The organism is Ferribacterium limneticum (assembly GCF_020510625.1).
In the GTDB taxonomy this organism is placed as follows: domain Bacteria; phylum Pseudomonadota; class Gammaproteobacteria; order Burkholderiales; family Rhodocyclaceae; genus Azonexus; species Azonexus limneticus_A.
Map to the genome: position 1 here is coordinate 3618187 of NZ_CP075191.1, position 113653 is coordinate 3731839.

Sequence of the window (113653 nt, forward strand, 5' to 3'; positions counted from 1 at the left end):
GGCTACCGACTAACTACTTCAGTTTGCCCCGTACAACCCGGACCCGTGCCGGGTTTTTCACGTTCATCTTGCCGCCACCGCCTTCGAGGTTGCCGCAAGCGCAGGCAGCCTTGATATGCGGTACGGAATTGACGATGACCTGACAATCCAAGCATTCGTAGTAGAGATCGCCGCCGGTCGGCAAGACTGCAGGATCGGGAGCCGGCTCGACAGGGTAGAAATTATAGATTTTCCGTAGATCGATACTCAGCATTATTTTCTCCCCCAATCCGATCGATATTCAGGCGCTAGTGTGCGTCAAGTAACGCACTGGCCCGGTAGTGTTTGTTGGCATCCTGTTCGCGGCCCAACTGGTCGAGCAGGCGCGCCAGTTCAAGATGCGCTTCCTGGGTGGGCGCGACCGACAGCGAGGCTTCTAGATAGCTCTGCGCCTTGCCCCAAAGGCGCTGACGCTGGCACATCCGGCCCAGTGCCATGAGCAGCAGCGCGTCATCCGGATGCTGCCGCAGCCAGGCTTCGGCCTTGGCAATGCGGGCAGTCTGCTCACCATCGGCCAGGCGACCATAAATCGCCAGCAACTCGGGTTGCCAGGCATCGCTCCCGGCCGCATCGAGGGCTGATTCAATCAACTTTTGCGCGTCGTTATCGGCGCCAATCGCACCCAAAGCGCGAGCGGCGGCCAAAACCACGCGCTGACTGCGCTCTCCACTCGGCAGGCTGCGCAGATAGGCAATCAGCTGCCGCTCGTCCACCCTGCGCTTGGCAATGCAGGCCAGGTGGGCCTGGGTCAGGATTTCACGAACCACCTCATCAGGCAGCGCATCGCGCTTGGCGAGTTGGCGCACCAGCTTGATCACGCCATCCCAGTCCCCAGCCCCCTGACGGGCCCGCAGTTCGAGTCGCAGCGCGGCGATATGGCGTCCCTGCTTGCCCTGCAGTTTCTCCAGGGCAGCCAGTGCCACATCGAAACGCCGCTCTTCATTGGCCATTTCGGCATCGAGCATCAAGGTCGCCGCCTCGGTGCGCGGATCGTCGGTCTTGGCATGCTCCAGCCAGTATTGCTGCTTCGCCGGTTCGCGCATGCGCTGGGCGGCGCGGGCCGCGATCAGCGCTGACAAGCCCGGTGCCGTGCCGGCAGCATGGGCTTCAGCCGCTTTTTTCATGGCCTGACCAAAACGCCCTTCGAAAAGCAGACGCACGGCATCCTGAAAGACCAGCCCTGCCTTGTCGCGCTGCTGCCGTGCGCGGTATTCGCGAACCCGTTTTGACAGCCCAAAAGTAGCCGACAAGAGTCGCATGGCCGCGTAGAAGGCCATAAACAGGCCAAGCAGGACGAGAATCAGCAGATTCAGCGAAACTTCAGCCCGCCACGGCGGGAAGACCAGCAGCACATAGCCATCGTTCAGACGCGCGCCAAGGGCAACCGCAACCGCCAGCCCGAACAGGGCGAGAATCCAGAACAGGCCCTTCACCGCTTTTCCTTACTCGGGCGCAGCGCGCGCAAGGCGGCCTGTGTCTCGTTCAGATTAGGCAGTTCGACATTGATTTCGGTCGCCGTCATCTGGCGCAGCGTCGATTGGGCCGCCAGCACCGATTTGTCGTTGGCGTCGAAATGGCGGGCCAGCCAGTCCTGCGAGACCTTCAATTCGTTACGGAAAGTCCATTGATCGCGCGAGAACAGCGCGAGACGGGCATTCAAGAGGCGCAGCTTGAGATTTTCGCGCAGGAAATAGCCCTGGCCGGGTGCCAGCAGCGCCGTTTCCTCGCGATCAAAGCGCTGGATGCGGACCAGTCCCTTGAGTTCCTGCCAGATGTCGCCACCGGTGCGTTGCCACCAGGGCATTACGTCAGCGACTTTCTGGCTTTCGCTTTTGTCGACCGGGCGACCATAAGAAGCGAGCGGCAGTTTGTCGATGCCCAGAATGACCTGCTCAAGGCGCAGGCTGATACCCGGCATATCGACAAAAGGCAGGGCGTTGAGCTTTTGCAGATCCTTGGCCACGGCTTTGCGCAAAGGCAGGTATTGCGGCCGGTCAAGGCGGGCCAGGCGGGAATCGGCAGTCTGCAGGGCCAGCACGGCAACCGGCACGTTGCCGGCCAGTTGTAATTGCTGACCAGCCAGCGTGATCGCTTGCTCGACCTCGAGCAGCGTTGCCTCTTCGCGGCCGCGAGCGATATCCTGATTCAAGGCCTTGAGCGCTTCGGTTTGCGCCTGAAATTCGCTGAAGCGCCCTTCGACCGCACCCAATTTGGCCTGCAAAGCCTCAATCTGCTCGCGTGTCTGCTTCTGGGCGCCGTGCTCTTCCTTGTTGGCCGTGTCGAATTCGGCCAGCCTGCGGCTGACTTCCTGCTGGGTATCGACCAGCTTCTGCCGGGTTTCGAACCATTGCCAGCCGGCCAGTGCCAGCGCAGCAATGGCCACGAACAGCCACGGCCCTTGCCGCTTGGCACGAGGCGCCGGGAGATCGGTCATGGTCGTCGGGGAGGGATTGTCGTGTTCAGGCATCATGCCGGCCAATTATATGCAACTAAGCCGGCGAGGATGCCGGCGTCGGCTGCTTCGGTGAGGAGAATGTTGCTTAAACCCAAAGCCCGGGCGTTCTCCGCAATCCGGGCATGGGGAACGAAAAGCGGCGTTTGCTTGAGAAAAGCCAGGCCATCGGCATCGAGCAGATCAACCAGGTAGCGCAGGCCTTCGCTGCTCGATACGCTCAGCGCGTCGAGTTGCCCTGCCCGCCACGCCGACATCAGCGGCGCCACGCCGTCGGACGGCCCGGAACGGCGGTAGCAGGTGACGCAATCAACCGTCGCCCCGCGTTCGCGCAGCGTGTCAGCCAGCAGTTCGCGGCCACCATCGCCGCGGAAGATGGCAATACGTTGGCCCTTCACGCGCTCGGCAGCCAGTGCCGGCAATTCCAGCAAGGCTTCAGAGTCGAAACGCTCGGTCGGCGCAACACAGCCGTTGATGCCGTGCGTTGCCAGCACTTTTACGGTGCCCTGGCCGACGGCAGCAGGGATCAGTGTTTCAGGCCACGGCCCACGGGCCAGAATGGCCGGCAAGGCGTAATCGACGGCATTGGGGCTGATGAAGATAGCCAGCGCATAGTCGGCCAGCCGTGCCACCGCCTCGATCAGTGGCTGAGGATCAGTCGCTGGTGAGATTTCCAGCAAAGGAAAGATCAGCGGTTTGCCGCCAGCTGCGGCAATCGCCTCGGCCAGCGGCGCTGCCTGCGCCTGCGGCCGGGTCACAACGATGGTTCGGCCGGCGAGCGGGCCGGTGGCGGTCATTTGCAGTGCGCGAGTTTCTCGAGGATGGCGTCGGCACCCTTGGCGCGCAGTTCGGCGGCCAGTTGCAGGCCGAGCGCTTCGTCATCGGCCGGATTGCCGCGCAGTTCGGCGCTGACCACTTCCTTGCCGTCAGCCGTCGCGACGAAGCCGCGCAACCAGAGTTGGCCGTTTTCGATGATCGCATAGCCGCCCAGCGGCACCTGGCAGCTACCACCGAGGGCGCGCGAGAAGGCGCGTTCGGCCTTGACGCAATGGGCGGTTTCCGGATCGTTCAGAGGTGCGACGACGTCGGCCATGTCGGCCGCGCCATCGATCAGCTCGATACCCAGCGCGCCTTGGCCGGGGGCCGGCAGCGACTGTTCAGCGGTCAACACCGATTTGATGCGATTTTCCATGCCGAGACGGATCAGGCCGGCGGCAGCCAGGATGATCGCGTCGTATTCGCCGGCATCGAGTTTCTTCAGGCGGGTGTCGAGATTGCCGCGCAGGCTCTTGATGACTAGCTGCGGATATTTGGCGCGCAGGATGGATTCGCGGCGCAGGCTGGAGGTACCGACGATGGCGCCGGCCGGCAGGTCATCCAGCCCGTTGTACTTGTTCGAGACGAAGGCATCGCGCGGATTTTCGCGGGCCGAGATGGCGGCCAGCACGAAGCCTTCCGGCATCACCATCGGCACGTCCTTCATCGAATGCACGGCGAGGTGGGCCTTGCCTTCCTGCATGGCGACTTCGAGTTCCTTGATGAACAGGCCCTTGCCGCCGATTTCGGCCAGCGGGCGGTCGAGGATCTGATCGCCCTTGGTGGTCATGCCGAGAATGACAACTTCAGTCCCCGGATTTAAACTCGATAAGCGTTCTCTGACATGCACCGCCTGCCACATGGCCAGACGGGATTCGCGGGAGGCAATGACAATCTTCGAAGGACGGGACATGATCAGGCAATGGACAGGGCTTTTGGGAGGGCTGATTCTAGCATGGCTGGCCGCCCCCGCCTTGGGCGCAACCGACCTGCCGGCCGCCGTCGATTTGCGCGCCGAAGCAGCGCAGGCAGCCAAGGTCGGCGGCCCGCTGATCGTCATCTATAGCCGCCAGGACTGCAAATATTGCGAAGCCGTCAAGCGTGACTACCTCACGCCGCTCGCCGCCAACCCGCGCTACCGCGACCGCGTGCTTATCCGCCAGATCAATCAGGATGGCGAGGTGCAGGCGCTGAGCGACTTCAAGGGCGCGCCCTCGACCCACGCCAAGGTCGCGCTGGCCGAGAAGGTCAAGCTGGTGCCGGTCGTTGCTTTCTATGGCCCCGACGGGCGCAGGCTGGCCGAACCGATAGTCGGCGCCCGGCTGCCCGATTTTTACCAAACCTACCTGGAAGACGCGGTGGAGCAATCCAGCCGTGCCTTGAAAAAACCATGAACGAAACGATCAAGCCGCCCGAGCAGCGCCCGGAACACCCCGACTTCTGGTGCAAGCGCTTCGGCGAGGGAACGACGCCCTGGGATGCCGGCAAGGTACCGGCAGCTTTTGCTGATTTCGTTGGCGCCCAAACGATGCCGCTCAACACGCTGATTCCGGGCTGCGGCAGCGCCTGGGAGGCGGCTCATCTGGCCGAGCTTGGCTGGCCAGTGACGGCACTGGATTTTTCTCCCCTTGCCATCGAGAAAGCCCGTGAAGTCCTGGGCAATTCTCCGGTCAACCTCGTTTGCACCGATTTCTTCACTTTCGCACCGCAGCAGCGGCTCGACCTGATCTACGAACGCGCCTTCCTCTGCGCCCTGCCGCGCAAACTATGGGCTGACTGGGGGAAATACGTCGCCGAATTGCTGCCGAGCGGCGCCCGGCTGGCCGGCTTCTTTTTCGTCTGCGATCAGCCGAAAGGCCCACCCTTCGGCGTTTTACCCGAGCAACTCGACGAATTGCTGCAGCCAAATTTCGAGCTGATCGAAGACAAGCCAGTCGATGATTCGATCCCGGTCTTCGCCGGACGGGAGCGCTGGCAAGTCTGGCGGCGGCGTTAGCGGTATCATCGTGGGCTAACCCCAACGCGACGCCCACACCATGAAAACAGATACCCCCCAGACCGTCTATCTCAAGGACTACACCGTCCCCGCCTACCTGGTCGACACCGTCGATCTCGATTTCAACATCGAAACCGGCGGCACGACGGTGACCGCGACCTTGGCCATGCGCCGCAACCCGGCCGCCGCCAGCCAGCCGCTGATCCTCGATGGCGATGAACTGGAAACGCTGAGTGTCACAGTCGACGGCCACCAGGTGCCCTTTGCGGCCACCGCCAGCACCCTGACCATCAGCGATCTGCCGGAAAGCTTCACGCTGCAGACCGTCGTCCGCATCGACCCGGACAAGAACACCCGGCTGTCCGGCCTGTACCGCTCGGCCGACGGCTATTTCACCCAATGCGAAGCGCAGGGTTTCCGCCGCATCACCTGGTTCCTCGACCGGCCGGACGTGATGTCGACCTACACCGTCACGCTGCATGCCGATCAAGCGACCTACCCGGTGCTGCTCGCCAACGGCAACCCGGTCGATGCTGGCCAGGAAGCCAATGGCCGTCACTGGGCCAAATGGGCCGACCCGTTCAAGAAGCCAGCCTATCTGTTCGCCGTTGTCGCCGGCAAGCTCGATGTACTGAAGGACACGTTCAAGACGGCCTCCGGCCGCAGCGTGCAACTCGCCATCTACGTCGAGCCGGGCAAGCTCGACCAGTGCCCGCACGCCATGGCCGCGCTGCAGAAATCCATGAAATGGGACGAAGAACGCTTCGGTCTCGAATGCGATCTCGACCATTACATGATCGTCGCCGTCGGCGACTTCAACATGGGCGCCATGGAGAACAAGGGCCTGAACATCTTCAACACCAAGTATGTGCTGGCGCGCAGCGACGTCGCCACCGACGTCGATTTCGAGAACATCGACCGCGTCGTCGCCCACGAATATTTCCACAACTGGACCGGCAACCGCGTCACTTGCCGCGACTGGTTCCAGCTCTCGCTGAAGGAGGGCCTGACCGTTTTCCGCGACCAGGAATTCGGCGCCGACCTGCACAACCGGCAGACCGCCCGTATCCGCGAAGTACGCGGCCTGCGCGCCGCCCAGTTCCCCGAAGACGCCGGCCCGATGGCGCATCCAATCCGCCCGGCCAGCTTCGTCGAGATCAACAATTTCTACACCTCGACGGTCTACGAAAAGGGTGCCGAAGTCATCCGCATGATCCAGACCCTGATCGGCCGCGACGGCTTCCGCAAGGGCATGGACGAATACTTCCGCCGCCACGACGGCCAGGCCGTCACCTGCGAGGATTTCGTCGCCGCGATGGCCGCCGCCTCCGGTTTCGACTTCACCCAATTCATGCGCTGGTACAACCAGTCCGGCACGCCGCACGTCGCGGCGGACGGCTATTTCGATGCCGAGAGCAAGACCTACACACTGACCTGCACGCAATCGAACACCCGCGCCAGCGACGAGCAGCCCTACCTGATCCCGATCCGCGTCGCCCTGTTCGCCGAAGACGGCACGCTGCTTCCGGGCAGCGAACGCCTGCTGCAGATGACGGCGACGACGCAATCCTTCGTCTTCAACGAGGTAAGCGAAGAACCCGTGCCCTCGCTGCTGCGCGACTTCTCGGCCCCGGTCACACTCGATTTCGACTACACACCGGAACAGCTGACCCTGCTGCTGGCCCACGAAAGCGACCTGTTCAACGCCTGGGAAGCAGGGCAGCGCCTGGCTTCGACCCTGATCCTCGACGCCACGGCCGCCATCGCCGCCGGTCAGGCTCCGGTCTGGCCAGGCAGCTTCGTCGACGCCGCCCGCCGCCTGCTACAGACACAGGCCCAGCGCGGCGCCGCCTTTGTCGCCGAAGCCCTGACCCTGCCTGGTGAATCGACGCTGGCCGAAGCGCTGGACGTCGTCAATCCCGACGCCCTGCACGCCGCCCGCAACGCTCTGCGCCGGCACCTGGCCGAGCAACTCGAAGGTGAATTCTCCGGTCTTTACGCCGGGCTCGCCCCCAACACCGCCTACGCGCCGAGCAGCGAACAGGCCGGCCGTCGCGCGCTGCGCAATGTCTGCCTCGGCTACCTGCTCGAACTCGATACGCCGGCGGTCCGGCAACTGGCCTTGCAGCAATTCCGCGGTGCCGACAACATGACCGACCAGTTCGCCGCGCTGTCGGTGCTGGCCAACGTCAATGCCGATACCTGCCCGGAGCGCGACACGGCGCTGGCCGATTTTTATGCCCGCTGGCAACACGAAGCGCTGGTCGTCGACAAGTGGCTGGCCGTGCAATCGACCAGCCGCCGCCCGGATACACTGGCCACGGTCAAAACACTCACCGCCCACCCGGCCTTCGACATCGGCAATCCGAACAAGGTCTATTCACTGATCCGCGCCTTCGGGGCCAATCTGGCGCGCTTCAATGCCGCCGATGGCAGCGCTTACGCCTTCATCGCCGAGCGGGTGATCGAACTGCACGACCGCAACCCACAGGTCGCCTCACGCCTCGCCCGTTGCTTCGATCGCTGGAAGAAGTTCGATGCCAGCCGCCAAGCTCACGCCCGTGCCGCCCTGGAAAGCATTCGCGACCACGCCGGCTTGTCGCGTGACGTGCTGGAAGTCGTGACACGTTCGCTCGGGGGTTGAGCGAGCCTGACACACATAGCGATACGCACTGTTGCAAACGGTTACTTGAAACAGGGAAGGTCAGGCCTTATCTTGGACACATGCGCTGACCAGACATCAGCCTTGACGGCCACCCCCTCCCCCAAACCTCCTGGCCGTCCAGAAAGCCCCGTACCTCCCCCAGTACGGGGCTTTCGCCTTTCTGCAGCGGGCATTTCGGATTATTCTTGCCGCCATGGCCAAGCGCAGAAAAAAGAAGATCGAACGTGTCATTCATCTCTCTGCCGGGCCATTGCCTGCGCGTCTGGCTGAGCGCTTCATCGGCCAGCCGCTGATCTTCTGCGACGCTAGCCAGTTACGCCACGGCGGGCTGGCTGCCGTCCTGTTTGCGCATGCCGGAGCCGACCCAGTGATGGCAACCCGCACCGTGCCCGTCATTGGCAGCAACGAACTCGAACTGCAGGCTGCCGTTTTTGCGCTGGAACAAGCCGGCCTGCACTTCCCGGAGCGGCCGCTGACCTTATTTTCAGACAATCAGGATGCCGTCACCAGACTGAATCTGGCGAAGACGGCAGGCCTGGCCCAGGACCCTGAGCTGACCGGCACGTTTCCTGCACTGGATCTTGGTGCGCTGCTGGCCAATGCCAGCATTTGCTGGATCAAGGGGCATTCGGCCTGCCGCGGCAATGCGCTGGCCGACCAGCATGCCCGGTCGGCTGCTGCTTGATCAGACCTAGCCGGGTTTCACGCCCAAGTTACTGGCTTAATCCCGAATCCACGGCCGCAATAACTGACGCAGCGCCGCCTCGTTATAGCCACTGATCACCTCGTCCCCAACCTTGATCAGGGGCACGCCGTTGCCACCCAGTTTCTTGTGCTCGCTGAGGGCTATCGAGCTTTTCTCGATGTCGTGTTCGGTATAGCGAATGCCATTGGCGGCAAAGAACTCGCGGCTCATCTTGCAGTAGCCGCACCAGTCCGTGGCGTAAAGCAGCACTTCCGGTTGACTGGCTGTCATCGCAGCCTCGGCTTGTGCGCTTCGTTGCTGCAACAATGGCCGGCCAAACCAGAAGGCCACACCAAAGGCCAGCAGCACCAGCAGCCATTTGCCCGCACCGCCACGGCGCTCTGGGCCCATCGTGATCGCGTACTGGCGCAGGCTATCCGGTGGCAGTGAATTGCCCGCCTTGGCGTAGGCGCGTTCGCACGATGGGCACTGCCAGTCCGGGCTCTGGTCGCCAGGCCGGCGGGCATAGTTGCAATGGGGGCAGATTTGGCTCATCGATATTTCTCGTCAGGATTTCAGGCGTGCTTGACCAAGGCCTTGGCCGGGGCCCATTGCCGACGACTGACCGGCAGCTTTTCCGGAACACCGCGCAGCAGCGCCCAACCGTAGGCCTCGGCGTCGTCCACGGCAGTCTTTTCAAAGCCGGCCAGTGCCGTCTTGGCAACCAGCACGGCCCGATGCAGGCGCAGGAAGCGGTCGGCAAACTCGGTTTCAAGGTGGGTCAATGCCTCATCAAGCAGGTATTCACGTTCGACAGTACGGGCGGTAACATATTTGAGATCGGCCTTGAAGTAGAGCACCTCGGCGATCGGCACCAGCAACAGCCGGCCACGTTCGTGACAGGAAAGATGGGTGCGCCCGCCACCGCGCACCTCCTGGCCAATGCCGGCAAGCAGCGCGGCATCCGGGCGCGGCCCCGGCACCTTTTGCAGGGCAGCAAGCAGACGCTGGGCCCGGACCGGTTTCAACAGGTAATCGACGGCGTTGAGATCAAAAGCCTGGACGGCGTAGTTGTCGTAGGCCGTGGTAAAAATCACCGCCGGCGGCTTTTCAAAACGACCAAGATGGGTCGCCAGTTCGATGCCATCCATGCCCGGCATGCGGATGTCGGCCAGCACCACGTCGACCGTCTGTTCGCGCAGAATTTCCAGTGCCAGCAAGCCGTTGGCTGCTTCGCCCACCACCTCGCTCGGCAGTTGCACGGCAAGATCGGAGAGCAAGGCACGCAGGCGGTCACGCGCCAGCGGCTCGTCATCGACGATCAGGAGTTTCAGTGGGGCAACGGGTGACGTTGACATGGCAGGATGATGCGAACCTCATAACAGTTATCGCCGACCTCGATTTCCAGCCGGGCTTCAAGATCGTAATACAAGGCCAGACGTTCGCGGATATTGGCCACCGCCATCTGGTTGCCAGCGGCATGCTGGGCCTGACCGGCGGTCGGATTGGCAATGGCGATACGCAACTCATCCCCCTTCTGCTCGATGCCAATGCGGACGGTACCGCCCTCCTGAGCAGGCTCGATGCCGTGATAGACGGCATTTTCCAGCAGCGGCTGCAACATCAGCGGAGGGATCGGCAGGGCCAGGGAGACATCCCCGATTTGCCAGTCGACGGAAAGACGCTCCCCCAAGCGGAGGTTTTCCAACTCCAGATACTGCTTGGCCAGCGCGATTTCGTCGGCCAGACTGACCAGTTCGCAAGGATCGCGCATCGCGGCCCGGAACAGATCGGACAATGACTCAAGCGCAGCCTCGGCCTCTTGTGGCCGGGCCCGGATCAAGGACAGCACGGCATTCAGTGAATTGAAAAGGAAGTGCGGCCGAATGCGGGCATTGAGCGCCGCCAGCCTTGCCTCGGCCTGCGCCGGCGAGAAGGCACGCGAACGGAGCTCGAAATAGGTCAGCAACAAAGCAGTCATGGCCACCGCCAGCAGCATGGCCCGCAACACACCACCAGACTCGACCAGCCCCATCGAACGCGCATAGAGGAAAAACGCCGCCGAAACGCCCCCGGCAAGGGCCAGCACGCAGGCCTGACCGACGCGCAGGGGCAGCCGCCAAAGGATGTCCCGGGATAATGACAAGGCCCCGAGGCAGAGCAAAAGCAGCGGCTCGACCACCGCCGCCAATTCGATGTACTGCCCCATCCAGCCGGCGATATCGGCGGATTGCACGAGCGCCGCCAGGGCGGCCAGCGCATTGATGCCGAGCAGCACGCGCAACATCACCCCGAAATTGCGCCAGTCGGGCAAGGGGTAGGTTGCTGGAAAGTGCCGTATACTTGTCATCTTTGTGCGGGTTTGTTCCAAATTCGTCGCCGATTTGCCCCATTCTAGACCAGAGTCATGACTTCCAACGCCAATCAATATACTTGGGCCGGCCGCTTCTCCGAGCCGGTCTCCGATCTCGTCAAACGCTACACCGCCTCGGTCGATTTCGATCAGCGCATGTGGCGTCAGGACATCCGCGGCTCGCTGGCCCACGCCCGCATGCTGGCCAAACAGGGCATCATCGCCGCCGCCGACCTGGCCGATATCGAACGCGGCATGGCCATCGTTACCGAGGAAATAGAGTCGGGTAAATTCGAGTGGTCGCTCGACCTCGAAGACGTGCACCTCAACATCGAGAAGCGCCTGACCGCCCTCGTCGGCGATGCCGGCAAACGCCTGCATACCGGCCGCTCGCGCAACGACCAGGTGGCCACCGACATCCGACTCTACCTGCGCGATTCGATCGACGACATCCTCGTGTTGATCAAGGCTTTCCGTTCGGCGCTGGTCGATCTGGCCGAGAAGGAAGCGGCGACGCCGATGCCCGGCTTCACGCATTTGCAGGTCGCCCAGCCGGTCACCTTCGGCCACCACATGCTGGCCTATTTCGAAATGTTCGGCCGCGATGCCGAGCGTCTCGTCGACTGCCGCAAGCGCGTTGCCCGCCTGCCGCTCGGCGCCGCCGCACTGGCCGGCACGACCTACCCGATCGACCGTGAATTCGTCGCCGAACAACTCGGCTTCGAAGGCGTTTGTGAAAACTCGCTCGATGCCGTGTCGGATCGCGACTTCGCCATCGAATTCACCTCGGCCTGCGCCCTGCTGATGATGCACATCAGCCGCCTGTCGGAAGAACTGGTCATGTGGATGAGTCCGCGCATCGGTTTCATCCAGATCGCCGACCGCTTCTGCACCGGCTCGTCGATCATGCCGCAGAAGAAGAATCCGGACGTCCCGGAACTGGCGCGTGGCAAGACCGGCCGCGTCTATGGCCAGTTGATGAGCCTGCTCACCCTGATGAAATCGCAGCCGCTGGCCTACAACAAGGACAATCAGGAAGATAAAGAACCGCTGTTCGACGCCGTCGACACGGTGACCGACACCCTTCGTATCTTTGCTGACATGGCCGGCGGCATCACCGTCAAGCCGGAAGCGATGAAGGCCGCGCTGACCCAGGGCTTCGCCACCGCGACCGACCTCGCCGACTACCTGGTCAAGAAGGGCCTGCCCTTCCGCGACGCGCACGAAGCCGTCGGCCACGCCGTCAAGGCCGCCGAAGCCAAGGGTGTCGACCTGCCGCAACTGACGCTGGACGAAATCCGCGCCTTCTGCCCGCAAGTCGAAAGCGACGTTTTTGCCGTGTTGACCGTAGAAGGCTCGCTGGCCAGCCGCAATCACATTGGCGGCACCGCCCCCGAACAGGTCAAAGCCGCCATCGCCCGCGCCCGTCAGCGTCTGGGCTGATTCGCCAACTCGCAGCAAAAAGCCGCCAGGTTAAACCCGGCGGCTTTTTTTGCGCCGAACAAGTTAGAGGTTTAATATATAAGCGAACGTTGATATTTAATCCGGGTGATTGATCAACGCCACTAATAATTAACTACCAGGTAGAACAGCATGTACAAAACCGTTGTCGACAACACGCCGCTCATCAAGGTCAGCAGCGCCAAGCACGAAGCCAATTATTCGGTGAATGGCTCCCTGATGAACCCGCTCGAAGCCTTCTACGCCGCGCTCGCCGCCTGTGCTGCGGTTTACGCCAAGAAAGCCTGCAAGGAACTCGGCATCCCGGCCGAAGGCATCGAAATCGCCTGCAAGCCCTTCGCCGGCCCCGGCGGTCCGCTGACGCTGGCCAAATTCAAAAGCGACGTGCACTTCCCCGAGCATTTCACGACTGAACAAAAAGCCAAAATCCTCGACAGCATCGCCCATTGCGCCGTCAAGGAAATCGTCATGGATGGCCCGAGCATCGAGTTTCAGGTCGCTGAAGTTTGAATCGGCCAAACGAGCAATAAAAAACCCGGGGACCAGCCCCGGGTTTTTTGTTTCTGCTGCCTGAACAATCAGGCAGCAATGCCTTCCAGCATCTGCTGCAGCTCGCCGGTCTGGTACATCTCTTTCATGATGTCGCAGCCGCCGACGAATTCGCCCTTGATGTAGAGCTGCGGAATGGTCGGCCAGTTGGCGTATTCCTTGACGCCGTTGCGGACTTCCTCATCGGCCAGCACGTTGACGGTGACGAAATCATTGACGCCGCAGACCTTCAGGATCTGCACGGCGGTGGCGGAAAAACCGCACTGCGGGAAGCGGGCATCGCCCTTCATGTAAAGAACGACCGGGTTTCCGGTCACGGTGGCGTGGATGCGTTGCTGAACGTCGGACATAATTTCTCCTGATTTAAAGATGGGCGCCTGAAACACGGTCTATGCCGGCCAGGTCGGGAAAAGTGGATGCGGCTTTGAACCCTGCCGCGGTCAATAAGTTCCGGCTCGCCTCACCCTGATCGTAGCCGTGCTCGAAAAGCAGCCAGCCACCGGGGTTCAGATGCGCCGCTGCATCAGCGACGATGCGGCGAATGCAGGCCAGACCATCGCCGCCGAGCTCCTGGTCAGTCAAGGCCATCCGCGGCTCATGCGGCAGGCCATTCAGTTCCAGATGCGGATCGCCTTCCGCCACGTAAGGCGGATTGGAAACGATCATGTCAAACTGCCGCCCGGCCAAGGGCGTAAACCAGTCACCTTCGTAAAAATCGATCTTCGCCCCCAGCCGGCCCGCATTGTTGCTAGCCACCGCCAGAGCACCGGGCGACAGATCCAGTGCCGATACTTTGGCTGCCGCGCATTCCAGCGCCAGTGATATGGCAACGATGCCCGACCCGGTACCAAGATCGATAACCGTCGGGGCCACCAATCCGTGCAGCTTCTCCAGCGCCAACTCGATCAGTACTTCGGTTTCCGGCCGCGGGATCAGCACTTCGGGCGACACCTGAAAGACCCGTCCGCGAAACTCCGCTTCGCCGACCAGATAGGCCAGTGGTTCGCCAGCCGCCCGACGCCCCAACAACAATTCGAACTGCTCCTGTTCCGAGGCTTCCAGCCTCTTCTCTGGGTGCATTAGTAAATCGTTATATCGATAACCACCGACATGCTCGAGCATCAGTCGCGTTTCCAAGCGAGCGGACTCTATACCCGCTTCTGCCAAAATTGCTTGCCCTCTACGCCAATTTGCCCCGATGGACGGCACCACTACTCCAAAAGAAATGAAAAGGGCAGCCAAAGAGCCGCCCTTCTGATTATACCGGTTTGGCTTCAGCCCCCGGGCACCTGGAAACAGGCCCCGTCATTCCCCGCGAAAGCGATAGCCGCCACCGCGAACAGTCTCGACCCGACAATGATTACCGGAGTCCCGCAATCCGCTGCGCAATTTTAGAATATGCACATCGACAGTTCGTTCGCTGACATACGCGTGATCACCCCACACTTCATCGAGCAATTGGCGACGGGTGTACATGCGCTCTGGATGCGACATCAGAAAAGTCAGCAGACGGAAATCTGTCGGCCCTAGGCTGATCGGCTTGCTTCCGGCCGAAACCTGGTAGGTTGCCGGATTTATTGTCAGCGTACCAACCTTGATTGCCTCACTGGCGATATGCGGCATCCGCCTTCGCAGGACTGCCCTGATACGTGCCATCAGTTCGCCATGTCCAAAAGGCTTGGTTATGTAATCATCTGCCCCGGCATCCAGTCCCAGGACCTTGTCGCGTTCCGCGCCCCGAGCCGAAAGCATGACAATTGGAATATCACGAGTCCGAACTGCGCCACGTATCTTTCTGATCAAACCCAAACCAGACTGAACCAAAGGCTTGCAGTCGAGGATCAGTAGATCGGGCAAGGCCAGGCGTATTGCCGACTCAGCCACCGCAGCGCTCTCAACAAAATCGACGCTGAATCCACCTTGCAAGAGGTGGCACCCAACCAGACTCCGAGCAGTTTGTTCTTCGTCCACCACGAGAATGTTCCCAAGCGCTTGGCGGCTTATGAAAGCTGGATTGCCGGAAAAGTCTCTCATATGCATGCTTTATAAAGCCATCGGAAATCGGTCAATAAACCATAGGGAGCAATTCCCCCCCGAAATCCCCTGATGATTGCCCAATCCAACTGAAACAATAATGAAACATATTATCGAACGGCAACGCCCCCCGAAAAAGGGGGTGCGACGATATGCCGCGCCTTGTGCCGCCGGGAGAAAGGCCAAAAGACAAAGCCTGTGGTTAGAAGAATAGATTCAGCGCCACATTGAATGATCGCCCGCGTCCGGGCACTGTCATTCCCCAGGGAATGCCGTTGATGGTCATTGAATTGCCCTGGCCAACATAAGCACCGCCAAGCGGCAGATAATAGAAACGGTCAAACAGGTTCTCGATGGCTGCATCGATTCTGGCATGCTTCCACTCGTAACTACTCCGCAGATTGAACAGGGTGTAGCCGGGCGTTTCCGATTCGTTTCGAACCTGCGATGTGTTTGTCTTGCTGGCGACCATGTGCGTTTCAAACGTCGTCGTCAGACCGCCCTGCTTGTGGATCAAGGCCAGTTTCACATTGGGCGGCATGATGTGATAGAGGTTGTCGCCGGTAGTCCGATTTTCGCCACGGACGTAGCTCGCCATGCCGGAAACGCTGAATCCCCCCAACCCTTCGATGCGGCCGAGCAAGCGCCGACCGGACAGGTCAAGACCGTAAAGCCGTGCCGACTGGTTGATATAGCGAAGCTTGACGTATTCATCCCTAGTGGTCTCGTTGGTGACGGTGCATTGTGAATTGAAGCTGTTTTTGCATCGTTCCGCGTCGATAAAATCTTCGACATAGGTCAAATAGGCGGTCGCCTTGAAATTCCAGCGCTCCTGATTCTCGTCATGCCAGTCGCCCGTGGCGCTTACCGTATGAGCCACTTCCTGCTTGAGGTCGGGATTACCGATATAGGCATTACCGTCACCGACAAAGTTGTTCATCAGCGCCGCCATGCTGTTATACGACCACGGGTAACGCTCGTATAGATTGGGGGACCGGGTCTTCCGTGCCACACCAAAGTCATAGGTCTGTTGCAGATTCGGGGTATATCGAAATAGAGCAGAGGCATCGTAGTGCTCGTCCTGGCGCTCATGCTCCCGAGCATTGAAACGCTTGGCATCCCCGGCATAGCTGTTGCTGTATCCCTGCGCCGCTCCGGCATCGGAACGAACGGTATCGTAGCGAACGCCAAGCAAACTCATCCAGGCAGGTGTCCAGCGCGCTTCCCATTCCGAAAAATAGCCGACCCTGTCGCGTTCGCCCTCTCGAATGTTCCAGAAATCATTGCAGCACATCGACACACCGGCGTTGATCGGAGGCCACCAGTCATCCAGACGGTATTTCTGGAAATCGCTCCCGATGCGAAGGGTGTGTATTTCAGACAGGCCAATACTGGCTTTGATCAAACCCCCATCCGTTGTGGCTACGGTATCCATGGGCATCAACATGCCGGCGAAGCGATCCTGAATGTAATCCATATGATGGCGCAGGTTCTGATGGAAATATCGCCCCTCAAGTTCGCCCCATTCATATTGGCCGACATAACTTATGTTCGTCGTCCGGTTTACATTGGATGGCTTACCTTTGTTGATGGTGTAATCCAAGGGATCATCGGCCGATGGCCCGCTCGAAATCATGTCCATGCGCTGATTGGGGAATCCCGAGTAGTCGAGTCGCTGCTCCCCGTAGCCGATTTTGAACAAATGGTTGCGCATGGGCCGCCATGCCAAGCTTATGTCTTCGTTTTCCGAGCCGCGATACTCGCTGGCCGCGACGATATGGTCCGGGATGGACCGCTCGCCCAAGGTCTTCCAGGCCCCGCGTTTCTTGAAGTTATCGGCTGCCCAGTAGTTGTGAGACTCGGTTGCCGATCGCGTGTAGTTCAGGCTCAGGGTCTCGGAGGCCAGCATGAGGCTGAGGTTTGTCCCATTGGCGTAGCCATTGCTCCGGTAAAAAGCGCCAAGCTCTCCGGAGGCGATATAGCCTTCATCGGCTTTGGCGAACTTGGGGGGGGCCGGTTTAACCAGTATGGATCCACCAATACTGTCTCCACCGACGCTGACCGGGGCAATGCCGGCGTATACCTCGATGCTGGCCACTCTCGTCGGATCGATGAAAGACATCGCCGGATTCATGTGATTTGGGCAGGCTGTCATCAAATCCATGCCATCCACCTGAGTACGCAGGCGGTCGTCGGCGAGGCCTTGCACGACAGGCAGGCTGGAAATTCCGCCAGCACCGTAAGAGCTGACGCCAGGAATATTCTCGAGAAGACGTGCCGTGTCGCTGGTATTGGCGCGCCACGCAGGCAAGTTGTGTTTTTCGAGTTGGACCGCCCCAGGTGGCGCATCCTCGATTCGCGTGGCATCAACGGTGACCGTACTCAGGGTCGTTGTTGCCTCATCCCCGTTCGAGGCGGGATTGGGCGTCTGAGATAGCGCAACCAAAGGAAATACAGAAAACAATACCGCCCAGGAACGGGCCGGGAATTGATGAGTCATTTGCGTGATACCGAAAATGAACAATGGCGGAGTTCAGAACTCCGCCATTTGACTGCAAAAGCCAGCGATGTCGCTGGTCCTCAGACTTGCCGACGACGGCGTGCCACGAAGCCCATGAGACCCAAGCCGGCCATGAACATGGCGTAGCTCTCCGGCTCGGGAACGGCTGCGGTTATTATTTGTGAAAGCGGCACCCCGCTCATGGTTCCGATAGCGTCGTAGTATTTTGCAGAGGTAGCTGTCATACAAACAGCCCCCATCATCCCGCCCGGAGCGCAGTCGGCATAGGCGGTGGCAGAAAGGCCTGCACTTCCCGTACCCGCTTTTTCATTCCACGTCAGCGCCAGCGGGTTGCCGGCAGTATTGGCTGCACTAAGACTGTCGGGGATAAAAACGTAAGCGTAAGAATTCTGAATCGATTTCGCGTAGTTTTTCATGCTTGGCCCCCCAGCAAAAACGCCGCCAACGTCGATACCTTCCTGCGGCGTCCAGGTATTGCCCATGAACGTGTTGGTCGTATTCTTGGCAAAGGTGGCAACCAGGGTGCCGCCCAGCGCTGCGTCATGGTAGCTGTAAAGCTGGAAAGTCAGCGGCACCAGCGTCTGATCATAATACGGGGCGGCACCTTGAGCCGGCCATTCTCCTGTCATCGACTCGGTCAGGGTGCCTTGCAGGTTTGTTACCGTATGGGTGACGTCATCAAAAGAGAACGATCCGGTGAAGATGCTGTTCTTCGGTTGAGTATCCGGCTCGTACCATGTGGTGACGATGTTGTAATTGCCAGTTGCGGCCTGTGCTACTGGTACGGCAGCAAATGTTGCAAGCAGTGCGGCTGCGATTACAGCTTTTTTCATTGCAGTATCCTCTAAAAAGAAAGTAAGTCTGTTAAGACGCCTTGCGGCGGAAAGCTATCCAGCCCATCACCCCCAGGCCGGCAAGGAACATGGCGGAGGACTCGGGCTCTGGCACGGCGGCGATGCTCTGCGAGAGCGGATAGCCGCTCATCGTGCCGAGCGCGCCATAGCCGGCGATGCTGGTGCCGGTCATGCAGGTCGCACCCATCATGCCGCCGGGGGCGCAGTCTGCGTAGGCAAGCTTGTCAAGCTGCGCTTGGGTGAGTTGTGCCAGCGGATTGTCCGGGACGAAGATCAGCGCGTAGGCATTGCCAGGGTTGGCAATCGCCGAGGGGAACCCCGCATACAAGACCTCCCCGCCGGGCAACCAGGTATCGCTGCCGAATGAGGTTGTGAAGGTGGTGGTCGTCGGATTCCTGAACGTCGCCGCAAAAGTGCCGCCGAGCGTGCCGTCGTACCAGGAAACCAGTTGGTGGCTCAGCGTCAGCCAAGTCATGGGCGTGCCGCTTTGCAGGCCCCCGCTCATTGACTCGCTGAGACTGCCCTGGAGATTGCTCAATGTCCTGGTGGCGTCGTCGTAGGTAAACGAGCCGATGAAGATCGAATCGTAGGGCCGGGTTTCGGGCTCGTACCAGGTCGTGGTAACGCTGTAGGAACTCGTCGCCGCCTGGGCGACCGAAGCGCCGCCTAGCAACACCAAGGCACTGCAGAGCAAGGAAATGGATTTCATGATCGCCATCCTGTCGCATCAATGAAACCGGCCAGCGCCTCGTACGAAGTGCTAGCCGCTGTGGTCAAACCGACCGGCGACGGCGAACCATTGCACCCATCAGACCCAGACCAGCCAGGAGCATGGCGTAGGATTCCGGCTCCGGTACTGCGGCAATGGTTTGCGAGTTAGGCAGCGTGCCCTGCATGGTGCCGCCCGGGATCAAGGTGCCGCTGGAGTTGTAGCCGTTCCAGCCGGTCATGCACTTGTTGCCGGAGCCGGTGCGCGGCATCAGAGCGGCCGGTGTGCAGTCGCCGTAGGCGATGTAGTTCAACTGAGATTGAGTCAGCGCTGCGGTCGGGTCAGCAAGATTGACGAAGACCGAGACAAAGGCGTTTTCGGTACCTGCGGTATAGACGGCGCCCATCTTGCCGTTGGAGCCAAAGGTGCCGCCGAAGAAAGAACCCAAGGCGTAGCTGGGGTGATTCGGATTGAATACGTTGGTGTCGTTGTTCTTGAACACCGAAACGACCAGGCCGTCGTTGACGCTGTCGCCATTGGTATCAACGGCAACCGAGGACAACTGGTTGGTGAGAGTGACCCAGGCACTGATGCCGGGTCCGCCGTCCATGGCTTGATTGATCTTGCCGGTCAGATTGGAAACGGTTTGCGTCACGTCATCGTAGCTGAACGAGCCGTAAAACCCGGTATCCCAGTCCGGGTGCGAGGTGTTGTACACCACCTGATTAAAGGTTTGCGTCACGCTGTAGTTCGTCACCGATGCATTTGCTGCGCTTGCCGAAACAAGCAGCGACAGCAGACCAGCGGCCTTGAGCAGCAACGGAATGGCAGATTTGCGAATCATTTGAGTTCTCCCTGTGAATAAACCAGTTACCAGCAGAAAATGCCGTCTTTGGCGGGCTCTTTTACCCTGCTGATCATTCAGATGCGGAAGTTACGCCGGGGGTGCAATGCCAGATATGGTTCATTCGACCCTATTTGATGCACTGCGACGATATGCCGCATGATTCTTGATTGCCTGCCTCCAACTCAGTCCGTATATTCGCCGAGGCCGCATGAGCACCCCCCTCTCGATTGTCGGCAACATTCCATCTTCAATTCATCAAGAGGGCTTCAGAGGGGTTACCAGGGATAGAAGACTCATGCACCAACCCGTTGGGTTGCTGGAGATCATCCACAAATCGCTTGCCATCCAGTCTCATCAGGAGCTCTTCCGGTGGATGCATGGCGGCGTTCAGGAACTTGTGCCCCATGACGTGCTGATTGCTGCCTGGGGCGATTTTGTATCCGGCCAAATTCTCCTGGACGTCGTCTCGCCATTGCCCAACCTGAGAACGACCGAGGTATCGACTGAACTTGTCCTGCCGTTTCTGGCTGACACATTTGAGTCGTGGGAAGAAACCGGATGCGTTCCGATCTCATTCGCTGTGCGGGAAGGTGTTTTCAGGTTCGACGGAGCGGGGGCAGCGACCAACCCGGCCGCGAACAGCCTGGCAAGGATGCGCTGGGCGATCGTTCATGGCATCAAGGACAAGCGAGGTGACCTGGAATGCCTGTATGTTTTCCTGAAAGATGCGCCGGTATTGGAACCCTTCGAGGTCAACTGGGTGAAACTCCTGCTGCCATTCGTGGATGTAGCGTTCCGACGCGTGTCACATTTACCGATGCAGCGTTTGGCGAGCATGCCAAGTACGGGAACGATGCCCGAGAACCAGGAAGTCGCGGAAACGCAGGCAACAGGGCGCCTTCAAAAGCTTGAAGACCTGAGTTCCCGCGAACAGGAAATCATGCACTGGGTGAGCCTTGGCAAGACGAACCCGGAAATCGGCCACATCCTCTGCATCAGCCCGATAACGGTACGCAATCACCTGTACCGAATTTTTCGCAAGCTGGATGCAATGAATCGCGCTCAAGCGGTTTTTCAGCTAAGACAGCGTGGATTGGCTGACGAAGGAAACTAAGCGCCTCAAGCCAAAGTGCGAGCTAGGCATCGTCGCCTTGTGCAAGCGTGTTCAATATCGGGTGGCCACGACGGACCGCCGGAATCGGCGGACAGCGACAGGAATCAGCCCTGCTCGGCCAGTTCCGCCAGCAGATCGGCCTGATGCTCGGCCGCCAAGGCGCCAAGCAGTTCATCCATGTCGCCGTCCATGATTGCGGCAATTTTGTACAGCGTCAGGTTGATGCGGTGGTCGGTGATCCGCCCCTGCGGGAAGTTGTAGGTACGAATGCGCTCGGAGCGGTCGCCGGAGCCGATTAGACTCTTGCGGGTGCTGGAGATGTGTGCCTGCTGGGCGCGCACCTGGACGTCCTTGATCCGCGCTGCCAGCACCTTCATGGCCGAGGCCTTGTTGGCGTGCTGAGAACGGCCATCCTGACATTCGGCGACGATGCCGGTCGGCAGGTGGGTAATGCGCACGGCCGAATCGGTCTTGTTGATGTGCTGGCCGCCGGCACCGGAAGCCCGGAAGGTGTCGATGCGCAGATCAGCCGGGTTGAGATTGACGTCCTCGACCTCATCGACCTCGGGCATCACCGCCACGGTGCACGCCGAGGTATGGATGCGGCCCTGGGTCTCGGTTTCCGGCACGCGCTGGACGCGGTGGCCGCCGGACTCGAACTTCAGCCGGGAATAGGCGCCGTTGCCGGCCAGCCGGCAGATGATTTCGCGATAGCCACCCAATTCTGATTCGTTGGCCGACATGACTTCGACCTGCCAGCGCTGGCGTTCGGCATAGCGTGAATACATGCGGAAGAGGTCGCCAGCGAACAGCGCCGACTCGTCGCCACCGGTGCCGGCACGGATTTCCAGCAGCACGCTGCGCTCGTCGTTGGGGTCTTTCGGCAACAGCAACTTCTGCAGTTCGACTTCGAGTTCCGGCAGGCGAGCCTTGGCGCTGGCCATCTCTTCCTCGGCGAACTCGCGCATGTCGGGGTCGCCCAGCATGGCCTCGGCTTCGGCCAGATCATTTTCGGCCTGGCGGAAGGCATTGAACTGGACGACCACCGGCTCGACCTCAGCCCGCTCGCGTGATAGTTTGCGGAACTGATCCATGTCGTTGGCCGTGCTCGGCGCCGACAGCATGCGGTCGATTTCATCGAGACGATCAACCAGCAACTCCAGTTTTTGGCGGATGCTCGATTTCATTTTGGCGGGCCAGACAATAAAGGGATCAAGGGGGCGTTATGGTACCCGAGAACGCCACTCGCCGGCGATGGGAGGAGATTGCCAGCAAGGAATCGAGGCCCGATAATCACGCTCTTGAAAATGCCTATCTCATGCAGACCGTCTCCCATTCCTTCATTGCATTGGCCCAAAGCCTAGAGCTGCGCTGGCAGAGCTATCGCGAAAGCGGTGACTTCGATCAATTCATCGAATTCACCCTGTCGCTGAACGGCCTGACCGAACGCCTCGGGCAGCAGAACCTGCCCGGCCTGGCCAGTGCCTGCGAAGAACTGGAACACCGGGCGCTGGCCCTGTTCAACGACAGTGCCGCCCACCCGGTCACCCACGAGAATGCCGACGCGATCAGCCAGCAGCTCAACACCATTCTCCGCGTCCTGCAGCGCCATGAAACGCCCGCCGTCATCGCCAAAAGGCTCTCCGACAAAGAAGACAACGAGCCCGACCAATGGATTCGTCAACGTAAGGTCCTGATCGTCTCCCGCCCGGAGCATCCGTGGGCTGCGGCGCTGGTCGAGCAGCTTTCGTTTTACGGTTTCAAAGCCCGCACCGCCGGCTGGGACGATGCCCCCGAGATGGACGAGCCGCCACTGGCCGCAATCCTCATCCCCGACCGGGAAAACAGCCTCTATCCGCCAAGCGCTGTCGCCGCCCTCCAGCGCTTGAAAGCCAGTTTCGTCACCACATATTTCTACTGTCTGTCGGTGCCATCCTCGCTGGAAGCCATCGTCGGCTTGCAACGAGCCGGGGCGAATGTCTGCATCCCGGCCGAAATCAAACTCAGCGACATCCTGTCGCGCATTCTCGACCTGGTCGAAAGCCGCGAGCAGGAAACCCACCGCGTGCTGATCGTCGAGGACTCCCGTACCGCCGTCGCCCATATCCAGCGCGCCCTGGACCTGCAAGGCATCGACAGCCGCGCCATCAACACGCCGCTCGCCCTGCTCCAGGCCACCTCGGAATACCGGCCGCACGCCATCCTGATGGACATGTACATGCCCTTCTGCACCGGCGTCGAGGTCACCCGGGCGCTGCGCCAGATTCCCGAATACCAGTCGCTGCCGGTCATCTACCTTTCCGGCGAAACCGACATTGCACAGCAGGTCGAAGCCTTACGCCTGGGCGGCGACCAGTTCCTGACCAAGCCGGCCAATCCGATCATCCTCGGCTCGGTCGTCAAGACGAAGATCGACCGCTACCGCGACATGCTGCGCTCCGGGCGCCACGACGGCCTGACCGGCTTGCTCAACCACTCCGCATCCAAGGAACAACTGGGGCAGATGTTGCGCCGCGCCCTGCCTGCCGGGCATTTGGCGGTGGCGATGATTGACATTGACCGCTTCAAATTGATCAACGACAACTACGGCCACCCGGTCGGCGATCAGGTCATCCGCAGCCTGGCCTGGCTGTTGCGGGGCCGTTTGCGCAACAGCGATCTGATCGGGCGCTACGGCGGCGAAGAATTCATCGTCGCCCTGAACGGCGTCGAACTCAGCCAGGCCATTACCCTACTCGACCGCATTCGCCACGACTTCTCGCAACTACCGCACGCCCATAGCCGGGGTGCCTTGCGGGCCAGTTTCAGTTGCGGCGTCGCCAGCGTGCCCAGCTATCTGACCGGCAGCTCGCTGATCGAGGCAGCCGATGAGGCGCTGCTCCAGGCCAAACGGGAAGGTCGCAACCAGATCATTGCAGCTGGCCGCAAAAAGCAGGAATTAAGCGTCTAAGCGGAAACGCCTAGTCGGCGGCGTGCAGGTGGAATAGCCGCGCCGCGGCGCCCTGCAGGTCGGAACGTTCGCCGCCTTCGGCCGAATTCAGGGTTTGCGTCGGCGCATGCAAAAACTTGTTGGTCAGGCGATGCGACAGGTGTTCAAGCACTTTTTCCGGTGCCTCGCCCTTGGCCAGCAACTTCATTGCATGCTCCATCTCGTGGCGGCGCATGCGCTCGGCCGAATCGCGCAGGGAACGGATAACCGGCACCGTATCGCGCGACTCCAGCCAGCCGAGGAAATCCTTAACCCGGTTGGCGATGATGTCCTCGGCCTCGACCACCGCGGCCTGCCGTGATTCCAGACCGCTCTCCACCACCTGCGCCAGATCGTCGACGGTGTAGAGGAAGACATCGTCAAGTTTGCCGACTTCCTCTTCGATATCGCGTGGGACGGCGAGGTCAACCATGAACATCGGCCGGTGACGGCGTACCTTGATTGCCCGTTCGACCATGCCGAGGCCGATGATCGGCAAGGGGCTGGCGGTACAGGAAACAACGATGTCGTGCTGGGCCAGATGCTCGCCCAGTTCGTCGAGGCGAATGGCCGTGCCGCCATACTGCTCGGCCAGCGCCCGGCCGCGTTCCAAAGTGCGGTTGGCAATGGTGACCTGCTTTGGCTTGCCGGCGCAGAAATGCGCGGCGCACAACTCGATCATTTCGCCGGCGCCGATGAACAGGATGCGCTGCCCGGCAATCGACTCGAAGATGCGCTCGGCCAGATGGACGCCGGCGGCGGCCATCGAAACGATATTGGCGCCGATCGCCGTCGTGCTGCGCACTTCCTTGGCGACCGAGAAGGAACGCTGGAAAAGCTTGTGCAACTGCGTGCCGAGCGTGCCGTTTTCTTCGGCAGCCCGAACCGCATCCTTCATCTGGCCGAGAATCTGCGGTTCGCCAATGACCATCGAATCGAGGCCGCTGGCGACGCGGAAGGCGTGACGAATGGCCTCCGGCTGGTCGTGGGTATAGACGTAGGGGGCCAGTTCCTCGCGCCCGACCTGATGGTAATGAGCCAACCAGTCGATCACCACTTCCGGCGATTCGGCGGCGCAGTAGATCTCGGTGCGGTTGCAGGTAGACAGGATCGCCACCTCGCGCACCGGCCGGTCACGCGTCAGATCGGCCAGCGCATGCCCCAATTTGTCGGCGCCAAAAGCCACGCGCTCACGAATGGCGAGCGGTGCGGAATGATGGTTGATGCCGAGGGTAAAAATCACCGGATTGGGCTGGCGCAAACGAAACGGGGGCTGATTATAACATCCGCCCCCGGCCGCCCAGATTGCTCTGGATCAGAACAAAAACGCCTGCTTTTCCGGCGTCGAGCGCGGCAGGGCGTCGGCACCGAATACTTTCATCTGGCGCGGCCTGAACCACACGGCCTGGCCAACCGCCAGTTGCAGCGACTCGTGCCGTTCGCGCGACAGTTCGACTTCGACGATCTCGCTACCGTGCAGCAGTTCGATACGGACCACCGGGCCAATCGGGTGCACGTGCTGCACGGTCGCCTGCAAGCCCTCTTCGCTCGGCTGGTGGCTGATGTCGATATCGTGCGGTCGGACAAAGGCGGTCGCCTTTTCAGTGGCTTCACCACGTTCGACCTCGGCATACGCGCCCTGCTGCCGGCTGTGAAAGACATTCACATTGCCCAGGAACTGGTAAACGAAAGGCGAAGCCGGGCTGGAGTAGACCTCGTCCGGCGAGCCGATCTGCTCGATCCTGCCGTGGTTCATCACGACGACACGGTCAGCCACTTCCAGCGCCTCCTCTTGGTCGTGCGTCACGAAGACGCTGGAAATGTGCATCTCGTCATGCAGGCGGCGCAGCCAGCGGCGCAGTTCCTTGCGCACCTTGGTGTCGAGGGCGCCAAACGGCTCATCGAGCAGCAGCACTTTCGGTTCGACGGCCAGGGCGCGGGCCAAGGCGATGCGCTGGCGCTGACCGCCGGACAGTTGCGACGGATAGCGATCAGCCAGCCAATCCAGTTGGACCAGACCGAGCAGTTCCATGACCCGGCGCTTGATGTCGGCGTCAGACGGCCGTTCCTTGCGCGGCTTGACGCGCAGGCCGAAGGCGACATTTTCGAACACCGTCATGTGGCGGAACAGCGCGTAGTGCTGGAAGACGAAGCCGACATTGCGATCGCGGGCGTGCAGGTGGGTCGCCTCGGCGCCGGAAAAGAGGATTTCCCCTTGGTCAGCGGTTTCCATGCCGGCAATGATGCGCAGCAAGGTCGTCTTGCCGCAGCCGGAAGGACCGAGCAGGGCGACCAGTTCACCGGTCGGGATATCGAGATTGATGTTGTCGAGCGCGACGAAATTGCCGAAGCGCTTGGAGATGTTGCGGATTTCGATACTCATCAGGTTTTCTCTGGGGCGAGGACGGTGTTCAGCATTTCGGTTTCTTTTTTCATCCGCCATTCGACAATGGTCTTGGCCACCAGCGTGACGAGCGCCAGCAAGGCAAGGATGGAAGCGGCGGCGAAGGCGCCGATGGCGTTGTATTCGTTGTAGAGGATTTCGACGTGCAGCGGCAGCGTGTTGGTTTCGCCGCGGATATGGCCGGAAACCACCGACACCGCGCCGAACTCGCCCATCGCCCGGGCATTCGACAGGATCACGCCGTAGAGCAGGCCCCACTTGATGTTGGGTAGCGTGACGCGCCAGAACATCTGCCAGCCGGAGGCGCCGAGCGACACCGCTGCCTCTTCCTCGTCCTTGCCCTGCGACTGCATCAGCGGGATCAGTTCGCGGGCGATGAAGGGAAAGGTGATGAACATGGTCGCGAGGATCATGCCCGGCACGGCGAAGATGATCTTCAAGTCGTGTTCCGAAAGCCACGGGCCAAATGTCCCTTGGGCGCCGAACAGCAAAATGAAGATCAGGCCGGCAACGACAGGGGATACGGCAAACGGCAGGTCGATCAGCGTAATCAGCAGGCTCTTGCCCCTGAAATCAAACTTGGCAATCGCCCAGGCCGCCGCCACGCCGAAAACGATATTGAACGGCAAGACGGCCAGCGCGATGACCACAGTCAACCAGATCGCCGAGCGGGTTTCCGGCTCCTTCAGCGCCTCGACATAGATCGGTACGCCCTGGGCCAGAGCCTCGACGAAAACCGCCACCAGCGGCAGGCCGAGGAAAAAGAACAGGAAGCCAAGGCCAACGGTCAGCAGCGAGTAGCGAACCCAGCGCGGCTCCTGCGTTGCCCGAGTCGATTTCATTGCGTACCTCCGCTCGCCTTGGCCGCAGTCACTTCAAGCGGCTCGCTGTTCTTGTGGCGATTGGCCGCCCACCATTGCAGCACATTGACCGCCAGCAGCAGGATGAAGGACAGGGCCAGCATGACCACGGCCAGCGCCGTTGCGCCGAGCACGTCGTACTGTTCCAGCTTGGAAATGATCAACAGCGGCGTGATTTCCGAAATCAGCGGCAGGTTGCCGGCGATGAAGATCACCGAGCCGTATTCGCCGACAGCGCGGGCAAAGGCCAGCGCGAAGCCGGTCAGCAGCGCCGGAAAGATGGCCGGAAAAATGACCTTGACGAAGGTTTGCCAGCGCGACGCGCCAAGCGAAGCCGCGGCCTCCTCGACCTCGGTTTCGATATCCTCGATCACCGGCTGCAGGGTGCGAACGACGAAAGGCAGCGTGATGAAAGTCAGCGCCACGACGATACCGAGCGGCGTATAGGCGACCTTGATGCCCAGCGGCTCAAGATACTGGCCGAGCCAGCCGTTGCCGGCATACAAGGTGGCCAGCGTGATACCGGCCACCGCCGTCGGCAGGGCAAAGGGCAGATCGACCAGCGCATCGACAAATCGCTTGCCCGGGAACGGGTAGCGCACGAGTATCCAGGCCACGATCAGACCGAAGAAAGCGTTGATCGCGGCGGCCAGAAACGAAGCGCCGAAGGTGACGCGAAAGGCCGCCAACGAGCGCTCACCAAGGGCGATGTCGATGATCTGCCCGAAGCCGAGTTCGGAAGCCTTGAGGACCATGCCGCCCAAGGGCAGCAGGATCAGGATCGAGAGATAGACCAGTGTGTAGCCCAGCGCCAGACCGAAGCCAGGCAACACACGGTGAGTTTTAGCCGCCATTTACTTGCTTTGGTAAATCTGGTCGAAACTGCCGCCATCCTTGAAGTGGGCAGCGAAAGCCTTGTTGGCGCCTCCGAAAACTTCATCGACGGTAAAGGTCTTCACCGGCGGGAAGAAGGCAGCGTACTTCTTGAGCAGCTCGGCATCACGCGGCCGCAGGTAGTTCTGGGCAGCGTTCTCCTGGCCTTCCTTGGACCACAGGTACTCCAGATAGGCCTGCGCCTGCTTGCGGGTGCCCTTCTTGTCTACCACCTTCTCGACCAGTGCCACCGGGAACTCGGTCTGCATGGTCAGGCTCGGGTACACCACTTCAAATTCGCCCTTGCCGAATTCCTTGGCGATCATCTCGGCTTCGGATTCGAAAGTGATCAGCACATCGCCCATCTTGCGCTGCATGAAAGTCGTCGTCGCGTCGCGGCCACCGGCGGCGAACAGCGGGGCATTCTTCAGCAGTTTGCCGAGGAATTCCTGCGCCTTGGCATCATTGCCGCCCGGCTGCTTGAGCGCCCAGGCCCAGGCCGACAGGTAGGTGTTGCGGCCGTTGCCGGTGTTTTTCGGGTGGGGAATGATCATCTGGACGCCCGGCGCAGCGATATCGTTCCAGTCCTTGATTGCCTTCGGATTGCCCTTGCGGACGATGAAGACCATCGTCGAGGTGTAGGGCGAGGCGTTGTTCGGGAGTTTCTTGGCCCAATCCTTGGCGACCAGGCCCTTTTCAGCCAGGAACTCGATGTCGTTGGCCTGGTTCATGGTCACCACATCGGCTTCCAGACCGTCGGCCACGGCACGCACCTGCTTGGTCGAGCCGGCGTGCGACTGCTTCAGCTCGACGCTCTCACCCGCCTTGGCCTTCCAGTATTTCTGGAACAGCGGATTGAAATCCTTATAGACGTCACGCGCCACATCATAAGAGGCGTTGAGCAGGGTGGAATCAGCCAGAGCGGCGCCAGCCACCAGGCTGAGCAGGACGGCAGCGATTGATTTGCGGAACTGGGTCATGGTTAAACTCCCTATGCGATGGAGGCGAATCTATCCGACCCGTTTATAACCACAAAGACGAATTTTGAATTTGTTTATATCCGTTTCTACACTCTTCGTACCGGAACATCCGGCGAACAGCCGCGGGGCACTATTCGTCAGCCACGCCAGGGGCTATCATTGAACATTCACCACGCAGCCAAAAACTAAACGATGCGCGCCTCCCTGCCTGCCACACTCCTGCTTTCCACCTTGCTCGCCGCCTGCGCCTCGAAAGGCGACATCCCGCCGAGCAAGCACATCTCGCAAAGCGGCCCGCTCAAGGTTCATCCCGGCCTGCTCGGCCAGCCAGTGCCACCGGAGCTGCAACAGGAGGTTCGTACCGCAACAACGACCTCGACCGCGGGTACCGCAGAATCCGCGATCAAGATGGACCCGGTCGGCTTGCGCACCCAGCGCAGCATCTATTTCGACCTGAACAGCGCCGACATCAAGGCCGATCACGATCCGGCCCTGCGTGCCCATGCCCGCTACCTGGCCGAACATCCGAACGCGCGCGTCCGGATCGAAGGCAATGCCGACGAACGGGGCAGTGCAGACTACAACCGTCGCCTGGGCCTGAAGCGCGCCGAAAACGTGCGCTCCACCATGCTCAACAACGGAGCCGCTGAAAAGCAGATCAATATCAAGACACTCGGCGAAGCACGCCCGAAGCTCGCCGGCCACGACGAAACCTCCTGGTCGGAAAACCGTCGTGCCGATGTGGTGTACGAGCGGGAAGACTAAGCAGAAATCCAAGTAAGTGCGCTTTGCCGGGCGCACCCAGCAAAAAGGCCTCGCTACCCAGCGAGGCCTTTTTCGTTTGGCGCAGCGATGGCTGCTACTTCTGATCGCTCAATTCGTGCGAGGGAAGGCTGGCCAGCCACTCGGAAAACGGAATTTCCTGAACCTCCGGCACACGCCTTTCCACCGACTTCCGGCGCTCCCGCCAGCCATTGGGCGGCCCCACTTCGCAGTCACGGCGATCATCGCCCGAGCGTTTCTCGTTTTGCACAACCATCACGCACCTCGTCCTTGAATTCGCCCCGGAATCGACGCATTCCGGCCAACTTCAATTTAAGGGATCATGCAGAATCCGTCAGTGAAGTAACTCACACTGAAATAAAAATGCAATCAGACAAGCAAACCTGTCGGGAACGGATTTCAGCGTTCGGTCCCGCCACCTACTGAACCAGCGAGAATTCCCTGGCATCGATCCGTTTTTTGTCTTGCAAGCTCGTCGTTCTGACAAAGCGGACCTTGCTGGATAGCCCGGTATTCAGGTCTATGCTTGCACTCAGGTGGTCCTGGATGTTCAATCCGCTCAACTGCTTCCGCATGTTCTCTTCGTCAATTTTGCTCATCTTGCCTTGCGCCATTTGGGAAATCAGCTGAGCAACTGATTCGGCTTTAACCGACTGTCGGGTTTCCAGCTGGAAGGCATTTGGACTGCCAGGCAAGCTTGAAATGGTGGTTACACCAGTGGCCTTGAATGGTTCACCGCCAAAGGGGTTGGACATTTCCGAGTCGAACCGGACAGGCGTGCGGGCATTCGGGTCTGCGCCAGCCCCGACGAACAGCAGCGGTACGTCCTTGAGCAACACGCCCACAATGACCTGCCTGGAACTGAACATTCCCTGCAACTGGCTTTTTGCCTGCTCGGGCAGGCCATCCTTGAGGGAATTCGCGAGCTGGTCGATGAGCTTTCTGACTGCCGCCTGAACCTCTTCGAAGTTTTGCAGATCCTGAATCTGCCCCTGCTTATCGATGACGACCCTGAATTTGAGCGACTGGACGATTTCCTGGGCATCGTTCAGGAAGCGCTGAACCTCGGGCCTCTCGGCCGACATCGACAGTTCGCTCTTGCCATATCGCAGCTCCACCAGGAAAGCCTCCTTCGTTGCCTTGAGAACCGTGAGCGATAGCGGCGTAATCGACCTGGAAGCCTGCTTTCCCGTTGATGACTCGCTTGCTCTCTCGTTGACCGAAAGCCACTGGTAGGTGGCCCCCTCCTGAAGTCGCAGGCCAAGGGCAACAGGCTCCGCATCAACATGGGTGGCACAAAACACTGCAAAAACAAGTACAGCCTTGGCCAGGTAGCGCATTTTTGAAGCCCCTCCAATCAAGCCGGTGAGCGCCAAATCTACTGCCAACGACAGTCCAGGTGCAAAGAAAAACGTCGGCCTCAGCGAAATCAGCCTAGCGCCTGGCCGGCTTCCTCGTAGGTTTTGCCATCCCTGATATGGTAAATCCGCTTGAAAGTCGGGATGATTTTCTCGTCGTGCGTCACCACGATGATGGCCGTATTGAACTGCTGCGCCATCTGGTTGAGGATGCGCACGACACTCAAGGCGCGTTCGCTATCCAAAGGCGCGGTTGGCTCATCGGCCAGAATAACGGGCGGCTGGTTGGCCAAGGCCCGGGCAATGGCGATGCGTTGCTGTTCCCCGCCCGACAGTTGTGACGGCTGGGCCTTGGCGCGATGCCCTACGTCCAGCGCTTCAAGCAATTCGAGCGCCCGTTTCCTGGCTTCCACATTTGGCCTACCCGCCAGCATCGGCAGCAGGGCCACGTTGTCGGTGACATCGAGAAATGGAATCAGATAGGGCGCCTGAAATACGAAGCCAATCCGGTCACGCCGCAAGGCTCTCAGGTCCGGAATCTTCCAGCCATTGTCGTAGATGACCTCGTCGCCTAGCGTCATTTTGCCGGTAGTCGGCTCAATCACCGCCCCCAGGCACTTCAACAACGTGCTTTTCCCGGAGCCGGAGGGGCCAATCAAGCCAACCACCTCCCCGGGGGCGACGGTCATGTTCACGTCCTTCAAGGCGTCGACTGCGGTATCGCCTTCGCCGTAGCGCTTGCTCAAGCCTTCGATATGAATCCCGAAGCCGTCCATCTCAACCTCCAATGGCCGTAGCCGGATCAACGCGCAAGGCGGCCCGAATCGCCAGCGTGCTGGCCAGTGCACAAATGACCATCACGACGACAAACCCGCGCGCGGCATCGCCGGGCTCGAGCAGAACATACTTCGGGAAGAAAGGCGCCCATACGGTGGCCGAAACCTTGCCGACCAGAAAGCCGATGAATCCGAGACCCAGGGCCTGCTGAAGAATCATGCCGGCAATGGTCCGGTTGCGCGTGCCGATCAGTTTCAACACGGCAATCTCGCGAATCTTGCCCAGGGTCATCGTGTAAATGATGAAGGCAACGATGGCCGCACTGACCACCGCGAGAATGACCAGAAACATCGCAATTTGCCTGGCCGAGGTGGCAATCAGCTTGGCGACCAGAATCTCTTCCATTTGAACCCGGGTGAACGCCTGCAGGTGCTTCCAGCGCCTGACTTCATTCGCCACCGTGTCGGGCTGGCTACCCGGTGAAAGCTGGACCAGCACTGCATTGACGTTTCGATTCGCATTCTGCGATGCCTGGATGGCTTCGAGCAGCCCGGGAACCCCTGGACGATTCAGCGTCGGGTTGGCCGCTGTTCTTGCCCGCTCATTGAGGATGGCATCGTTGTCCTTCAGGAACTGAGCCTCCTGGGCATCCTTCAGCGGAATGAAGACCATGGGGTCGCCGCCGGACGAAACCATGCGTTTGGTCAGGCCGACGACCCGATAGTCGTGCCGACGAATTCGAATGCTATCGCCCAACTGGAATCCGGCTTTGACGTCGGCGACGGCCTCGTAATGGTTACGGGTGATGTGGCGGCCAGCCACCAAGTATCCCGGCTCTCCGGGTTGCCCGGGTTCGAAGCCGACGACCATGGCCCGCACATCGGTATTGTCCAAGCGCACCTGCATGGTCAGGTACGTCACGTTGGCGGCACGGGCCACGCCGGGCAGGCCGAGCAAAGAACGGTACACGTCGTCATGGAGGCTCGACGATTCGGCATACGGCCCTTGCGTGTCCTGCTGCACGACCCACAAGTCTGCACCGCTGTTATTGAGCAGTGCCTTGGCATCATCGACCATGCCGCGATACACCCCGGCCATGGTCAGGGTGACCCCAATCAGCAAGCCGAGGCCGATTCCGGTCAGCACGAACTTCGACCAGGAATGCAGGATGTCGCGCCCGGCCAGACTGATCACTTGCGTTGTCCCACCAGTTGGTCGACGACTTTAACGCGCCCGCCTTCAGACAACTCGCGCTCACTGTGCACGATGATTTCGTCACCGGCAGCAATCCCCGCCACCACCTGTACCAAGCCATCCAGACTGCTGCTGCCGAGTTTGACCGCAACAAAGGCCGGCTTGCCATCGCGCAGCAGCCAGACGCCGGTGCCCTGGGAGGTCTGTTTGATGGCTGCATTGGGCAAGGTCAGGCCCGATTGATTGGCGACCGTTTGCACCGTCACCTCGGCCATTTCACCAATGCTGAGGCCCGCAGGAATCTGGTCAAAGGAGACCAGGGCGATGCGCTCTTCGGTCACGCCGTCACTGAGCGGTTCGATCCGGACCACCTTGCCGGCTAACGGCACTCCCGGATTGCTGCGCAGGGCAATGCTGGCGATTTGCGCCACCGCCAAGCCGCGGGAGCGCCCCTGATCCAGTCGAACCTTGACCCAGAGACTGGCGGGCTCGACCAATTTGACCACCGACTGGCCGGCAATAACCGTCGAGCCCGCTTCAGCATCACGACTGGTCACCACACCGTCAATCGGTGCGACCAGGCGCAGGTTGTTCCTTTGCTGGCGTAAGCCATCCTGATCCGCCTTCAGGCGAACGAGCTCCTGGCGGGCGCTTTGCAGATTGGCCTCGCTCGCATCGACGGCGGCCTGGGCGGAAGTCAATTCTTGCTGCTTGCTCTCGACGGCGCTGGGGCTGACAAAATGTTTATCGCCGAGGTCGCGGTAGCGCCTGGCATTCAAACCGGCTACCGCCTGGCGGGCCAGCACATCCTTGCGCTGTGCCTCGGCCGCCGAAACCGCGCTGGATGCCCGGGCGGACGCGGCGTCGAGCGAACGAAGCCGTTCATCCAGGTCGACCGGGTCGATCTCTGCCAGCAACTGTCCAGCCTTGACGCGCTCACCCACATCGACATGGACTGCCTTGACGCGACCCGCCGCCGTGGGGCCAATGAAATAGCTGCGCCGCGCTTCAACAGTGCCAATGCCGAACAGCGACGATGACAGGTTGCCGCTTTCAACCCGAGTGATGGTGACCTTGGTAGGCGCCAGCGGGCCAGACCGGGCGACGACAAAACCGAAGCCAAGCAGAAGCAGCACGGCAAAAACAAGCAGACCAAACTTGCGACTGAGAAGGCTATCGAGCTTTTTCATGGCTTGGCTCCGAGTCCGGCCAGATAAAGGTTCAGGACACCGACTGCCTGTTGCTCCATCTGCTCAGTGCTTCCACTGAGCATGGCTTGGATGACCAAGCCCTGGATCGCTCCAAGGAACAAGGCGGCCGCCGATGGGCAATCGACATCGGCGCGAATCAGCTTGGCCTCCATGGCCGAGGCCAGGGTTTGAGACAAGTTCTGCCGGTAGCGCTGCATGATTTGCTGAACCCGTTGCTTGACCGGGGACTCGGCGGGTTGCTGTAGCTCGCCAAAGATGAGGCGAGGGGCCCCGGGGTATGCTTTGGCGAAGCCGACATGGGCCATGAACATGGCCTTGAGGGCAGCCAGCGCGTCAGGAGAGCGGTCCCTGGCGGCCAGGAGTTCGAGCATCAAATGCACTTCTATCCATTCGACTACGGCCAGACGGATGGCTTCCTTGCTGGCGAAGTGCCGAAAAAGCGCTCCCTGAGTCAGGCTCATGGCTTTGGCGATGTCCGTGGTCGTGATATCGGCGGGGCAACGCTCAGCCGACAAGCGAATCATGGTCGCGATGATTTCGGTCTGGCGAGACTCAGTGGATTGGCGCGGATTAGACGACATGGCAACTTGTAAGTAATAAATTACTTACAAGTGTAGACGGTCTAATTCAGATTTGTCTAATATTTCTTGTGCCAATTGCAACTATTTGTTGCTGCGGCATTTTTTCTGAAAATCAGGGCTATAACCATATTGAAGGCTTGAAGATGGCATCTAACCGTCTCGGCCTTGGCAGTTGGATTGAGTGACTTGTTGCTTTATTGGGAGAGCCAAAATGACCAAAAACACCGTAAAAATCATGCTGTCTGCAATCGCTCTGGGCTTGATGACCTCGGGTGCCATCGCCGCGGATGAACCCATTTACGGCAGTCAGATGATGACCAAGCAAGAACGGATGGAACATCGCACGAAAATGAACGCAGCAAAAACGGCTCAAGAGCGTGAGCAGGTCCGCCTGGAGCACCATGAGCAAATGAAGCTGCGTGCCAAGGAACGAGGAGTTACCTTGCCGGATGACCCGCCGCAGCAAGGCGGAGGTATGGGTAGAAGCATGGGCCCCGGCGGTGGCATGGGCGGCATGGGTCCCGGCGGAGGAATGGGCGGTGGCCGAGGCCGCTAAGCCTTGGTCACACAAAAGGGGCGTCAGATAACGAACAAGTTACTGACGCCCTTGGTGCAACGAAACGAGGCATTTCACCACCCGGCAAGCCGATGCAGGGATAGTTGCCATGGCGCGAAGCACATGGTGCAAGGAGGCGAGCAAGCCAAATCCAGCCTCCGGCAAAGTCGAAGCAAGTTCAAAACGGTGTCATTAAACGGAAATAATTAAACAATATAAATCGTTTACATTATTCGAAACGACTCAACTACAACTGCCACCGCGAACTTCAGACATGGACAAGGGATATAGCCAACCAGGCGCCTGGGCTGTCATTTACTGCGCCGCTACCGGTAAATTTCTGATGGGGAAACGCTCGTCCAAGGTCAATAAAAGCGGAGCCTGGAATCTGTTTGGCGGGCGTATCGATAACGGTGAGCGCCCCCGGGAAGCCCTTGCGCGTGAGCTGGGCGAAGAGGCTGGGTTAAGCATCAAGCCGCGACACTTGGCAAAACTGCATACGGTCTCCCGACGGCTTCGCTCGGGGCAGGATGAGCGGGATATGCATTACTTCGTGATCAAAGCTGACCGGGGGTTCTCACCGCGCCTCAATCGCGAACACAGCGACTTCCGCTGGTTCGCGGCCAAGCAACTGCCATCCCGATTCAATGGGCCAACCTCGATTGCCATCAAGAAGGGGCTGCTTGAGAAAGCAGCCGGGCATTAGCTGGGGATTTCTTTCAACCCCCTGCAGCAGGACGGCGCTTTTTACTCGGCACCCACCAGCAACTTGTTCGTTGCACGAAGTCGCTCCGCCATCATGCGCATGACCTGAATGGCGAAATACGGCGTTTGTTGCACCAGGAACTGAAAGCGCTTTTCATCGACCGCGACGAATTCGCAATCTGTCGTGGCAATCACGCTGGCCGAATGCGGCCCTGGCGACACCAGGCCCATCTCGCCAACGATACTGCCGTGCGCCAGAGTTTCGACGACGCGGTTCTGAACAAGCACTTCAGCAGTGCCGGTTTCGAGGACGAACATCTGATGGCCATCATCGCCTTCGCGGAAGAGGGCTTGGCCTGCCGGGATCGTGATTTTTGCGGTGTTGTGAGAAAAGATCTCGATGGGAATCATTTCAATTGTCTCCTTGTTATTTCTGCGAAGTAATCCTGGCGAACATCACGCTCAGTGACGGCTAACCAGCCAATTCAACAACGGACGCCACTGGATGTCCACGGCGGCCGAATTCGAGTCATTGTCGAAAAGCGTGACCCCGGTGTCGGCCGCCTGCAAGTAGCGTTGCGACTGGGCGATGCACGTAACCACCGGCAGGTCAAATTCCTTAAGGAATTCAAGCAACTGGGTGTAGGCATGGGTGCGGACATCGACACGCATCCCGACGACGGCAATATCCACCCGCTCCTTGCGCACGGCTTTGGTTGCGGCAAGCTCTTCAAAGAACTCACGGGTGGCCAGCATATCGAAACGCGACGAAGAGACCGGCACGACCACCTTGTCCACGGCGTTCAACGCCTCTTTCAGGCGCTTGCCATGCAAACCGGCAGGCGTATCCAGAATAGCGAAGTTGCAGTGTTTGGGCGGCAGCTGGAAATCGTCACCGGAAATTTCCCAGTGCCGAATCGGGGACAGCTTATCGGGGCGAGCCTCCAGCCAATGCCGGCTTGATTGCTGCCGGTCGAGGTCGCCCAAATAAACAATCTCATCGTGCCGGGCAAACCAGCTTGCTATATGAACCGACAGGGTTGATTTGCCACATCCACCTTTGGGATTGGCCACCATGATTTTGCGCATCTAAATTGCTTTGCTTCCGATTAGTGTATAAAGTGTTTATATAGTTTATACCTTTGATGCCAGTTTAGGAGAGCAAAATGAGCAAGGAAGCCGCAGTTCAGCCAGCGAAAGACGAAGTCAAAGCCACCGAAGTCGCCACCCCGGTTGTTGAAAAGAGTGAGCCGGTTACCGCCAAACCCGCGGCACCGGAGCCCAAGAAGCCAGTAGCGACGGCTGCTGCGGTAGAAAAAGTGGCGGCCAAGCCCAAGGCGGTCAAAAAGGTGGTGGCAGAAAAGGCGACCAAGAAAGTAGCCGCTGAAAAGCCAGCTCCGGCCCCCAAGGCGCCGGCCAAACCGGTCAAGGCAGCCCCCGTCACCGCCAAGGAAAAAGCAGTCGAAGCCCCCAAGGTGGAAAAAGCGGAGAAAGCCCCCAAGGCAAAGAAGCAAGCGCCGAAGAAGCCGAAACTGGTCCGCGACAGCTTCACCATTCCGGAGAGCGATTACGCGCTGTTTGCAAGCCTCAAGCAGCGTGCGCTGACTGCCGGCGTTGAGGTGAAGAAGAGCGAAATTTTGCGCGCCGCCGTGGTGACGCTGGCCAAGCTTGATGATGCTGAACTCGCCAAGGCGTTTGGCCTGGTTGAACGCATCAAGACGGGTCGCCCGAAGAAATAAGCTGAACGCTTCAACGGGGCGGCTTCGCGGTTAGAAGCCGCGCCATTCACGACCGATACTGCCTCAGCCGGCGACCACGCTGTTTCGCCCCGAGGCCTTTGCCTGATAGAGCGCCGTATCGGCCCGCCTGAGCAGACTTTCGGTCGCTTCTTCATGCTGATGCTGAGCGACACCGATACTTACCGTAATGCGGGGTAGCGCCGGAATCTGTATCTCGGTGACGGATACCCTCAAGCATTCTGCAAGATGAGCCGCATTCCCGATGTCCGTTTGCGTCAGGAGAATGGTGAACTCCTCCCCGCCCCAGCGGCACACTGAGTCAGTTTCCCGAACCCGGCTCTCGAGTTTTTTGGCCAGTAAGACGAGCACCTCATCCCCCTTGTCATGACCAAATTGGTCATTGATGCGCTTGAAATGGTCGACATCCAGAATCAAGAGGCAGTAGTCCATATCGTTACGCCGCTTCTGCTGACGTGCCTTTTCCAGCAAATTCAGAAAATGGCGGCGATTCCACAGGCTGGTCAAAGGGTCGCGCAACGCTGCAAATTCGAGTTCGTTCTTCAGGCGTTTTTGCTCGGTAACATCATGAACAACGCACAGCATGAGCCGCTTTCCGTCGATTTCCAGCGGACTGGCATAGGTCTGCACATCTCTCAGGCTGCCGTCGGCAAGGCAATGAACAAAATTGAGCGGTCGGTGCCCCCCGGGCAATTTGGCCACCTCGCTCATGATGGACAGCACCTGCCGGCCGAGCGCATTTATTTCCCAGGTGTGTTTGCGGCAGAAACCTTCCCGGGTGTAGCCATAAAACCGGCATGCTGCCAGGTTGGCATCAATGATGAGGCCATCGGCCGCCGGGTCGATCAGGAGCATGGGCGCCCCATTTGAATGAAATAGCTGGTCGTAGAGACCATGCCCCATGAGGTCGCAAGACGGCAAAACAGCGGCAGCTGGCAGGCTGGACAGTATTCCTTCAACGAGGATCTGCTCTCCGTCTGAATTCTGGTTGAGCAACGACAACTGGCAACTCAGGGGAACAGGCTTTCCATTTTGAAGAATGGTCCAGATTTCGATGATGGACTCGCGGGCCCGTAGTGCCGGCAGATAGGCGGCAAGCTGTTCTTCCGCATGGGCTGAATGACTGCCATGGCGCAGTGCATGCAGGTCCGAGGTAGAGGACAGCCGCTCCGCAGCCGCGTTTGCAAAAAGAACTTCGCTGCTTTGACTCGAAACAATCCATACCGGCACGACCAGCATATTCAGCGCCCGATGCTCGGGCAGAGGCAAGGCACGCGACTCGATCATCTATTCGACTTGCAGCTTGATGTCGTGTTGCATGCGGCGCCGGATCTCCGTCAGCCCCCGCCGTTCGCATTCCGTACACCAAGGCTGACAGCGGCTCATCACCGACTCGGCAAGATGCAAGGCATCGGCCAGCACGGCTTGTGCCTGCGGGGTATGCCACACCGCAACGGCTTCACGAGCTTCCTGCGGAATTGCCTCTTGCGCCACCCAGTCATGCAAGCGGGAAAGGGCGACCTGGAAGTCGTTGATGAAGCCAAACGCATCCTGCAGACCGGCAATCGCTTTCGCGTACTCAAGCATCTCGGCGTTGTCGAACAGGGGAGCGAAAAACTCGCACGAATAGCGCAGATGCTTCAAGGCGATGCGGAAGCGATGGGCTCGCTCCGGCGTTGGCGCCTTGAGCGTCTTGACCAGCAGTTTCACCGCATTCCGGTGCAAAACCGAGAGTTGCTTTTCGGCGAACCGTGGCAGGTTTTTCGGGAAATCGTCGGTCTCCAAATCCTGCAAATCGCGGGCAAACAAAAGAACGGGGCCGCCGTAGCGCAGCTGTTGTACCTGTACGAGCGCTTCCTGCTTGGCCTTATCCAGCGCGCTCACCGCAGCACTGACATTGGCGCGGATTTGCGACTCATCGCTCTGCAACATCGGCACCAGTATCCCAGAGCGCATCACATCCAGGTCACGGACATCCCCGGTAATCCGCGACAGTTCCTTGACGCGTTTCGTCCATTGCGACTGGTAGCGCCTCGGCAACGCTGGCTTGAAGACCTTGATGAGGCTATTGAGACGACGCAGGGAAACCCGAAACTGATGCACAAACTCCTGGTCTTGCGATGTCAGGGCGCCCAGAAGATTGGCTTGCCACATCTGCATGCCCTGGCTGGCCAGAAGCCGGAACGCTTCCGCCGAACTCTGCTTGACGTCCAGAGGGCTGGGGAGTGCTTTCTGGGGACCGGGAATCTGGTTCAAGAATAACTGGTAGCCGCGCTCGGCCTTGCTGACATCGTGAGGCACCAGCGGCAGGTGTGTGGCCAGGGCCGTGGCAAAATCGAGCAGGTCTTCCGGGTTGCCCTGCTCCAGCTCAAGCTCCACCTCTGAAATGGGCAAGACCCGGTCGCCTGACGATACGTAGCCAGTATCCACCATGACCCATAGGGCAATTTTCCTGGAAATCTCGATGCGCCAGGTTCGCCGCTCAAACGATGTGGTGAACACCGGAACCAGGCTCGACTGCCGTTCTTCCAGAAAAGCCCGCACCTTGCGGGCATCAACGGCGCTGAAATCGAACGCCCCCGAATAAGGCGTTTCCCACTCGGGACGGGCCGACAGACCGGCCACAGACTTGGCTGCACATTTGACCGTTTGCAGGCGTTCAGTCGGTGTGGCGCGAACCCGAAGCGCCATTCGCTCCTGGTGCAGCGCCAGATCCGGGGTGTCGTAATAGGTGTTTTCCAGGCGCTTGGCGGGGCCGGATTCGACACCTGCCGCGATGAGGGGATGAATCCCAACGCGAGCGATATCGTCGGGAGAGCAGTAGAGTTTCAGTTCAACTTCGGTGGCCATGGCGCTGCGAGTGGAGTCAGGATGCTGTGAAGTCTATCGAAAGCCATATTTCGGCTCTACCTTGCCGGCCCAAATTTGTGAATGGCCTGCGTCCGGCGGAGCGTTCTGATGGAACCTTCCCACTACTTGTCAGAGCGGCCTTGCCGTGGGCATGAGGCCGAAGTTTGGCCTCGGAAGACATTTCACTGGCTAGTCTCCTGGGTCAGCAAACAACCAGTGATCAGCCCTTCGGGGGGTGATCTGCACTGGGCAACGAGCCCCCACACGACGCCCCACCCAAATGCAGTCAGCTTGGATTCAAGCGGCACGAAAACTGGTCACTGCATACACGCCACTAAGTCACAAAGCGATATCCAACACCCGACTCCGTAAGAATGAATTTCGGTCGAGTCGAGTCGTCCTCGATTTTTTTCCGGACATGCCCCATATAGACACGAACATAGTGGCTGTCCTCGATATGGTTTGGCCCCCAGACCGCCTTCAATAGCTGGCGGTGGGTCAGGACGGAATCGGGATTGGCGATCAGGTAGGCGAGCAGCCGGAACTCGATCGGCGTCAGGTGAATCTGCTGCCCATCTTTTTCGACGATGCGCTTGCCCAGATCGACGCGAACATTGCCGAATTCGAACACCGACAGGCCCGTCGTTCCGGCCCGGAAACGCCGTCTCAGGTGAGCACGGACCCGGGCCAGCAGTTCGGCGGCGCCAAATGGCTTGATCAGGTAATCGTCGGCCCCGGCATCGAGCGCCGCCACCTTGTCGGCTTCGGCCGTGCGTGCCGAGAGGACGATGATGGGAATTTCCGACCAGGTCCGCAAATCGCGGATCAGGTCGATGCCGTCGCCATCCGGCAAGCCAAGATCAAGCACGACGAGATCGGGCTGCCGGGTGCCGACTTCGATCAGCCCCCGTGCCACTGAGTCAGCCTCGAAGACCTCCAGTTGCTCGGCCTCCAGCGCCAGTTTGATGAAGCGGCGAATCTTCGCTTCATCCTCGACGACAATTACGGTGGGCGTGGCGGTAGACATTCAGCGGCTCTCCTTGTCCTCGGGGGCTTCTTCGACATCGAGCATGGGCGGGTTACCTCTTGGCAGGGTAAACATGAAGCGCGCTCCCCCTTGTGGCCGGTTTTCGGCATGGATTTCTCCACCATGTGCCTCGACGATGGCCCGGCAAATGGCCAGCCCCAGCCCGACGCCGCGGGTGGCACCTTCCGGCTGGCCGCGCTCGAATTTCTTGAAAATCATTTCCTCTTTCCCTGCCGGCAGGCCGGGGCCGTTGTCGTCGACCCAGACCTCGATGGTCCGCTCCCCGACCTTGGCGCCGACTTCCACCAGGCTACCGGCGGGTGTGTACTTCACGGTGTTTTCCAGCAGGTTGTAGATGACCCGCTCCATGAGCACGGAGTCGATATTCACCAGCGGCAGGTTTTCATCGAGCGAGACCTTGATCTGGTGCTCGGCAAAGGCACGCTCCAGGGTTTTCAAGGCGCTGACGACCACCTCTTCGAGCGGCTGCCATTGCCGGTTCAATTCGACCCGACCAGATTGCAGCTTGGCCATGTCGAGCAGATTGTTGACCTGGCCACTGATGCGGAGCGCTTCCTCCTTCAGGGAGTGGGCAATCTCGGCCTGCGGGCCGGTCGGCGGCGGCTGGGTCAGGAACATCGAATCGGCGAGGCCGACCAGCACGCTCATCGGCGTCCGCAAATCGTGCGAAATGGCCGACAGCACGGAGTTGCGCAGACGCTCGGATTCCATCTGCACGGTTGTGTTCTGGGCCACCTCGACGTAGTGCACGCGCTCAAGCGCGATGGCGATCAGCGAGGCGAAGGTGTCGAGCAGTCGCCGCTGTTCCGGGATCAGCAGGCGATCCGTATGGCGTACTTCGAGCGCCAGTACGCCACGCAAACGCATCGGCGCCTTGAGCGGCAAATACAGGATGGGGCTGGCCGCCAGCGTGTTGGTGCCCTGGCCGGCTGGCTCGGCATGATCGAAGGCCCACTGGGCAATCCCCATGTCGACGGCGGGCAGGCCGTTGGCTGAAGGCAGGGCCGGTTGCAGCCGATCATTGTCGTCGGTCAGCAGAAAGGCCGCTTTGGCGCCCAGTTCGGCCACAATGAAGCGTTCGCCGATCTCGGCGATCTGCTCGGGCATCAGTGCCGCCGATAGATCGCGCGACATTTCATAAAGCGAGCGAACACGCTGCTCGCGGCGCATAGCCACCTTGGCCTGGTATTTCGAGCCAGCCGTCAGCTGGCCGGTAATCAGGCCAACCACGAGCATGACGAAAAAGGTCATCAGGTATTGCACGTCGGAGACCGCGAAGGAAAAGCGCGGCGGCACGAAGAAAAAGTCGAAAATAGCGACCGCCAGGAAGGAAGCCAGAACGCCCGGGCCGCGACCATAGCGCACACTGACCAGCACTACCGCGAGCAGAAAGACCATGACGATGTTGGGCAGATCGACAATCGGGAAGATCGCCGTGGCGGCCAGGCCGGCCAGGGCGCATCCGAAGGCGGCCTTGGCGTAGGCCGGCCATTGCTGGGCGATGCCGTCGACCACGCTTTCCTCATCCGATCTGGCCTGCTCCCTTTCAGTATCGGAACGTGCTACCTGAAGGACGTCGAGGTCGGGGGCTCGCTGGCCGACACGGTCGGCGAAAGAGCGGTACCAGGGGTGCCATGGACGCGGGTGATCCCGGCCGACAAAGATTTTCGACAGGTTGTGGTCGCGGGCGTATTTGACGGCGACTTCTTCCGCAATGTTTCCCGACAGCGTCGCCGTCTGGGCGCCCATTTCTTCAGCCAGCTTGAGGTTGCGCAGGATGCGGTGGCGGTTCGCTTCTGAAAGGCGCTGCAGGGCCGGGGTTTCAATGTAGATGGCGTGCCACGGCGCTTCCAGCCGGCTGGCCACGCGGGCTGTGGTACGGACAACTTTTTCCGCAGATGCACTGGTTCCGATGCAGGCAAGCAAGGAATCCCTGGTTTGCCAGACGGGCGAAACCGACTGGTCACGCCGATACTGCAACATCTGGTCGTCAACCCGGTCAGCCGTGCGGCGCAGGGCCAGTTCGCGCAGGGCGATCAGGTTGCCCTTGCGGAAAAAGTTGCGGATGGCCCGCTCGGCCTGGTTGGCGAGATAGACCTTGCCCGACTTCAGGCGCTGCAGAAGCTCGTCCGGCGGCAGGTCGACGAGCACGACCTCGTCGGCGGCATCGAAGACCTTGTCCGGCACGGTTTCCCAGACGCGAATGCCGGTGATGCCGCTGACCACGTCGTTGAGGCTTTCCAGATGCTGGACATTGACGGTCGAATAGACATCGATGCCGGCCGCCAGCAATTCGTCGATATCCTGCCAGCGCTTGGCGTGGCGCGAACCGGCGACGTTGGAATGGGCCAGCTCGTCCATCAGGATCAGCGCCGGCTTGCGAATCAGCGCCGTGTCGAGGTCGAACTCCCTGAGAACACGATCACGGTAGGGAATGTCCCGCAAGGGCAGATGCTCCAGACCGTCGGCCATGACCTCCGTTTCCATCCGGCCGTGGGTTTCGACGATGCCGATGACGACATCGACGCCTTGCAGAAGCTGCTGCCGGGCAGCCCCGAGCATGGCGTAGGTCTTGCCCACGCCAGCCGAGGCGCCAAAAAATATCTTCAGTTTGCCGCGCCGGGCCTTGGCTTCTTCAGCATTCAGGCGATTCAGCAACTGGTCGGGGTCCGGTCTTTGGTCTGACATGAAATTTCGACCCTATTTTTCGGCTATTCCGGCAAGTACCCTGGCTCGTGCCACGCCGCGAAAAACAGCCTTGCAGCGAGGGGAGCAGGTTCTCTGACGACCGTATGACAGGCGATCCAGCACAGTATGTACCTCATGACGGCTACCGCAAACCGGGCAAGTGTGGATGGCCATGATGCTTCAGGCCGCATGTTCGGCATAGCGTGCCAAGGCCACCGCCTGATCGGCGATCGCCGATGAAACGATGAACGTTTCCCGGCCACAGGCATTCCCGAGGTTGAGCGCCAGACCCAGTGCCGCCACGCCTGCCACCGCCATTCGCACCGGCTTGCCATATCCGGACAGAAAGACCCTGATTCCTTCTACCCCCATTCCCGTTGCCGGAAATTTCATTACTACGGCAGCCTTGCCTGGTTCGAGAGCGGCGATTTCAAGAGAGTCATTCGTCGAGGCGATGCCGATGCATAAGTCCGAGTTCATTTTGTCCTTCACTTTCGATTGATGAATAGCCAGGCCAGTCCCAAGGGAATGAGGATGGCGGCAACCGCCAACAGAAAATTAACAGCATCCATGCTCACTTGTATCAACCCGCCAGGCACACGAACCATACTAGGCAAAACGATTTCAAGATTTTGCAAAATATTGGCGTTGCACCATAAAAAGAACGTAAAAACCCGCGCATGAAATCAGGACACGAGCGGGTAGCGCTGGAATAGTTGTTTGACGTCCAGTGCCGTATTGCACAGGCCCAGGCTTTCGCGGAAGCGGCGATTGGAAAACATCTGCGTTGCCTCGGCCAGAATGGTCAGATGTGCCTCGGTCGCCTGCTTGGGTACGAGCAGCACGAGCACATCCGTAACCGGCTTGCCATCGGGCGCATCGAACGGGAGCGGCGACCGGGGACGTAGATAGGCAACCTGTATCCGGTCCAGGTCTTTGATACGGGCATGGGGGATGGCAAACCCTTCGCCAAGGCCGGTTGATCCAACCTGCTCCCGGCGGGAGAGGCTAAGTGTCACCCACTCGTGCGGCATGCCATGTGCTTTTTCCATGTGCCAGCCGATTTCTTCAAGAAGCTGCGTCTTGTTGGCCACATCGAGATCGAGAACGATGTCCTGGAGTTGGAGAAGATCAGGGATGGTTTTCAATTTGCATTCCTCGACAGGGTGATAAATCCGCTATCTTGCGATCCAGCGGCGGCTAAGGGCAGCGGGGTGGCCCACTTTCCCATTCACAAACTCGGTTTCGGGCATGGGCCTTTCCCCTTCACTCAATCAAAAGCTTTTGCTAACCGACAGGACAGCAGTGCCACGACCGGCATCCCTGGTCTTGCTACCCGTCTGATTGCCGGCGGTGCTCAGGTCGTTGGAGAAGCAATAGAACTCGCCGGAAGAGCAGTTACCTTTGGCATCGGTACCGATGCAAGCAAGGCCGACAATCCAGCCACTCAGATCCTTGGTTACACCCAGCTTCCAGTCGGTGTAGGAGCCGTTGTTGACCTTGTCAAAATCAAGATAGCCGACGTGGCCATTGACGCCCCAGCCGTTACCCAGATCGTAATTGGCGCTGAGGTCGATGTAGCTGACACCCTTGGTATCGCCACCGGTGGCGGTCTTGGCGCCGAAGTAGTCGGTCAGGCCGTAGTAATACTTGACGGAAATGAACTTCCAGCTGGCGCCGACGTAGACTTCGCCGTTCTTCACGGTCTTGTTCAGGTAGGTGGAGCCCGGGTAGTAGTAATAGATACCGCCGACATCAATGCCGAAATCGCCGAAGGCCATCTTGTAACCGCCGTAGAGGTCCATTTCCAGATTGCCTTCCGGATAGCCGGCGCCGGAATTGACGTTGGAGTTCCAGTTGCCGACATAGAGGCCGCTGGAATGGGCGTAGTCGATGCCGCCTTGCAGGGCCGGCTTACTGAAAGTCTGGTCGATGCCGCGGAAGCGGTAGCTGGAGAACAGGCCAACGTTGCCGGTCAGTGAGTGTTCCGGGGGCGGGGCAGATTCTTCAGCAAAGGTTGGAGCAGCAAAGGCGCTAACCAGAGCCAGGGCGATCAGGGATTTTTTCATGAGAGTCTTTCTTTGGTTTATTTGCGAAGCGAATCAAGCGCGATATTGAGTTGGAGAACGTTCACCCGGGGTTCGCCGAAGACGCCCCATTGGCGGCCTTCAGTGTGCTGGCTGACCAGGGCCTTGACGTCGGCCGGCAGCAGATGGCGCTGGCCGGCGACCCGAGTCACTTGGTAGGCAGCAGCCTCCGGGCTGATATGCGGATCGAGGCCGCTGGCCGAGGCATTGACCAGATCGGCCGGAATCGGCAGTTTGTTGTCGGGATCGGCCGCCTTCAAAGCTTCGACCCGGCTCTTGACCGCGTCGACCAGCGCAGGGTTGAGCGGGCCCTGGTTGGAGCCGCCGGAAGCGCTGGCGTTGTACGGCATCGGCCCGGTGGCCGAAGGTCGGCCCCAGAAATATTTGGGATCGGTGAAGTTCTGGCCGATCAAGCGGGAACCGACTGCCTTGCCATCCTTGACGATCAGGCTGCCACCGGCGGCCTCGGGGAAGGCGGCCTTGGCGATGCCGGTCACGGCGAGCGGATAGACGACGCCGGTGATGGCGGTGAGCAGGACGAAGAGGCTGACGGCAGGACGTAACAGGGTTTTCATGGGTTTTCTCCTCAAGCCAGGCCGACGGCGGCAATCGCCAGGTCGATCAGCTTGATGCCGATAAAGGGAACGATGACGCCACCCAGGCCGTAGATCGCCAGGTTCTGGCGCAGCAGGGTCGCAGCGCCGAGCGGGCGGTACTTGACGCCCTTCAAAGCCAGCGGAATCAGGAAGACGATGATCAAGGCATTGAAGATCACTGCCGACAGGATCGCCGAGGCCGGACTGGCCAGGCCCATGACGTTGAGCGCGGCGAGTTGCGGATAGGTCGTCACGAAGGCCGCCGGGATGATCGCGAAATACTTGGCGATGTCGTTGGCGATGCTGAAGGTAGTCAGCGAGCCGCGCGTCATCAGCATCTGCTTGCCGGTTTCGACGACCTCGATCAGCTTGGTCGGGTTGGAGTCGAGGTCGACCATGTTGCCGGCTTCCTTGGCCGCTTGCGTGCCGGTGTTCATGGCCACCGCGACGTCGGCCTGGGCCAGCGCCGGGGCGTCGTTGGTGCCGTCGCCGGTCATGGCGACCAGCCGGCCTTCGGACTGATACTCGCGAATCAAGGCAAGCTTGGCTTCCGGCGTCGCTTCCGGGAGGAAGTCGTCGACCCCGGCTTCGGCGGCGATGGCGGCTGCCGTGATCCGGTTGTCACCGGTCACCATGACGGTCTTGATGCCCATCTTGCGCAGTTCGGCGAAGCGTTCCTTGATGCCGCCCTTGACGATGTCCTTGAGCTCGATGACGCCCATGACGCGCGTCCCATCAGCGACCACCAGCGGCGTGCTGCCGCGACGGGCGACTTCTTCGACATAGCCCAGTACGGATGGCGGGAATTTGCCGCCGAGGGCTTCGACATGCTTTTTGATGGCATCGGCGGCACCCTTGCGCACCTGGCGACCGGCCATGTCCACCCCGCTCATGCGGGTATGGGCCGAGAAGTGTACAAAGTGGGCATCGAGGGCGTGAATGTCGCGCTCGCGAATCTGGAAACGCTGCTTGGCCAGCACCACAATGCTGCGCCCTTCCGGCGTTTCGTCAGCCAGCGAGGCGAGCTGGGCGGCATCGGCCAGTTCGGTTTCGGTCACACCATCGGCTGGCAGAAAAGCGGAGGCCTGGCGGTTGCCCAGCGTGATCGTGCCGGTCTTGTCCATGAGCAGCACGTCGACGTCGCCGGCGGCTTCGACGGCACGACCGGAGGTGGCGATGACGTTGGCCTGCATCATGCGGCTCATGCCGGCCACGCCGATGGCCGACAGCAGGCCGGCGATGGTGGTCGGGATCAGGCAGACGAGCAGGGCAATCAGGACCGTGATGCTGATCGGCGTGCCGGCGCCGGCCACTTCGACGCTGAACATCGAGAAGGGCAGCAGGGTGACCACAACGCCGAGGAAGACGATGGTCAGTGCGACGAGCAGGATGGTCAGGGCAATTTCGTTCGGCGTCTTCTGGCGCTTGGCGTTCTCGACCATGGCAATCATGCGGTCGACGAAGGTTTCGCCCGGATTTACGGTAACCCGGACGACGATCCAGTCGGATAGCACGCGGGTGCCGCCGGTGACGGCCGAGAAGTCGCCGCCGGATTCGCGGATGACCGGTGCCGATTCGCCGGTGATGGCCGATTCGTCCACCGAGGCGACGCCTTCAATGACTTCGCCGTCAGCCGGAATGGTCTCCTGGGCCTGGACGACGATGACGTCGCCCTTGCGCAGGTCGGCAGCCGGGACCAGGTTCCACTTGGCGCCAAAACTTGGCTCAAGCAGTTTCTTGGCCCAGGTTTCCTTCTTCAGGCCGCGCAGCGAAGCGGCCTGCGCCTTGCTGCGCCCTTCGGCCAGGGCTTCGGCAAAATTGGCGAAAAGGACGGTGAACCACAGCCAGATGGTGATCATCAGGATAAAACCGGCCGGTGCCTCGCCCTGGCCACCGAGCGCTTGCAGCCAGAGAATGGTGGTCAGAATGCTGCCGACGTAGACGACGAACATCACCGGATTGCGCCATTGCACGGCCGGATTCAGTTTCCGGAAGGCATCGGCGACGGCCGGCAGGGCCAGCGTCGGGTCGAACAGGGTAAAAGTCTTGCGTGTCATTGTTTTCTCCGCAGGCTTAGTGAGCGGCCGAGAGCACAAGGTGCTCGATGACGGGGCCAAGGGCCAGCGCCGGGACGTAATTCAGGAGACCGACCAGCAGCACGGTGCCGATCAGCAGCGTGACGAACAGCGGGCCATGGGTCGGCAGGGTGCCGGCACCGACGGCGATGCGCTTCTTGGCAGCCAGCGAACCGGCGATGGCGAGCACCGGCACGATCACGCCGAAACGCCCGAACCACATGGCAATACCGAGCATCACGTTGTAGAACGGCGTGTTGGCGGAGAGGCCGGCGAAGGCGCTGCCGTTGTTGTTGGCGGCCGAGGTAAAGGCATAGAGAATTTCCGAGAAGCCGTGGGCGCCCGGGTTGGCGATGCCTGCCTTGCCGTCGGCGAGCATCACCGCGACGGCGGTGCCAACCAGCACGAGCAACGGCGTAACCAGGATGGCGATGGAGACCATCTTCATCTCGAAGGCCTCGATCTTCTTGCCCAGGTATTCCGGCGTGCGGCCGATCATCAGGCCAGCGATGAAGACGGCCATGATGGCGAAGACCAGCATGCCGTAGAGGCCGGTGCCGACGCCGCCGAACACCACTTCGCCGAGTTGCATGTCGATCAGCGGGACCAGCCCGCCGAGCGGCGTGAACGAGTCGTGCATGGCGTTGACCGCACCACAGGAAGCCAGCGTCGTGATGGTGGCGAACAGGCCGGATTCGGCGATGCCGAAGCGGGTTTCCTTGCCTTCCATGTTGCCGGTGGACGCATCGACGCCCAGTTGGGTGAGCAGCGGATTGGCCTGTTGCTCGAAATGCATCGCAGCATAGGCCAGGGCGACGAACATCAGGGTCATCGCCGCAAGCACGGCCCAGCCCTGACGGGTGTCGCCGACCATGCGGCCGAAAGTGAAGCACAGCGCGGCCGGGATCAGGAAGATCGACAGCATCTGGATGAAGTTGGTCAGCGGCGTCGGGTTTTCATAGGGGTGTGACGAGTTGGCGTTGAGGAAACCGCCACCGTTGGTACCCAGCATCTTGATCGCTTCCTGCGAGGCGATCGGGCCCATGGCCAGCGTCTGGGTTTGCGTCTGTGCCGGTTCGGTGACGACAGCGCCCTTTTCATCCTTGAGCGGCTGGCCGGCATCGTCGACTTTGGGTGTCTCGAAACTGGTCACTTCCAGCGTCGTCACATCCTTGTAGGCGTCGAAATTCTGGATGACGCCCTGACTGGTCAGGAAGATTGCGTACACGATGGAGATCGGCAGCAGGATATGCAGCGTGATGCGCGTCAGGTCGGCCCAGGCATTGCCGACAGTCTTCGCCGTATGGCGGGCAAAGCCGCGGATCAGGGCGATGACGACGACGATGCCGGTCGCCGCCGACAGGAAATTCTGCACGGCCAGCGCCAGCATCTGGGTCAGGTAGCTCATCGTCGCTTCGCCGCCATAGCCCTGCCAGTTGGTATTGGTGGCAAAGCTGATCGCCGTGTTGAAGGCGGAGTCCGGACTGACGGCGGGGAAGGCCTGCGGATTGAGCGGCAGATCGGCCTGCAGGCGCTGCAGGGCGTAGACGGCAAGGGCGCCGAGGACATTGAACAGCAAAATGGCGAAGGCGTATTTCAGCCAGCCCATTTCCTCGTCCGGGCGGATACCGCACAGGCGATAGATCGGACTTTCGATCTTGCCGGCCAGCCGGAAGCGACCTTCCATCACGTTGGCGATGTAAGTTCCCATGGGTTTGACTGTCAGCAACAGGATGACCAGAAAAAGTCCGAGCAGTAACCAGGCATGATTGCTCATGAGAAGTTCTCCGGGTTGATCAGCGCGGCGATCAGATAGACCAGCAGGCCAACGGCGACGGCGCCGCTAAGAATGAAAAGCCAGGTCATTTGGCACCCCCGAGCCGGGCACAGCCGGCAGCGAGACCGAGCATCAGGGCAAAGAACAGCCCGATGCCGGCGAGATAGACGAGATCCATAAGTACACCCCATGTTGGTATTGCGACAGGGTCATACTAGGAAAAGCGCTATCAAAGTTTTCGAAAAAGCTGGGGGTGGGGGTATAAAAAATCGGTAAAAACCACGTCTGGATCCATGTCCGACAATGGATCAACTCGAATTCATCCGCCATGCAACAACCATCGGTATCGGCTTTGCATTCGCAGTTCCGGAATGCTGCTGCACTCCATGCTGTCCTACAGTTCAGCGAGATTGGCTGTCGAAGAGCTGCTTAATAGAGTATTTCTGACCGAATCAGCCTGCAGGCCGAAGACCGCAATGGCCGAATTGTTGCCTGATTTCATCGACACACCCCCGCCTGACTCCTGCATATTTTGTCGTCTGGTAAATGGCGAGATCCCGTCTGCCAAAGTGTATGAGGATGATTCAACTATTGCCTTTTTGGACCTTGGCCAAGTCAACCCTGGGCATGTCCTGATTGCAGTCAAGCGCCACGCCGCCACTCTGATTGACATCACACCTGAAGAGGCGGCTGCGGCCATGAAAATGATGGCATTGCTTTATCTTGGCCCCGCAAAGACCCTTCTGCCACTCAACTTGGAGAAGTTGCACAAAGAATTCGGCAGGCGTTTGGAGAGTCATGAATCTAACAGCAGTAATGACCGGACTGTTCGCATTGGGCCGACCTCCGGCAGCTTCCAAAATCGAGCGGTTGTTCGAGTGACTGAATTGCCGAATTGACGAGTGGCAGCAACTGGCCGAGTACTGAAGTAGCGATATTCAAACTCCGTGACCTCCATTCCTGGCCGCAGCCCGTTGAACTACGGGATACCTCGGTGTTCGGTTTTATCTCCAATGATTACACCAGCAACCCTGGCACACAGATCAAGCAGATTGCTCAGATTCACCAACTCCCTGCCGAGCGTCGCGGAAGGCTCGCCGATACGACGACGGCGATGTGTGCACCTGGTTCGAAAAATATTGGCGTAGCGATAGCGCTGTGCCAAAGCCTACTTCTGCCGCAACCCGCTCAATCGGCATATCCGTTGTCTCCAATAATTGCTGCGCTCTCGCGATACGCTCGAAAGCCAGCCACTTGACCACGGTCGTGCCGGTGGCCTCGCGAAATCGCCGGGTAAAAGTCCGCCGACTCATCCGCGCTATATCGGCCAGCACATCCAAAGACAGTGGCTCTGAAAGATGCTCTCGCGCCCACTGAAGCACACCCGGCAGGCGGCTCTCGCTGGGCAGAATCGGCACCGGCTGTTCGATGTATTGCGCCTGTCCGCCTTGGCGATGCGGCGGCGTCACCAGCAGTCGCGCCACACGATTTGCAACATCGGCCCCGTGGCGCTGGCGCACGAGGTTTAGACAGCAGTCAATCGCGGCCACCGTCCCGGCAGAGGTGATGACATCGCCGTCATCGACATAAAGCACGTCGGGATGAAAGTCTGCCTTCGGAAAGCGCTGTGCGAAAAGCTCACGGCAGGCCCAATGGGTGGTTGCACGCCGTCCATCGAGTAGTCCCGCATCCCCCAACACGAAAGCGCCCAGACAGAGTCCTACAACCTGGGCACCGTGGGCATTGGCTTGTTGCAGCGCATCCGTCAACGTAATTGGGGCGACGTGTTCCGGGTGATTCCAGGCAGGGACGACGACGATATCGGCCTTGGCCATTAACTCCAGGCCGTCGGGCACCTCAATCTCTACGCCCTGATCGCTGCGTATGCGGCCAGGCGTGGGGGCGCAGTACCGCACTTCGTAAGGCGGCAGGCCGCTGGGCGCAGGTTCGATGCCGAACACCATACCGGGCACCGAGAGATGGAACAGGCTGACGCCTTCGTAGGCGAGGACAGCGACGCGGATGGGCGGCATGAAACCTCCAAATACAGAGAAAGCATTTTGGCCCAATTATATCGAAACAAGTTATTTGGGCCAATGGTGCGTTATTCAGCCTTTCGCGAAAATTCAGGCAGCGCATCACCGAACCCTTCTCGGTTCGCCTTTACCCCCCAAAGAACCATCACCTGAAATAAAGAGGCAATCCATGAGCAAACGAGCAGTCGTCGTCGTAGACCTTCAAAACGAGTACCTGCCCACTGGCAAGCTGCCACTGGTCGGGATCGAAGCTGCCCTGGCAAACGCCGCTCGCATCATTTCCTCGGCGCGCGCCAAGAGCGAATTGCTCATCCATGTCCGGCATGAGTTCGCAACGCCCGATGCGCCTGTTTTTGTGCCGGGAAGCGATGGCGCGCAGATCATCCCCGCCGTCGCCCCGATCGCCGGCGAACCGGTCGTCGTCAAGAACTACCCCAACTCGTTCCGCGACACGGGGCTGAAGCAGATGTTGGACGAACAGGGCGTCACAGAACTGGTGGTGATTGGTGCGATGAGCCACATGTGCGTGGAAGCCACCACCCGCGCCGCCGCCGACTTCGGCTACCCCGTCACTGTGGTGCACGATGCTTGCGCAACGATGGATCTCCAATTCGGCGCAACAGTGGTGCCCGCAGCCCAGGTGCATGCCACCGCGATGGCGGCACTGGCATTCGCATACGGCACGATCACCAGCACAGCCGAGTACCTGGCGCAGATCTGAGTGCGAACCGTTAAAACAAGCAATTTTCTCCGGAGCACAAAAATGAAATCACCCCAATCTTTAAGCACCACATGCAGCCTGATGTGTGCACTGCTGCTCGGCATCGGCATTGCCGGTACGGTTCAAGCGCATGAAGCCGGTCACGCCCACTCTGCCAAAGCGAAGGCTGCGACTCGGCAGGTCGGATTTCAACTGATCCGCAATGCCACGATGAAACTCACCTATGCAGGCACCACCTTCCTGATCGACCCCATGCTGGCTGTCAAAGGTGCCTACAAAGGCTTTGATGGCACGCCGCGAAGCGAATTGCGCAATCCGCTGGTTGATCTGCCGGTGCCGATTGCCGACGTACTCAAAGCCGACGCGATCATCCTGAGTCATATTCACGAAGACCACTGGGACCCGGCCGCGCGCTATCTGGTACCGCGTACGATGACCATTTTTACCCAGGATGAAAAGGATGCAGCCAAGGTGCGCGAGGACGGTTTCACCGATGTACGCGTACTTACCGAAGAGGGTCTTGATTTCAAGGGTACCCGTCTGATCAAAACTCTCGGCAAACACGGCAGCAACCACTTCTTTGCCGTACCCCAGTTGGCCGAGCTTCTCGGCGACGTGATGGGCATCGTGTTCGTTCGCCCGAACCATCCCACCGCCTATGTGGCTGGCGACACCATATGGAACAAGAATGTCGAAGACGCTCTCACCCGCTATCAACCTGATGTTGTGTTCCTCAACACTGGGTACGCCCAGGTCAATGGTTTCGATGGATCCATCATCATGGGCAAGGACGATGTGGCGCGCGCCTACCGGTTCTCGCCCAAGGCCAGTATCGTCGGAGTCCACATGGAGTCGGTTAACCACGCCATGCTTACGCGCGAGGAGCTGCGTACCTTCATCAACGAGCAAAAACTGGACAAGCGACGCGTCTTGGTGCCTGACGATGGGCAGAGTTATCGATTCTGAACAGCGCACTGGCGCAATAGTCTTCCCACAATGTTTTTTACCAAGGAGTGCACCGTGAGCAATATTGACATCGCAAAAAACTACATCAAGGCCGTACAGACTGGCAACCAAGCCACACTGGGGAGCCTCATTTCACCCGATGTTGTTTGGCATCAGCCCGGCAACAATCAGTTTTCCGGCGTGCACCGTGGCATGGCTGCGGTCGGGCCGATGCTGGGCAAAATGATGGAAACGTCGAATGGAACGTTCGCAATCACTCGTGCCGACCACTACATGGCCAATGGCGACTGGGTGGCTATCACCCTGGAGTTCGGTGGCGAAGCAAATGGCATCAAGCTCAAGCAACCCGGTGTGGACCTGATCCGCATCGAAGGGGGCAAGATCGCTGAGGTTCGCCTGTTCTCCAGTAACCAGGCTCAAGAAGACGCATTCTGGGGGCATTAACCGGTAGCGCATTGCACACTGCCCGTGTCGAAGCAATTGGCACGTGCGGGTGTTTAGCGAATCTTCATTGCGCAATGTTCCTTTTGACAACGAGATTAGCCACAAAAATCTGAACGACCTTGCTGAGGTTTTTGAATGTGCTTATACGAGCCTTGACCATGCCTTGTTCCGGCCTGGATTTAGACGGGCGCACCTCAAGAATCTCGATCTCCAGATAGAGCTCATCATCGGCTCGAACCGGTTGGTACCACTTCATTTCATCCAAGCCAGCACCGATGATTCCGCCTACGGGTTTGAATTCACTTTCGAAAACAGTCGCATGGTTACGGCGGCGGTACGCCAACCGCTGGCTGCCAGACCCACCGGCAGCAAAGGCCGAATTGCTGAAGGTCAAGATAAACAAAGCCCGGCATTTGCCGGGCTTTGTTTATCTACTGTCCAACAGACTTTTCTGTCTCCCAGTCGCAAGCTACCAGTTCGGCTCGCGCTCCGGTGTCGCCGTGATCTTGTGAATACTGAGGTCAGCGCCCTCGTATTCTTCTTCCTGGTCGAGACGCAGGCCCAGCGTTGCCTTCAAGGCGCCATAGACCAGCGCACCGCCGGCCATGGCGACGACAATGGCCAGGGCGGTCATGATCAGTTGCGGCATGAAGGCAATGCCACCGGCGCCACCGAGCGCCTTGCTGCCGAAAATGCCGGCCGCAATGCCGCCCCAGGCGCCGCACATGCCGTGCAGCGGCCAGACGCCCAGTACGTCATCAATCTTCCACCGGTTCTGGACCAGCGTAAACATGACAACGAAGAGGCCGCCAGCCACGCCACCAACCACCAGCGCCCCAATCGGGTGCATCAGGTCGGAACCGGCACACACCGCCACCAGGCCAGCCAGCGGGCCGTTGTGCAGGAAGCCGGGGTCGTTCTTGCCGGCGACCAGTGCCACCAGCGTGCCACCGACCATCGCCATCAGTGAATTCAGCGCGACCAGGCCGGAAATCTTGTCGAGCGTCTGGGCGCTCATCACGTTGAAGCCGAACCAGCCAACGGTCAGAATCCAGGCGCCCAGCGCCAGGAAAGGGATCGATGACGGCGGATGGGCGGAGATCCGGCCATCCTTGCTGTAGCGCCCGTAGCGAGCGCCCAGCAGCAGCACGGCGGGCAAGGCGATCCAGCCCCCCATCGCATGCACGACGACCGAACCGGCAAAGTCATGGAACTCTTCGCCAAAGCTGGCTTTCAGCCAGGCCTGGATGCCGAAAGCCTGATTCCAGGCGATGCCTTCGAAGAAGGGATAGACGAAGCCAACCAGCAGGAAGGTGGCGATTAGCTGCGGGTGAAACTTGGCCCGCTCGGCAATGCCACCGGAGATGATGGCTGGAATCGCTGCGGCGAAAGTCAGCAAGAAGAAGAACTTGGTCAGCTCGAAACCGTTCTTTTCCATCAACGTTTCGACGCCGGAGAAAAAATTGACGCCGTAGGCGATGCTGTAACCAACGAAGAAGTAAGCGATGGTCGACATGCCGAAATCGCTCAGGATCTTGACCAGGGCATTGACCTGATTTTTCTTGCGAACAGTACCGACTTCGAGGAAGGCGAAGCCGGCGTGCATGGCCAGCACCATGATGGCACCGAGCAAAATGAAGAGTACGTTGCTGCTGGATTGATACGTTTCCATGAAACCCCCAAAAACAAAGATTGGAAAGCTGGAAGCAAGCACCATTCCAGTGCATTAAAAATGTTACAAATCAGTGCATTGCAAACATCATTGCGCAACACAAGGCACCGACTTGGTGCGATTGCAGACAATCGCGCTCGATAGCGGTGCGCCAGCGCCTCATTTCGGCGCAAGTTCTGCCGGCAGTAAAACCCACATCCGGCCAGTCTGTTTCATCCGCCCCGCCTGTTCGCCGGCTTCCTTGCCGAAGCCCCAGAAGAAGTCGGCACGCACAGCCCCCTTGATCGCCCCACCGGTATCCTGCGCCATGACCAAACGGTTCAACGACGCCGCCGAGTTCGGATGGGTCGTCGCCAGAAAGACCGGCGAACCGAGCGGCACCGAACGCGGATCGACAGCAATGCTGCGCTCCGCCGTCAGCGGCACGCCGAGAGCGCCGATTGGCCCGTCGTTGCTGTTTGGCACTTCGCGGAAGAAGACATAGCTCGGATTCGTATTGAGCAGATTATCCAGACGTGCCGGGTTGGCCCGAGCCCAGGCCTGGATGCCCTGCATCGACGCCTCTTCCAGCTTCAACTCGCCACGCTCGACCAGCGCCTTGCCGATGGACTGATAGGGATGCCCGTTCTGGTCGGCGTAATTCAGGCGAACCATGCCGCCATCGGCCAGCTTGACCCGCCCCGAACCTTGCACCTGCAGGAAGAACAGCTCGACGGCATCGTCGACATAGAGCAGCGTCTTGCTCGGCACCTTGTCGCCACGCGCCGAGATTTCGGCCCGCGACCAGTAGGGCACTACCTTGTTGCCCTCCAGGCGGCCACGCACGCGCTTGTCCTTGAGCTCCGGGAAGACGGCGGACAGGTCGATGGTCAGCAGATCGTCAGGCACCCCCCGCACCGGCTGCTCATAAGCTTTCGCCCGCGTCCGGCTGCCCCGCAACAAGGGTTCGTAATAGCCGGTGACCAGTCCGTTAACGGCGCCATCGCCATTGGCGATCGCGTAAGGTTTCAGATGCTGCTCGAAGAAACGCCGCGCCTCGCCCCCCGATTGGCCATCCACCGCTTTCGCCAACTCGCAGACACGTTTCCAGCCCGCCGCATTCCCCCGTCCGGCAATACCGCGACAGGACTGCATGAAGGCCGGCCAGGCCGCGGCCAGATCATCTTCTGCCCAGCCCGGCAAATCACCCCAGTTGGCAGGGCTATATGAACGGCTGAATGCTGGTACGGGCGTTGGCAGCGGCGTAACTGCCGGACAGAGCGGGCAGGCCGGACACGGTGCACAAGCGCCAGGCGTAGCCGCGGGCTTCGGCGCCGACGTGGGCGGCACGGTCGAACACGCGGCCAGAAAGCCGACAAATAAAAGGGCTGCAACTTGGATTTTTCGCATGGCTTTCGCTAGAGTTCTCGATTTGCCGCGAAGTATACCCGCCCCCATGACCGATTCCCCGCAACTGGAACGCCTGCTTGCCCTGGCCGAAGCCGCCCTGGCCCGCCTCGACGCCGCCCTGCCCCCGCCGCTGCCGCAACCCGACTGGCAATCTGCCGTCGCTTTCCGTTGGCGCAAGAGCAATGGCCGTGGCTGGCTACAGGCCGTCCGCCACCCGCACCCGATCCGCCTGTCCGATCTCGAAACGATCGACGATCAGAAGGAGCGCATTGCTGCCAACACTCGCCAGTTCGTCGCCGGCAACCCGGCCAACAACGTACTGCTGACCGGCTCGCGCGGCTCCGGCAAGTCGTCGCTGGTTAAGGCCATGCTCAACGAGTTTTCCGCCAAGGGACTGCGCCTGATCGAGGTGGACAAGGACGATCTGGTCGAGCTGGCCGACATCATCGACCTGTTGGAAGGACGCCCGGAAAAGTTCATCATCTTCTGCGACGACCTCTCCTTCGAAGCCGGCGAGACGGCCTACAAGGCACTGAAATCGGTGCTCGACGGCTCGGTCGCGGCACCGCCCGACAACGTACTGATCTACGCCACGTCGAACCGCCGCCATCTGATGCCGGAGTATTTTTCGGAAAACCTCGAAACGCACACCGTCAATGGTGAAATCCGTCCCGGCGACACGACGGAAGAAAAGGTCTCGCTGTCCGACCGCTTCGGCCTGTGGATTTCCTTCTACCCGTTCAGCCAGGAAGACTACCTCGCCGTCTTCCAGCACTGGGCGCGCGAACTCGGCGTACCTGAAAACGTCATCGCCGACAGCGAGCGCGAGGCGCTGAACTGGTCGCTCGGTCGAGGCTCACGCTCCGGGCGCGTCGCCTGGCAATTTGCCAAGGATCTGGCCGGCCGCCAGAAACCCGCCAGGAAGAAAGCCAAATGACCAAGATCGTCGAAGTCGCCGCCGCCGTCATGCTGCGCGCCGATAGCCGCGAATTCCTGCTCGCCCAGCGCCCGGAAGGCAAGGTCTATGCTGGTTACTGGGAATTCCCCGGTGGCAAGGTCGAGCCGGGCGAGACGGTCCGCCAGGCACTGATCCGCGAACTGCAGGAGGAGCTGGGCATCACGGTCACCGCCTGCTCCCCGTGGCTGACCCGCCAATTCACCTATCCGCACGCCACCGTCCGCCTGAACTTCTGGCGGGTCACGGCCTGGGATGGCGAGATCGGCATCACCGCACCGCTCGAACACTCGGCGGTCGAATGGCAAAAAACGGGAGCAGCCGCCAGCGTCGCCCCCATCCTGCCGGCCAACGATCCCATCCTGAAAGCGCTATCGCTACCGACAACGATGGCCATCACGATGGCAGAAAACGAAGGCACCGAACGCCAACTGGAACGCCTCGAAGAAGCCCTGAATGCCGGCCTGCGCCTGATCCAGATTCGCGACAAGACCTTGCCGCCGGCCCATCGCCTGTGGTTTGCCGAAGCCGTACGGCAACTGGCCCGCAGCCATGGCGCGCTTCTTGTCATCAACGACGACGAGCAACTGGCCAGACGCATCGGCGCCGATGGCCTGCACCTATCGGCGGCACGGCTGGCTGCCTGCCAGCAACGCCCGGATTTCACCTGGGTGGGCGCCTCCTGCCACAGCGCGGCAGAAATCAGCCGGGCCGGCGAACTTGGCCTCGATTACGCCTTGTTGGGTCCGGTCTTGCCGACGCCGACCCATCCTGAATCAAGCGGACTCGGCTGGGCTGAATTCGAAAGCTTGTTGGCTGGCAATACGCTGCCGGTGTTTGCGCTGGGCGGCATGAAAACGGAAATGATGGCCGAGGCTCAAGCCCACGGCGCCCACGGCCTGGCGCTTATGCGCGGCTGGTAGGATCGGGCTCCATGCCCGGTTCGTTGCTGTCTTCCTGCACCGGAATCCGGTAGGAATCGCTGGCCCAGCAACCGAGATCGATCTGTTTGCAACGTTCCGAGCAGAAGGGGCGCCACGGATTCTCTGGCGCCCACAGGGCGTCTTCACCGCATTGCGGACAACGGACCTTGCGCACGGTCATTACAGATTACAAAACGTGAGATCGAAATCGACATCGCGCTCGCAACCCCGGGCCTTGATTTCGCCGGCCGGCGGCTTGGTGAAGCGGATATTCAGGAAATACTTGTTGGCGCTGACTTCGGGAATCGCCGGCTCGTCGACATTCACCGTGACGCGCACCATCTGGGCGGCGGAGCCACCAAGATTGAGCTGGAACTGGCCATTGGTTGCCGTGTAGTTCTTCGGCCGACCGCTGGAGCGCAGCAGGCGCAGCACGATGGCTGCTGCATCGCGCAAGGGCAGCATGGGCTTGATCCAGCCATCCAGCGCTTCGCGCCGGACTTCGGGGGCACGATGCAGCCACCAGTGATAGGATGGCAGATCGAATTCGCAGACGCCGCCAGGAATTGCGGCGCGGCTCTTGATGCTCATCAGCCAATCGTTTTCGCGCAGGTATTGGCCGATCTTGCCAGCCATGCCGAGCAAGGCAGCTGACGACTGTTCGATTTCGTACAGTGCGCCGGAGAGGGCTTCTTCGGAAATTTCCGGGTTGTTGCGGAAGGCTAGCAGGGTCTGGCGCTGACGCTCCAGTTCCTGAATCAGGTCCATCTTCAGGTCGGCGCGCCCGGCCACCTCAAGGATCTCGAACATCGAGACCAGTGCTGCGTGGTGCTCGAGGGCACCGTCTTCCTGGGCGAAGTACGCAGTTTTTTCGAACAAATCCTCAAGACGCAGCAGGGTGCGGATGCGCTCATTGAACGGATATTCGTAAGTAATCACGCGACTAGTGGCCTGGAGAACGGAAAATTTTGTTAATTCTGAGCCATTTGCAGTCAAATCTCAACAGGAAGCTTTAACTTTTTCAGCCGAAAGCATTAGATACTTCCGATGCAAGACAGCGACCTGGACATGAAGTTTTGCCTGATCGGCATCATTGACAACGACATCGTTCGCCACGGCCAGTCGTTGCTGCCGAGTTGCCTGGACAGCCATGATCGCTTTCACCTCATCGACCAGCATGCCGTTACGAGCCATGACCCGCTCTATTTGCAGGCTTTCCGGGCAATCGACCACGACAATTCGGTCGCAGCGTTCGCGGTAGGTGCCGGATTCAACCAGCAAGGGCACCGCCAGAATCACATAAGGCGAACCGGCGGCGCGACAACGCTCGGCCGACAATTGGCGAATCAGCGGATGCAGGATGCCTTCCAGCCGGACTCTGGCCGATGGATCGGCGAAAACCAGTTGGCGCATGGCTGCGCGATCCATCGCCCCGTCCACCGCGGCAACAGCCGCCCCGAATTCGGCGACCAGGGCCGGCATCGCCGCCCCGCCAACGCCGGTCAACTCGTGTGCGATGGCATCCGTATCGACTAGCGTCGCCCCTTGCTCGACAAACAAATCGGCGACCGTGCTTTTGCCGCTGCCGATACCGCCCGTCAGGCCGACGACGAAGTCACTCATTTGCAGAGCAGGGCGTCAGCCTTGGGCAAAACCTTGCCGGCAGCGGCGATCAGGGCGCTCTTGTCGGTCGCCGGGCCTGTAGCCAGCAGTTTCACCGTGCTGTCCTTGCCCGGGCGCGGCGCCACACGGGCTGAACGAACCCCCTTGGCCTTCAGTTCGGCCAGACGATCCTGAGCCCCCTTTTCGGAGGAAAAGACGCCGAGCGAAATGGCATGGCGATTGACGCCTTCCTGAACCACGAAGAAGTCGGTAATTTCCAGTTCGCGCAATTCGCTGCCCTTCTTCTCTGCTTCGGCCTTGCTGGCCTGCGGCTGGATATACACCCACCAGCCATTTCCTTCTGCCGCGATCGTCCGCCGGGTGACCTTGAAATCCTTGAATTTGGTAGCCACCACGCCGGCCAGACGATCGGCGTCGGCAACGGCCAGATGGTCCCACGCCAGGCAAACCGACGGCACCTCGACGACCTTGGCCACCTCCTCCTTGCTTGCCTCTTCCTTGGCCGCCTCGGGCAGCACAGGGACGGCCGGCACCGGCGCGGGGGCTTCCTCCTTGACCGGCTCGCTTGCCTTGACAGGCGCCGCCGGCGCCTCGCCGCGGGAAACGATGCGCATGCGCTCCGGGCTCACCTGATGCTCGATCCGCCCGGCATCGGGATTGTCGAGCCGGCCGAAATAGCCGGCGCCAAAGGCGTAGAACAGCAGGTTGCCGAGCACCAGCAGGAAGACGAGCGCTTTCACCGGATCAACCCACCTTCGGCAAATGTTTCAGCGACTCGGTAATCGCTTCGGCCGGGTAGTCGTAATCTTCCAATTGGCCGGAGAAATACTTGTCGTACGAAGCCATGTCGAAGTGGCCGTGGCCGGTCAGGCTGAACAGGATGGTCTTCGCCTCGCCGGTGACCTTGCATTTGAGCGCCTCGTCGATGGCGGCGCGGATGGCGTGACAGGATTCCGGCGCCGGGATGATGCCTTCGGCCCGGGCGAACTGCACGCCGGCCTCGAAAGTGGCGACCTGCGGCACGGCCAGCGCCTCGATGCGGCCTTCGTGCAGCAGCTGCGAAACAAGCGGCGAATCGCCGTGGTAACGCAGGCCGCCGGCGTGGATGCCGGGCGGCATGAAGTCGTGGCCCAGCGTGTACATCTTCATGATCGGCGTGTAGCCGGACACATCGCCGTAGTCGTAGGCGTAGTGGCCCTTGGTCAGCGTCGGGCAGGAGGTCGGCTCGACCGCGATGCAGCGCAGGTTGGCAGCGCGCTTGTCGCCGGCGGCCTTGTCGGCGAGGAAGGGGAAGGCAATGCCGCCAAAGCTGGAACCGCCGCCGCAAGGACCGAAGATCACGTCGGGATAGAGGCCGATCTTGTCGAACTGCTTCTTGGCTTCGAGGCCGATGACCGTCTGGTGCAGCAGCACATGGTTGAGCACGGAACCGAGGGTGTAGCAGGTGCCGGCTTCGGCCGCGGCTTCCTCGACGGCTTCGGAAATGGCCAGGCCGAGCGAGCCCTGGTTGTCCGGGTCGGCGGCCAGCGCGGCGCGACCGGCATTGGTCAGGTTGCTCGGGCTGGCGAAGACGTCGGCGCCCCAGGTCTGCATCATCGAGCGGCGGAAAGGCTTCTGCTCGTAGCTGACCTTGACCATGAAGACGCGCACCGGCAGGCCGAACATCTGGCCGGCGAAGGCAATCGACGAGCCCCACTGGCCGGCACCGGTTTCGGTGGTCAGCCGCTTGGTACCGGCGATCTTGTTGAAATAGGCTTGCGGCACGGCGGAGTTCGGCTTGTGCGAACCGGCCGGCGAGGCGCCTTCGTACTTGTAGAAAATCTTGGCCGGCGTGCCGAGCGCCTGTTCGAGACGCAGGGCGCGGCAGAGCGGGACCGGGCGCCACAGGGCGTAGATCTGGCGGACTTCTTCGGGAATGGCGATCCAGCGTTCTGCCGACATTTCCTGTTCGAGGATCGGCCCGGGGAAGATCGCCCCCATCGCTTCCGGCGGCACCGGGTTGCCATCGGGACCAAGCGGCGGAGCCGGCGGATTGACCATGTCGGCGACGACGTTGTACCAGTGGGTGGGGATTTCTTCTTGTTCAAGGTTGATGCGTAGCGGCGTCACTTTTCTCTCCCTGCAAGCGGCGACTGAAAGGCGGTAAGTTACTCCAAAAGCATCTGCCAACCAAGGGAGGCTGTGGATTTTGGGCTTTTTTCCGGGGGACTGCCGAAAGTGCCGGCACGAGCGGTTAAAGTACGTGCTGCCATCCGTTTCGACCTGCCTATCGTGTCTGACCCAACGCTTTTTCCTTTGTTTTGTCACCCGACGACCCCATGTCCGGCCGTCGACTGTGTCGTTGTTTCGGTGGCGCCGACAAATGATGGCGGGCTGCACCTGCGCTATCGGGTCAGCGGCCAGCCAGGCGCGCTTTGCCTGCCCGAACCGCAAGCTGCCGGCCCGGCCGATGGCTTGTGGCAACACACCTGTTGCGAACTATTTGTCGCCACCGGCCATGGCAATGCCTACCGGGAATTCAACTTTTCTCCATCCGGCCAATGGGCGGTTTACGCCTTCAGCGACTATCGTCAACCCGACACCGCTTTTGCCCCACAAACAGCCCCACAAACAGCCCCACAAATCAGCCTCAGGCAGCAGGCCGACGGCTTTGAACTGGCGGCCACGCTGGCGGCCAGCCTGCTGCCAGATCAGGCCATCCTCCAGCTAGGAGTGACGGCTGTCATCGAAGCCGCCAACGGCAGCAAGAGCTACTGGGCGCTGACGCATTGCGCCGCCCAGCCCGACTTTCACCCCCGCCAGAGCTTCACGCTGGCTTTCGACCGCAACGCATCATGACCCAGACCATCCAGTTCGCGCCCTTGTTCGGTATCGACCGCCTGATCACCGACCCCGCCCTGCGCCGCCCGCTGGCCGGCCAGCGCATCGCCCTGCTCGCCCACCCGGCCTCGGTCACCGCCGACCTCACGCACTCGCTCGACGCCCTGGCCGCCCTGCCCAACATCAAGCTGAGTGCCGCCTTCGGCCCGCAGCACGGCCTGCGCGGCGACAAGCAGGACAACATGGTCGAGTCGCCCAATTTCCTCGACCCGCAACTCGGCATCCCGGTCTTCAGTCTGTACGGCGAAGTCCGCCGGCCGACCGACGCAATGATGGACACTTTCGACGTGCTGCTCGTCGATCTGCAGGACCTCGGCTGCCGCATCTACACCTTCATCACGACGCTGCGCTATGTGCTCGAAGCCGCCGCCAAACATGGCAAGAGCGTCTGGGTGCTCGACCGCCCCAACCCGGCCGGCCGCCCCGTCGAAGGCCTGACCCTGCGCGAGGGTTGGGAGAGCTTCGTCGGCGCCGGCGCCATGCCCATGCGTCACGGCCTGACCATGGGCGAACTCGGCCATTGGTTCATTGCCACGCTGAAACTGGATGTCGACTACCGGGTGATCACGATGCAAGGCTGGCAGCCCGACGCCGCCCCCGGCTACGGCTGGCCGCTCGGTGAACGGACCTGGATCAACCCCAGCCCGAACGCACCTAACCTCTGGATGGCCCGCGCCTATGCCGGCACCGTGATGCTTGAAGGCGCCACACTGAGCGAAGGCCGCGGCACGACGAGACCGCTGGAAATTTTCGGTGCGCCGGACATCGATGCCCGCGCCGTGATCGCCGAGATGCAGGCTTTTGCCCCGCATTGGCTCAAGGGCTGCAAACTGCGCGAAATCTGGTTCGAACCGACCTTTCACAAGCACGCCGGCAAGCTCAACCATGGCGTGCAGATCCATTGCGAGGGGCCGTACTACGACCACGCCGCCTTCCAGCCCTGGCGCATCCAGGCGCTGGGCTTCAAGGCCATTCGCCGGCTTTACCCCGACTATCCGCTATGGCGCGACTTTGCCTACGAGTACGAACATGACCGGCTGGCCATCGACCTGATCAACGGCTCACCCTTGCTGCGGGAATGGGTTGATGCACCGGAGAGCACCCCGGACGAGCTGGATGCCTGGGCAAAGAGCGACGAACTCGCCTGGAAAGAGGCAAGCGAAACCTTCCTGCTTTATTGAACGATTTCCCGGAAAAAATGCCCGGCGAAAATCGCTATCTATCGTCAATACCTGTTGCTAATATCCATCCTGGTTCAGACGATAAACCCGAGCGAGGTTCGCGTGCTTCAACGCCGGCGCATCATGGTTGATTGTTGGCTCAGCCGAGCCATGGCCCTGTTCTGCCTGCTTTTTGGCCTGTTATCAGCGGCACATGGCGGCGAACCAGAAAGCGTGGCGAGCGAAGCCAGAAAGCCGGCGAAATTCGCGGTTCTGGCTTTCCGGCCCAAGCCGGAAACGGAAGCGCGCTGGCAACCGCTGATCGACTACCTCAACAGCACCCAGCCGAGCCAGCCGATCACGCTGGTCGTGCTCAACTACCCGGAACTGGAAGCCGCCGTCAAAAACAAACAGGTCGATTTCGTCCTGACCCAGCCGGCGCATTACATCCTGCTGGCCCAGCGGGAACATCTGCTCTCCCCGCTGGCCACGCTGCTTGAAAAAGAGGGTGGCCAGGCACTGGCCAGTTTTGGCGGCGTCATCGTGACGCGCAGCGACCGCAGCGATATCCAGCGCCTCTCCGATCTGCGCGGCAAACGCATCGCCACCAGTAGCACGACATCGCTCGGCAGCTATCAGATGCAAGCCTTCGAACTGCAGCAGGTCGGCATCCAGCTACCCGGCGACGCCCGGATCATCGAGACCGGCCAGCCGCAGGACAAGGCCATTCAGGAACTGCTGGCCGGACGGGCCGACGCGGCTTTCATTCGCACCGGCGTCCTCGAAGCCATGCAAAAGGAAACCAAGCTGGATACCCGCCAGCTGCGAGTCATCAATGCGCAGCCCCCGGGCGATTTCCCGCTGATCCGCTCAACCCGGCTCTACCCGGAATGGCCGGTCGCTGCAATGCCCTGGACAGAGGGCAACCTGGCCCGGCAGATTGCCGCAGCCATCCTTTCCCTGCCGCCGGACGGGGATGCCGCCCGGGCTGCGAATATTCATGGCTTCACCATTCCCGGCGACTACCGCCCGATTGACGAACTGATGCGCCAGCTCCGCCAGCCGCCGTTCGACGCGCCACCCAAGTTCACGATCAATGATGTTTTTGCGCAATTTGGCGCCATCATTGCGATCCTCTCCATTCTCGGCATCGGCATCATGCTGATCATCGTCCTGGCCCTGATCCGCTCGATCCGCCGCCTCAAGGACGAGCGCTCGCGAACCAAGGCGACGATGGCGCAACTCTCGGCGGCGGAAGCCCGTTTCCGGGCCATTTTCGACAATGTCGAAACCCTGGCCATTCAGGGCTATCTGGCGGATGGCTCCGTCGCCTACTGGAACAACGCCTCGCAAACCACCTATGGCTACACCGCGCAGGAAGCCCTCGGCAAATCGCTGCTCGACCTGATCATTCCCCCCGCCATGCGCGACGGCGTCCAGGGGGCCGTGCAATGGATGTTTGCCCACAAAACGGGCATTCCGCCGGGGCGCCTCAAGTTGCAGCGCAAGGACGGCAGCCCGGTCGAGGTCTATTCGAGCCATACCGTCATCGACACGGCGGATCAGGGGCCGATGATGTTCTGTCTCGACATCAACCTGACCGAGCTGGTCCATACCGAGCAGGCGCTGATCGAGAGCGAATCCCGGCAGCGGATGATCCTCCAGACTTTGGGCGAAGGTGTTTACGGCACTGACCTCAATGGCGTTTGCACCTTCATCAATCCCGCCGCCCTGGGCTTTCTTGGCCTCAGGGAAGACGAGGTGCTGGGCAAGAATACCCATACCCTGTTCCACCACCATCACGCCGATGGCAGGCCGATCCCCATCGAAGACTGCCCGCTGATCCTGACTGCGAAGGATGGCCAAAGCCGCCGCCTGGAGGATGTCTTCTGGCGAAAAAATGGCCAGAGTTTCCCGGTTCGCCTGACCATCACGGCCAAACTGCGCGAGGGGGCGATCACCGGCGTCGTCGTCTCGTTCGCCGATATCAGCGAAAACCGCCGCGTCGCGCAGGAACTGGAACAACATCGCAACCATCTTGAGACCCAGGTCAGGCAACGCACCCAGCAACTGGAAATCGCCCGCCAGGCGGCCGAAGCGGCCAATCGCTCGAAGAGTGCCTTCCTGGCCAACATGAGCCACGAAATACGGACGCCGCTCAATGCCGTGCTCGGCATGGTGCACCTGCTGCGTCGCGACGCGCCGACGCTGGAACAGATCGACCGTCTGGACAAGATCGACTCGGCCTCGCAGCATCTGCTGGCAGTTATCAACGATATTCTGGATATTTCGAAAATCGAGGCGGGAAAACTGGTGCTCGACGAAACCACCGTCGACATCGCCAGCATCCTCAAACGCGTTGTCTCCGTGCTGGGTGACCGCGCCCGCCAGAAGGGACTCGAATTGCGCGTCGTCGCAGACGATTTCCCCCACACCTTTATCGGCGACCCGACACGCATCACCCAGTGCCTGATCAATTACGCCGGCAACGCCATCAAGTTCACCGAGCATGGCAGCGTCACCATCAAGGCCCGGCGGATATCCGACGACAGTAGCGGCGTATTGATCCGCTTCGAAGTCGAGGATACGGGCATTGGCATCTCCGACGATGCCATCGATCGCCTGTTCGGCATTTTCGAGCAGGCCGACAGTTCGACCAGCCGGAAATTCGGCGGCACCGGTCTGGGCCTGGCCATCACCCGCCGCCTGGCCGAGCTGATGGGCGGCAAGGTCGGCGTCAGCAGCCGCGTCGGGGCCGGCAGCCGCTTCTGGTTTACCGCGCTGCTGAAACCCGGCGACGACGCCATCGATGCCATGACCTCAACCTTTGCTGGCCTTTCACCAAAAGGCGTCCAGAAAAGCCTGCACGGACGACATCTGCTGGTCGTCGAGGACGAGGCGATCAACCGCGAAATCGCGCTGGAGCTGCTCAGCGAATTCGGGATCACCGCCGACACCGCCGAAAATGGCCGCCAGGCGCTCGAATTGATCAAGATCCAGCATTACGATCTGGTCCTGATGGACATGCAGATGCCGGAAATGGATGGCCTGGAAGCCACCCGGCGGATTCGTGCCCTGCCCGAGCAAAACGCCGTCCCGATCATCGCCATGACCGCCAACGCCTTCGCTGAAGACCGCGAGCGCTGCCTCGCCGCCGGCATGAACGACTTCCTGTCCAAGCCGGTTGAACCCGACGACCTCAAGATGCTGCTGCTGCGCTACCTCGCCCATTGAAGCGCTGAGCCACTCGCTCGGCCGCCAGCACGCCGCGGTATTGCGCCTCTTCAAACAAGGAAAATCCGGACAAATCGGCATGGGCCAACGTGATGCGCCAGCTACGAAAATCGGCCATTTTTTCCCGCTGGGCATGGAACAGACTACCCGGCACCGGACGGCGCATGGCGTGGCCATTGCGGAAGATGTCGAGGCGCGTCGTCAGCTTGCGAATATTCGGATGCACCTGTTCCAGTTCGGCCAGGATGCCCTCGGCCCAGGCCTCGCGCGGCGTTTCGAGCAGCAGGCGCCGCCCCGCGGCGGGTGCAACATCGTGCAGCGCCCGATAGTAGGTCAGCACTGTGCCGCTCAAGTGTCGGCGGATCAGTTGGTGCGTCGCCGTGACATAACCCAGACCGGGGCTGTCGTAAAAAACATTGTCCCAGGCGGCCGGCGCACCGTATCGCTCCTCGGGCAAATCCGACAAGTGCAGGTTGGCCGTCAGCCATGGCGCGTAGTCGCCGGCCAGACAGGCCGACTTCAGGTCGCCCGGCAGTGCCGGCCAGACCCGCGGCAAGACGAAAGCCGGCGCCGCCCAGATCAGTTGCCGGGCCTCGAAGCGCACGGTTTTTTCACCTATGAGGACATCGACTGCCACGCTCGATTGACCTTCCTCGATGTGCCAGACGGTGGCGCCAGTCATGACTCGATTGCCCGCCTTCTGGGCCAGACCACGGGCCAGCCAGGCATTGCCATCCGGTGCGGTGAGCACGGTATCGGCTGCGGCATTGGCCGCTTCGCCATTGCGGCAGGCGAAGTAATGCAAGCCCGCCCAGGCTGACACCTGATCGTGAGCCATGCCGTAGTCGTCGCGGCAGGCATAGTTGGCCAGCCAGTGCAGCGTTGGCGCCGTAAAACCGTTGTCGTTCAGCCACTGACTTAAGGGTATCCAGTCCAGCGCCCGCCATTCGGGATCGGCACTCGACAACGCCATCGGAATGGCGAACAGCCGCCGTCCATCACGCCCCCTGGCCTGTTTCAGTTCGTCCATCCGCTCGTGGAAACGTTTCTGCTGGGCCAGCTCGGCCGCATCGAGACCGCGATGCGGCAACAGCCCCTCTTCCCACAGCCCATTGCGGTAGACACGTTCCTGCGGTGTGGCGCACAGATAACGTTCGTCGTAACTTGGCTTAGCTGCAGCGGGATCGCCCTGCAGGACGCCCAGTTCGGCCAGCAGTTCCCGGACATGGGTCGCCTCCCGCGTTGGCAGCGGCAGGTAGTGCGCACCCCATGGATAAGCCACCAGCGGCGATTGCCCGCCGCGCGAATTGCCGCCGGCCTCGCTTTCCATTTCGAGCACGAGAAAGTCATCGACTGCCGATTTGGCCAGCTTCCACGCCGCCGACAGCCCCGAAATACCGCCCCCGACGATCAGGACATCCGTCTTTCGGATTTCGGACGGCGCCGGAAAGCCGCCATCACGCAGGCGATGGCCCAGCGTGTGCGACATGCCGAGCAGTTCGCCGGGCGGTAGCGGTGGTTTGCCGACCGGCGCGCAACCGGCCAGGGCCGCCGCCCCCACTGTGCGGAGAAAGTCGCGGCGGCTGGTGCCAGCCCGTGGTTTTATGGGGCTAGTCAAACTTCCGCAGCGACAGGCTGACGGAAAGCTGCGCCCCGAGCCAGCCAAGGAAAGCACCGACAGCGGTCAGCGCCAGCACTTCGAGCGCACCCGGCAATTTCAGGCCGAAGCTGCCGCCGTAAAGTGCCGCCAGTTCGCCGACCGGGCCGGCCAGCAGGCGCAACGCGCCCAGCACCAGCGCCGCTGCGGCCAGGCCGCCAAGCGCCCCCTGCAAGGCACCAAAGTAGTAGAACGGCCGACGGATGAAGGCATCCGTCGCCCCGATCATCCGCGCCACCTCGATTTCAGCCGACTGGGCCATGACCTGCAGGCGAATGGTATTGAAGGTCACGGCGACCAGACCGGCGCCGAACAGCCCGGCCAGCATCCACAGGGCCAGCTTGCCGAGGCGCAGGAAGGCATCGAAACGTTTGACCCAGGCCGAATCGAGCTGGACATGCGCGACCTTGGGCCAGCCGGCGATCTCCTTGCGCAGGATCTCCAGTGCTTCCGGCTCGGTATTGCTCGGTTCGACGACGAAGGCATCGGGCAGCGGATTGCGCGGCAGGCTGGCGACGATTTCCGCCATCCCTTCGCTGGCCTGCATGCGCTTCAGCGCTTCTTCCTTCGGCACGAAGCGCCATTTGCCATTGGCCGCCTGACGCAGGCGATTTTCAATTTCGCCGACATCTTTCTTGCTCGCCTCCAGGCTCATGAACAGACTGATCTGCTGGACGCCCGAGGCGTTGCGACCAAGATCGCGCAGATTGTCGAGCGCGACGTAGCCAAAGGCCGGCAGCGTCAGGGCAATGCCGATGACCAGCAGCGAAAGCAGGGTATTGAGCGGCGTGGACCACAGACGGCGGAAAGCCGAGGCCAGTGCGGCACGGTGCTGCGAGAACCAGGCATTCATGCGACCACCCTCCCGTGATCAAGACGCAGCACGTTCGGGTGGTAGCGCTCGATCCAGCTCTGGTCGTGCGTGGCAACCACCACCGTCACGCCAACGCGGTGGAAGTCGGCAAAGATTTCGAGGATGGCCGCGCCGGATTCAGCGTCAAGATTGCCGGTCGGTTCGTCGGCGATCAACACAGTCGGCCGATTGACCACGGCGCGAGCAATGGCCAGGCGCTGTTGCTCGCCACCGGACAGGGCAATCGGATTTGCCTTTTCACGCGCCAACAGGCCCACCTTGTCGAGCGCCGCCTGGGCGCGGCGGATGGCATCACGGCGCGGCAGGCCGGCGATCTGCAGGGGCAGTAGTACGTTATCCAATGCGTTGCGGTCGAACAGCAGCTTCTGGTCCTGAAAGACCAGGCCGAAATGACGGCGCACATGCGGCATGGCACTGCGCCCCAGCGCCGACAGGTTCTGGCCATTGACCACCAGGCTGCCGGAGGTCGGCCGCTCGATGGTCGAGATCAGCTTGACCAGCGTCGTCTTGCCGGCGCCGGAATGGCCGGTGATCAGCACCATCTGCCCGGCATTGATCTGGAAGCTGACATCCTTGACGGCCTCGAAGCCGCCCGGATAGCGCTTGGTGAGGTTGCTGGCCTCGATCATTCGAACAGGGCGTCGACGAAATCTTTGGCGGAGAAGGGGCGAAGATCGTCGATCTGCTCGCCAACCCCGATGAAGCGGATCGGCTTCGGACACTGCCGGGCAATCGCCGTGACGACGCCGCCCTTGGCCGTACCGTCGAGCTTGGTCAGGACTAGGCCGGTGACGTTGATCGCCTTGTCGAAGGCCTTGACCTGCTGCAGGGCGTTCTGGCCGATATTCGCATCGAGCACGAGCAGGGTTTCGTGCGGGCCTTCCGGCTCGATCTTCTGGATGACGCGTCTGACCTTGGCGATTTCTTCCATCAGGTGCAACTGCGTTGGCAGGCGGCCGGCCGTGTCGGCCAGCACGATGTCGATGCCGCGCGCCTTGGCGGCCGAAATGGCATCGAAGACCACTGCCGCCGGGTCACCATTGTCCTGGGCGATGACCGTGACGTTGTTGCGCTCGCCCCAGGTTTCAAGCTGTTCGCGGGCGGCGGCGCGGAAGGTGTCGCCGGCGGCAAGCAGAACGCTCTTGCCCTGGGTCTGGAAATACTTGGCCAGCTTGCCGATCGAGGTGGTCTTGCCGGCGCCATTGACCCCGGCAATCATGATCACGAACGGCTTGTGCGTCGAAAAATCGAGCGGCTGCTCAAGCGGCTGCAGGGTTTCGAGCAGGGCATCGTGCAGCGCCTTCTGAATGGCCTCGGGCGTGTCCAGCTTGTCGCGCTTGGCGGCCTTCTTCAGCTCGTCGAGCAGGTGCTGCGTTGCCTCGATGCCGCAATCGCTGGTCAGCAGCAGGGTTTCCAGTTCCTCGAGCAGTTCGTCGTCGACCTTGCCGCGCGAAAAGATGGATTTGAGCTTGCCGCCCCACTGGGCACGGGTCTTGGCCAGGCCCTTGAACAGGCGTTCGCGCCAGCTGGGCGCGGCGGCCTTTTCAGCCGGAACTTCGGCCTTGGTCTCGGGGCCGGATTTTTTCAGGAAACTGAACATGGGGAATTGGGTCTTAGAAGGACTTCGGCCAAGCTGACAGGCAAGCGGCAAGCCGTTAAGATGCCGCCGGGATCGATGTAAATGCGGCCCCGATTTTAGCAGAAAGACCACTTAGAAAGCCCCCGCTCTGCCATGCGACTGCGACAACTTCTCCCCTTTTTGCTCGCTGCCGGTCTGTCGACCGCAGCCTTCGCCAACCCCTACGAAACCACGCTCAAGAACGGTCTGCGCGTCATCGTCAAGGAAGACCGCCGCGCCCCGACCGCCGTCCAGATGGTCTGGTACTGCATCGGCAGTACCGATGAGGTCGATGGCGCCTCCGGCGTCGCCCACGTGCTCGAACACATGATGTTCAAAGGCACGCCCAGCGTCGGCCCCGGCGAGTTCAACAAGCGCGTCGCCGCCGCCGGTGGCAAGGACAACGCCTTCACCAGCCGCGACTACACAGCCTATTTCCAGCAGGTGCCGAAGGAAAAGCTGCCCGACATGATGCAGCTCGAAGCCGACCGCATGCGCCATCTGAACGTGCACGCCAAGGAATTCGAGCAGGAGATCAAGGTCGTCATGGAAGAGCGCCGCATGCGCACCGATGACAATCCGCAGGCCAAGCTGTTCGAGCAGATGAATGCCGTCGCCTTCCAGGCCCACCCGTATCGCCGGCCGATCATTGGCTGGATGAACGACCTGGAAACGATGACCGCCGCCGATGCCAAGGCCTGGTACGACACCTGGTACGTGCCCAACAACGCCTATGTCGTGATCACCGGCGACGTCGATCACAAGGCCGTCTTCGCCCTGGCCGAACAATACTACGGGCCGCTCGAAGGCCGCGCCCTGCCGGTCCGCCGCCAGCAAATCGAACCGAAGCAGGAAGGCCCCCGCCGCGTCACCGTCAAGGCACCGGCCGAGCTGCCGGTGCTGATCATGGGCTACAAGGCCCCGATCCTGCGTGACATCGAGAAAGACAGCGATCCCTATGCGCTGGAAATGCTCGCCGCCATCCTCGATGGTCACGATGCCGCCCGCTTCAACAAGAAACTGGTGCGCGAAGACAAGGTCGCCCTGTCGGCCGGCATCGACTACGACAACACCGCGCGCGGCCCCGGCATGCTTTACCTGCACGGCACGCCGTCGGAAGGCAAGACTGTCGCCGACCTGGAAGCCGCGCTGCGCGCCGAAATCGTCCGCGTCCAGCAGGAAGGCGTCAGCACGACCGAACTGAAGCGCGCCAAGGCACAACTGATCGCTGCCGAGGTGTACAAGAAGGATTCGATGTTCGGCCAGACCATGGAAATCGGCCAGATCGAAGCCGTCGGCCTGCCCTACCAAAAACTCGACCGCATGCTGGAAAAGCTGCAACAGGTTACCGCCGCACAAATCCAGGCCGTCGCCAAGAAGTACTTCAACGATGACGCCCTGACCGTCGGCGTCCTCGACCCGCAAGCACTCGACGGCAAGCCACGTCGCGCCGCGGTTGCTACCCGCCACTGAGAGCGCGAACCGATGCCCTTGCCATGGAAGACCATCCTGACCAATGTGCCGTGGAGCGACGTTCTCGGCAAAGCACCGCAGATCGCCGACAGTGCGAAAAAAATGTGGAAAGGCATGGGCCGCAAGAGTGCTGACGCGGCTGAAATCGACCCCGCCGGCGAAACGATCGCACCCGATGCCGACTTCTCGGCCCGCCTGAGCTTGCTGGAAACCGCCAACCGCAAGTTGCGTACACAGATTCTCGCTTCCAGCGAACTCATCCAGACCCTGAGCGAACAGAATGTCCAGCTCGTCGCCCAAATCGAAAACCAGCGCCAGCACGCCCGCCGCCAGACCTGGGCGCTCGCCGCCACGGCACTGCTCGCCAGCCTGGCCTTGCTGCTGGCCTGGCAACCCCGCTTAACGGAGTTTTTTGCATGAAAAAACTGTTGATTGCAGCCATTGCGCTGCTCCTCACCCAAAGCGTCTTCGCCGGCGTCAAGATCGAACACTGGGTTTCGCCTTCCGGCGCCCGCGTCTATTTTGTCGAAAGCCGCGTCCTGCCGATGCTCGACGTCCAGGTTGATTTCTCGGCCGGCTCGATCTTCGATCCGGCCGGCAAGTCCGGCCTGGCCGCACTGACCCGCGCCGCGCTCGATCTGGGCGCCGGCAAGCTCGATGAAACCGCCATCGCCGAACAACTGGCCGACATTGGCGCCAACCTGGGCGGCGGTGCCGACACCGACCGTGCCAGCGTCGCGCTGCGCACCCTGTCCGCCAGGGACAAGCGCGAACCGGCACTCGACATCCTGAAGAACGTGCTGCACCAACCGCTGTTTGATGCCGCCATTTTCGAACGCGAGAAAACCCGCACTATCGCCGGCCTCAAGGAAGCGATGACCCGCCCCGACAGCATCGCCGGCAAGGCCTTCTGGGCGGCCATGTATCCGAATCACCCCTACGGCCGGCAAGCCACGCCGGAAAGCGTTGCCGCACTGAACCGCGACGACCTGGCCGGCTTCCACGCCCGCTACTACAACGCCGCCAATGCCAGCATTACGCTGGTTGGTGATTTATCGCGCCAGGAAGCCGAGAAAATTGCCGAAGCCATTGCCGGCGGGCTACCCAAGGGCGAGGCAGCCACGCTGCCCAACTCACCGGAGGCGCCCAAAGGTGGCCTGACCCAGCTCGCTCACCCGGCCAGCCAGGCCCATGTCTATATCGGCCTGCCGGCAGTCGAACGCGGCAATCCTGACTTCTTCCCGCTACTCGTCGGCAACTACACGCTGGGCGGCGGCGGCTTCGTGTCGCGTCTGATGAAGGAAGTCCGCGACAAGCGCGGTTACGCCTACAGCGTCTACAGCTATTTCGCCCCCCTCAAGCAGACCGGCCCCTTCCAGATTGGCCTGCAGACCAAGCGTTCGCAAGCCAAGGACGCGATCAAGGTGGCGCGCGATGTGCTCGAAGGTTTCCTGAAAGATGGCCCGAGCGACGACGAATTGACTGCCGCCAAGGCCAACCTGACCGGCAGCTTCCCGCTGCGCCTGGACAGCAACAAGAAGATTCTCGACAACGTCGCCGTCATCGGCTTCTACGGTCTGCCACTCGATTATCTCGATCAATATCAGGCCAAGGTGCAAGCCGTATCCGCCGACGACATCAAACAGGCCTTTGCCCGCCGCGTGCGGCCGGATAACCTGATCACGGTGACGGTGGCGGCAGATTGAACTCGGTCCGCATCGTCGGCGGCGAATATCGCCGCCGTGTTCTCAGATTTCCCGATAGCGAAGGCCTGCGCCCGACGCCGGACCGCGTCCGCGAGACGCTGTTCAACTGGCTAGGGCAGGAACTTGATGGCTGGCACTGCCTCGACCTGTTCGCCGGCAGCGGCGCCCTCGGCTTCGAAGCAGCGTCACGGGGTGCTGCGCGCGTTGTCATGGTCGAGCAATCGCCGAAAGTACTCGCTGCGTTGCATGAAAACCACGAATTGCTCCATAAACCAAGCGCGATAGAGATCATTCGCGCGGATGCGATACAATATTTGGCCTCGACAAAGGCAAAATTCGACCTGATCTTCCTCGATCCACCCTACAAAAAAGGCTGGATTGACCGTCTGGAGCCACTCCTTCCAGACGCATTGAACGAAGATGCTGCGATCTACGTCGAAGCAGAATACAAAATCGAATCGCTTGGTGATTGGCGCATGGTGCGCCAGGGCAAGGCGGGGGAAGTCCACTTTCACTTGTTGCGGCGACAGACAACTTGAACAAACTCAACCATCGCGTTGCGATCTATCCCGGCACTTTCGACCCGATCACCCGAGGCCACGAAGACCTCGTCCGTCGCGCCGCTACGCTGTTCGACAAGCTGATCCTGGCCATCGCCGAAAGCCCGTCGAAAAAGCCGCGCTTCCCGCTGGTCGACCGCGTCGAAATGGCCCAGGAAATTCTCGGCGACCTGAAAAATGTCGAAATCGTCGGCTTCAACACGCTGCTGATGAACTTCGTCCACGAGAAGGGCGCCAAAGTCGTCGTCCGCGGCCTGCGCGCCGTATCCGACTTCGAATACGAATTCCAGATGGCGGGCATGAACCGTAGCGTCTACCCTGAGGTCGAAACGGTGTTTCTGACGCCAGGCGAGCAGTACATGTTTATCTCCGCTACCATGGTGCGTGAAATTGCGCGCCTGGGTGGCGATGTCAGCAAATTTGTGCAACCTTGTGTAGAAAAGCGCCTGCGGGCGACAACCACTGCTTAAACGAGAGAGGAACAGCTATGGCTCTGATGATTACCGACGAATGTATCAACTGCGATGTGTGCGAACCGGAGTGCCCGAACGAGGCCATTTCCCAGGGGGAAGAGGTCTACGTCATCGACCCGGCCAAGTGCACGGAATGCGTCGGCCACTACGACGAACCGCAGTGCGTCCAGGTCTGCCCGGTCGATTGCATTCCGAAGAACCCGGATGTCGTCGAAAGCGAAGACCAGCTCTGGTCCAAGTACGAAAAGCTCACCGGCAACAAGCGCGCCTGAGTTTTTTCGGCGCCAATAAAAAACCCGCGAATTTCGCGGGTTTTTTATTGCCGGGCATTTATTGCCCTCGACCACCGGAATTTGTGATCACGCGGCAGCCAACTCCTGCTGCGTAAGAGGCAGGAGCATTTCCTGAACGCGACCGATGATCTCTTCCAGCGCATCGATCTGCTGCAACAGGTTTTGCTCGACACCATCCAGTTCGGCAATACGATCTTCCAGCGTATCGGTCGCCTGATGAATGCGCTTGATGCTCTCCAGCCGACGTTTCAGCTGGATCTGGTGCTCGCGAACCTGAGTCTCCATCGGCGCCATGATGGCGCGCAACCAGACTTCGGCATCGCGATTGGCGTGCTCGAAGGCCCGGCGAACCTGGACGGCCACTTCCTCGAAGAATTTCTGGGTGATGTTCTTCTTGTCGTGGGTCAGCAGACTGACCATGGTATTCAGGTGATCGTCGCACCAGGCCTGCAGGCGATCGAGTTCCTTTTCATAGCGGAGCAGCGAGAAAGTCGTCGGCGAGCCGAGTTTGAGCCCGTGCTCGACGGCAAATTTCTTGTAGACCGCTTCCATCATCGACAGGATTTCGCTGATTTCGCCATTCGACTTGGCCAATGCGTCGCGCGACTGCGCAAAGAAATGCGCCATGGCATCAGACAGCGTCTTGGAGAAAGCCGCATCGAGCATCGCTTCACGAGTCTCGTGCGTCAGCTGGCGCAACACATCCAGGCCGAGGTGGGCGAACAGCTTGTTGGTCAGCGTCGAGAACACGCTGCGCACGGCGTAGTAGCGCTGCAGGCCGGACTCGAACTCGTCCTTTTCGGAACGCACCTTGCCCATCATGTATTCGACGACGCCCTTGTTCTTGCCGCGCAATTCGGTCAATTCGGTCAATTGCTCGCGCAAGCCGACAAGGCGGGAATCGAGCAGCCCGCGAACGCGGCGACTGACATCGCCGAACTCGCTCTCGGTGCTTTCGCAGACGATATCGCGCTTGGCCGGGATCAGTTCCTTGGACAGCGCCGCTTCAAGTAGCGGCAGGCGGCTCTTTTCGAGCAGCGCGCTATCACCGTTGATCTTGGCGACCAGCCCTTTCTGGGCCGAAACCGGGAAGACCTGAGTCGCCGGCAACTCTAGGATATCGGCGCTGGTGTCCACCTGGCGCTGGATCTCGGCGTCGATTTCTTCAGTGCTCTTCAATTCATCCCACTGAGCGTCGATCTTGTTGAGCACGACCATGCGACCACGCCTGGCCATGCCGCCACCACAGATATGTTCGCGCCAGATCGCCATGTCGGACTGGGTCACGCCGGTATCGGCGGCCAGAATGAACAACACGGCATGGGCATTGGGCAACAGCGACAGGGTCAGTTCCGGCTCGGCACCGATGGCATTCAGGCCCGGCGTATCGAGAATGACCAGACCCTGCTTGAGCAGCGGGTGCGGGAAATTGATCATCGCGTGACGCCAGCGCGGCACTTCGACCAGGCCATCCTCACCCACGCAATACAGTTCGATCTGCCCCTCGCCCACCTCGAAGCCAAGGCGCGAAGCCTCTTCCGACGTTACCCGGGTCGTTTCGCTGACATGGCGCAGAGCATCCTGCATCGCATCCGGCGATTCGGTATCGAGCGCAACCTTGGTCCACTCGTCCGGAAAACGCTTGTATTCGCTGACGCTGGAATTCGACGACCGGGTCTGGATCGGCAGCAGTTCGATGCTCGGCAATTTGTTGCCATCGAACATCAGTTCGGTCGGGCACATCGTCGTCCGGCCGGCCGATGAAGGCAGCATCCGGTTGCCGTAATCGGCAAAAAAGATGGCATTGATCAGTTCCGACTTGCCACGCGAAAACTCGGCGACGAAGGCGACATTCAGCCGATCTTCGCGCAAGCGCTCCAGCAACTGCGTCAGACGCAGATCGCTCTGGGCATCGGAAAGCTCATTTTGATTCAGCCAGCCCTGAAGCTCACCAATATAGTTGGCGAGACGGGAGCGCCAGGCGGTATAGGCAGCAAATTGATTGGCGAGCGACATATTCGGTATTCCCGGGTGCTATCTGAAGCTTCAATTTAGCATAAAAACAGGGGCTTGCAGATAGTATTTAATGCTGACAGGCAGGGCAGTAGTAGGTACTTCGCCCGGCCTGGCGAATCTGCCTGACCACCCCGCCACAACGCAGGCAAGGCTGATTGGCGCGATCATAGACGCCGGCCTGAATCTGGAAACAACCGGCACCACCGTCGCTATGCACATAGTCACGAATACTGCTGCCACCAGCGGCGATGGCATCCGACAGGGTTTCGCGAATAGCCGGCACCAGGATTTCATAGCGCGCCCGGCTGATCCGGTTGGCCGCCCGCAACGGCGAAATGCCGGCGCGAAACAGGCTTTCCGAGGCATAGATGTTACCGATGCCGACCACCATGTGGCTGTCCATCAAGGTCGGCTTGATCGGTCCGCTGCGCCGGGCTATCGCCTCATGCAACCAGTCTGCGGTGAAAGTATCCGACAAGGGTTCAATGCCTTGCGTGGCGAGCAAGGGATGTTGCTCGGCGGCCTCCGGCGACCCCGGCTGCCAGAGCACGACGCCAAAGCGGCGCGGATCGGCAAAGCGCAGGATCTGATCAGCCAGCACCAGTTCGAAATGGTCATGCTTGGCCGGCGGCAGATCGAAGGGCACGAAGCGCAGATTGCCCGACATACCAAGATGAATGATCAGCGTGCCCTGCACGCCGCGCCTCTCGCAATCGAGCAGCAAATACTTGCCGCGCCGGCGAACGGCGATCACCCGACAGCCCGGCAGCAAAGTTGACAGCTCTGGAGGAATCTCGTGGCGCAGCTTGGGCGCACGAATAAACACCCCCTGGATGACCTGCCCCTCAAGCTCCGGCGCCAGGCCTTGGCGACAGACTTCCACTTCCGGCAATTCCGGCATTGCTTGTTCCTCCGACAAATCCCAAATAACATCGCAAACTTATTGGATTCTATGCGCTCCAATCAGTCAGCTTCACGCAAACCTAGACCGAAAGCCGTCCATGCCATCGAAGTTCATCGTCGCCGCCCTCTCCCTCGCCCTGGGTCTCACCCATGGCGGATACGGCCTGGCCGCCGACGAACCGCCCGCCAAGCCGATCGCCAAACGCCTCGCCGCCCGCGCAGCCTCCTCCGAGGACTTGCTGGCCCGTACGGTCTTTCAGGCGCTGGTCGGCGAGTTTGCACTGCAGCGCGGCGATGCCAAACTCGGCTCCGATGCCTGGACCGATCTCGCCCAGCGCACCCGCGATCCCAAGGTGATTGCCCGGGCGACTGAAGTTGCCGGCTTCGCCCGCCAATACGACCGGGCGCTTGAACTCTCCAAGCTGTGGATCGAGGTTGAGCCCAATTCGACACAAGCCAAGCAAACGCAATCTTCCCTGCTGGTGATGACCAACCGGCTTGAAGACCTGGCACCGCAACTGACCGCGCTACTCGAACAGGACAAGGCCAATCTGGGCAGCAACCTGCTACACATGAACCGCATGCTCACCCGGGTCAGCGACAAGAAAGCCGCGCAAGCCCTGATCGATCGCATTGCAGCGCCCTACGACAGCCTGCCGGAAGCCCATTTTGCGATGGCTCAGGCCGCGTCGAACGCCAACGATAACCTGCGCGCCCTGAACGAAACCGAAAAGGCCCTGCAACTTCGCCCGGACTGGGAAATGGCCGCCCTGGCCCGCGCCCAGCTGCAAGCCCGCCAATCCGGCAAGACGGCCATCGACAGCCTCTCGGAATTTGTCAGCAACAATGCCGCTGCCCGCGACGCCCGCCTGACCCTGGCCCGCCTGCTGATCGCCGAAAAACGCTACAGCGAGGCGCGCCAGCACTTCGACCGCCTGATCAAGGACAACCCGGACAGCCCCGAAGTCATCTACCCGGTCGCCATGCTCGCCTTGCAGCAAGGCGACACGACCACCGGCCGCAAGCAGCTCGAACATCTGCTGAGCACTGACTTTCCGGACAAGAGCACCATCCACTTCTTCCTCGGCCAACTCGACCAGGAACAGAAGAAACCGGAAATGGCGCTCGAACATTTCCGCCAGGTTACCGGTGGCGAACAATACATCGCCGCCCGCTCGCGCGCCGCCCAGATACTCCTGCAACAGGGAAAAAGCGAAGAAGCCCGTGAACTGCTGCACAACACCCGCGGCGGCACAGTGGCCGAACGCACCCAGCTAACTCTCGCCGAATCCCAATTGCTGCGCGAAGCCGGGCGCCACAACGACGCCTACATCGTGCTCGACAGCGCCCTGAGCACACAGCCTGACAATCCGGAACTGCTCTACGAAGCCGGGTTGACGGCAGAGCGCATCGGCAAGCCCGAGCTCCTTGAAACCCACATCAAGCACCTGCTGGCGATCAAGCCGGACCATGCCCACGCCCTGAACGCACTGGGCTACTCCTGGGCTGAACGCAACGTTCGCTTGCCGGAAGCCCATGACCTGATCGCCAAGGCCCTCAGCCTGGCACCGGAAGATCCTTTCATCATGGACAGCATGGGCTGGGTACTCTACCGCCAGGGCAAGCTCGCCGAAGCCCTGCAAACGCTTGAACGCGCCTACAAGATCAAGGCCGACCCGGAAATTGCCGCCCACCTCGGCGAAATCCTGTGGACGCTGGATCGCAAGGACGAAGCGCGCCGTATTCTGAAAGAAGCCGCCAAGGCCAACCCGGATAACGAAGTCCTCGCTGGCGCCGTCAAGAAATACCTACCTTGAGCCGCTGCTTTTCACTGCTGCTCGCGGCGAGCCTGCTGGCCGGTTGTGCCAGCAGGCCGCCCGCCCTGCTGCTGCACCGCGACAAGATTCGCGATTTTTCGCTGGAAGGCCGTTTCGCCCTGCGCGTGACGATGCCCGGCCAGGCACCGCAAAACTCCGGCGGCCGCCTGACCTGGACCCACCAGAATCGCAGCGACCGCGTCCTGCTGTCCAGCCCGCTCGGCTATGGCCTGGCAGAAATCGAAACCACGCCGGAACTGTCCCAGCTACGCACCGCCGAAGGCAAGCAGCGTGAATCCACCGACCCCGATGCCCTGATCGAGGAAGTCACCGGCCAGCGCCTGCCAGTTACCCGCATGCCCGCCTGGCTGCTCGGACGCTCTGGCGGCACGGCGCAAATTTCGCCAGACCCGGCCGGCCGCCCCGGAAGACTGATTGAAGACGGCTGGCAGGTCGACTACGCCTACGATGACGAAGCATCCTCGGCCTTGCCGAGCCGACTGAACATTTCACGCAACGGCGAAATCGAACTGAAATTGCGCATCGAAGAGTGGAAAGAAAGGCCGTGAGCGACTGGAACTGGGACAGCAACTGGCCGGCACCGGCCAAACTCAACCTGTTCCTGCACGCCGTCGGCCGGCGTGAGGATGGCTACCATCTGCTGCAAACCGTCTTCCGCTTCATCGACCGTGCCGACACACTCCGCTTCGAGCCACGCAGTGACGGCCAGATCGTTCTCGCCACGCCTATTCCCGGTGTCCCGCCCGACACCGACCTCACCGTTCGCGCTGCCCGACTGTTGCAGCAGGCCGCCGCTTGCCGGCAAGGCGCCACCATCCATCTCGACAAGCAGTTGCCGATGGGTGGCGGGCTGGGCGGCGGCTCTTCCGATGCCGCCACCGTACTGCTCGCGCTCAACCATCTCTGGCAGACCGGGCTGAGTCGCTCTGCGCTGGAAAAACTCGGCCTCAGCCTCGGCGCCGATGTGCCGGTATTTATTCATGGCCGCAACACCTTTGCCGAAGGCGTTGGCGAAGCCTTTACCGATGTCGAGTTGCCGGCAGAAACCTATCTGATTTTGCACCCCGCCGTTCACGTCCCGACCGCGGCCATATTCGGCGCCCCGGAACTGAAGCGCGACACAGCACCGATCCAACCCACCGACTGGCAACACGGACAGGGCCACAACGACCTTGAACCGGTGGCCTGCGCCAAGTTCCCGGCCGTCGCCGAACACCTCGCCTGGCTGAAGCAATATGCCCCACAGGCGATGATGACCGGTTCCGGCGCCTGCGTCTTCGCCGGCTTCAAGACCCGCCGCGACGCGGCTGCCATCCTGGCGCAATGCCCCGCTGGCATGAATGGATGGATCGCTGACGGTCTGGCCGAACACCCGCTCGCAAAAATTCGATAAAGGACTGGATTTCTTCCGACGAGTGCTGTAATATTCGCGCCTCGCTCGGACGCGAACCCGTTCGAGCAACCCGCTGGGGAGTCGCCAAGTTGGTCAAGGCACCGGATTTTGATTCCGGCATTCGAAGGTTCGAATCCTTCTTCCCCAGCCAAAATTTCCTTCGGGCAGGTCACAAGCCTGCCCGATTTTCATTGTGTCGGGCAAATACAGGCGAATATGCTTAAAGTCCGGAGGAACGTGGAAATGGCTTACAACAGCTTGATGGTCTTCACCGGCAACGCCAACCCAAAACTGGCTGCCGATGTCGCAAAACAGCTCAATGTCGACCTCGGTCGCGCCAATGTCGGACGCTTCTCCGACGGTGAAGTCAGCGTCGAATTGCAGGAACACGTCCGCGGTCGCGATATCTTCGTGCTGCAATCCACCTGCGCCCCCTGCAACGACAACCTGATGGAACTGCTGGTTATCGTCGATTCGCTGAAACGCGCCTCGGCTGGCCGTATCACTGCCGCCATCCCGTATTTCGGTTACGCCCGCCAGGATCGCCGCTCGCGTTCCTCGCGCGTGCCTATCGCCGCCAAGCTGGTCGCCAACATGCTCGTCGCCTCCGGCGTCGACCGTGTGCTGACCATGGACCTCCACGCCGAACAGATTCAGGGCTTCTTCGACATTCCGGTCGATAACATCTACGCCCTGCCCATACTGCTCGAAGACATCAAGAAACAGCATTACGAGAACCCCCTGGTCGTTTCTCCGGACCACGGCGGCGTCGTGCGCGCCCGCTCGCTGGCCAAGCGCCTCGAATGCGACCTGGCGATCATCGACAAACGTCGCCCCAAGGCCAATGTTTCCGAAGTGATGAACATTATCGGTGAAGTCGACGGCCGCACCTGCATCATCATGGACGACATGGTCGACACCGCCGGCACGTTGTGCAAGGCCGCCACGGCATTGAAGGCCAATGGCGCCAAGAAGGTCGTTGCCTACTGTACCCACCCGGTGCTGTCCGGCCCGGCGATCGAGCGCGTCAATTCATCGGACCTCGATGCCCTGGTTGTGACCGACACCATTCCGCTGCGTGACGATGCTGCCGCCTCACCACGCATCCGCCAGCTTTCCGTGGCCGAAATCATGGCCGAAACCATACGCCGCATCAGCAACGACGACTCCGTCTCGTCGCTGTTTATTGACTAGTCGCGAGTAGGTGGTCGTTAGTTGTTAGCGGTTTTTGCTAATGACTGACATCTACCGACTAATAACTGTTTTACAACCCTTCCCGTTCTGGTCGCGGACCGGGAAAAACATTGGAGTATCACCATGCAATTCGAACTTAACGCGCAAGCGCGTACGCTGCAGGGAACGGGTGCGAGCCGCCGCCTGCGTCACGCTGCCAAAGTACCGGGTATCGTTTACGGTGGCGAAGCTGCCCCGCAATCGATCGAAGTCGACCACAACGATCTGCTGCTCAAGCTGAAGAAGGAAGCCTTCCATTCTTCCATCATCAACCTCATCGTTGATGGCAAGAAGGAACAGGTTCTGCTGCGCGACACCCAAGTGCACGCCTACAAGCCGCTCGTCCTGCACGTCGACTTCCAGCGCGTTGACTCCACGCACGAATTGCACGTCAAGGTGCCGCTCCACTTCATCAACGAAGAAATTGCCCCGGGCGTCAAGCTCAACGGCGGCCTGGTCAACCACGTGATGACCGAAATCGACGTCCAGTGTCTGGCCGGCGATCTGCCCGAGTTCATCGAAGTCGACCTGTCTGCCCTGAAGGTTGGCGACAGCATTCACCTGTCCCAGCTCAAGCTGCCGAAGGGTGTCAAGATCGTGCACCACACCGCTGATGACTCCGTTGTCGTCGGTATCGTCGGCAAGGGCGGCTCTTCCGAAGAAGCTGCAGCAGGCGAAGCTGCTGCCGAGTAATCTCCGGCCACCCGCAGTAATAGCCGCCGCAGGCATCATGCCGCCGGCGGCTTTTTCGCACTTATAGCCCATGAACGCACCTCGCCTGATCGTCGGCCTCGGCAACCCCGGCCCCGAATACGAAGCCACCCGGCACAACGTCGGGTTCTGGTTCGTCGACCAGCTGGCCGACAAGCTGAAGATCAGCCTTGCCCCGCAGGCAAAGTTCTTCGGCAAGGCGGCGCGCGCCGGCGAAACCTGGCTGCTTGAGCCGACCACCTTCATGAACCGTTCCGGCCAGGCGGTCGCGGCGCTGGCCAATTTCTACAAGATTCCTGCCGCCGAGATTCTCGTCATCCATGACGAACTCGACCTGCCGCCCGGCGGCATCCGCCTCAAGCAGGGCGGCGGCAACGGCGGCCACAATGGCTTGAAGGATATCCAGGCCAAGCTCGGCACACCGGACTTCTGGCGCCTGCGCCTCGGCATCGGCCACCCACGCACCCTGAATCTGGCGCAGCAGGTCGTCGATTTCGTGCTGCACCAGCCGCGCAAGGAAGAGCTGCCGGATATTGAACACGCCCTCGCCCGCTGCCTGCTGGCCTGGCCCAAACTCGCCGCCGGAGACTTTGCCGGCGCTCAACAACAGTTGCACGGCAAAGCCGTTTAGTTGGCAACCCCATAGGAAATACATCATGTCTCTCAAATGCGGCATCGTCGGCCTGCCCAACGTCGGCAAATCCACCCTCTTCAACGCCCTGACCAAGGCCGGTATCGAAGCGGCCAACTACCCGTTCTGCACCATCGAGCCGAACGTCGGCATCGTCGAAGTGCCGGACAAGCGCATGAAGGCCCTGGCCGAGATCGTCAAGCCGCAGAAAATGCAGCCGGCCATCGTTGAATTCGTCGATATCGCCGGCCTGGTCGCCGGCGCCTCCAAGGGCGAAGGCCTGGGCAACCAGTTCCTGGCCAACATCCGCGAAACCGATGCCGTGGTGCACGTCGTACGCTGCTTTGCCGACGACAACGTGGTGCACGTGTCCGGCGGGGTCGATCCGCTGCGCGACATCGAGGTCATCGATACCGAACTGGCGCTGGCCGACATGGCGACCGTCGAAAAGGCCCTGAACCGCTACCGCCGCCCGGCCAGTTCCGGTGACAAGGAAGCCAAGATCCTCGTCGCGGTACTGGAAAAGTGTTTTGCCCAGCTTGACCAGGCCAAGGCCGTACGCGCCCTCGACCTGTCGAAGGAAGAGTGGCTCAGCATCAAACCTTTCTGCCTGATCACTGCCAAGCCGGTGCTCTACGTCGCCAACGTTGCCGAAAACGGCTTCACCAACAACCCGCTGCTTGATGCCGTACGCACCCATGCCGCCGCCGAGAAGGCCGAAGTCGTGTCCCTGTGCGCCTCGATCGAATCGGAAATCGCCGATCTGGACGATGAAGAAAAGGAAATGTTCCTGGCCGATCTCGGTCTCGAAGAACCGGGGCTCGATCGCCTGATCCACGCCGGCTACAAGCTGCTCGGCCTGCAGACCTACTTCACGGCCGGCGTCAAGGAAGTACGCGCGTGGACCATTCACCAGGGCGATACCGCCCCGCAGGCCGCCGGCGTCATCCACACCGACTTCGAACGCGGTTTCATCCGCGCCCAGACCATCGCCTTTGAAGATTTCATCACTTACAAGGGTGAAGCCGGTGCCAAGGAAGCAGGCAAGATGCGAGCCGAAGGCAAGGAATATGTCGTCAAGGACGGCGACGTCATGAATTTCCTGTTTAACGTCTAATCCATGCGTTTAGAATCAGGACATCGATTTAACAGATTGGCTGAATGACAGCATCCGTTGGCGCCGCAGCAATACCTCCAGCCCAGGAAGGGAAACCCCTTTCCAAAGCGGCATTGTTGCGCGCCTACGAGCAAAGTCATGACGCCATTCTCATTACCGACCGCGACAACATTATCGTCGCAGCCAATGGCGCCTTTTGCCAGCTGAGCGGCTATTCGCACGACGAACTGGTGGGCAAGGATCCGCGGATTCTTGCCTCCGGAAATTCGACGGCGGAACTCTATGCGAACATGTGGGACTCGCTAGCCACCAGGGATTTCTGGGAAGGCGAGATCTGGGACAAGCACAAGACTGGCGAGAGTTATACCCGCTGGCTGAAAATTGCTGTCTTGCGGAATGCCGATGGCCAGATCGAAAACTATGTCGCCAATTTCTCCGAGATGGAAGCGAGCAAGGAATACGCCGATCGGCTCGCCTATCTGGCCTACCACGATCCGCTGACCAACCTGCCCAACCGGCTCGCCTTCGAATCCCAACTGGCCCAGGCCCTGCGCGGCTGCGAACGCGACAACCGCCAGCTGGCGCTGATGCTGATTGACCTCGACAACTTCAAGAACATCAACGATACGCTCGGCCATCACGTCGGCGATGAACTGCTGCAGAAAGTTGCCCTGCGCCTGCGCGAAAGCGTGCGCTCCAGCGACCTCGTCGCCCGCATCGGCGGTGACGAATTCGTCGTCGTGCTACCGGAAATCGAATCCCCGCTGACCGCCGCCCGTGTCGCCAACAAGGTGCAGCACAACATGGCCGACAGCTACCGGATCGCCGATCATGTGCTGTATGCCACGCCCAGCATCGGTATCAGCCTGTTTCCGATTGATGGCAGCGATGCCAACACCCTGCTCCGCAACGCCGATACCGCGATGTATCACGCCAAAGACGCCGGGCGCAACAACCACCAGTTCTACACGGCTCGCATGAACGAGGCGGCCGGCGAACGGCTGCACATGGAAAATGAGCTGCGCCAGGCCATCTCGGCCATTTCACCCGACAACAGCGAATTTTCCCTGCACTTTCAACCCCAGGTGCACACGGCCACTGGCCGGGTGCTTGGCCTCGAAGCGCTGTTGCGCTGGAACAACCCGACCTTCGGGCCGGTTTCGCCGATGCGTTTCATCGCCATTGCCGAAGAAACCGGCCTGATCCAGCCGCTTGGCGACTGGGTGATCTGGGAAACCTGCCGACAAATTCGCCAGATGAAGCAGCGGGGCATCGAAGGCGTCCGCATCGCGATCAATATTTCCGCCCAGCAACTGCGCCACGAAAACCTGCTGCTGCTCGTTCGCGGCGCGCTGGCCTGCTACGACCTGCAAGCCGAAGACATCGAACTCGAAGTCACGGAAAGCACGGCCATGCAGAATCCGGAAACAACCCTGTCGATCCTCGATCAGCTGGCCGCAATGGGCATCATGCTGGCCATCGACGACTTCGGCACCGGCTACTCCTCGCTCGCCTACCTGAAGCACCTGCCGATCAAGCGCCTGAAGCTGGATCGCTCCTTCGTCAAGGACATCGAGACCGATGCCAACGATGCCGCCATCTGCACGGCGACCATCGCCCTCGGCCACAGCCTGGGACTGGAGCTCGTCGCCGAAGGAGTGGAAACCGAGACCCAGCGTGCCTTTCTGGCCCGCCTCGGCTGCGACACGCTGCAAGGTTACCTGTACAGCAAGCCGATGCCTTTTGAGGACACCATCGCCTATCTGAAGGCGCACCAGGCCGCGCACCCCTGAGCGATTGCTAGCGGATGACCTTGCGCCACTCAGCCTCGAAGTAGCGCACCAAGACCTGATTATTCAACTGGTTAACCTCGGCCGGAACCCGTGCCATGTCGGCAGGGAAACTGAACATCCCGGGCAGGGTTTCGCTGGTCAAAAACCGGTTTTTCTTCGGATCGATGGCCGGCATCGAAAATTCCTGCCGGCCGGCAATGATGTAGCCCCACTCGCCAAAGGAAGGCACCAGCGCATGGTAGGGCGCCGTCTTGAAGCCGACGCTTTCCAGCGTCGTCACCACGCACCAGTAGGATTGCCGGGCATAGAGCGGCGAGGTCGATTGCACGACGAGCAGGCCGCGCGCCGACAAGCGCTTTTCGAGCAGGCGATAGAAGGCCGAAGTGTAGAGTTTGCCCAGCGCAAAATTGGCCGGATCGGGAAAATCGATAACGATGAAATCGAAGTAATCCTTGCTCTCCTCCAGCCACTGCAGCGCATCGGCATTGACCACCTTGACCCGCGCCGAGCTCAGCGCCCCCTCGTTCAGCGCCACCAGCGCCGGCGCTGAGGCAAACAGATCGGTCATTGCCGGGTCGAGATCAACCAGGGTGACCGACTCGACGCCCGGATACTTGAGAATCTCGCGCACCGCCAGCCCATCGCCGCCACCGAGCACCAGCACGCGCTTCGCCCCCGGCAGGCTGGCCAGCCCGGGATGGACCAGCGCCTCGTGGTAGCGGTATTCGTCATGCGAGGAGAACTGCAAGTTGTTGTTGATGAACAGTCGCAGGTCGTCGCGCCAGCGGGTGACAACGAGGCGCTGATAAGGCGTCGTTTCGGCATGGACGATTTCGTCGGCGTAAAGATGCGCTTCGGCAAAAGTCGTCAATTGTCCGGCCCCGGCAAACCCGATCGCCAGCAGTCCGAACACGCTCCAGCTTTGCACGGCCAGCCAGCGACGACCCGGTAGCTGATCGCGAAAGAGGTGCAGCGCCCACAGGGCCACCGCCACGTTGAGGACCCCGAACAGCAAGCCGGTACGGACCATGCCAAGCTGCGGCGCCAGCACCAGCGGAAAGAGGATGGAGACCGCCAGCGCACCGAGATAGTCGAAAGTGAGCACTTGCGACACCAGATCCTTGAAGGCCAGCTCGCGCTTCAGGATGCGCATGACCAGCGGGATCTCCAGGCCAACCAGCACGCCGACGCCAAACACCGCCAGATAGAGCACCAGCTTGAACGGCCCCGACAGCCAGGTAAAAACCAGGAACAGGCCAATCGCCGAAAATCCGCCAAGCAAGCCGACCATCAGTTCGATCTGGATGAAGCGCCCGATCAAGTCGCGCGTGATGTATTTCGACAGCCATGAGCCGGCGCCCATGGCGAACAGGTAGGTGCCGATCACCGTCGAGAACTGCGTGACCGAATCGCCGAGCAGGTAAGACGACAGGGCGCCGGCAATCAGTTCGTAAGCCAGCCCGCAGGAGGCGATGACAAAAACGGAGAAAAGGAGGGCATGACGCATGGGCGAGGATGCTACAGCGAAATCGCGGGAACGGCTTGGCCAGAGCGCGGTCAGACCAGCATCGCCGTGTGATTTTTGGCCATTTCCCCGACTGATCGTGAGACTCCTCCCTGCCCTGCTTTTCGCCGCCGGCCTACCCCTGGCTCAAGCGGCCGAATACGCCATCGACCCGACGCACACCTACGCCAGCTTCGAAATCGACCACCTCGGCTTCTCGACCCAGCGCGGCCAGTTCAACCGCAGCAGTGGCAGCGTCGAATTCGACCCGGAAGGCAAAGTTGGCCGCATCGACATCCGCATCGATGCGGCCTCGCTCGACACCGGCTTCGACCTGCGCGACGACGTGCTGCGCGGCGAAGGCTGGTTCAACGTCAAAGACTTCCCGGACATCCTGTTTCGCAGCCAGAAACTGGTGTTCAGCGAAGACCGGCTGAGCGCAGTCGAAGGCACGCTGGTCATGCTCGGCGAGATTCGTTCGATGCGCCTGGAAATCAGCCGCTTCAAGTGCGGGCTCAACCTGGCCAACCGCAAGCGCGGCTGCGGTGCTGATGCGACAGGCAGCCTGCGCCGCTCCGAATTCGGCATGAACAACGGGCAACCTTTCATCGGCGATGAAGTCCGTCTGCGCATCCAGGTCGAGGCCTATCTGCCTTGATCTCCGCTCGGCGCAGAATCGCCGGCGCCTTACTAAAGTCATGTGCTAATTGCCTGTTTCTGCGAAAATAGCACCCCTTTTGCTGCTCCCGGATTACCCCCAATGCCCCCCCATCCCGCCATAGCCAGCACCGCCGAAATCGTCACCGAACTCAAGGCCGGCCGCATGGTCATCCTGGTCGATGAAGAAGACCGCGAAAACGAGGGCGACCTCGTCATGGCCGCCGAGCACATCACGCCGGAAGCCATCAATTTCATGGCCAAGTTCGGCCGCGGCCTGATCTGCCTGACGCTGACCGAAGCCCGCTGCAAGAAGCTTGGCCTCGTCCAGATGGCGCGCAACAACAAGACCCAGTACGGCACTGCCTTCACCGTTTCGATCGAAGCCGCCGAAGGTGTCACCACCGGCATTTCCGCCGCTGACCGCGCCCGCACCATCCAGGTAGCCGTCGCCAAGGCTTCGACCGCCGACGACATCGTGCAGCCCGGCCACGTTTTCCCGATCACCGCTCGCGAAGGCGGCGTGCTGGTCCGCGCCGGCCACACAGAAGCCGGCTGCGACCTGGCCGGCATGGCTGGTCTGGAGCCCTCCTCCGTCATCTGCGAAATCATGAACGACGACGGCACGATGGCCCGCCTGCCGGAATTGATGGAATTCGCCAAGGAACACGGCCTGAAGATCGGCACCATTGCCGACCTGATCCACTACCGCGCGGCCTCGGAAACCCTGGTCGAGCGCGTCACCAGCAAGCCGGTGCAGACGGTCCATGGCGAATTCACGCTGCACGCCTATGTCGACCGCGCCAGCGGTGCCACCCATCTGGCCATGGTCAAGGGCGAAATTCCGGCCGACGGCGAAACCGTCGTCCGCGTCCATGAGCCGCTGTCGGTACTCGACTTCATCGACCCGTCCAGCAAGCGCCAGGCCTTCTCGATCGACCAGGCGCAAGCCGCGCTGACCAAGTTCGGCCACGGTGTCATCGTCCTGATGCACCGCCCGGAAGATGGCGAAGCCCTGCTCGCCCGCCTCACCGGCACCGCCCCGAGCGCCCCGACCAAGTGGGACCCGCGCACCTACGGCATCGGCGCCCAGATCCTGCGCGATGTCGGCGTCACCAAAATGCGGCTGCTCTCCAGCCCGCGCAAGATGCCCTCCATGACCGGCTTCGGCCTCGAAGTCACCGGTTTCGTCACCTCACCAGCGGAGCTATAAGCCATGTCCCGGTTTGACAACGTTTACGAATACGACACCAACCTCAGCGGGGCTGGCCTCCGGGTCGGCGTCGTCATGGCCCGCTTCAACCTGCCGGTCTGCGAAGGCCTGCTCTCGGCCTGCATCAACGAACTGAAGCGCCTTGGCGTGGCCGATGCCGACATGACCATCGCCACCGTGCCCGGCGCGCTGGAAATCCCGCTCGTGCTGCAAACCATGGCCCAGAGCGGCAGTTTCGACGCACTGGTGGCGCTGGGCGCCGTCATCCGTGGCGACACCTACCATTTCGAAGTGGTTTCCAATGACGCCTGCCGCGCCATCATGGAAGTCCAGCTCGATACCGGCATTCCCATCGCCAACGGCGTGCTGACCTGCGAAACCGATGAACAGGCCGAAGTCCGCATGCAACCCAAGGGCAGCGACTGCGCCCAGGCTGCCGTCGAGATGGCCAACCTTCAGAAAGCGCTCATCCAATGACCACCTTCCTCAGCGATAGCGAACATCCCCAGGACGTCAAGGCACCGCCGAAATCGGCTCGTCGCCGGGCCCGCGAATTCGTGCTGCAGGGGCTCTACCAATGGCGTGTCGGCGGTGCCGACGAAGCCGCCATCGAAGCCTATGCACCGGAAATGGAAGGCTTCGCCAAGGCGGACCGCGAATTTTTCGTCGGCACGTTGCGCGGCGTCATGGCCCAGCAGGAAAAGCTGATCGAACAGGTCTCCGTGCATATCGACCGCCCGTTCACCGAACTGTCGCCGGTCGAAGCCTGCATCCTGATGCTGGGCAGCTTCGAGATGCTCAACCATGCCGAAACGCCCTACCGCGTGATCATCAACGAAGCCATCGAGCTGACCAAGTCTTTCGGCGGCACCGATGGCCACAAGTACGTCAATGGCGTACTCGACAAGGTCGCTGCCATTCTGCGTCCGGACGAGGTCGCGGCGCGCAAGAAGAGCAAGTAAGCCCATGCCTGGCGAATTCGCACTGATCGACAAGTATTTCGCCAGGCCGACGCCATCGGCCGTCCTCGGCCCCGGTGACGACTGCGCCCTGCTCCAGCCCTCGCCGGGCAAGCAGCTCGCCGTCACCACCGACATGCTGGTGGCCGGCACCCATTTTCTGCCCGACACCGACCCGAAGAATCTCGGCTGGAAAGCGCTGGCCGTCAATCTCTCTGACCTCGCCGCGATGGGTGCCCAGCCGCGCTGGGTGACGCTGGCCGGCTCCTTGCCCACCGTCAATGAGCCATGGATCGCAAAATTCGCCGAAGGCTTCTTTGCCTGCGCCGCTGAATATGGCGTCGATGTCGTTGGTGGCGACACGACCAAGGGGCCGCTCAACCTCTGCATTACCGCCATGGGCGAAGTCGAACCCGGCCAGGCGCTGCGCCGTGATGGCGCCAAAGTCGGCGACCAGATCTGGGTGTCCGGCCGCCCCGGACTGGCCAGCCTTGGTCTCGCCCACCTGCAAGGCAAGATCCAGCTCCCCGAACCGTGGCCACGGCTATGCGTCGGCGCCCTCGAAAAGCCACGCCCGCGCGTTGCCCTTGGCTTGGCGCTGACCGGCATCGCCAGCGCCGCCATCGACGTTTCCGATGGACTGCTGGCCGATCTCGGCCATATTGCCGAACGCTCCGGCTGTGCTGCGGCCGTCAAGCTCGTCCAGCTACCGCATCTGCCCAAAGGCGAGAGCTACGACGCCGACCTGCGGCGTATCGCCCTCGAATGCCAACTGGCCGGCGGCGATGACTACGAACTCTGCTTTACGGCGCCGGGGACGCAAAGCCTCGCCATTGCCCAGATCGCTGCCCAGCTTGAACTGCCGCTGTGGAATATTGGCGAGATGACCGCCGGCAAAGCCGGCGACGTGATCGTCTTCGACCCGGATGGCAAGCCGGTCCAGTTCGACCACAAGGGATACGACCACTTTGGCACAGAAGCCTAATCTCGCCTTCCTGCTCGCCCACCCGGCGCACTTTTTTGCGCTCGGCTGCGGCAGCGGGCTGGCCCCGAAGGCGCCCGGCACCTTCGGCACGCTGTTCGCGTGGATCACCTTTGCCCTGTTCCACAGCTATTTCGGCGACTTCCAGCTGCTCTTTCTGTTGGCTGCGGCCTACCTCGGCGGCATCTGGTTCATCGACGTCACCGGCAAGGCGATTGGCGACCCTGACCACGGCAGCATCGTCTGGGACGAAATCGTTCCCTTCTGGCTGGTCCTGCTGATGACGCCGGATACCTTCTTCTGGCAACTGGCCGCCTTCGCACTGTTCCGCTATTTCGACATCACCAAGCCGCAACCGGCCCGCTACTTCGACGAGCACGTCAAGAACGGCTTCGGCGTCATGGCCGACGATCTTGTTGCTGCCGGGTACACTTTGCTGTCACTGGCCCTGCTCAAGCTCATTTTTGCCTGACGCCTGCGTGCCACAGGCATAGAATATTGGGGTTCTCAACGCTTGGAGCTTCATCATGAGTCACAAGCATGCCCACCTGATGCGCAGCATCTTCCAGGACCCGCCCTCGGCGAATATCCACTGGCGCGAAATCGAATCGCTGCTCCACCACCTCGGTGCCGAAGTCGAACCCTCGCACGGCGCCCGCTTCAAGATCACCCTGAACAAGGTCGAAGCCTTCCTGCACCACCCGCATAACAGCAGTACGTGCAGCAAGACGGACATCAAGACCATCCGCGAAGTGCTGAGCCATGCCGGCGTGACACTGTCGACGTACGAAACCAAGTAGCTCGGGCGGCCAGTAAATTTCCGTACGAAAAGCGAAAAAGCCACCGAAAAGGTGGCTTTTTCATGAATCCTTGGTGCGCCCGACTGAATTCGATAGGCGTCAATAATTCATCTGTCTAATCAATACCTTGCACCTCTGAACTGCGGCCTCTGTGTAACAGTACTGTGTAAGCACTATCAACACGTATTCAGTGTAGCAGTTCAGAATGTTCAGCGAAAATTTACGAGGGGTCCATCCCTTTCGTCGTCCCTGTGAGTTACCCCCGGTGGGTAGGTCCATCTAGCTGGGCCTATCCGTACCGTTCTTTCGGGCAGCTTTTCGCTCTAAAGCAAACGCCGTGAAGGTTGCCTCTGTCTCCTGCCGGACGCCTCTAACCCAACCATCTGCGTATGCTTGTGAGTAGCCCAATGACAGCGCCTTGTCACCAATCTGCCTGAGATGCGCGACACACATACCCATTGCCGTGCGAACTATGAGGCCCACATCATCCGAACCGTCTATCAGCAAGCGAAGCTGTCCCGCAAGGCAGCCTTGATACTCGGCCTCCTGCGACTGAAGCACCTTTCGATCATCAGGAGTCATTCGAGTATGAGCACACGCAGTAACCAGCAGAAACAACGAAAGCACTGCGAGAGAAGCGACACGGGACATTTAGCACCTCCAAGTAATGAGGGAATCATAACCGAACAGGCCACCGTACCCTTGCCATAAAACGGCCATTTACTGACACCTTTCGGGAGACTGTCACAAATATAGCCTTGCCAGTTAATGACACATCGTGTTAGCCTGACACCGTTTTGTGACAAATGGAGTCAGCCATGAGCCGTGTATTTGCCTATGCCCGCGTATCAACCGTGGAGCAACTTACCGAGAACCAGCGCGAGCAGATAGCTCAGGCTGGATACCAGATTGAAGAGCGCCGTTACGTTGAGGAGAAGGTAAGTGGCAGTGTCCCAGCCCACCAGCGCCCCGGCTTTGCCCGCCTGCTTGATCGCATCGAGGCCGGGGATACTGTAGTCGTCACCAAGTTGGACCGACTGGGGCGGGACAGCATTGATGTTCAGCAGACCGTGAAGCTCTTTCAGGGCCGAGGGGTGCGCCTAGTGGTCCTCCAACTGGGCAACCTTGATCTAACCAGCAGCGCCGGGGAACTCATGGTCAAGATGCTGGCAGCCGTGGCTGACTTCGAGCGGGACTTGATTATTGAGAGAACACAGGCGGGGCTGGCCCGTGCCAAGTCTGAAGGTAAGCGACTGGGACGCCCAACGAAGACCACCGAGAAGGAACGCCGCGAGATTACCGAGGCGCTAGGCAAGGGTGCGACTGTGAGTGAGGTTGCCCGGACTTATGGCATCAGCCGGGCACTTGTTCACAACATCCGGGACGCCCAGCTATAGCACCTTTGCGGCAGACCACCCTATATCCGATATAGGGGTGCCGGTTTTACAGCATCCGCAAGCAATACAGTTTTAGTACCCGCGCCTGTTCCCGGCAAGCGTTCATCTCCTGCAACGGCGTGCGCAACGGATTCGTGCTGGTATAGCGAAAAGGGTGCTGAAGGGCCATCACCAGAGCAACCAACTTGGGATCAGGGCTACGAGCCGCGATTGTGTTCAATACGTTATGCACAGTACGGCGGGGCTGCAATGCTCCAAGTAGCTCAATCACGGCGGAGTAGTGTTCGTGTTGGCATTGCATAGCGTGCTCCTCAAGATCAAAGATAAGCAGTCTCCGGGTTCATCGCTGCAAAACAAGGGTAGAGGTTTGCAGCCTCCAGCATCCGTGTGGTGACCCTAGAGGGGAACCCGTGGTTCGTGACTGCGGATGTCTGTGAGGTGCTAGGCTTCAAGGAACACCGAGGAGGCGGATACTCGCATCACCTCTTCCGTGTTGATCATAGCGAGAAGGTATCGCTGCGCCGCTCAGACATCCCCAACGATTCGATGGGGGTCTTATTTGGTAAGCAAGTGGCCCAGCTCTCGCTCATCTCTGAGTCAGGGCTGTATAAACTGGTCCTCCGAAGCCGCACACCTCAAGCACTCGCCTTCCAAGACTGGGTAACCAAGGAAATCCTCCCGAGCATCCGCAAGACGGGCTCCTTCGTGACCGGCCAGCCGAGTCTGGTAGAGAACCCGCAGATGTCCGCTCTGGAGCTGGCAGCTATCCACGCCCCCGCTCAGTTCTTTGCGCTCGACTCAACCAAGGCACTTGTGGCCGAGCTGAAGCAGTCTCCAATTTCGGAGATTGACCCCGTTCAGTCCATCCGTGGAGGCGCCGCTCCGGGCTCCTTCGTCTGTAAGGAACTGGTGTATGCCTACGCTATGAGGATCAGCGCCAGCTTCCAGCTCAAGGTCATCCGCTTCTTCGACACCCTCCAGACTCAAGGTATGGTATCCACAATACGATTACGCATAACTCATTGTATTTAATTGCTTATATCACAAATATTCGACTGTATACAGCCCCATATCATGTGACAGAGTGGCGTCTTTCATCACCAACCCACGAAAGAACGAACCATGACACTCGACATCAATATCTCCGCCCCCTTCCGTTTCTCCCTGCAAGCATCTACCGGGCACCTGTCCATGTTCTGGGGACGGACTGAGCGTGGCTTCGCTCTTGAGTCTGGAGCGGGCACAAACCCGAGCGGGAAGATTGTCGAGGTGTGGCGTAACCCCGGCTGCGGGAGCCTCAACGTATCAGCCTTCGGTCTGCACCTGATTATTGCGAGTGGTGAGAGCGCTACACCGGCAAGCGCAGGGGCCTGAAACAAGCCCATTCAGAACATCCGTAGGACCGCTATTTGTGGTCCTTTTCTTTTGCACCTTGGATGACCTCAGGACACCCTCCAGAACGCACAGGTAGGCCGCGTGCAGGGCTTTTGATGGCACCTGAACGAATGTATGCCAATCAGCATAAAACGTGCTCAAACAGCGACGCAGCAGCGAACCGGCGCAGATTGCTGGAAACGCTTGCACTGCAAGGCTTTTGCTGAAAATCGATGGGTAAACCCCGCCTATAGCATAAAAAGCGCGCGAGAGCGTTCGCCAATGTGTTCTTTTGTGGCGTGTTTTCGGCTGAAGCAGGAATCAGCGCCATTTATATCAATCTTGTAGAAAGCAGAAAATGAGTAATAGGCAACAGAGCAGGACGGGCACCCGCCGAGTCCGCAACCAACTGGTTATCCCTGCCACGGCACCCAGCGCGGTGCCCGACGTGGAGACCAGGAAGGACCAGGCCGCAGCTACGTTAATGCGAGGGCTGGCGCAATTCAGTAGCGCCCTCCTTCAGTACCTGCCGGACCAATCAGAAGCCCCGGCAGATGATTCCGGTCAGAGTAATTACGTGGCTCAGACTGCAAGCATGCAGAACGAACGGGATAGGTTAGTAGCAATGCAGCCATCCCATCAGGCCAAGATGCGGCAGGACTTCTTGGACGCTGCGGCAGCCATGAACCCACTGGTGTTTAACTCCGAAGCGTGGATAACGCAGGGGGCGCGGCGTGTTGGCGCTCAAGAGGCTGGCGTCAGTCCGGGAATTCGATATTCCGGAAGCCCGTGGAGCCGGTACGAGAACGGCAGGGAAGTGGAGGACACAACCACCGTCAGGCTGGGTGCGCAATGACCGCTAGCACTGATAACCCGGTACTGATCTACACGGGTGCAGCCTGCAAAGGCAATCCCGGCCCCGGCGGCTGGGGTGTAGTCCTCTCAATTAATGGGCACACCAAGGAACTGTGCGGCGGGTTGTTCTGGACAACGAATAACGAAATGGAACTGACCGCAGCTATCAAGGCCCTTGAGGCCCTGAAGAAGCCCCTGCCGGTACGCCTAATCACAGACTCTCAGTATGTCGTTAATGGGATGACCAAGTACCTGAGCGACTGGAAGGCACGGGGCTGGAAAAAGTCAGACAAGAAACCAGTAGCCAATGCCGAGATGTGGCAGCGCCTTGATGAGTTGGCAACTGTGCATCAAGTGGAATGGGTCTGGGTGCGTGGTCATTCTGGCGAGGCTGGCAATGAACGGGCAGACCAGTTAGCCAACCATGGCATCAGCAAGGCCTGCCAGTAGCGCCAACAAGATGCCCCCGAGGCAAGCCCTTGGGGTGTCCGCAAAACAACCATTTACGAAAGCAGATCAATGATTCATCCCAACAACAGCGAGCAGTTAGTATTTCGGCAAGTCGCTTTCCCAGTGTCCGCATTCGATTACCTGAAGGACTACCAACGGGACATCGAACGGCAGACCGGCCAGCGGCTTAACAACAATCAGATATTGGCCCGCATCTTGGCCGAACATCGTCAATCAAATGTAGATAGTGAAGAACATGGACATGCTGGAAGCACGCCGAGAACTTGAACAATCCATCAGCAAAGGGAAGCCCGCCCCCAGCAGCGAGGGGCTGCCCAAGGCTCTGCACTTACATGACATCAGGGAAAAGCGGGCACTGTTCCAGCACAGGACACCGCAGGCGTTCGCCTCCGAAGCACACGTAAAAGAACTCAGCAAGGCACCCTTGGCAGGTAACACGCTGGATGCCCTGACGGTGTTCTGGGGTGGTTCAGGATGGGTGCTCATAGATGGCCATCACAGGCTTGCTGCATACCGCAAAGCTGGGTGGGGCAAGGAAATCCCGGTGCGATGCTTCCCCGGCACTCTGGATCAGGCCATCGGGCACGCAGGCAAGGCGAATGCCGGCGCAAAGCTAATGATGAGCAGGAGTGAGAAACAGGGAACAGCGTGGCGGCTGGTCTGTGGAACGAAACTTTCCAGAGCCGCAACCGTGGCGTCATCCTGCGTGTCTGACGGTGTAGTTGCAGAGATGCGGCGCGTGCGGGATAAGCTCACGATTGGGCTGGGTCGGCCATTGGAGGAGGTAGCTGCGCTTGCATGGTGGCAGGCCCAGCGCGAGGCTGCCGGGAGCGCTCAAGAGGCGGAGATGATCGACGAGGAAGCACGCATCGAGAAGGCGGCACAGGACATAGCCAATAAGCTCGTCAAGGCCCTCGGCAGGTCGCAACAGCTACGCCGGGGAATTCTTGCCCGTGCCCTTGATATTTACGATGGAAGCCTTCAGGGCTACCTACGGGAACAGTGGGGCGACGGCGGGCCAGAGGAAGGCCTTGGCGATGACCCAGACCAACCGAGGAACCCCGACTTTTAGCACCGATGGAACCCAGAGGAGAAACTACCAGATGAACGGTAGGACATCCTCTGGGTGTGCATCGTTAGGGGTGTGCAAATGCACAGGTAACATTCTCTGCATCCGTCCCTCATCCCCTATTTTTGTGGAGATGCGACAGGTCTAAGCCGTCGTAATGCAGCCTCTCCACGGCAGAGATGAGCGGTGACAATGGGTAGAAAGTCCCACCGTAACCCTCACCCGAATTGGGTGTCGCGGACCCATGCCCAGTCAAGGCATCATGCACCTGAAGCTGTATATCGGAATCCCTACAGGCATCCTTAAATCCGTGCCGGAAACTGTGGAAGACTTTGCGAGTGTCTTTTATCTTCACAACGTCCCGCAGGTAACGCCCGAACCATTGCGACCACGTAGCCGTAATGTTGCCCTGCCGGGTTCTCTCCAAGAGTGGGAACAACTGGCCATCCCCAGACTCCTTTACAGATTCCCAGTAATCCAGCAATCCGCATTTCACCAGTATGGGATGAACAGGCACCCAGCGACGGCTGACCTCAGATTTCTGTGTCTGCTCATCATCTGCATCCGTGGTGAAGTAGAAGATATGGACACCCCGCTCAAGCTGTATATCCGTGGTCATTAGCTGCCCAATTTCAGACAGACGGGCACCAGAAAAAAGGGAAATGAGCGGAAGCCAGAACGATGCCTCTCCACGGCCACCAACGGGGCGTGCCCCTTGGGTGAAAACACGCGAAGCGAACAGCGCCGAAAGGTCCTCTACTGAAAACGGTAGGCGGGACTTTTTGGCCACCTTCGGCATATGCACCTTAACGCCAGTCGTGGGATTCAGTGGCAGCTTGTCGTTTTCGACTGCCACCGAGAACAAGCCACGCAAGAGCCCGAGATACTTCCTAACCGTGGCTGGCGCTTTGCCCTTGGCTAGCTGATCGTCCTTGAAGGAAACAACATCCGCTTTAGTCATCTTGGAGGCGAGAAGCCCCGGCTTCAGTTCGGCCAGCCATGTAATGATGGATTCCACCTCCATGATAGTGCGAGGCCGAGGGGCTTTCTGCGTTTGCCAGTACTCCCGCAACGCGGTGAAGGTCATACCCTTTCCGATCAATTCACCCCGGATGATGCCAGCCTCAACCACTGGCGTCTCAACCACTGCGCCTTCATGGCGTAACGTCAGAGCATCTAACGCTTTCCGATAGGCTGCCTTCATAGCCACCATCAAGGGTACGAAGGAGGGTGAATCCTTGGCCACTTTCAGTCCGTAGCTCCCAGCGAAGTCCTCTTCTTCAAAGGTGTCACCCAAACGCGAGCGGCCAGCATCGAAAGCTTCAGCAGCAGCCACCACATCCAATGAGTGCGCTTTGTTCTCCCATTTCCGGTCAGACAATCCACCTTCAGCGGCTGCTTCCAAACGAGCCTCTTCGTCCTCTTCAAGGAGATGCGCGTAGTACATCGCGGCCATGCGGTCGATTTCCTCGCGGGTCAGGTCTGTCGCTGGGCCAGCGCTCTGCATGGCGAGGATATGGGCGAATTCTTGATCGAGCTGGAGAGTGCGCAGACGAGCAAGGCGGAGTGCTTCGGCCTTCTCACGTGTCCGTAGGGAGACTACCAGTTCATCCCTGCCGTAATGCTGGCGCAGAGAGGCCGGAACCCGCAAGCGGTGGTAGTAAATTGGCCCTCGTTTAACGAGGTGCGTCTGGTCTTTCAAGTTGATTCCCATCCCTGAATGATACCGGCTGTGTAACAGCACTGTGTAACAGTTCAGAAAGCTGGAACCTTGAAAAGACGAGGATAGCCGAAATGGCAACCCTTTAGAGAATATTGGTGCGCCCGACTGAATTCGAATCAGTGACCCCTGCCTTCGGAGGGCGGGATTTAGTGTTTTTCTAGGTATAACGAGATACAACTAATCGTTGTAAATCAAACATTTGATGCCTATTGAAGTATTATATTGTTCAGGGTAGACTTTCCGTACAGATTCCGTACGGAAAAACGCCATGGCAAACACTATCGACAGCAAGAACAAGCGCGACCGACTCGCCCCCAGGCGTGAACCGTATTGGGAATTGCTCAAGAAGGGTGCCGCGATTGGTTATCGCCGGCTTGAAAGCGATGGCGAAGGAACTTGGATTGCCCGTTGGCGTGACGACGAGGGAAAACAGAAATACCGGGCGCTAGGCAACTTCAAGGAATTCGACGACGCAGCCAAGGCTGCACGCGCTTGGGTGACTGCCTGCGAACAGGGCGCATCCCCCAAGGTGACGACAGTCAAAGAGGTTTGCGAAACCTATGTCGACGCCCTGAAGGCCGAAGGTCGGACAAGCACCGCCAAGGATGCAGAAGGCCGATTTAGCCGACTGGTCTACGAGGCCACCATTGGTAAGCTGGCAATCGACAAGCTCAAAACCTCGAACGTTCAAAAATGGATGAATGATCAGATTGACGATGACGACGAAGCAGACGAGGAAGACATTCGGCGATCCAAGGACACCGCAAACCGCAATCTAGCCACTTTCAAGGCCGCGCTAAATCTCGCCCTGAATAATCGCTTAGTTGCCACCGATGCCGGATGGAAAACCGTTAAGGCATTCCCGAAAGTTGGTGCCCGTAGGAAAGATGCTTTCCTTGGCATGGAACAGCGCACCGCCCTGATGAAAGCCTGTCCGGATGACTTGAAGTTGCTGGTCAAGGCAATGCTACTAACCGGAGCACGCCCCGGCGAACTAGCAACGCTCAACGCATCCGACTTTGACAAGCGCCTTGGATGCCTGACACTCAAAGGTAAGACAGGCGCGCGTACCGTGGCAATCTCAACGGCTGCAGCCGCTTTCTTCGCTGAAGTCGGCAAGGACAAAATTGCAGCCGCCCCCATGCTGGCAACCTCATACGGTCAACGCTGGAACAAGGATAGCTGGAAGAAGATTTTCAAGGAGGCCGTCGACGCCGCAAAGCTACCGAGCGCCGTTGTCATGTACAGCCTTCGCCACACGGCAATCAGCGAAATGATTTTAGCCGGGATGGATAGCTTCATCGTTGCCAAGTTGGCCGGGACATCCGTTGCCATGATCGAAGCGAACTATGGACACCTTAAGCACTCAGTTGTGACCGCAAAACTCGACGCTGTAGCAATGCTGTAAATCCACCGAAGGAGAAACCCGTATGACCGAAACAACGAATGACAAAGACATCGCCGCCCCAGAACTGCCAACTCAGGACGAGATGGATGCAGTAGAAGAAACATTGCGCGAAACCAACGACTTAATCGAGCAACTCGAAGACCTTTGCAGGACATACAAAGCCGCAGGAGGGGAAGGCCATGACTAGCAACAACGAAATTCCACTTCCCATTATGCGTGCGGCACTTGATGAGGTTTACCGGATTGCCGAGGCGTTTTACCTCATGTCAGGCGGCATCATTCCTGAAGGTTGCAGCTTTTCCCGCTCGCTGGGAGAGTTGGCCGAACACTGCTATTCATGTGCCTCAATTTTCTATCTCAACGAATTGAACCGTTGCGACTCGACAGCCTAAGTAATGACCAAAAAGCGGACCATTACCCAGGCTATCGAAAATCTGATCCGAGGGGGCACCTCTAACGCGGTTCCGCGAATCACTGAGCACAAGCGAACAGGCAGGCCAACCAAAGAAGCCGAATATATCGCCATGTTCGCTAACTTTCAGATGTGCCGACCCGACATAACCGGGGCTAGATCACTAGAAAGTGTACGGACGATGGCCGCAACGCTGTTGCACCGTGGGAATCCTGATGCCGTTGAGGATCAAAACCGGAACGCAAAACGAGACATAGGAATAGGCGAGAGATATTTACATGGCTATCTAGACCCCATCGTTTTCGCAGGTGACGAACGCGGCAACGGACGCTCATGTTTAATGCTTCAACATGAGCACGAAGGGCTTAAATCGGTCATTGAGTATCGAGGGGATGGCCTTGTAGACGTGTTGGGTTTTGGCTGGCTATGTGAGTGGGGCGAACGCCGAGCGCGCTATGGCCTTATCCAAAGCCGTGGTTTGGACGAACAACATACATCGTTTATTACCGTATCCCAGGGGGTCAAAAAGTAGGGGGTTTTTGACCCTTATTAGCACCGACTAAGTTCTATTAAATACATCTCTGTGTTCAACCATTTAGGAGGTACAGAGATGCCCAACAGCAAGAAAACCAAAACGAGCGCCATTGATTACAAGCTGCCTGTTGAGGGGTTTGTCAGGATGGAAGGCGTTCGAAAAGTCATTCCAATGTCACGTTCAGCAATATTGGCTGATATCGATGCGGGGCGATTCCCTCAACCGGTTCACCTAGGCCCTAGGCGTGTCGGTTTTCGAGTCGAAGAAATCAGGGCGTATATCGCCGACCCTGCAGCCTTCAACGGCCTGTGAGGGAGTGACGCAAATGACCGGCAATAGAAAAAGGGCCAATCCGTCAGATGGCCCCTCTCCCTCATACGTACTAACCGGCAAGACGAACAATATTGTCACTCGTAATATCGAGTCAAGTTTTTTGACTGTTTTTGCATATCGAATAATCAATAACCAAACCGAACATCAAACTGACCCTGCACATATGCCGGCAGCGGTAGCCGCAGGGCGGTTAATCGATGACCTGACGCACCTTTTCACCTCGTACAACGGTGCCCCCAAACCCCGCAAAACATCGATTGAGCAGCTAACCAGCAAGATCAATCGGGCTATAAGCGAGATGGTTGAAGGACACATACGCGGGGTACACGTCAGCTTCCCTATTGGCTGCGAAATGGCTACGTACGGCTTGCGCAATTGCGATGCCGACGGGAACACGTCGACACTCACAGTAGAAGTGAGTCGGAACGGCAGGATCAGCGAGCGATACAGTCAAGGAGGCAACCATGCCAACTGACACGTTGACCGTACTCAGGCACCCGAGCATTCCACAATCAAAGACATGGAAGGCGGACGGGACTATCGAGGCACACGGAAAAGGGAAAAATTACACCCTGGAAGCCCGCAAGGTCGACGGAATTCACACCCTGTCGACTGTGTTGACTGAACTCGAAGCGGATTCACATGCTGCCGTAATCCGTGGGGGCTATATAGGCCACAAGCACGCAAAAGCCGAATACCCGGAAGACTTCGAAAGCGGCAAGGCGCTACGGCGGAAATCGCTTTTTCGCGATGATCCGCACCACTGGTTAATGATCGATGTCGACGGGCACAAGACAGACCGTGACGCGATGGTCGACCCGGTCGGGGCTGTCCGCGAATGGGTTGAAACCAAACTGCCTAGCCAGTTTCACGGGGTATCAATCCACTGGCAACTTTCAGCCAGTTTCGGGCACCACACAAAGGACGGACTACGCGTTCACATTTGGGCATGGTCAAAAACGCCATATCGGAGTGAACAACTGCGCCAATGGGCAACCCGTACCGACTTCGAGGGCGATTCCTCGCTGTTCGACACGATCCAATTGCACTACACAGCCGCCCCCGTATTCGAGGAAGGCGTCAACGACCCTGTGACGCGCCGTAGTGGCTTCCTGGCCGGTGAGTTTGGGGACGTGGTCAACCTCGTCATTTCGGACGACACAGGCGACGGTATGCCCGTCAGTCGTCAACATAAAGTTCACGACGCCTGGAGCAACGACCCTACCGCTCAATGGTTGATCAAGTCGCCCTATTTCAAGTCCTACGGGAAAGATGGGGGGCTGAATGTTGCCTGCCTACTAGCTGACGAGCACTCGTCAGAGTCGGGAGAATCGTCAACCGTCTATTACCCGGCGCACACAAACGGATACCCGCACGGGACTTTCGTTTGCCTTCACACGCACGGCGCGGAAAACGGATTCAATCGCCGCTGTTTTGCGAAGTTGCGGGAGTTGGGCATTGATGACACGGATGACGTGTTCACGTCTCTCGACAACACGGTCAACCTATTGCGTGCCGACCAGATCACCCCCGAGGCTATCCGGTGGCTTTGGTTGGAGTGGTTGGCGCAAGGGAAAATGATCCTGACGGCTGGTTCACCTGGAACCGGCAAGACCACACTAGCCATGGCGATGGTTGCAACCGTGACGAGGGGCGGAAAATGGCCGGACGGGAGCACATGTGAACGAGGGAGCGCGGTTGTCTGGTCTGGCGAGGATGACCCGAAAGACACCCTAGTTCCTCGCTTGCTGGCGTCCAATGCTGACCTTTCCCGCGTTCATTTCGTGGTCGACGCCATTGGTCCCGATGGTCCACGCCCGTTTGACCCGGCACGTGATATGCCGCTGCTACAGTCGCAAGTTGAAAGGCTTGGTGACGTTCGCTTGATCGTTGTTGACCCTATCGTTTCAGCCGTTGCCGGGGACAGTCACAAAAATGCAGAAGTGCGGCGCGGCTTGCAACCACTGGTCGACCTTGCCTCGAAAATCGGTGCTTGCTTGGTCGGAATTACCCACTTCACCAAGGGCACGAGTGGACGCGACACGACAGAACGTGTGACAGGTTCACTAGCGTTTGCCGCCCTCGCCCGTGTGGTGTTGGCAACCGCCAAGGATCACACCTCAGGTGACTACCTGCTGACCCGTTCGAAGTCGAATATCGGACCAGATGGGGGCGGGTTTCGCTACAGCCTCGAACAGGTCGACATCGCTAATCACCCTGGCCTGACAGCTAGCCGTGTGAATTGGGGCGAGGCGGTCCAAGGTAATGCGCGTGAACTGATTGCCGCAACTGAAGGTGAACAGACGGCCAAAAATGCGGACAGCGCCGATGGTTGGTTACGTGACCTTTTGACCCTTGGCCCCATGAAAGCGGTCGACGTTTATGAGTGCGGCGCGTCACAAGGTTATGCCGAACGGAAACTACAGCGAGCCCTGAAGAAAATAGGCGGCGTATCAGAAAAACCCGGTTTTCGTTCCCCGGCGTGGTGGAAATTACCCGGATGCGAACATTCCGACGATGACGGAATGTCGGGAGACGACGGTGAACTCTAACCCGACAGTCTGTCGCCTTTGTCGGGATTGGGGCGAAACACGATCAAACGCAATCGCGACAGCAAACCCGTCACACCGTACACGTGTCGGGATTGTCGCCTTTGTCGGGATTGTCGGGACTGTGAACAACCAATCCCGACAAAGGCGACAGTCCCGACAAAGACGACATAAAAATTGTATCGAGACACCGTGTCGGGATTGGCATAGGTGCCCTAAGAGAATCGGCAAATTCTTTGAAACCGGGACTCTGCGTACCCGCACTCACCTGATCACCCAGGCCAAGGACCCAAACCTTACACCGCGATTATGTGATCCATAAACCGCCTGACCTGCTGCCACTCGTGCAGCCGTAGAACCGCAACCCCGTCACACCGTAAATCTGAAATTCCATTCAACAGGGAAGGCCACCGGCTTGCCCACATATCCATACAACATCAAGGAGTAAGACCATGAACAACTCAACCAACCAACCCGACCGACCGCGTCAACGTATTGCTGCTGTTGATACAGCCAGCCTTCACGCGCTCAAAGCATTTGCCGCCCGTGAGGGTCTGACCCTAGTACCGGCCAAAGACCAGACACCGGGGGGCGGGTTTCGGTACAGCCTCGAACAGGTCGACACGACCGCCCCCAAATCGACCATGGCCGTCTAAGGGGGCACCATGTCATTCAACGACTACAAACCGCAAGAAATCATCCTTGAGACGTCGACCGGCAATATCACCTTGCGAGGGATCAACGCGGACGACCTGACCGGCCTTATTCAACGTCACGGCGCACTAATCGAGACATGGTTCGAGGGTGAGCCTGACCCGATGCAGACGATCAACAAAGCGCCTGCCCTGGTTGCCGACATGATTGCATGTGCTGCAGGCGACCCACAGTCGGTCGACATCGCGGCAAAGATGCCTATCGGCCTACAGATTCGCGCCATTACCGCCGTTTTCAAATTGACCTTCGAAGAGGTCGACATGGGAAACGTGTTGCGGCTGTTCATGCTTCGTGCGGGAACGGGGCAGCCGATGACGACGAACCGCGATACCTGACCATTTACCGGGGTACTCGCCGCGATGTCTCGCTGTTGCTTGAAGCAGGCCATGCCGCCGCAAGGCGGTATTCCCTGGCAACCGTGTGGACTGAAGCCGAGATCATCCGACACCGACAAGCCGGGAGAAAGAAGCTAGACGCCGTGGTTATGCAGATGTGCATGGCGGCTGTCATCTCGGAAAAAGGCGGTAAGCAACTCGAAAACTTTATCGCAACGCTCAACGTGTGCGATTGAATAGGTGAACGCCATGAACATGGAAACCAAAGGTGTAGAACTGCGGATTCGTGCCCGGTATGAGGGGCAAAAGAGTCTGACCGAATTAACCGACCAACTCGACAAACTGGCGAAGGTGCAGGAAAAGCAAGCCACCGATGCAGGTAAAGGGGTTGCCAGCGTCAAGGAACTGGAAACCACGTATCAGAAGCTAGAGCGGACATTGCGAACGGTTGCAGCCGCCTTCAACGAGTCCCGGCAATACGAGAAACAGACAGCCGCGTTAACGACCCTGCAGCAACGCCTCGAAACGGCGAAGGCGAAACAGGAAGCGTTCGTTAACTCACTGACCAAGGGCGCAGACCTGACCGAAAAGCAGGTCAACCAGCAAGTCCGGCTAGGTGCTGCCGTCGACCGGGCTGGCACTGCATTGGAGAGGGCACGTGCACGTCTCGACGCGTCAGCAGGGAGGCTCAAGGAGTACGGCGTAGACACTGCGAAAATCGCCGATGCACAAGCCAACATGGCAACGATGATCCTACGCGGTAACGTTGCACTGAAGGCGCAGGAAGACGCGATAGACAAGGCTGTGACATCTGGTAAGCGGTTTGCCGGTAGTGGCGTGCCTGAAGCCCTGGAACGCATCAAACTACAGTTAGTCGGGATGGCGGCTGCCTACGTGAGCGTTCAACAAGCTGCAAGCCTCGCCGGGGGTGCCGTCAGTGCCTATTCATCGCGGGAAGGCGTGAAAAATCAGCTTGGCCTGTCGGTTGGCAATGACCGGGCGTTGATCGATGCTGAATATGAGTATGTGAAGGCTCAAGCGGACAGGATCGGCATTGAGTTCGACCGGGCGGCCAAGGGTTACGCCAAGTTTGCCGCTGCAGCCAGCATGGCCGGACGGACCCGCGAGGAAATCCGCTATATCTGGGAAGCCTTTGCCGAGGTGGGGCGCGTTGCGAACTTGTCCGCTGATGACCTGGACGGCGTATTCAAGGCACTCGAACAGATCACCTCGAAAGGGAAAATCCAAGCCGAGGAACTACGCGGTCAACTGGGGGATAGGCTTTTCGGGGCATTCCAAGTTGCCGCCAAAGCACTGAAGGACACCTATCCCGACCTTGATAAAGCCATGAAGGACGGTGCGGTTAACGCTGAACAGTTGGTAGCGATTGCCGAGGAATACCGGCGCACCGTTGCCGACCAGTTGCCGGGGGCGATGCAATCACTGAGCGCCGAACAGGCGAGGCTGAACAATGCCGTCATCGGGTTCAAGCTGGCGATAGCAGATGCCGGCTTTGCCGATGCGTTCAGGAAGGCCATTATCCAGATCACGGATGCCCTGAAGAGTGAAGACGGGAAGAAGTTTGCCGAGGGTCTAGCCGCTGGATTTTCCGCTGCTGCCGATGCTGCCGTATGGTTGCTCAAGAACGCAGACGAGGTGCTGATTGTCTTGAAGGCGCTTGCCGGGATGTACGCACTCAACACAGCCGGGAAAGCCGCTGCAGGCTTGGTCGACTTCGCCGGAGGTCTGAAGGCACTTGCCGCTGATGGGAAATTGGCAATCAAGGAACTTGGCCTGTTGCGTGGTGCATTCCTAGTGATGCAATCTGCCCTTGTCGGTTGGAGCATCGGCACATGGGCAAACGAGGAATTCGAGGTAGTCAGGAAAGCCGGGGTTGCCCTGGTTACTGGCCTGGAAGAAGCGTGGACGCGCATCAAGGCGGGGGCGCTGATCGTCTGGGAGGAAATCCCCAGATACGCGAAAAACGCGATGGTGGGCATGCTCAATACCCTGACATGGGGCACCCGGCAAATGCTGGAAATCCTGCAAAAAGGACTGCAGGCAATCGGGCGTGAAGACCTTGCCGCGAGTGTCGGCAAGATGTTGGACAAGCTGACTGCCAAGTATGACGAGCAAGGTGGACGGGTTGCCGAGATTCGGGCACAGATGCAGCGGGACATCGAGAAAATCCGCGATATTGGGCAACAAATGTGGACGGATGCCGAGCGCAAGCCGAAACCAACGACCGAGAAACAGGCAGCCGCCCAAACCGAACGACCGACCGGGAAGCCATCGGGCAAAGCCGCACCGACTGAAGCCGAAATTTCGAAACGGCAGCACCTAATCGACGAAATTACCCGTTCACTCGAAGCAATCGACACCAAGCTAGACCGTTCGCAGACCGATAGTCTACGTTCCCAACTGGACGCCATCGATAGCCAGTATGCCGCCCTTACTCGCAAAATCGGCACGCTTGGGGGTGAAGCAGGTAAAGAGTTCACCGCTCGCCTGGACGCCGCTTTGAATCAGTTGCGTGCACAGACCATTGCGAAGTTTAACGACGGTCTAGCAGCGGAAAGCGCGGCACTGATGGCGAAACTCGACGCGGTCGACTCTGCTGCCGGGAAGACGCGGAAAACCAACCTTGAATCCCGCCTCGCTGCTGTCCGCTCTCAGTATGAGTCGACCTATCGGGAAATCGAGGATTTCCGGTTGAAGTTGGACAAGAACGGCATGTCCACAGGCGATGCAGACGCGGCCAAGTTCAGACTCGACGCCGGGGTTGCCGAGTTGCAACAGGTCGAAACTCAACGCTATTACCGGGACGAACTGAAACGGCTTGAAGGTGACATTAACAACCTTTTGGCTACCCGTTCCGACCGCTTGAAAACTATCGCAGATCAGGAAACCGCCTCGCTGATCACGTCAGAAGAAGCACGGACACAGACCGAGCAGACAATCACGACACTGCAACCACAAATGGAAGGTCTGGTTGACGTTGCAAGAGCGTTTGCCGAGTCGTTACGGGGTGCCCTTGATCCTGTCACCCTGGACGCGTTTATTGCCAAGCTGGAACTAGCGAAGGTGAGCGGAAAATCACTGAACGACACCTTCAAAATCACCGGCAAACAGATTGAAGACCTGATCACCGCACGTGCTCTCAGTGCGTTTAACACAATGGGTGAGGCGATAGGCGGCGCGATTGCTGGTCAACGATCATGGGGCGATGCCATTCGCGACACAGGCCGAGCGTTCATTACCTTTGCCGCAGACTTCATGCGAGAGATTGCCATGATGATCATGAAATCGCTGATCCTGAAGGCAATTCAAAACAGCAGTTGGGGCGGCGCAATATCCGGCCTGATTGGTGGCGCGGTCAAGCATGAAGGTGGACTGGTCGGGGTTGGCACTGGTCCCGTTCGTCAAGTTTCGCCGTTCATGTTCATGGGTGCCCCTCGCTATCACACGGGCGGTATTGCTGGTCTAGCACCAAACGAGTACCCGGCCATCCTGAAGAAAAACGAGGAAGTATTGCGAACCGACGACCCCCGAAATATCCTGAACGGGGGTCTAGGCGGTCAGGCAGCCGCGCCGACAGTGCAAAGTAATGTGAAGATAATGAACATGGTCGATAGCGCAAGCGTGGTGAGTGAGGGGCTATCGACCCAGGAAGGTGAACGGGCAATCATCAATGTGATTCGTGCCAACCGTACAGCCATCAAAAGCATTGTCGGTTGACAGTGGTATCAGCGACCAACGACCCCGGCCTAGTGCCGGGTTTTTCGTTTACTTTTTGCTTAAGACCTCAGTTTCGACGTTTTTCTTGAAGGTATCCAAGGCACCCTGTAATTCGTATTTTGTTGCGTCCGCATCTAGTGAATCACGCGTCGACTTCCCAAATGCGTTTTGATGTTCGAGCCATGCTGTTGCTGTGACTTTCATTTTCCCCGCGCTTAATTTGGCCCATGCAAGTTGAACCGTAATCTCGGGATTGGACGCGTACTTTTCAGTCAGCAACGCCCGGAACATCATTTCACGCATTGACGAACCCATAGGAGTTGCACACGTCAAAGAGAATTGCGAACTTTGGACGACCTTCCCGCCCCCATCAAGGCAATTAACTGAAAAACGGGACTGAATTTCATCCCCCGCAATTCCGTTTACCTCAACAGACGGTTGCCCCTTGAAGGGTGGACGTGATGGTGCAGAACTACAGCCAGCCAGCGAAACAGCTAGTCCAACAATCACAGCACCTAGTCGAATATTCATGTCTTCCCCCGATATGACGAAGAACTATATCGGACATGAATCCAAAAGGCCAACCAACGGTACACAGACAATGCGACTTTCCGTATAGATTCCGTACGGGCAACAACACAACCCAAATAGCATAAAAGCAAAAAACCCGCAAAGCCTTGAGCAATGCGGGTTTTCAGCGTTTAATCTTGGTGCGCCCGACTGAATTCGAATCAGTGACCCCTGCCTTCGGAGGGCAGTACTCTATCCAGCTGAGCTACGGGCGCTTGGGAGGGATGCATTCTACTCCCTTGCAACCCATTGCGTCCATGCTGCAAAACTCCCTGGCGACGGGCGATGAAAATAGTTGGCTGAAGCTGCTCAGTCGAAAAAGGTTCGGGCGGCCTGGAAACGCTGCGCGTAGTAACTATCGCTCAGACGATCGATGCGAACCTTGCCGTTGGTCGACGGGGCATGGATGAAGCGCGTCTCGCCAATATAAATGCCGACATGCGAGAACGAGCGATTCAGGGTATTGAAGAAGACGAGATCCCCGGGCCGCAGTTCGGCCTTGGCAATCGGCTTGCTGCTCCGGGCAATCTCGGCCGCGCT

116 protein-coding genes and 2 tRNA genes (1 of these 118 cut by a window edge) are annotated in these 113653 nt (G+C 59.9%); 57 read left to right on the forward strand and 61 right to left on the reverse strand.

What is annotated here, in order from left to right; genetic code table 11:
- Positions 1 to 13: 13 nt before the first annotated feature.
- Genes KI617_RS17350 through hemC form a run of 5 tightly spaced genes read right to left on the reverse strand, consistent with a single transcriptional unit; the run spans position 14 to position 4220 of the window.
- Positions 14 to 253 (reverse strand): hypothetical protein, encoded by a 240-nt coding sequence (locus KI617_RS17350; protein WP_226448407.1) that lies wholly within the window; start codon positions 251 to 253, stop codon positions 14 to 16.
- Positions 254 to 287: 34 nt separating this feature from the next.
- Positions 288 to 1472, reverse strand: a complete 1185-nt coding sequence (locus KI617_RS17355; RefSeq protein WP_226448409.1) for a heme biosynthesis protein HemY — start codon at positions 1470 to 1472, stop codon at positions 288 to 290.
- Positions 1469 to 2509, reverse strand: a complete 1041-nt coding sequence (locus KI617_RS17360) for a uroporphyrinogen-III C-methyltransferase (RefSeq protein ID WP_226448410.1) — start codon at positions 2507 to 2509, stop codon at positions 1469 to 1471. Before KI617_RS17360 ends, KI617_RS17355 begins: the two co-directional genes overlap by 4 nt.
- Positions 2506 to 3288, reverse strand: a complete 783-nt coding sequence (locus KI617_RS17365) for a uroporphyrinogen-III synthase (protein WP_226448411.1) — start codon at positions 3286 to 3288, stop codon at positions 2506 to 2508. Before KI617_RS17365 ends, KI617_RS17360 begins: the two co-directional genes overlap by 4 nt.
- A complete protein-coding gene (gene hemC, locus KI617_RS17370) occupies positions 3285 to 4220 on the reverse strand; it encodes a hydroxymethylbilane synthase (RefSeq protein ID WP_226448412.1) in 936 nt (311 codons plus the stop codon). The genes KI617_RS17365 and hemC overlap by 4 nt, the downstream gene beginning before the upstream one ends.
- On the opposite strand from hemC, the gene KI617_RS17375 reads away from it, so the two are divergent.
- The 4 genes from KI617_RS17375 to KI617_RS17390 all read left to right on the forward strand — a co-directional run bounded on the left by KI617_RS17375 (position 4219) and on the right by KI617_RS17390 (position 8653).
- Entirely contained in the window at positions 4219 to 4701 is a 483-nt protein-coding gene (locus KI617_RS17375) for a SoxW family protein (RefSeq protein ID WP_226448413.1), read from the forward strand. The two genes, hemC and KI617_RS17375, sit on opposite strands and share 2 nt — an antisense overlap.
- Entirely contained in the window at positions 4698 to 5303 is a 606-nt protein-coding gene (locus KI617_RS17380) for a methyltransferase domain-containing protein (protein ID WP_226448414.1), read from the forward strand. Before KI617_RS17375 ends, KI617_RS17380 begins: the two co-directional genes overlap by 4 nt.
- A gap of 40 nt (positions 5304 to 5343) precedes the next feature.
- Positions 5344 to 7947 (forward strand): aminopeptidase N, encoded by a 2604-nt coding sequence (pepN, locus tag KI617_RS17385; RefSeq protein ID WP_226448415.1) that lies wholly within the window; start codon positions 5344 to 5346, stop codon positions 7945 to 7947.
- Positions 7948 to 8161: 214 nt separating this feature from the next.
- Positions 8162 to 8653: an RNase H family protein gene (locus KI617_RS17390; protein ID WP_226448416.1), complete on the forward strand. Its 492-nt coding sequence runs from the start codon at positions 8162 to 8164 to the stop codon at positions 8651 to 8653.
- Positions 8654 to 8689: 36 nt separating this feature from the next.
- Here the strand turns inward: KI617_RS17390 and KI617_RS17395 are convergent, their stop codons facing one another.
- From KI617_RS17395 to KI617_RS17405, 3 genes are read right to left on the reverse strand one after another with little or no spacing between them, the layout of a single operon-like run.
- Entirely contained in the window at positions 8690 to 9208 is a 519-nt protein-coding gene (locus tag KI617_RS17395; protein WP_226448417.1) for a glutaredoxin family protein, read from the reverse strand.
- Positions 9209 to 9228: 20 nt separating this feature from the next.
- On the reverse strand, positions 9229 to 10011 hold the full coding sequence (locus KI617_RS17400; RefSeq protein WP_226448418.1) for a LytR/AlgR family response regulator transcription factor: 783 nt from the start codon (positions 10009 to 10011) through the stop codon (positions 9229 to 9231).
- Positions 9984 to 10967 (reverse strand): sensor histidine kinase, encoded by a 984-nt coding sequence (locus KI617_RS17405; RefSeq protein ID WP_226452038.1) that lies wholly within the window; start codon positions 10965 to 10967, stop codon positions 9984 to 9986. The genes KI617_RS17400 and KI617_RS17405 overlap by 28 nt, the downstream gene beginning before the upstream one ends.
- A gap of 93 nt (positions 10968 to 11060) precedes the next feature.
- On the opposite strand from KI617_RS17405, the gene argH reads away from it, so the two are divergent.
- Complete coding sequence (gene argH / locus KI617_RS17410) at positions 11061 to 12449, forward strand: argininosuccinate lyase (RefSeq protein WP_226448422.1); 1389 nt, start codon at positions 11061 to 11063, stop codon at positions 12447 to 12449.
- Between the two features lie 150 nt (positions 12450 to 12599).
- Positions 12600 to 12977: an OsmC family protein gene (locus KI617_RS17415; protein ID WP_226448424.1), complete on the forward strand. Its 378-nt coding sequence runs from the start codon at positions 12600 to 12602 to the stop codon at positions 12975 to 12977.
- A 68-nt stretch (positions 12978 to 13045) separates the two neighbouring features.
- Here KI617_RS17415 and grxD read toward each other — a convergent pair whose 3' ends face one another.
- The 7 genes from grxD to KI617_RS17450 all read right to left on the reverse strand — a co-directional run bounded on the left by grxD (position 13046) and on the right by KI617_RS17450 (position 19978).
- Complete coding sequence (grxD, locus tag KI617_RS17420) at positions 13046 to 13366, reverse strand: Grx4 family monothiol glutaredoxin (RefSeq protein ID WP_226448426.1); 321 nt, start codon at positions 13364 to 13366, stop codon at positions 13046 to 13048.
- Positions 13367 to 13379: 13 nt separating this feature from the next.
- Complete coding sequence (gene prmC / locus KI617_RS17425) at positions 13380 to 14228, reverse strand: peptide chain release factor N(5)-glutamine methyltransferase (protein WP_319004148.1); 849 nt, start codon at positions 14226 to 14228, stop codon at positions 13380 to 13382.
- 93 nt (positions 14229 to 14321) lie between these two features.
- Positions 14322 to 15056, reverse strand: a complete 735-nt coding sequence (locus KI617_RS17430) for a winged helix-turn-helix domain-containing protein (RefSeq protein ID WP_226448428.1) — start codon at positions 15054 to 15056, stop codon at positions 14322 to 14324.
- A gap of 196 nt (positions 15057 to 15252) precedes the next feature.
- Positions 15253 to 17550, reverse strand: a complete 2298-nt coding sequence (locus KI617_RS17435; RefSeq protein WP_226448430.1) for a TonB-dependent receptor — start codon at positions 17548 to 17550, stop codon at positions 15253 to 15255.
- An 80-nt stretch (positions 17551 to 17630) separates the two neighbouring features.
- A complete protein-coding gene (locus tag KI617_RS17440; RefSeq protein ID WP_226448432.1) occupies positions 17631 to 18404 on the reverse strand; it encodes a PEP-CTERM sorting domain-containing protein in 774 nt (257 codons plus the stop codon).
- A 31-nt stretch (positions 18405 to 18435) separates the two neighbouring features.
- On the reverse strand, positions 18436 to 19134 hold the full coding sequence (locus KI617_RS17445; protein WP_226448434.1) for a PEP-CTERM sorting domain-containing protein: 699 nt from the start codon (positions 19132 to 19134) through the stop codon (positions 18436 to 18438).
- Positions 19135 to 19198: 64 nt separating this feature from the next.
- Positions 19199 to 19978: a PEP-CTERM sorting domain-containing protein gene (locus tag KI617_RS17450; protein WP_226448436.1), complete on the reverse strand. Its 780-nt coding sequence runs from the start codon at positions 19976 to 19978 to the stop codon at positions 19199 to 19201.
- 211 nt (positions 19979 to 20189) lie between these two features.
- Here KI617_RS17450 and epsA point away from each other — a divergent pair, with 211 nt between their 5' ends.
- Entirely contained in the window at positions 20190 to 21095 is a 906-nt protein-coding gene (gene epsA / locus KI617_RS17455) for an XrtB/PEP-CTERM-associated transcriptional regulator EpsA (RefSeq protein ID WP_226448438.1), read from the forward strand.
- Between the two features lie 104 nt (positions 21096 to 21199).
- On the opposite strand, the gene prfA is transcribed toward epsA, so the two are convergent.
- Positions 21200 to 22282, reverse strand: a complete 1083-nt coding sequence (gene prfA, locus KI617_RS17460; RefSeq protein WP_226448440.1) for a peptide chain release factor 1 — start codon at positions 22280 to 22282, stop codon at positions 21200 to 21202.
- Between the two features lie 131 nt (positions 22283 to 22413).
- On the opposite strand from prfA, the gene KI617_RS17465 reads away from it, so the two are divergent.
- Positions 22414 to 24045 (forward strand): GGDEF domain-containing protein, encoded by a 1632-nt coding sequence (locus tag KI617_RS17465; protein ID WP_226448442.1) that lies wholly within the window; start codon positions 22414 to 22416, stop codon positions 24043 to 24045.
- Positions 24046 to 24055: 10 nt separating this feature from the next.
- On the opposite strand, the gene hemA is transcribed toward KI617_RS17465, so the two are convergent.
- From hemA to KI617_RS17490, 5 genes are all read right to left on the reverse strand, one after another.
- Entirely contained in the window at positions 24056 to 25306 is a 1251-nt protein-coding gene (gene hemA / locus KI617_RS17470; RefSeq protein ID WP_226448444.1) for a glutamyl-tRNA reductase, read from the reverse strand.
- Positions 25307 to 25378: 72 nt separating this feature from the next.
- Positions 25379 to 26446 (reverse strand): sulfate/molybdate ABC transporter ATP-binding protein, encoded by a 1068-nt coding sequence (locus KI617_RS17475; RefSeq protein WP_226448446.1) that lies wholly within the window; start codon positions 26444 to 26446, stop codon positions 25379 to 25381.
- Positions 26446 to 27309: a sulfate ABC transporter permease subunit CysW gene (gene cysW / locus KI617_RS17480; RefSeq protein WP_226448448.1), complete on the reverse strand. Its 864-nt coding sequence runs from the start codon at positions 27307 to 27309 to the stop codon at positions 26446 to 26448. Before cysW ends, KI617_RS17475 begins: the two co-directional genes overlap by 1 nt.
- Positions 27306 to 28181, reverse strand: a complete 876-nt coding sequence (gene cysT, locus KI617_RS17485; RefSeq protein ID WP_226448450.1) for a sulfate ABC transporter permease subunit CysT — start codon at positions 28179 to 28181, stop codon at positions 27306 to 27308. Before cysT ends, cysW begins: the two co-directional genes overlap by 4 nt.
- Positions 28182 to 29180: a sulfate ABC transporter substrate-binding protein gene (locus KI617_RS17490; RefSeq protein WP_226448452.1), complete on the reverse strand. Its 999-nt coding sequence runs from the start codon at positions 29178 to 29180 to the stop codon at positions 28182 to 28184.
- Positions 29181 to 29372: 192 nt separating this feature from the next.
- On the opposite strand from KI617_RS17490, the gene KI617_RS17495 reads away from it, so the two are divergent.
- Entirely contained in the window at positions 29373 to 29945 is a 573-nt protein-coding gene (locus KI617_RS17495) for an OmpA family protein (protein ID WP_226448454.1), read from the forward strand.
- A gap of 94 nt (positions 29946 to 30039) precedes the next feature.
- Here the strand turns inward: KI617_RS17495 and KI617_RS17500 are convergent, their stop codons facing one another.
- The 6 genes from KI617_RS17500 to KI617_RS17525 form a co-directional block, all read right to left on the reverse strand.
- Positions 30040 to 30222 (reverse strand): hypothetical protein, encoded by a 183-nt coding sequence (locus KI617_RS17500; protein ID WP_226448456.1) that lies wholly within the window; start codon positions 30220 to 30222, stop codon positions 30040 to 30042.
- A 160-nt stretch (positions 30223 to 30382) separates the two neighbouring features.
- A complete protein-coding gene (locus KI617_RS17505; RefSeq protein WP_226448458.1) occupies positions 30383 to 31303 on the reverse strand; it encodes a hypothetical protein in 921 nt (306 codons plus the stop codon).
- Positions 31304 to 31392: 89 nt separating this feature from the next.
- Entirely contained in the window at positions 31393 to 32097 is a 705-nt protein-coding gene (locus KI617_RS17510) for an ABC transporter ATP-binding protein (RefSeq protein WP_226448460.1), read from the reverse strand.
- 1 nt (position 32098) lies between these two features.
- Entirely contained in the window at positions 32099 to 33292 is a 1194-nt protein-coding gene (locus KI617_RS17515) for an ABC transporter permease (RefSeq protein WP_226448462.1), read from the reverse strand.
- On the reverse strand, positions 33289 to 34482 hold the full coding sequence (locus KI617_RS17520) for an efflux RND transporter periplasmic adaptor subunit (protein ID WP_226448464.1): 1194 nt from the start codon (positions 34480 to 34482) through the stop codon (positions 33289 to 33291). The genes KI617_RS17515 and KI617_RS17520 overlap by 4 nt, the downstream gene beginning before the upstream one ends.
- Complete coding sequence (locus KI617_RS17525; RefSeq protein ID WP_226448466.1) at positions 34479 to 35084, reverse strand: TetR/AcrR family transcriptional regulator; 606 nt, start codon at positions 35082 to 35084, stop codon at positions 34479 to 34481. The genes KI617_RS17520 and KI617_RS17525 overlap by 4 nt, the downstream gene beginning before the upstream one ends.
- A 211-nt stretch (positions 35085 to 35295) precedes the next feature.
- Between KI617_RS17525 and KI617_RS17530 the strand changes: the two genes are divergently transcribed.
- Complete coding sequence (locus tag KI617_RS17530; RefSeq protein ID WP_226448468.1) at positions 35296 to 35640, forward strand: hypothetical protein; 345 nt, start codon at positions 35296 to 35298, stop codon at positions 35638 to 35640.
- Positions 35641 to 35914: 274 nt separating this feature from the next.
- A complete protein-coding gene (locus KI617_RS17535; RefSeq protein ID WP_226448469.1) occupies positions 35915 to 36346 on the forward strand; it encodes an NUDIX hydrolase in 432 nt (143 codons plus the stop codon).
- A gap of 41 nt (positions 36347 to 36387) precedes the next feature.
- Here the strand turns inward: KI617_RS17535 and KI617_RS17540 are convergent, their stop codons facing one another.
- Positions 36388 to 36756 carry a Crp/Fnr family transcriptional regulator gene (locus KI617_RS17540; RefSeq protein ID WP_226448471.1) on the reverse strand — a complete coding sequence of 123 codons (369 nt, stop codon included), beginning with the start codon at positions 36754 to 36756 and terminating at the stop codon, positions 36388 to 36390.
- Between the two features lie 51 nt (positions 36757 to 36807).
- The gene (locus tag KI617_RS17545) at positions 36808 to 37434 is read right to left on the reverse strand and encodes a ParA family protein (protein WP_226448473.1); all 627 of its coding nucleotides are present in this window, start codon (positions 37432 to 37434) and stop codon (positions 36808 to 36810) included.
- Between the two features lie 77 nt (positions 37435 to 37511).
- Between KI617_RS17545 and KI617_RS17550 the strand changes: the two genes are divergently transcribed.
- On the forward strand, positions 37512 to 38084 hold the full coding sequence (locus KI617_RS17550; protein ID WP_226448475.1) for a hypothetical protein: 573 nt from the start codon (positions 37512 to 37514) through the stop codon (positions 38082 to 38084).
- A 63-nt stretch (positions 38085 to 38147) separates the two neighbouring features.
- On the opposite strand, the gene KI617_RS17555 is transcribed toward KI617_RS17550, so the two are convergent.
- From KI617_RS17555 to kdpF, 11 genes are all read right to left on the reverse strand, one after another.
- On the reverse strand, positions 38148 to 39389 hold the full coding sequence (locus KI617_RS17555) for a sensor domain-containing diguanylate cyclase (RefSeq protein WP_226448477.1): 1242 nt from the start codon (positions 39387 to 39389) through the stop codon (positions 38148 to 38150).
- The gene (locus KI617_RS17560; protein ID WP_226448478.1) at positions 39390 to 40952 is read right to left on the reverse strand and encodes a CYTH and CHAD domain-containing protein; all 1563 of its coding nucleotides are present in this window, start codon (positions 40950 to 40952) and stop codon (positions 39390 to 39392) included. It lies immediately after the preceding gene.
- Between the two features lie 334 nt (positions 40953 to 41286).
- Positions 41287 to 41979, reverse strand: coding sequence for a two-component system response regulator KdpE (kdpE, locus tag KI617_RS17565; protein ID WP_226448480.1), 693 nt, complete (start codon positions 41977 to 41979; stop codon positions 41287 to 41289).
- Positions 41980 to 44688 carry a two-component system sensor histidine kinase KdpD gene (kdpD, locus tag KI617_RS17570; RefSeq protein WP_226448482.1) on the reverse strand — a complete coding sequence of 903 codons (2709 nt, stop codon included), beginning with the start codon at positions 44686 to 44688 and terminating at the stop codon, positions 41980 to 41982.
- A 180-nt stretch (positions 44689 to 44868) separates the two neighbouring features.
- Entirely contained in the window at positions 44869 to 45180 is a 312-nt protein-coding gene (locus tag KI617_RS17575) for a hypothetical protein (protein WP_226448484.1), read from the reverse strand.
- A gap of 194 nt (positions 45181 to 45374) precedes the next feature.
- The gene (locus KI617_RS17580; protein ID WP_226448486.1) at positions 45375 to 45836 is read right to left on the reverse strand and encodes a PTS sugar transporter subunit IIA; all 462 of its coding nucleotides are present in this window, start codon (positions 45834 to 45836) and stop codon (positions 45375 to 45377) included.
- A 126-nt stretch (positions 45837 to 45962) separates the two neighbouring features.
- Entirely contained in the window at positions 45963 to 46757 is a 795-nt protein-coding gene (locus tag KI617_RS17585; RefSeq protein WP_226448488.1) for a TorF family putative porin, read from the reverse strand.
- A gap of 17 nt (positions 46758 to 46774) precedes the next feature.
- A complete protein-coding gene (gene kdpC / locus KI617_RS17590) occupies positions 46775 to 47350 on the reverse strand; it encodes a potassium-transporting ATPase subunit KdpC (protein WP_226448489.1) in 576 nt (191 codons plus the stop codon).
- A gap of 11 nt (positions 47351 to 47361) precedes the next feature.
- Complete coding sequence (gene kdpB / locus KI617_RS17595; protein WP_226448491.1) at positions 47362 to 49428, reverse strand: potassium-transporting ATPase subunit KdpB; 2067 nt, start codon at positions 49426 to 49428, stop codon at positions 47362 to 47364.
- 16 nt (positions 49429 to 49444) lie between these two features.
- The gene (gene kdpA, locus KI617_RS17600; RefSeq protein ID WP_226448493.1) at positions 49445 to 51223 is read right to left on the reverse strand and encodes a potassium-transporting ATPase subunit KdpA; all 1779 of its coding nucleotides are present in this window, start codon (positions 51221 to 51223) and stop codon (positions 49445 to 49447) included.
- The gene (gene kdpF / locus KI617_RS17605) at positions 51220 to 51312 is read right to left on the reverse strand and encodes a K(+)-transporting ATPase subunit F (RefSeq protein ID WP_226399476.1); all 93 of its coding nucleotides are present in this window, start codon (positions 51310 to 51312) and stop codon (positions 51220 to 51222) included. The genes kdpA and kdpF overlap by 4 nt, the downstream gene beginning before the upstream one ends.
- A gap of 282 nt (positions 51313 to 51594) precedes the next feature.
- On the opposite strand from kdpF, the gene KI617_RS17610 reads away from it, so the two are divergent.
- Positions 51595 to 52122 carry an HIT family protein gene (locus KI617_RS17610; protein WP_226448495.1) on the forward strand — a complete coding sequence of 176 codons (528 nt, stop codon included), beginning with the start codon at positions 51595 to 51597 and terminating at the stop codon, positions 52120 to 52122.
- Positions 52123 to 52266: 144 nt separating this feature from the next.
- On the opposite strand, the gene KI617_RS17615 is transcribed toward KI617_RS17610, so the two are convergent.
- Positions 52267 to 53256 (reverse strand): GlxA family transcriptional regulator, encoded by a 990-nt coding sequence (locus KI617_RS17615; RefSeq protein ID WP_226448497.1) that lies wholly within the window; start codon positions 53254 to 53256, stop codon positions 52267 to 52269.
- A 172-nt stretch (positions 53257 to 53428) separates the two neighbouring features.
- Between KI617_RS17615 and KI617_RS17620 the strand changes: the two genes are divergently transcribed.
- The 3 genes from KI617_RS17620 to KI617_RS17630 are packed head-to-tail and all read left to right on the forward strand — an operon-like array spanning position 53429 to position 55390.
- Entirely contained in the window at positions 53429 to 53980 is a 552-nt protein-coding gene (locus tag KI617_RS17620; protein ID WP_226448498.1) for a cysteine hydrolase family protein, read from the forward strand.
- A gap of 42 nt (positions 53981 to 54022) precedes the next feature.
- Positions 54023 to 54946, forward strand: a complete 924-nt coding sequence (locus tag KI617_RS17625) for an MBL fold metallo-hydrolase (protein ID WP_226448512.1) — start codon at positions 54023 to 54025, stop codon at positions 54944 to 54946.
- A 54-nt stretch (positions 54947 to 55000) separates the two neighbouring features.
- The gene (locus KI617_RS17630) at positions 55001 to 55390 is read left to right on the forward strand and encodes a nuclear transport factor 2 family protein (RefSeq protein WP_226448513.1); all 390 of its coding nucleotides are present in this window, start codon (positions 55001 to 55003) and stop codon (positions 55388 to 55390) included.
- Between the two features lie 64 nt (positions 55391 to 55454).
- Here KI617_RS17630 and KI617_RS17635 read toward each other — a convergent pair whose 3' ends face one another.
- The 4 genes from KI617_RS17635 to KI617_RS17650 all read right to left on the reverse strand — a co-directional run bounded on the left by KI617_RS17635 (position 55455) and on the right by KI617_RS17650 (position 58401).
- Positions 55455 to 55784, reverse strand: a complete 330-nt coding sequence (locus tag KI617_RS17635; protein WP_226448515.1) for a hotdog family protein — start codon at positions 55782 to 55784, stop codon at positions 55455 to 55457.
- 75 nt (positions 55785 to 55859) lie between these two features.
- A complete protein-coding gene (locus tag KI617_RS17640; RefSeq protein WP_226448517.1) occupies positions 55860 to 57062 on the reverse strand; it encodes an ammonium transporter in 1203 nt (400 codons plus the stop codon).
- Between the two features lie 159 nt (positions 57063 to 57221).
- Positions 57222 to 58244 (reverse strand): murein transglycosylase A, encoded by a 1023-nt coding sequence (gene mltA / locus KI617_RS17645; protein ID WP_226448519.1) that lies wholly within the window; start codon positions 58242 to 58244, stop codon positions 57222 to 57224.
- Between the two features lie 19 nt (positions 58245 to 58263).
- Complete coding sequence (locus tag KI617_RS17650; RefSeq protein WP_226448521.1) at positions 58264 to 58401, reverse strand: hypothetical protein; 138 nt, start codon at positions 58399 to 58401, stop codon at positions 58264 to 58266.
- A gap of 96 nt (positions 58402 to 58497) precedes the next feature.
- On the opposite strand from KI617_RS17650, the gene KI617_RS17655 reads away from it, so the two are divergent.
- Together KI617_RS17655 and KI617_RS17660 are read left to right on the forward strand one after the other, a co-directional pair.
- The gene (locus KI617_RS17655; RefSeq protein WP_226448523.1) at positions 58498 to 59388 is read left to right on the forward strand and encodes an ATP-binding protein; all 891 of its coding nucleotides are present in this window, start codon (positions 58498 to 58500) and stop codon (positions 59386 to 59388) included.
- Positions 59385 to 60329 (forward strand): Nudix family hydrolase, encoded by a 945-nt coding sequence (locus KI617_RS17660; RefSeq protein ID WP_226448525.1) that lies wholly within the window; start codon positions 59385 to 59387, stop codon positions 60327 to 60329. The genes KI617_RS17655 and KI617_RS17660 overlap by 4 nt, the downstream gene beginning before the upstream one ends.
- Here the strand turns inward: KI617_RS17660 and KI617_RS17665 are convergent.
- Genes KI617_RS17665 through KI617_RS17685 form a run of 5 tightly spaced genes read right to left on the reverse strand, consistent with a single transcriptional unit; the run spans position 60313 to position 64061 of the window.
- A complete protein-coding gene (locus KI617_RS17665) occupies positions 60313 to 60510 on the reverse strand; it encodes a DNA gyrase inhibitor YacG (protein WP_226448527.1) in 198 nt (65 codons plus the stop codon). The two genes, KI617_RS17660 and KI617_RS17665, sit on opposite strands and share 17 nt — an antisense overlap.
- Complete coding sequence (gene zapD / locus KI617_RS17670) at positions 60510 to 61268, reverse strand: cell division protein ZapD (protein WP_226448529.1); 759 nt, start codon at positions 61266 to 61268, stop codon at positions 60510 to 60512. The genes KI617_RS17665 and zapD overlap by 1 nt, the downstream gene beginning before the upstream one ends.
- Positions 61269 to 61328: 60 nt before the next feature.
- A complete protein-coding gene (gene coaE / locus KI617_RS17675; protein ID WP_226448531.1) occupies positions 61329 to 61952 on the reverse strand; it encodes a dephospho-CoA kinase in 624 nt (207 codons plus the stop codon).
- On the reverse strand, positions 61949 to 62692 hold the full coding sequence (locus KI617_RS17680) for an SPOR domain-containing protein (protein WP_226448532.1): 744 nt from the start codon (positions 62690 to 62692) through the stop codon (positions 61949 to 61951). The genes coaE and KI617_RS17680 overlap by 4 nt, the downstream gene beginning before the upstream one ends.
- Positions 62693 to 62696: 4 nt before the next feature.
- Positions 62697 to 64061 (reverse strand): TrpB-like pyridoxal phosphate-dependent enzyme, encoded by a 1365-nt coding sequence (locus KI617_RS17685; RefSeq protein ID WP_226448534.1) that lies wholly within the window; start codon positions 64059 to 64061, stop codon positions 62697 to 62699.
- A 240-nt stretch (positions 64062 to 64301) separates the two neighbouring features.
- Between KI617_RS17685 and KI617_RS17690 the strand changes: the two genes are divergently transcribed.
- The 3 genes from KI617_RS17690 to KI617_RS17700 all read left to right on the forward strand — a co-directional run bounded on the left by KI617_RS17690 (position 64302) and on the right by KI617_RS17700 (position 69226).
- Positions 64302 to 64790, forward strand: coding sequence for a DOMON-like domain-containing protein (locus KI617_RS17690; RefSeq protein ID WP_226448536.1), 489 nt, complete (start codon positions 64302 to 64304; stop codon positions 64788 to 64790).
- A complete protein-coding gene (locus tag KI617_RS17695; RefSeq protein WP_226448538.1) occupies positions 64787 to 66013 on the forward strand; it encodes an exo-beta-N-acetylmuramidase NamZ family protein in 1227 nt (408 codons plus the stop codon). The genes KI617_RS17690 and KI617_RS17695 overlap by 4 nt, the downstream gene beginning before the upstream one ends.
- Positions 66014 to 66136: 123 nt before the next feature.
- Positions 66137 to 69226: a PhnD/SsuA/transferrin family substrate-binding protein gene (locus KI617_RS17700; RefSeq protein ID WP_226448540.1), complete on the forward strand. Its 3090-nt coding sequence runs from the start codon at positions 66137 to 66139 to the stop codon at positions 69224 to 69226.
- Here the strand turns inward: KI617_RS17700 and KI617_RS17705 are convergent.
- The 4 genes from KI617_RS17705 to ftsY are packed head-to-tail and all read right to left on the reverse strand — an operon-like array spanning position 69192 to position 73357.
- Positions 69192 to 70844, reverse strand: coding sequence for an FAD-dependent oxidoreductase (locus KI617_RS17705; RefSeq protein ID WP_226448542.1), 1653 nt, complete (start codon positions 70842 to 70844; stop codon positions 69192 to 69194). The genes KI617_RS17700 and KI617_RS17705 overlap by 35 nt on opposite strands.
- Positions 70837 to 71736, reverse strand: a complete 900-nt coding sequence (gene ftsX / locus KI617_RS17710) for a permease-like cell division protein FtsX (RefSeq protein ID WP_226448544.1) — start codon at positions 71734 to 71736, stop codon at positions 70837 to 70839. Before ftsX ends, KI617_RS17705 begins: the two co-directional genes overlap by 8 nt.
- Complete coding sequence (locus tag KI617_RS17715) at positions 71733 to 72386, reverse strand: cell division ATP-binding protein FtsE (protein ID WP_226448546.1); 654 nt, start codon at positions 72384 to 72386, stop codon at positions 71733 to 71735. Before KI617_RS17715 ends, ftsX begins: the two co-directional genes overlap by 4 nt.
- Entirely contained in the window at positions 72383 to 73357 is a 975-nt protein-coding gene (ftsY, locus tag KI617_RS17720) for a signal recognition particle-docking protein FtsY (protein WP_319004124.1), read from the reverse strand. The genes KI617_RS17715 and ftsY overlap by 4 nt, the downstream gene beginning before the upstream one ends.
- Positions 73358 to 73489: 132 nt before the next feature.
- Here ftsY and KI617_RS17725 point away from each other — a divergent pair, with 132 nt between their 5' ends.
- Genes KI617_RS17725 through KI617_RS17750 form a run of 6 tightly spaced genes read left to right on the forward strand, consistent with a single transcriptional unit; the run spans position 73490 to position 77859 of the window.
- Complete coding sequence (locus tag KI617_RS17725) at positions 73490 to 74848, forward strand: M16 family metallopeptidase (protein ID WP_226448550.1); 1359 nt, start codon at positions 73490 to 73492, stop codon at positions 74846 to 74848.
- A 12-nt stretch (positions 74849 to 74860) separates the two neighbouring features.
- Positions 74861 to 75268, forward strand: coding sequence for a hypothetical protein (locus tag KI617_RS17730; RefSeq protein WP_226448552.1), 408 nt, complete (start codon positions 74861 to 74863; stop codon positions 75266 to 75268).
- On the forward strand, positions 75265 to 76554 hold the full coding sequence (locus KI617_RS17735) for a M16 family metallopeptidase (protein WP_226448554.1): 1290 nt from the start codon (positions 75265 to 75267) through the stop codon (positions 76552 to 76554). The genes KI617_RS17730 and KI617_RS17735 overlap by 4 nt, the downstream gene beginning before the upstream one ends.
- Positions 76551 to 77093, forward strand: a complete 543-nt coding sequence (gene rsmD, locus KI617_RS17740; RefSeq protein WP_226448556.1) for a 16S rRNA (guanine(966)-N(2))-methyltransferase RsmD — start codon at positions 76551 to 76553, stop codon at positions 77091 to 77093. Before KI617_RS17735 ends, rsmD begins: the two co-directional genes overlap by 4 nt.
- Positions 77090 to 77584 carry a pantetheine-phosphate adenylyltransferase gene (coaD, locus tag KI617_RS17745; RefSeq protein ID WP_226448558.1) on the forward strand — a complete coding sequence of 165 codons (495 nt, stop codon included), beginning with the start codon at positions 77090 to 77092 and terminating at the stop codon, positions 77582 to 77584. The genes rsmD and coaD overlap by 4 nt, the downstream gene beginning before the upstream one ends.
- Before the next feature lie 17 nt (positions 77585 to 77601).
- The gene (locus KI617_RS17750; RefSeq protein WP_226448560.1) at positions 77602 to 77859 is read left to right on the forward strand and encodes a YfhL family 4Fe-4S dicluster ferredoxin; all 258 of its coding nucleotides are present in this window, start codon (positions 77602 to 77604) and stop codon (positions 77857 to 77859) included.
- An 87-nt stretch (positions 77860 to 77946) separates the two neighbouring features.
- Here KI617_RS17750 and KI617_RS17755 read toward each other — a convergent pair whose 3' ends face one another.
- Together KI617_RS17755 and mutM are read right to left on the reverse strand one after the other, a co-directional pair.
- Entirely contained in the window at positions 77947 to 79896 is a 1950-nt protein-coding gene (locus tag KI617_RS17755) for a dynamin family protein (RefSeq protein ID WP_226448562.1), read from the reverse strand.
- A gap of 67 nt (positions 79897 to 79963) precedes the next feature.
- Entirely contained in the window at positions 79964 to 80797 is an 834-nt protein-coding gene (gene mutM, locus KI617_RS17760; RefSeq protein ID WP_226448564.1) for a bifunctional DNA-formamidopyrimidine glycosylase/DNA-(apurinic or apyrimidinic site) lyase, read from the reverse strand.
- A gap of 100 nt (positions 80798 to 80897) precedes the next feature.
- On the opposite strand from mutM, the gene KI617_RS17765 reads away from it, so the two are divergent.
- From KI617_RS17765 to KI617_RS17805, 9 genes are all read left to right on the forward strand, one after another.
- Positions 80898 to 82616 (forward strand): tetratricopeptide repeat protein, encoded by a 1719-nt coding sequence (locus KI617_RS17765; protein WP_226448566.1) that lies wholly within the window; start codon positions 80898 to 80900, stop codon positions 82614 to 82616.
- A complete protein-coding gene (lolB, locus tag KI617_RS17770; RefSeq protein ID WP_226448568.1) occupies positions 82613 to 83185 on the forward strand; it encodes a lipoprotein insertase outer membrane protein LolB in 573 nt (190 codons plus the stop codon). Before KI617_RS17765 ends, lolB begins: the two co-directional genes overlap by 4 nt.
- Positions 83182 to 84030: a 4-(cytidine 5'-diphospho)-2-C-methyl-D-erythritol kinase gene (gene ispE / locus KI617_RS17775; protein WP_226448569.1), complete on the forward strand. Its 849-nt coding sequence runs from the start codon at positions 83182 to 83184 to the stop codon at positions 84028 to 84030. Before lolB ends, ispE begins: the two co-directional genes overlap by 4 nt.
- A gap of 74 nt (positions 84031 to 84104) precedes the next feature.
- Positions 84105 to 84181: transfer RNA gene (locus tag KI617_RS17780), tRNA-Gln, on the forward strand.
- Positions 84182 to 84273: 92 nt separating this feature from the next.
- Positions 84274 to 85224 carry a ribose-phosphate pyrophosphokinase gene (locus KI617_RS17785; RefSeq protein WP_226448571.1) on the forward strand — a complete coding sequence of 317 codons (951 nt, stop codon included), beginning with the start codon at positions 84274 to 84276 and terminating at the stop codon, positions 85222 to 85224.
- A 123-nt stretch (positions 85225 to 85347) separates the two neighbouring features.
- Entirely contained in the window at positions 85348 to 85956 is a 609-nt protein-coding gene (locus KI617_RS17790) for a 50S ribosomal protein L25/general stress protein Ctc (protein ID WP_226448573.1), read from the forward strand.
- Between the two features lie 70 nt (positions 85957 to 86026).
- Positions 86027 to 86605 (forward strand): aminoacyl-tRNA hydrolase, encoded by a 579-nt coding sequence (pth, locus tag KI617_RS17795; protein ID WP_226448575.1) that lies wholly within the window; start codon positions 86027 to 86029, stop codon positions 86603 to 86605.
- 25 nt (positions 86606 to 86630) lie between these two features.
- On the forward strand, positions 86631 to 87722 hold the full coding sequence (ychF, locus tag KI617_RS17800; protein WP_226448577.1) for a redox-regulated ATPase YchF: 1092 nt from the start codon (positions 86631 to 86633) through the stop codon (positions 87720 to 87722).
- A 44-nt stretch (positions 87723 to 87766) separates the two neighbouring features.
- Complete coding sequence (locus KI617_RS17805) at positions 87767 to 89515, forward strand: putative bifunctional diguanylate cyclase/phosphodiesterase (protein WP_226448579.1); 1749 nt, start codon at positions 87767 to 87769, stop codon at positions 89513 to 89515.
- A 7-nt stretch (positions 89516 to 89522) separates the two neighbouring features.
- On the opposite strand, the gene KI617_RS17810 is transcribed toward KI617_RS17805, so the two are convergent.
- On the reverse strand, positions 89523 to 91022 hold the full coding sequence (locus tag KI617_RS17810; protein WP_226448581.1) for a polyamine aminopropyltransferase: 1500 nt from the start codon (positions 91020 to 91022) through the stop codon (positions 89523 to 89525).
- A 97-nt stretch (positions 91023 to 91119) separates the two neighbouring features.
- On the opposite strand from KI617_RS17810, the gene KI617_RS17815 reads away from it, so the two are divergent.
- The 12 genes from KI617_RS17815 to KI617_RS17870 all read left to right on the forward strand — a co-directional run bounded on the left by KI617_RS17815 (position 91120) and on the right by KI617_RS17870 (position 100799).
- A complete protein-coding gene (locus KI617_RS17815; protein ID WP_226448583.1) occupies positions 91120 to 91677 on the forward strand; it encodes a YceI family protein in 558 nt (185 codons plus the stop codon).
- A 102-nt stretch (positions 91678 to 91779) separates the two neighbouring features.
- Positions 91780 to 92889 carry a bifunctional 3,4-dihydroxy-2-butanone-4-phosphate synthase/GTP cyclohydrolase II gene (gene ribBA / locus KI617_RS17820; RefSeq protein WP_226448585.1) on the forward strand — a complete coding sequence of 370 codons (1110 nt, stop codon included), beginning with the start codon at positions 91780 to 91782 and terminating at the stop codon, positions 92887 to 92889.
- A 3-nt stretch (positions 92890 to 92892) separates the two neighbouring features.
- The gene (gene ribH / locus KI617_RS17825; protein ID WP_226448587.1) at positions 92893 to 93366 is read left to right on the forward strand and encodes a 6,7-dimethyl-8-ribityllumazine synthase; all 474 of its coding nucleotides are present in this window, start codon (positions 92893 to 92895) and stop codon (positions 93364 to 93366) included.
- A complete protein-coding gene (gene nusB / locus KI617_RS17830) occupies positions 93363 to 93851 on the forward strand; it encodes a transcription antitermination factor NusB (RefSeq protein ID WP_226448589.1) in 489 nt (162 codons plus the stop codon). The genes ribH and nusB overlap by 4 nt, the downstream gene beginning before the upstream one ends.
- Positions 93852 to 93855: 4 nt before the next feature.
- Positions 93856 to 94833, forward strand: a complete 978-nt coding sequence (gene thiL / locus KI617_RS17835) for a thiamine-phosphate kinase (protein WP_226448591.1) — start codon at positions 93856 to 93858, stop codon at positions 94831 to 94833.
- Entirely contained in the window at positions 94817 to 95302 is a 486-nt protein-coding gene (locus KI617_RS17840) for a phosphatidylglycerophosphatase A family protein (protein ID WP_226448593.1), read from the forward strand. Before thiL ends, KI617_RS17840 begins: the two co-directional genes overlap by 17 nt.
- A gap of 55 nt (positions 95303 to 95357) precedes the next feature.
- Positions 95358 to 95630, forward strand: a complete 273-nt coding sequence (locus KI617_RS17845) for a type II toxin-antitoxin system HicA family toxin (protein ID WP_226448594.1) — start codon at positions 95358 to 95360, stop codon at positions 95628 to 95630.
- Positions 95631 to 96448: 818 nt separating this feature from the next.
- The gene (locus KI617_RS17850) at positions 96449 to 97027 is read left to right on the forward strand and encodes a recombinase family protein (RefSeq protein WP_226448596.1); all 579 of its coding nucleotides are present in this window, start codon (positions 96449 to 96451) and stop codon (positions 97025 to 97027) included.
- Positions 97028 to 97444: 417 nt separating this feature from the next.
- A complete protein-coding gene (locus tag KI617_RS17855; protein ID WP_404826743.1) occupies positions 97445 to 98059 on the forward strand; it encodes a BRO family protein in 615 nt (204 codons plus the stop codon).
- Positions 98060 to 99253: 1194 nt separating this feature from the next.
- Positions 99254 to 99706 carry a ribonuclease HI gene (gene rnhA / locus KI617_RS17860; protein ID WP_226448600.1) on the forward strand — a complete coding sequence of 151 codons (453 nt, stop codon included), beginning with the start codon at positions 99254 to 99256 and terminating at the stop codon, positions 99704 to 99706.
- A gap of 69 nt (positions 99707 to 99775) precedes the next feature.
- On the forward strand, positions 99776 to 99994 hold the full coding sequence (locus tag KI617_RS17865; RefSeq protein ID WP_226448602.1) for a hypothetical protein: 219 nt from the start codon (positions 99776 to 99778) through the stop codon (positions 99992 to 99994).
- Positions 99969 to 100799 (forward strand): hypothetical protein, encoded by an 831-nt coding sequence (locus KI617_RS17870; protein WP_226448604.1) that lies wholly within the window; start codon positions 99969 to 99971, stop codon positions 100797 to 100799. The genes KI617_RS17865 and KI617_RS17870 overlap by 26 nt, the downstream gene beginning before the upstream one ends.
- A gap of 109 nt (positions 100800 to 100908) precedes the next feature.
- On the opposite strand, the gene KI617_RS17875 is transcribed toward KI617_RS17870, so the two are convergent.
- The gene (locus tag KI617_RS17875) at positions 100909 to 102510 is read right to left on the reverse strand and encodes a DUF6538 domain-containing protein (protein ID WP_226448606.1); all 1602 of its coding nucleotides are present in this window, start codon (positions 102508 to 102510) and stop codon (positions 100909 to 100911) included.
- A 277-nt stretch (positions 102511 to 102787) separates the two neighbouring features.
- Between KI617_RS17875 and KI617_RS17880 the strand changes: the two genes are divergently transcribed.
- The 9 genes from KI617_RS17880 to KI617_RS17920 all read left to right on the forward strand — a co-directional run bounded on the left by KI617_RS17880 (position 102788) and on the right by KI617_RS17920 (position 112543).
- Positions 102788 to 103927 (forward strand): tyrosine-type recombinase/integrase, encoded by a 1140-nt coding sequence (locus KI617_RS17880; RefSeq protein WP_226448608.1) that lies wholly within the window; start codon positions 102788 to 102790, stop codon positions 103925 to 103927.
- A 22-nt stretch (positions 103928 to 103949) separates the two neighbouring features.
- Positions 103950 to 104114: a hypothetical protein gene (locus KI617_RS17885; RefSeq protein WP_226448610.1), complete on the forward strand. Its 165-nt coding sequence runs from the start codon at positions 103950 to 103952 to the stop codon at positions 104112 to 104114.
- Entirely contained in the window at positions 104107 to 104319 is a 213-nt protein-coding gene (locus KI617_RS17890) for a hypothetical protein (RefSeq protein WP_226448612.1), read from the forward strand. Before KI617_RS17885 ends, KI617_RS17890 begins: the two co-directional genes overlap by 8 nt.
- A gap of 630 nt (positions 104320 to 104949) precedes the next feature.
- A complete protein-coding gene (locus KI617_RS17895) occupies positions 104950 to 105186 on the forward strand; it encodes a helix-turn-helix transcriptional regulator (RefSeq protein ID WP_226448614.1) in 237 nt (78 codons plus the stop codon).
- Between the two features lie 13 nt (positions 105187 to 105199).
- The gene (locus tag KI617_RS17900) at positions 105200 to 105682 is read left to right on the forward strand and encodes a hypothetical protein (protein WP_226448616.1); all 483 of its coding nucleotides are present in this window, start codon (positions 105200 to 105202) and stop codon (positions 105680 to 105682) included.
- Complete coding sequence (locus KI617_RS17905) at positions 105672 to 107759, forward strand: AAA family ATPase (protein WP_226448618.1); 2088 nt, start codon at positions 105672 to 105674, stop codon at positions 107757 to 107759. Before KI617_RS17900 ends, KI617_RS17905 begins: the two co-directional genes overlap by 11 nt.
- A gap of 449 nt (positions 107760 to 108208) precedes the next feature.
- The gene (locus tag KI617_RS17910; protein WP_226448620.1) at positions 108209 to 108412 is read left to right on the forward strand and encodes a hypothetical protein; all 204 of its coding nucleotides are present in this window, start codon (positions 108209 to 108211) and stop codon (positions 108410 to 108412) included.
- Between the two features lie 9 nt (positions 108413 to 108421).
- Complete coding sequence (locus KI617_RS17915) at positions 108422 to 108805, forward strand: phage pre-tape measure protein (RefSeq protein ID WP_226448622.1); 384 nt, start codon at positions 108422 to 108424, stop codon at positions 108803 to 108805.
- 249 nt (positions 108806 to 109054) lie between these two features.
- Positions 109055 to 112543 (forward strand): tape measure protein, encoded by a 3489-nt coding sequence (locus KI617_RS17920; protein ID WP_226448624.1) that lies wholly within the window; start codon positions 109055 to 109057, stop codon positions 112541 to 112543.
- A 48-nt stretch (positions 112544 to 112591) separates the two neighbouring features.
- On the opposite strand, the gene KI617_RS17925 is transcribed toward KI617_RS17920, so the two are convergent.
- The 3 genes from KI617_RS17925 to KI617_RS17935 form a co-directional block, all read right to left on the reverse strand.
- Positions 112592 to 113074, reverse strand: a complete 483-nt coding sequence (locus tag KI617_RS17925) for a hypothetical protein (RefSeq protein ID WP_226448626.1) — start codon at positions 113072 to 113074, stop codon at positions 112592 to 112594.
- Between the two features lie 177 nt (positions 113075 to 113251).
- Positions 113252 to 113328, reverse strand: a tRNA-Arg gene (locus KI617_RS17930).
- Between the two features lie 94 nt (positions 113329 to 113422).
- Positions 113423 to 113653, reverse strand: the end of a protein-coding gene (locus tag KI617_RS17935) for a C40 family peptidase (protein ID WP_226448628.1). The gene runs 270 nt beyond the window's last position; 231 of the gene's 501 nt are visible here — the last part of the coding sequence; the start codon falls outside the window, past its right edge; it ends in the stop codon at positions 113423 to 113425.

Bases quoted from the DNA above. Each gene is read 5' to 3' on its own strand.
- KI617_RS17350 (WP_226448407.1), bottom strand. From the start codon at position 253: ATGCTGAGTATCGATCTACGGAAAATCTATAATTTCTACCCTGTCGAG.
- KI617_RS17360 (WP_226448410.1), bottom strand. From the start codon at position 2,509: ATGATGCCTGAACACGACAATCCCTCCCCGACGACCATGACCGATCTC.
- KI617_RS17365 (WP_226448411.1), bottom strand. From the start codon at position 3,288: ATGACCGCCACCGGCCCGCTCGCCGGCCGAACCATCGTTGTGACCCGG.
- KI617_RS17375 (WP_226448413.1), top strand. From the start codon at position 4,219: ATGATCAGGCAATGGACAGGGCTTTTGGGAGGGCTGATTCTAGCATGG.
- hemC (WP_226448412.1), bottom strand. From the start codon at position 4,220: ATGTCCCGTCCTTCGAAGATTGTCATTGCCTCCCGCGAATCCCGTCTG.
- KI617_RS17380 (WP_226448414.1), top strand. From the start codon at position 4,698: ATGAACGAAACGATCAAGCCGCCCGAGCAGCGCCCGGAACACCCCGAC.
- pepN (WP_226448415.1), top strand. From the start codon at position 5,344: ATGAAAACAGATACCCCCCAGACCGTCTATCTCAAGGACTACACCGTC.
- KI617_RS17390 (WP_226448416.1), top strand. From the start codon at position 8,162: ATGGCCAAGCGCAGAAAAAAGAAGATCGAACGTGTCATTCATCTCTCT.
- KI617_RS17395 (WP_226448417.1), bottom strand. From the start codon at position 9,208: ATGAGCCAAATCTGCCCCCATTGCAACTATGCCCGCCGGCCTGGCGAC.
- KI617_RS17400 (WP_226448418.1), bottom strand. From the start codon at position 10,011: ATGTCAACGTCACCCGTTGCCCCACTGAAACTCCTGATCGTCGATGAC.
- argH (WP_226448422.1), top strand. From the start codon at position 11,061: ATGACTTCCAACGCCAATCAATATACTTGGGCCGGCCGCTTCTCCGAG.
- KI617_RS17415 (WP_226448424.1), top strand. From the start codon at position 12,600: ATGTACAAAACCGTTGTCGACAACACGCCGCTCATCAAGGTCAGCAGC.
- grxD (WP_226448426.1), bottom strand. From the start codon at position 13,366: ATGTCCGACGTTCAGCAACGCATCCACGCCACCGTGACCGGAAACCCG.
- KI617_RS17430 (WP_226448428.1), bottom strand. From the start codon at position 15,056: ATGCATATGAGAGACTTTTCCGGCAATCCAGCTTTCATAAGCCGCCAA.
- KI617_RS17435 (WP_226448430.1), bottom strand. From the start codon at position 17,550: ATGACTCATCAATTCCCGGCCCGTTCCTGGGCGGTATTGTTTTCTGTA.
- KI617_RS17440 (WP_226448432.1), bottom strand. From the start codon at position 18,404: ATGAAAAAAGCTGTAATCGCAGCCGCACTGCTTGCAACATTTGCTGCC.
- KI617_RS17445 (WP_226448434.1), bottom strand. From the start codon at position 19,134: ATGAAATCCATTTCCTTGCTCTGCAGTGCCTTGGTGTTGCTAGGCGGC.
- KI617_RS17450 (WP_226448436.1), bottom strand. From the start codon at position 19,978: ATGATTCGCAAATCTGCCATTCCGTTGCTGCTCAAGGCCGCTGGTCTG.
- epsA (WP_226448438.1), top strand. From the start codon at position 20,190: ATGAGCACCCCCCTCTCGATTGTCGGCAACATTCCATCTTCAATTCAT.
- prfA (WP_226448440.1), bottom strand. From the start codon at position 22,282: ATGAAATCGAGCATCCGCCAAAAACTGGAGTTGCTGGTTGATCGTCTC.
- KI617_RS17465 (WP_226448442.1), top strand. From the start codon at position 22,414: ATGCAGACCGTCTCCCATTCCTTCATTGCATTGGCCCAAAGCCTAGAG.
- KI617_RS17475 (WP_226448446.1), bottom strand. From the start codon at position 26,446: ATGAGTATCGAAATCCGCAACATCTCCAAGCGCTTCGGCAATTTCGTC.
- cysW (WP_226448448.1), bottom strand. From the start codon at position 27,309: ATGAAATCGACTCGGGCAACGCAGGAGCCGCGCTGGGTTCGCTACTCG.
- cysT (WP_226448450.1), bottom strand. From the start codon at position 28,181: ATGGCGGCTAAAACTCACCGTGTGTTGCCTGGCTTCGGTCTGGCGCTG.
- KI617_RS17490 (WP_226448452.1), bottom strand. From the start codon at position 29,180: ATGACCCAGTTCCGCAAATCAATCGCTGCCGTCCTGCTCAGCCTGGTG.
- KI617_RS17495 (WP_226448454.1), top strand. From the start codon at position 29,373: ATGCGCGCCTCCCTGCCTGCCACACTCCTGCTTTCCACCTTGCTCGCC.
- KI617_RS17505 (WP_226448458.1), bottom strand. From the start codon at position 31,303: ATGCGCTACCTGGCCAAGGCTGTACTTGTTTTTGCAGTGTTTTGTGCC.
- KI617_RS17510 (WP_226448460.1), bottom strand. From the start codon at position 32,097: ATGGACGGCTTCGGGATTCATATCGAAGGCTTGAGCAAGCGCTACGGC.
- KI617_RS17520 (WP_226448464.1), bottom strand. From the start codon at position 34,482: ATGAAAAAGCTCGATAGCCTTCTCAGTCGCAAGTTTGGTCTGCTTGTT.
- KI617_RS17525 (WP_226448466.1), bottom strand. From the start codon at position 35,084: ATGTCGTCTAATCCGCGCCAATCCACTGAGTCTCGCCAGACCGAAATC.
- KI617_RS17530 (WP_226448468.1), top strand. From the start codon at position 35,296: ATGACCAAAAACACCGTAAAAATCATGCTGTCTGCAATCGCTCTGGGC.
- KI617_RS17535 (WP_226448469.1), top strand. From the start codon at position 35,915: ATGGACAAGGGATATAGCCAACCAGGCGCCTGGGCTGTCATTTACTGC.
- KI617_RS17540 (WP_226448471.1), bottom strand. From the start codon at position 36,756: ATGATTCCCATCGAGATCTTTTCTCACAACACCGCAAAAATCACGATC.
- KI617_RS17545 (WP_226448473.1), bottom strand. From the start codon at position 37,434: ATGCGCAAAATCATGGTGGCCAATCCCAAAGGTGGATGTGGCAAATCA.
- KI617_RS17550 (WP_226448475.1), top strand. From the start codon at position 37,512: ATGAGCAAGGAAGCCGCAGTTCAGCCAGCGAAAGACGAAGTCAAAGCC.
- KI617_RS17555 (WP_226448477.1), bottom strand. From the start codon at position 39,389: ATGATCGAGTCGCGTGCCTTGCCTCTGCCCGAGCATCGGGCGCTGAAT.
- KI617_RS17560 (WP_226448478.1), bottom strand. From the start codon at position 40,952: ATGGCCACCGAAGTTGAACTGAAACTCTACTGCTCTCCCGACGATATC.
- kdpE (WP_226448480.1), bottom strand. From the start codon at position 41,979: ATGTCTACCGCCACGCCCACCGTAATTGTCGTCGAGGATGAAGCGAAG.
- kdpD (WP_226448482.1), bottom strand. From the start codon at position 44,688: ATGTCAGACCAAAGACCGGACCCCGACCAGTTGCTGAATCGCCTGAAT.
- KI617_RS17585 (WP_226448488.1), bottom strand. From the start codon at position 46,757: ATGAAAAAATCCCTGATCGCCCTGGCTCTGGTTAGCGCCTTTGCTGCT.
- kdpC (WP_226448489.1), bottom strand. From the start codon at position 47,350: ATGAAAACCCTGTTACGTCCTGCCGTCAGCCTCTTCGTCCTGCTCACC.
- kdpB (WP_226448491.1), bottom strand. From the start codon at position 49,428: ATGACACGCAAGACTTTTACCCTGTTCGACCCGACGCTGGCCCTGCCG.
- kdpA (WP_226448493.1), bottom strand. From the start codon at position 51,223: ATGAGCAATCATGCCTGGTTACTGCTCGGACTTTTTCTGGTCATCCTG.
- kdpF (WP_226399476.1), bottom strand. From the start codon at position 51,312: ATGACCTGGCTTTTCATTCTTAGCGGCGCCGTCGCCGTTGGCCTGCTG.
- KI617_RS17610 (WP_226448495.1), top strand. From the start codon at position 51,595: ATGCTGCTGCACTCCATGCTGTCCTACAGTTCAGCGAGATTGGCTGTC.
- KI617_RS17615 (WP_226448497.1), bottom strand. From the start codon at position 53,256: ATGCCGCCCATCCGCGTCGCTGTCCTCGCCTACGAAGGCGTCAGCCTG.
- KI617_RS17620 (WP_226448498.1), top strand. From the start codon at position 53,429: ATGAGCAAACGAGCAGTCGTCGTCGTAGACCTTCAAAACGAGTACCTG.
- KI617_RS17625 (WP_226448512.1), top strand. From the start codon at position 54,023: ATGAAATCACCCCAATCTTTAAGCACCACATGCAGCCTGATGTGTGCA.
- KI617_RS17640 (WP_226448517.1), bottom strand. From the start codon at position 57,062: ATGGAAACGTATCAATCCAGCAGCAACGTACTCTTCATTTTGCTCGGT.
- KI617_RS17655 (WP_226448523.1), top strand. From the start codon at position 58,498: ATGACCGATTCCCCGCAACTGGAACGCCTGCTTGCCCTGGCCGAAGCC.
- KI617_RS17660 (WP_226448525.1), top strand. From the start codon at position 59,385: ATGACCAAGATCGTCGAAGTCGCCGCCGCCGTCATGCTGCGCGCCGAT.
- KI617_RS17665 (WP_226448527.1), bottom strand. From the start codon at position 60,510: ATGACCGTGCGCAAGGTCCGTTGTCCGCAATGCGGTGAAGACGCCCTG.
- coaE (WP_226448531.1), bottom strand. From the start codon at position 61,952: ATGAGTGACTTCGTCGTCGGCCTGACGGGCGGTATCGGCAGCGGCAAA.
- KI617_RS17695 (WP_226448538.1), top strand. From the start codon at position 64,787: ATGACCCAGACCATCCAGTTCGCGCCCTTGTTCGGTATCGACCGCCTG.
- KI617_RS17700 (WP_226448540.1), top strand. From the start codon at position 66,137: ATGGTTGATTGTTGGCTCAGCCGAGCCATGGCCCTGTTCTGCCTGCTT.
- ftsX (WP_226448544.1), bottom strand. From the start codon at position 71,736: ATGAATGCCTGGTTCTCGCAGCACCGTGCCGCACTGGCCTCGGCTTTC.
- KI617_RS17715 (WP_226448546.1), bottom strand. From the start codon at position 72,386: ATGATCGAGGCCAGCAACCTCACCAAGCGCTATCCGGGCGGCTTCGAG.
- ftsY (WP_319004124.1), bottom strand. From the start codon at position 73,357: ATGTTCAGTTTCCTGAAAAAATCCGGCCCCGAGACCAAGGCCGAAGTT.
- KI617_RS17725 (WP_226448550.1), top strand. From the start codon at position 73,490: ATGCGACTGCGACAACTTCTCCCCTTTTTGCTCGCTGCCGGTCTGTCG.
- KI617_RS17730 (WP_226448552.1), top strand. From the start codon at position 74,861: ATGCCCTTGCCATGGAAGACCATCCTGACCAATGTGCCGTGGAGCGAC.
- KI617_RS17735 (WP_226448554.1), top strand. From the start codon at position 75,265: ATGAAAAAACTGTTGATTGCAGCCATTGCGCTGCTCCTCACCCAAAGC.
- KI617_RS17750 (WP_226448560.1), top strand. From the start codon at position 77,602: ATGGCTCTGATGATTACCGACGAATGTATCAACTGCGATGTGTGCGAA.
- KI617_RS17755 (WP_226448562.1), bottom strand. From the start codon at position 79,896: ATGTCGCTCGCCAATCAATTTGCTGCCTATACCGCCTGGCGCTCCCGT.
- mutM (WP_226448564.1), bottom strand. From the start codon at position 80,797: ATGCCGGAATTGCCGGAAGTGGAAGTCTGTCGCCAAGGCCTGGCGCCG.
- KI617_RS17765 (WP_226448566.1), top strand. From the start codon at position 80,898: ATGCCATCGAAGTTCATCGTCGCCGCCCTCTCCCTCGCCCTGGGTCTC.
- KI617_RS17785 (WP_226448571.1), top strand. From the start codon at position 84,274: ATGGCTTACAACAGCTTGATGGTCTTCACCGGCAACGCCAACCCAAAA.
- KI617_RS17790 (WP_226448573.1), top strand. From the start codon at position 85,348: ATGCAATTCGAACTTAACGCGCAAGCGCGTACGCTGCAGGGAACGGGT.
- pth (WP_226448575.1), top strand. From the start codon at position 86,027: ATGAACGCACCTCGCCTGATCGTCGGCCTCGGCAACCCCGGCCCCGAA.
- ychF (WP_226448577.1), top strand. From the start codon at position 86,631: ATGTCTCTCAAATGCGGCATCGTCGGCCTGCCCAACGTCGGCAAATCC.
- KI617_RS17805 (WP_226448579.1), top strand. From the start codon at position 87,767: ATGACAGCATCCGTTGGCGCCGCAGCAATACCTCCAGCCCAGGAAGGG.
- KI617_RS17810 (WP_226448581.1), bottom strand. From the start codon at position 91,022: ATGCGTCATGCCCTCCTTTTCTCCGTTTTTGTCATCGCCTCCTGCGGG.
- ribBA (WP_226448585.1), top strand. From the start codon at position 91,780: ATGCCCCCCCATCCCGCCATAGCCAGCACCGCCGAAATCGTCACCGAA.
- ribH (WP_226448587.1), top strand. From the start codon at position 92,893: ATGTCCCGGTTTGACAACGTTTACGAATACGACACCAACCTCAGCGGG.
- nusB (WP_226448589.1), top strand. From the start codon at position 93,363: ATGACCACCTTCCTCAGCGATAGCGAACATCCCCAGGACGTCAAGGCA.
- thiL (WP_226448591.1), top strand. From the start codon at position 93,856: ATGCCTGGCGAATTCGCACTGATCGACAAGTATTTCGCCAGGCCGACG.
- KI617_RS17845 (WP_226448594.1), top strand. From the start codon at position 95,358: ATGAGTCACAAGCATGCCCACCTGATGCGCAGCATCTTCCAGGACCCG.
- KI617_RS17850 (WP_226448596.1), top strand. From the start codon at position 96,449: ATGAGCCGTGTATTTGCCTATGCCCGCGTATCAACCGTGGAGCAACTT.
- rnhA (WP_226448600.1), top strand. From the start codon at position 99,254: ATGACCGCTAGCACTGATAACCCGGTACTGATCTACACGGGTGCAGCC.
- KI617_RS17865 (WP_226448602.1), top strand. From the start codon at position 99,776: ATGATTCATCCCAACAACAGCGAGCAGTTAGTATTTCGGCAAGTCGCT.
- KI617_RS17870 (WP_226448604.1), top strand. From the start codon at position 99,969: ATGCTGGAAGCACGCCGAGAACTTGAACAATCCATCAGCAAAGGGAAG.
- KI617_RS17875 (WP_226448606.1), bottom strand. From the start codon at position 102,510: ATGGGAATCAACTTGAAAGACCAGACGCACCTCGTTAAACGAGGGCCA.
- KI617_RS17880 (WP_226448608.1), top strand. From the start codon at position 102,788: ATGGCAAACACTATCGACAGCAAGAACAAGCGCGACCGACTCGCCCCC.
- KI617_RS17885 (WP_226448610.1), top strand. From the start codon at position 103,950: ATGACCGAAACAACGAATGACAAAGACATCGCCGCCCCAGAACTGCCA.
- KI617_RS17890 (WP_226448612.1), top strand. From the start codon at position 104,107: ATGACTAGCAACAACGAAATTCCACTTCCCATTATGCGTGCGGCACTT.
- KI617_RS17895 (WP_226448614.1), top strand. From the start codon at position 104,950: ATGCCCAACAGCAAGAAAACCAAAACGAGCGCCATTGATTACAAGCTG.
- KI617_RS17900 (WP_226448616.1), top strand. From the start codon at position 105,200: ATGACCGGCAATAGAAAAAGGGCCAATCCGTCAGATGGCCCCTCTCCC.
- KI617_RS17905 (WP_226448618.1), top strand. From the start codon at position 105,672: ATGCCAACTGACACGTTGACCGTACTCAGGCACCCGAGCATTCCACAA.
- KI617_RS17910 (WP_226448620.1), top strand. From the start codon at position 108,209: ATGAACAACTCAACCAACCAACCCGACCGACCGCGTCAACGTATTGCT.
- KI617_RS17915 (WP_226448622.1), top strand. From the start codon at position 108,422: ATGTCATTCAACGACTACAAACCGCAAGAAATCATCCTTGAGACGTCG.
- KI617_RS17920 (WP_226448624.1), top strand. From the start codon at position 109,055: ATGAACATGGAAACCAAAGGTGTAGAACTGCGGATTCGTGCCCGGTAT.
- KI617_RS17925 (WP_226448626.1), bottom strand. From the start codon at position 113,074: ATGAATATTCGACTAGGTGCTGTGATTGTTGGACTAGCTGTTTCGCTG.